Origin of the sequence: Rhizobium sp. BK591 (genome assembly GCF_014195045.1) — a bacterium.
GTDB classification, from domain to species: Bacteria; Pseudomonadota; Alphaproteobacteria; order Rhizobiales; family Rhizobiaceae; genus Rhizobium; species Rhizobium anhuiense.
On record NZ_JACIAZ010000005.1, the window covers coordinates 396201 to 511543 of the forward strand.

Sequence of the window (115343 nt, forward strand, 5' to 3'; positions counted from 1 at the left end):
GTTCGCAGTCATCAAGACCGGCGGTAAACAGTACCGTGTGGCAGCCAACGACGTGCTGACCATCGAAAAGCTGGAAGCCACCGCTGGCGATTCCATTGAATTCACCGAAGTGCTCGTGATCGGCGAAGGCGCCGACGCTGCGATCGGTGCGCCCTTCGTTACCGGCGCCTCTGTCAAGGCAGAAGTCGTCGAACAGAACCGCGGCAAGAAGGTCATCGCCTTCAAGAAGCGCCGCCGTCAGAATTCGAAGCGTTCGCGCGGCCATCGTCAGCATCACACGGTCGTCCGTATCACGGACATCGTGGCTGCCAAGTAAGATCAACGGGACAAGGTTTAAAGGAGAACTCCAATGGCACACAAAAAAGCTGGCGGTTCCTCGCGCAACGGTCGCGATTCCGAATCCAAGCGCCTTGGCGTGAAGAAGTTCGGCGGCGAAGCCGTCATCGCAGGCAACATCCTCGTGCGTCAGCGCGGGACGCAGTGGCATCCGGGTTCCAACGTCGGCCTCGGCAAGGATCACACGATTTTTGCGCTTACCGCCGGCAATGTGAACTACCGAACGAAGGCCAACGGTCGCGTCTACGTGTCTGTCATGCCGAAAGCGGAAGCAGCGGAATAAGCCGGTAGCGCTCAAAAACAGCCGGCGTCTCATCGACCCGGCTGGCCGTATCAGGTTCAGTCTAGAAAACAGGGGAGATGGGGCGCCATCTCCCCTTTTTCTTTACCCCTCAAGGAGGACTGAACCATGCAAGGCGAATTGTTAAGGGCAGACCAATCACGGTCGCCCCGGGAAGACCAGCGGTCTTCCGAAGAACGGCTGAGGCCGGAGCGGTTAAGGACCGATTGCCCTGTCTTGTTATCGGAAAGGCTCGTCATGCGCGCGCCCCACGAAGAAGACATCGACGCCCTTGCCCATCTCGCCAACAACGCCAAAGTCGCCACCATGGTATCGCGTATGCCGCACCCCTATACCGCCAATGATGCTGCTGACTTCGTGCGTCGCACGAAAAATGGCGAGATTGGCAAGTGCGTCTATGCGATCACCAAGGCCGAAAACGGCGCCTTTATCGGCTGCTGCGGCGTCGAGCCGCATGCCGACGGCAAGACCGTCGAGATCGGTTACTGGCTGGGTGAGCCCTATTGGAACAAGGGCTATACGACCGAGGCCTGCCATGCCCTGGTCGATATGGTGTTCAGAACCCGCCAGGACGTCGATCAGATCGATGCGCGCTGCCGGGTGATGAACGTCGCCTCGCGCCGCGTCATCCAGAAGTGCGGCTTCCAGTTCCAGGGATCGGGGCTCGCTGCCTCGCTGGCGCTCGGCAGCAACGTGCCCGTGGAATGGTACAGGCTCGACCGCAAGACCTGGATGTCCCTCCGAAGCTGGGGGAACATCGCATGAGCACGACCGCGCTGCAAAGGCCTGAGCTCAAGCCGATGATGCCCGGCCCCGCGCCTGTCATCTCGACCGCTAGGCTGACGCTCCGCCCGCACAGGCTGAGCGATGCGCCTGCGATCGCGGAATCGCTCTCCGATTTCGCGGTCACGCGCATGCTGTCCCGCGTACCCGCGCCGTTCGACCGGCAGGATGCGCTGGACTGGCTGATCCCAGTCACCTCGGGCACCCTGCCCGACTGGCCGCTGGCGATCACCGGTCACGACGATGTCCATATCGGCAACGTCTCGATCGAGTTGCGTCACGGCCGCTGGCACCTCGGCTACTGGCTGAACCGCTACTACTGGCGGCGCGGCTATATGAGCGAGGCGGTGGCGGCGATCATCGAGCGCTTCTCGCGCCGCATGCCGGAGACGCCGGTCCATTCCGGCGTCTTCGCCGACAACCCGGCCTCGCTGCGACTGCAGGAGAAGCTCGGTTTCCGCATGACGGGTTGCGGCGAAATCTATTGTTTCGCCCGCAACACCATGGTGTCGCACATCGAAACCGTGCTGCAGCCGGGCATGCTGCAGCCGCGGAAGGTCGCATAACCGAAAAGGAGACGCCGCCCCGGCGGCGTCTCCCTCAATCCCCGATCTCAACCCATAGGGGAAAATGATCGGAGCCCTCGGATTGCGTATCGATCCGGGCGGATTTCAACCGGCCCTCAAGGCCGCAACTGACGAAGCAATAATCGAGATGCATGCGTTTGCCGTGATCTTCGGGATCCATCCAGCTGTAGCTCCCCGGCCGATAGGCCGAGAGCGCCGCAAAGGCGTCGATCGGCGTGCCGACCCTGGCGATACGGCCGTAATATCCGCCGCCGGCACCGGCAAGCGCGCAATATTCCGGCGATTCCGGCTCCATGTTGAAATCGCCCATGATGACGTAATCTTCCGGCAGCGGCGGCTCCGGCAGATCGAATTCGCCGCCTCCCGTCAGCGACCCGCCCTCCTGGACGAAGGCATTGATCTGCGCGTTCAGGAATTGCAGTTGGCGGATGCGCTCGTCGGCAGAGACATGGTCGAGATGGACGGAGTAGACGCGGAACGCGCCGCCGGGTGCTTTGATCACCGCCTCGGTTGCGCCGCGCTGCAGGTTGATCTTGCCGATCGTCCGGCTGCGCGGCAGAAGCAGCGTCCGGGTGGAGATAACAGGCCAGCGCGACAGCACCATGTTGCCGAACTGGAATCGCGTGCCGGGCACCGGCCGGAGCCCCTCTTTGGCTGCCTCGACATGCATATCGCAGGCTGGCCCATACACCCAGAAATAGTCGGGAAAGAAGGCGGCAACATCAGCCGCCATGTCGGCAAAACCGTTGCGGGAGAAGCCGCGGGTCACCTCCTGCAGCGCGATGACATCGGCCCCCTCGAGGCTCCGGGCAATGCGCGGCAGATCGTATCTGCCATCGAGACCGAAGCCGTACTGTATGTTATAGCTCACGAAATTCACGATAATCTTTGACCTCCGTCGGAACCGCCTATATCGAATGGGCCAAGACGGCCGTCCAACTGCCACTGAATATTGGAAGTAAAATGAAATTTCTCGACGAAGCAAAGGTCTATATCAAGTCCGGAGACGGCGGCGGCGGCAGCGTTTCCTTCCGGCGCGAGAAATTCATCGAGTTCGGCGGCCCGGATGGCGGTGATGGCGGACGCGGCGGCGACGTCTGGGTCGAGGCTGTCAACGGACTGAACACTCTGATCGATTTCCGCTATCAGCAGCATTTCAAGGCGACGATCGGCACCCATGGCATGGGCAGGAACCGCACCGGCGCCAATGGAAGCGACGTGACGCTCAAGGTTCCCGTAGGCACCCAGATCTTCGAGGAAGACCGGGAAACGCTGATCTGCGATCTCACCGTCGAAGGCCAGCGTTTCTGCCTCGCCCATGGCGGCAATGGCGGCTTCGGCAACGCCCATTTCAAGACCTCGACCAATCAGGCGCCGGATTGGGCCAATCCCGGCCTGCCCGGCGAGGAAAAGACCCTCTGGCTGCGGCTGAAACTGATTGCCGATGCCGGCCTCGTCGGCCTGCCCAATGCCGGCAAGTCGACGTTCCTGGCTGCCGTCACCCGCGCCCGTCCGAAGATCGCCAACTACCCCTTCACCACGCTGCATCCCAACCTCGGTGTTGCCACCATCGACGAGCGGGAATTCATCCTCGCCGACATTCCGGGCCTGATCGAAGGCGCCCATGAAGGTGTCGGCATCGGCGACCGTTTCCTCGGCCATGTCGAGCGCACCCGCGTGCTGCTCCACCTCGTCTCCGCCCAGGAGGAAAAGGTCGGCAAGGCATACAAGACGGTCAAGCACGAGCTCGAAGCCTATGGAAACGAGCTGACGGATAAGGCTGAGATCGTGGCGCTGTCGCAGATCGACCTGCTCGACGATGCCGAATTGAAGAAGAAGACCAAGGAATTGGCCAAGGCCTGCGGCAAGACGCCCTTCCAGATTTCGGCCGTCACCGGCAAGGGCATGACCGAGGTCCTGCGCGCCCTGCGCGACATCATCGTCGAGGCCAATACCGAGGAGAAGCCGGCCAAGGTGCCGAAGCTGCGCCATCGCGACATGGTCGTCTCCGATGAGGACAAGGGCGAGGTTCAGGGCGAGGACGAGGCCGATGACCAGCCGTAAGCCGCTCGGCCGCTACCGCCGTATCGTCATCAAGATCGGATCTGCGCTGCTGGTCGATCGCAGGGCCGGGCTGAAGAAGGCCTGGCTCGACGCCATGTGCGCCGATATCGCCGGCCTGAAGGCCAAGGGCATCGATGTGCTCGTCGTCTCCTCGGGCGCGATCGCGCTCGGCCGCTCGGTGCTCGACCTGCCCTCGGGCGCGCTGAAGCTGGAAGAAAGCCAGGCCGCCGCCGCCGTCGGCCAGATCGCGCTGGCGCGTGCCTGGTCGGAAAGCCTGTCGCACGACGAGATCGTCGCCGGCCAGATCCTGCTGACACTCGGAGATACCGAGGAACGCCGCCGCTATCTCAATGCCCGCGCCACCATCAATCAGCTTTTGAAAATCGGCGCCGTGCCGATCATCAACGAGAACGATACCGTTGCCACCAGCGAAATCCGCTACGGCGACAACGACCGCCTCGCCGCCCGCGTCGCGACGATGACCGGCGCCGACCTGCTCATTCTTCTCTCCGATATTGACGGCCTCTATACCGCGCCGCCGCATCTCGATCCGAACGCAACGTTCCTGGAGACGATTGCCGCGATCACGCCGGAGATCGAGGCAATGGCCGGGGGTGCGGCCTCCGAGCTTTCGCGTGGCGGCATGCGCACCAAGATCGATGCCGGCAAGATTGCCACCACATCGGGCTGCGCCATGATCATCGCGTCGGGCAAGACCGACAGCCCGCTGTCGGCAATCGAAAACGGCGCGCGTTCCTCCTGGTTCGCGCCGTCTGGCACGCCCGTCACCGCCCGCAAGACCTGGATTGCCGGGCAGTTGCAGCCGGCCGGCGAACTGCATGTCGATGACGGCGCCGTCGTTGCACTCGGGGCCGGCAAGAGCTTGCTTCCGGCCGGCGTGCGCAGCGTTTCCGGCCTCTTCAGCCGCGGTGATACGGTGGCGATCATCGGCCCGGCGGGCCGCGAGATCGGCCGCGGTCTTGTCAGCTACGATGCCGACGACGCCCGCCGGATCGCCGGCCGCAAATCGGCGGAAATCGCCGCCATCCTCGGTTATGCCGGGCGCGCCGCCATGGTCCATCGCGACGACATGGTCATGACGGCCCAGATCGGTTCGAAATCGGAAAGGCAGAAGAAGGACGCGAGCTATGCTTGATACCGTGGCGCCAAGCCCTGACATTGACGTGCTGATGAACGACATCGGCCGCAAGGCGAGGGCTGCCGCGCGACCGCTGAGCTTTGCGTCCACCGAGGTGAAGAACAGGGCGCTGAACGCCATGGCCGATGCGATCCTGGCGAACAAGGCGCATATTCTTGCCGAGAACGCCAAGGACCTGAAGGATATCGAAGGCACCGAAATGCTTGCCTCCTTCGTCGACCGGCTGACGCTGAACGACAAGCGTGTGGCCGAAATGGCCGAGGGCATCCGCGCCATTGCCGCGCTTGCCGATCCGGTCGGCGAAGTCATCGCCGCCTGGGACCGGCCGAACGGGTTGAAGATCGAGCGCGTCCGCACGCCGCTCGGCGTCATCGGCGTCATCTTCGAAAGCCGGCCGAACGTCACGGCGGACGCCGGCGCCCTCTGCCTCAAGGCGGGCAATGCCGTCATCCTGCGTTGCGGCTCGGATTCGCGCCGCTCATCGCAGGCTATCCATGTCTGCCTGGTTGAAGGCCTGAAGGCGGCAGGACTTCCAGAGCATGCTATCCAGCTCGTTCCGGTCGCCGACCGCGCTGCCGTCGGCGCCATGCTGCGCGGCCTGGAGGGCGCGATCGACGTCATCGTGCCGCGCGGCGGCAAGAGCCTGGTCGCCCGCGTGCAGAACGAGGCCCGCGTGCCGGTTTTTGCCCATCTCGAAGGCCTTTGCCATATCTATGTCGATGCCTCGGCCGATATCGAAATGGCGAAGAAGATCGTCGTCAACGCCAAGATGCGCCGCACCGGTATCTGCGGCGCGGCCGAAACCCTGCTCGTCGATGGCGCCGCGATCGGCACGCATCTGACGCCGCTGCTCGAGGTTCTCGCGCAGGCCGGCTGCGAGATCCGCGCTTCGGCAACGGTGCTGAAGGTCGCACCCGGCATGAAGCCCGCGACCGAGGAGGATTGGTCGACCGAATATCTCGACGCGATCATTTCGGTTGCCGTCGTCGACGGCATATCGGGCGCCATCGCCCATATCCAGACCTATTCCTCGAACCACACCGAGGCCGTCATCGCCGAGGACCCTGACGTCGTCGCGCGTTTCTTCACCGAAGTCGATTCGGCGATCCTGCTACACAATGCCTCGACGCAATTTGCCGATGGCGGCGAGTTCGGCATGGGTGCGGAAATCGGCATTGCCACCGGCAAGATGCATGCCCGCGGTCCTGTCGGCGTCGAACAGCTCACCTCGTTCAAATATCGGGTGCATGGTGCCGGACAGACGCGGCCCTGAGGTGACGACCGAGCCAGACGTGACGATTGAGAATGTGGACCGGCACTATCTCCGCATGCCGCACAGCGAGCGCGGCATGGTCGTCGGTCTGTTCGGCGGTTCGTTCAATCCGCCGCATCAGGGCCACGCGCTGGTCGCCGAGATCGCCCTCAAGCGGCTTGGCCTCGATCAGCTCTGGTGGATGGTCACCCCGGGCAATCCGCTGAAGAGCCGCAACCAGCTCGCCCCGCTTGCCGAGCGTATTGCCGAAAGCGAGCGTGTCGCCGCCGACCCCCGCGTCAAGGTGACGGCCTTCGAACAGACGCTCGGCGTCAGCTACACTGCCAACACGCTTGCCCGCGTCAAGGCCCGCAATCCGCATGTGCATTTCATCTGGATCATGGGCGCAGACAGCCTGCAGACCTTTCACAAATGGCAGAAATGGCAGGAGATTGCCCGCACCTTCCCGATCGCGGTGATCGACCGGCCGGGTGCGACGCTCTCCTTCCTCTCCTCGAAAATGGCCAGGACCTTCGATTTCGCCCGGGTCGACGAGGATGATGCCCGTGTTCTCTGGAAGAAGCGTGCGCCGGCCTGGACCTTCATCCACGGGCCGCGCTCCGGCCTGAGCTCGACGGCAATCCGCAACGGCTCGGCGCCCGGCGACGCGCTTTAGTTTGATTTCCAAGGATGTCCCGAAAACGAGAAAGCCCGACGGGGGAGGAGATCCGTCGGGCTTATAAACTCGATCGACAACTGGGAGGAGGAGTGTTGTCGATCCTACCGAACGGCTATGGGAGGAGGAGAAGCCGTTTCGATGAGAGTGTTGTACCATATTTCGCAGGAAGATGAATATCGATTGTTGCATTGCAGCAATGCGTCACTTGCAATCCTATGCAGCCTTATGGCTTTGGCATTGCCGTTTTTCTTGGCAGAAATCGACGGAGCATACTCTACCGCCGGGAATCCTTGCGGTCTGCCAACTGTCGTTTGGATATTTCCGCCCTTTGGATCTCATGCTGCGGTTCGAGCCATGCACTTCAACAATGCCAAAACCATTGGATCGCTGCGAACACAGCGGCCCGATATGGTTATATTTTTCTGGATATATCCCTAGCCAAAGCACCTCACCCGTTATATTCGTCGCAATATTTCGAAACCTGGGGAGACATCATGCAGAACCGCCGCCGATGGATGAAACAGGCAACCGCCGCGATCGCAGCCCTCTGGCTTGGCACGGCAGCGCTTCCGGCGCCTGCTGCCGCAGCCGAAAAGCTCATCGTCTTTGCGGCCGCCAGCCTCAAGGATGCGCTCGACGCCGCCAACACCGCCTGGGCCAAGGAAAGCGGCAAGGAAACCGTCGCCTCCTATGCGGCGAGCGGAGCCCTGGCCAAGCAGATCGAAAACGCGGCTCCTGCCGATGTCTTCATCTCGGCCGATCTCGACTGGATGGATTACGTCGCCAAGAAAAACCTGATCAAGGCCGATACCCGCTCCAATCTGCTCGGCAACCGCATCGTGCTCGTTGCCGAAAAGGCCAAGGCAAAACCGGTCGAGATCAAGCAGGGCTTCGATCTTGCAGGACTGCTGGGTGACGGCAAGCTGGCCATGGGTGAGCCGAAATCGGTTCCGGCCGGCAAATATGGCATGGCCGCGCTCGAAAAGCTCGGCGTCTGGAAATCGGTCGAAAGCAAGGTCGCCGGCGCCGAAAGCGTGCGCGCCGCCCTTGCCCTCGTCTCCCGCGGCGAAGCGCCTTATGGCATCGTCTACCAGACGGATGCCGCAGCCGATAAGGGTGTCGCCGTCGTCGGCACCTTCCCGGCCGATTCCCACCCGCCGATCATGTATCCGATCGCAATCCTTAACGAGAGCAAGAACCCGGATGCAGCAGCCTATCTCGACTTCCTGAAATCCGACAGGGCTGCTGCCTTCTTCACGGCGCAGGGTTTCACGATTCTGAAATAGTCGACCAATTAGTGTTTCGTGATGCTTGTCTTGTACCCCAAGCATTTGCATCGATCGATAAGTGGCAGAGGCTGTCTTGTTCGTGCCGTGGGATTGCCCCTCACCCAAACCCGCTCGCGGGCGAGGGACGTGGCAAACGCCGCGTTGAGGTTGAGGAGGACGGTGCGACAGGGTCCCTTCGCCCCGCGAGCGGGGGGTCTGAAGGACGGGTCGAGACCCGTGGCTTGACCCCGGTCGGTGCCGGCAGGCGGATGAGGGGCAGGCGTCGGATGACGCCATGTAAAGAACGAGCATTGTCAACAAACTGAGGCTCGCCCCGGCGTGCCCCCAGACTTCCAGGGAGACAGCTGCATTTGGACATGTTGGGGTTGAGCAATGAGGAATGGACGGCGATCCTGCTCAGCCTGCGCGTCTCGATCGTCGCCATGCTGGCAAGCCTGCCCTTCGGCATCCTCGTCGCCCTGCTGCTTGCCCGCGGCCGCTTCTGGGGCAAGTCGGTGCTGAATGGCGTCGTTCACCTGCCGCTGGTCCTGCCCCCGGTCGTCACCGGATTCCTTCTGCTCATTCTGTTCGGCCGCCGCGGTCCGGTCGGCAGCCTGCTCGACCAGTATTTCGGCATCGTTCTCTCCTTCCGCTGGACGGGTGCGGCCTTGGCCTGCGCCATCATGGCCTTTCCGCTGATGGTGCGCAGCATCCGCCTGTCGATCGAGGCGGTCGACCGCAAGCTGGAGGAGGCCGCCGGAACGCTCGGCGCCGGACCTGTCTGGGTCTTCTTGACGATCACCCTGCCGCTGACCCTGCCCGGCATCATCGCCGGCATGATCTTGTCTTTTGCCAAGGCAATGGGCGAATTCGGCGCGACGATCACCTTCGTCTCCAACATTCCCGGCGAAACCCAGACGCTGTCGGCGGCGATCTACACTTTTACCCAGGTTCCGGGCGGCGACGCCGGCGCATTCCGCCTGACGCTCGTTGCCGTCGTCATTTCCATGGCCGCTTTGCTCGCCTCCGAATTCCTCGCCCGTCTCGCCGGCCGGAGGATCGATCCGGAATGACGCTGATCGTCGAGGCAAAACAGAAGCTTGGCGCCTTTTCGCTCGATGCCGCCTTCACCTCCGAGCGTGGCGTCACCGCGCTGTTCGGCCGTTCCGGTTCCGGCAAGACCGCGATGATCCGCATCATCGCCGGCCTCGCGCGCCCGGACGCAGGCCGCGTCGCCCTTGACGGCGAGGCCCTGACCGACACCGCAACCGGCATCTTCATCCCGAAACATCGCCGCCGTTTCGGTTATGTCTTCCAGGAGGCGCGGCTTTTCCCGCATCTCAGCGTTCGCGCCAATCTCTCCTACGGCCGCTGGTTCGCGGCGAGAACGGCAGGCAGTGAGAGCTTCGATCGCATCGTCGACCTGCTCGGCATCGAGACGCTGCTGGCGCGCAGCCCCGCGAAACTCTCCGGAGGCGAGAAGCAACGCGTCGCCATCGGCCGCGCGCTTCTCTCCTCGCCCCGCCTGCTGCTGATGGACGAGCCGCTCGCCGCCCTCGACGAGGCGCGCAAGGCTGAGATTCTGCCTTATCTGGAACGTTTGCGCGACGAGACCGACATCCCGATCGTCTATGTCAGCCATTCGATCGCAGAGGTGGCGCGGCTGGCAAACCATGTCGTCGTCATGCGCGACGGCAAGGTGGAAGCGACCGGTTCCGCCATCGACATATTGAGCCGTCCGTCAACCTCCGCCGATCGGCGCGAGGCGGGCGCGCTACTCGAAGGCACCGTGGAAAGCTTCGATCCGCTTCACCGCCTGTCGACCGTCGCGCTGAAATCCTGCCGGCTCCATATTCCGGGTGCGGCCCTTGCGCCCGGCAAATCGGTCCGCATCCGCATTCCCTCCCGCGATGTCATGTTGGCGACCGCAAAGCCGGAGGGGCTCAGCGCGCTGAATATTCTGGAAGCAAGGATAGAGCAGATATCGCCGGCCGAGGACGGAACGGTGGAAATCCGGCTCGATTGCGGCGGCGATATCATTCTTTCCCGGATCACGACGCTCTCCTGCGAGCGCCTCGATCTTCGGCCGGGAAGGGCGGTCTTCGCCGTCATCAAGACGGTTGCCCTGGAGGCCTGATCAGCCGCGCTTGCCCTGTTGCAGATTGCGCTTGCCTTCGAGCCAGGCGAGATCGTCGGCAAGGCTGGTGCGCACCGTCTTTTCCATCCGGCGGAAACGCTCGAGCAGTTCCTCGCCGAACAGCGTCAGCACCGCGCCGCCGCCCCTTTGCCCGCCGCGCTGCGATTCCACCACCTGTTCAGAGAACATCCGGTTCATCTCGCTGACGAGCAGCCATGCCCGGCGATAGGACATGTCCATCGCCCGCCCCGCCGCCGAGATCGAACCGGTCGAGCGGATGTGCTCCAGGAGCTCCATCTTTCCGCGACCGAGGCGATCCTGGTCCGGGAAGCTGATTCGCAGGACGGGAACGAGTGTTTTTACGGCTGAGTCGGTCATTGAATCCAGAGATCGCGGAATTTTCGGCACTTTACGCTGCGGTATGGAAACTGTACACCGCCCGCCGGAAGCAGCCCGCGTGGCAATATTCTTCAATTCGGACGTTAGATCGGATTTTCGGCCGTTCCGTACCTTAGCATGTCTTGAAACATTAATGGTTTGATGCCTATCTTAACCATGATCCGGTCTCGATCGGATCTGTGTTGTGCATAGTTTGTCATTCCAGGAAAGGGAAAGCACTGACAACAGTACACGCCAAGGGAAAAACGCTCGCCGTTATCCCGAAGAGTGCGGAACGTGGCGCCGATGCCGCCGCCCGTGCCCTAGAAACCGTCCTCGCCAGCCTTGAGGACTCCAAAGCTGAAGATATCGTCACCATCGACATTGCCGGAAAATCGGCGCTGGGAGACTACATGATCGTCGTCTCCGGCCGCTCGAACAGGCATGTCATGGCGATCTCGGATCATCTGCTGACCGACCTTAAGGACGACGGCCTCGGTACGGCCCGCGTCGAAGGTCAGGAAGGCGGGGATTGGGTCCTGATCGACACGGGTGACATTATCGTGCATGTGTTCCGTCCCGAAATCCGCGAGTTCTACAACATCGAAAAGATGTGGGCGGCTCCGGATATGGATGAAGAAACACGGCACTGACAGGCAGGCCGGCATTCTGTCCGGCGCCTGAGACGTGGCATTGGCTGGCCGGAAAATATCACAAGCCGGCCGGTGGCGCAGTGTGCGCCCGATGTGCCGCATGAGCGGGAGCGGATGAATGCGAATAGGTCTTTTTGCGGTGGGACGGCTGAAGTCCGGCCCCGAAAAGGATCTTGTGGCCCGCTATCTCGACCGTTTTGCCAAGGCCGGCCCTGCCGTCGGCCTCGAATTTACCCGTGTTGCCGAAGTGGCCGAAAGCCGTGCCTCCAATGCGGAAACCCGCAAGCGTGAAGAGGCGGCGATGCTTTTGAAATCGCTTGCCGATGGCAGCATTCTCATTCTTCTCGATGAACGCGGCAAGGCGCTCGACAGTGAAGCCTTCGCAAATCTGCTCGGCTCCTATCGCGATCAGGGCAAACGCGAACTGACCATCGCGATCGGCGGCGCCGACGGCCTCGATCCCTCCCTGTACGATCGTGCCGACGCCACGCTGTGTCTTGGCAAGATGACCTGGCCGCACCAGCTGGTGCGCACGCTGATCGCCGAACAGCTCTACCGCGCCGTTACCATCCTGTCCGGCCACCCCTATCACCGCGTCTGATGCCGCGGCGGCCCAATGCGTCGCCCAGCGCGTCGTAATGTCACGCAGCCGTGTTTGCTTGGACACTCGCTGTCCGTCGAACGTTCTGGCAAAGCGCGCCAAATCAGCTTAGTCTTCGCGCGATTTGAGAAAGTGCCCCAACACGCATGACGAGAGCATCCACCAGGCGACACCGCATGATCCTGCCGGCTATCGCGGCCGGTGTCGGTGTGGCGGTGATTGTCGTGTCGGCAAATCCGTTCATCGTCCGGGCGCAGGAAGCCGCCCCCGAAGCGGCACAATCCGCACCGCAGCCGGCAGCCGAGCCGCCACCGCCCGATCCCGCCGCCGAACTTGCCGCCAAGCGTGATCAGACCCGAGCCGAACTCGAAACCCTGTCGAAGACCATCAGTCTCTCCACCGACAAGGTGAGCGCGCTTCGCCGGAGCATTGCCGATCTGGAAAAGAGCACGGAGAGCATCCGCCAGGCGCTGATCGATTCCGCCGCACGCCGCAAGGCGCTTGAAAGGCAGATCCTCGAAAGCGAGAAGAAGCTTGCCGGTCTCGGCGTCAAGGAGGATGGCATCCGCCGTTCCCTGCATGAGCGCCGCGGCCTTCTGGCCGAGGTGCTGGCAGCACTCCAGCGCATGGGCCGCAACCCGCCGCCCGCTTTGCTCGTCACCCCCGATGACGCGCTCGCATCGGTGCGCAGCGCCATTCTGCTCGGCGCGGTCGTGCCCGGCATCCGCAAGGAGACCGACAAACTTGCCGCAGACCTCGCAAACCTCGCCGCATTGCAAACCGCAAGCGCCGCCGAAAAGGCCTCGCTGACCGCGACGATGACGGATGGCATCGAGGAGGAGCGGCGCATGGACCTGCTGCTTGCCGAAAACGACAAGCTCAGCCGCAACAATGCCGCCGAACTCGCAGCCGAGAGAAGACGCTCCGAAGAGCTGGCGGGCAAGGCGACGAGCCTTGAAGGCCTTGTCGCCTCGATGGAATCCGAGATCGCTTCGGTGCGGGACGCTGCCGCCGCCGCCCGCCAGGCGGAGGAGAACCGCAGGCTTATGACGGACGAGCAGCGCGCTCAGGCCAGGGCGCTCGCCGACAGCGGCGTGCCCGATAAAAACCGCATTGCGCCCGCATATCCCTTCGGAGAATTGAAGGCGAAATTGGAGGTGCCCGTTGCGGGCGATATCCTGCGCCAGTTCGGCGATGCCGACGGCACCGGACACGAGGCCATGGGAATGACGGTCGCCACCAATCCGGAGACGGTGGTGACGGCGCCTGCGGATGGCCTGGTGGTTTTCGCCGGCGCGTTCCGCAGTTACGGCCAGATGATTATCCTCGACGTGGGCGATGGATATCACCTGGTTCTCTCGGGAATGGATACGATCAATACCCGTCAGGGAAAGTTCGTTTTCTCCGGCGAGCCGCTTGCCGTGATGGGCGCAAAAAGAGTGGCAAGCGCAACTGCATTGGCGCTGGAAACGGACCGGCCAACGCTTTACATTGAATTTCGAAAGGACGGTAAACCGGTCGATTCCCGGCCGTGGTGGACCTCCAAAGACACTGGAAAGGCACGCAATGATTCGTAGGGCTTCTCTTGTTCTGGTCGGCGCATTGATGGGTGCGACCGCAATGAGCGTCATTTACTCGGCGGGTGTGCCGGCAGAAGCGGCCGGATCCTCTACATACAAGGAACTTTCGGTTTTCGGCGATGTCTTCGAGCGCGTGCGTGCGCAGTACGTGACGCCGCCGGCCGAAGACAAGCTGATCGAGAACGCCATCAACGGCATGCTCTCCTCTCTCGATCCGCATTCGAGCTACATGAATGCGAAGGACGCCGAGGACATGCGCACCCAGACCAAGGGTGAGTTCGGCGGTCTCGGCATCGAAGTCACGATGGAAGACGAACTCGTCAAGGTCATCACCCCCATCGATGATACGCCCGCCGCCAAGGCCGGTGTTCTCGCCGGTGACTATATCTCCGAGATCGACGGCCAGTCCGTGCGCGGCCTGAAGCTGGAGGACGCCGTCGAGAAGATGCGCGGCGCCGTCAACACGCCGATCAAGCTAACGCTGATCCGCAAGGGCGCCGATAAGCCGATCGAACTGACGATCGTCCGTGACGTCGTCGCCGTCCAGGCAGTCAAGTCGCGTGTCGAGGACGATGTCGGTTATCTCCGCATCATCTCCTTCACCGAGAAGACCTATCCCGACATGGAAAAGGCGATCAAGAAGATCAAGGACACCGTTCCGGCTGACAAGCTGAAGGGTTATGTTCTCGACCTGCGCCTCAATCCGGGCGGCCTGCTCGACCAGGCGATCAACGTCTCCGATGCCCTGCTGCAGCGCGGCGAGGTCGTTTCGACCCGCGGCCGCAATCCGGATGAAACCCGCCGCTTCAATGCCGGCCCGGGCGACCTGACGGATGGCAAGCCGGTGATCGTGCTGATCAATGGCGGTTCGGCTTCCGCATCGGAAATCGTCGCCGGCGCTCTTCAGGATCTGCGCCGTGCCACCATTCTCGGCACGCGCTCTTTCGGCAAGGGCTCCGTCCAGACGATCATCCCGCTCGGCGAAAACGGCGCGCTGCGCCTGACCACGGCGCTCTATTACACGCCGTCGGGCCGCTCGATCCAGGGTACCGGCATCACGCCCGACATCAAGGTCGAGGAGCCGCTGCCGGAGGAACTGCAGGGCAAGATGGTGACCGAAGGCGAATCCAGCCTGCGCGGCCACATCAAGGGCCAGAGCGAGACGGATGAAGGTTCGGGCTCCGTTGCTTACGTCCCGCCGGACCCGAAGGACGACGTTCAGCTGAACTACGCGCTCGACCTGCTGCGCGGCAAGAAGACCGATCCGGCCTTCCCGCCGAACCCGGACAAGGCCGTCGTCGCCAAGTAATCGATCATCTCAAGGCCGGGCACCTCGCCCGGCCTTCCCTTTCTGCTGTTTCCCGGTTTTGGAGCGGGCGAAAAATTGGGAACGGACCTGCATGCGCCTTTGGGCCGCAACCGCAAAACCGGCAGCCGGCGCCCGGGTGTTCTGCGCCTGGGCCGCATCGCCGCCAGTCTCTGCCTTTTCGCGATAGGCGGCTTTTCGCTCTATACGGCATTTCGCGGCGATGGGCTCGAACGCAGCAAACCGCCTGCGGCCGAGCAGCCAGCAACGCCGCCTTCCCAGCCTCGGCCACCAACGTCAGCCGCCAACCAGGCGGCTGACGGCATGCCGCGCGCCGAGCCGCGCTCGGGCGCCAATGTCGAGCAGATGGTCACCGGTGACGGCTCCGTCGTCACCAAATACAGCCCGCGCCCGCGTGACGGCAGCGGGCCGGTGCTGGTCGATGCCATGCAGATCGGCCAGGATCCGCGCATGGCAGCTCAGCCGAATGAAGCATTGCTCGAAGAAACCCCCTTGGGCAGGCTTCCGATCGTCGGTCCGGATGGCCGGCGGCCGATGGATCAATATGCCCGTCCTTCGTCCGGCGCGCGCGGCGTCCGCATCGCCATCGTCGTCAGCGGTCTCGGGCTCAGCCAGACCGGAACGCAGCGCGCCATAGCGGACCTGCCGGAAGAGATCACCTTCGCTTTCGCCGCGAGCGGCAACAGTCTGCAGCGCTGGATGCAGGAAGCCCGCCGCGGCGGCCACGAGATCCTGTTGCAGGTACCGCTCGAACCATTTGATTATCCGGCGAATGATCCGGGTCCTGAAACCCTGCTGACCACGAAGCCGGCCGCCCGCAACATCGAGAACCTGCACAAGGCGATGGGCGAGATCACCAATTATACCGGCGTCATGAATTATCTCGGCGGCCGTTTCTTGTCGGATCCCGCCGCCATGGAACCCGTGATGCGCGATATCGGCAAACGCGGCCTGCTGTTCCTCGACGACGGCACTTCGGCACAATCAAAGACGGCGACGGTGGCCAAGGGAACCGAACTGCCTTATGCCTTTGCCGATCTGCAGCTCGACGGCCAGCTCGATATCAACGCCATCCTGAAGAAGCTCGACGAGCTCGAGCGCATCGCCCGCAAGAACGGTCAGGCGATCGGCGTCGCATCGGCTTTCGATGAGAGCGTTGACGCCATCGCCAAATGGAGCGAGGGGGCCGCGATGCGCGGCATCGAGATCGTCGGCGTCGCCGCCCTTTCCAACGACCCCCGGAATCCTTGATGAGAATCCTTGATAAGGATCCCTGAGAAGAATCCCCTAACGGAGAAAAAGATGAGCCAGGCGACTGTGAAAGCCGAGGATCTGCCCTACCGCCCCTGCGTCGGCGTGATGATCTTGAACCGCCAGGGTCTCGTCTGGGCCGGGCGGCGCATCCCCGACGGCAATTCCGAATATGACGGCTCGCCGCAGCTCTGGCAGATGCCTCAGGGCGGCATCGACAAGGGCGAGGATCCATTGGACGCCGCCTACCGCGAGCTCTACGAGGAGACCGGCATGAAGACGGTGACCCTGCTCGCCGAAGCGCGAGACTGGATCAACTACGATCTGCCGCCGGCACTGATCGGCATCGGGCTGAAAGGAAAATTCCGCGGTCAGACGCAGCGCTGGTTCGCCTTCCGCTTCGACGGCGACGACAGCGAGATCGCCATCAACCCGCCGCCGGGCGGCCACGAGCCGGAATTCGATGCCTGGGAGTGGAAGCCGATGCAGCAGCTGCCGGGGTTGATCGTCCCCTTCAAGCGCGCCGTCTACGACCAGGTCGTGGCCGAATTCCAGCATCTGACGACGCTGCAATCGGAAGATTGATTGAGCAGGAAGACCGCTTCGGTTTGCGCTCGGCAAACGGGAGCAAGGTCCACGACAATGCCAGATGAAGAATATCGGGCCAGGTGAAGAATATCGGCCGCCGATGGGGCGGCCGATATCGGCAGGGGCCTTATTCAGCCTCGTCGGCGGAGTCGGCGTTGAGCTGGCCGTATTTGCTCTCGCCGATTTTCTCGAGCAGATCGATCTGTGTTTCGAGGAAGTCGATATGACCTTCCTCGTCCGCCAGCAGCTCTTCGAAAAGCTTCATGGAGACGTAGTCGCCGGCCTCATGACAGATATCGCGCGACTTCTTGTAAGCCGTGCGGGCGTCATATTCGCCGGCAAGATCGGCTTCCAGCACTTCCTTGACGTTCTGGCCGATGCGCAGAGGTGCAAGGGTCTGCAGGTTGGGATGGCCTTCGAGGAAGATGATGCGCGCAACAAGCCGGTCGGCATGATGCATCTCTTCGATGGATTCGGCGCGCTCCTTCTTGGCGAGCTTGGTGTAGCCCCAGTCCTCAAGAAGACGATAGTGAACCCAATATTGGTTGACCGCACCGAGTTCGAGGAACAACGCCTCGTTAAGCCGCTCGATGACCTTTTTGTCGCCTTTCAATGTCCGCTCTCCTGTTTTCCTCATGGAATTGTTTCAAGCGGGACATGAAATCAAATATTTCGGTCTCCGTCGAGTGGCGACGGGCGTGATATTCCTCGGTCGTCTGGATAATGATGTCGACGACGTTGGGAAAACAGCCGCAGCAGCGGCCGCGTTTTTCCATGGCGTGGTAGACCTTCGCAGGCACGATAAGCTGCCAACAGTCTTCATCGAGAAGGTTGGTGATAACCTCCCGGATTTCCTTATCGGTTATATAATTGCAGCTGCAGACGAGCACGTCTTCATTCCAAACATGACACTGACTATCGTGTTTTCTGCTAAAGAAGATGGTGGCTGTCAAGAAAAAATTCGAGCCCCGCATCATTGAATAACAGCGTCCGGATGAGACCCCATGCATATCGTCTAAAATTATGCAGAGGTTTCAGGATGATGACGCCACAAGGCCGATGAAGACGCGCCGCATGCCCTGATCGGGTGACGCTATTTTAATGGAAGTTGCGTCCGCGCGGCATCACTTCAGCCGTTGCCGCCGCGCCCGCATGGCGGTCTGTTGCAACCATGCGTTTTTCCAGCTCCACCCTCTCTTGCGCATGCGCAAGCTTTTTCTGCCGCGGATCGCCCCCCGGTCTCAGCACTTCGTCTGCTCGTTCGCAGGCGCCGAAACGCCGGGCCTCGCGGTGCAGGATCCCGAGCGCCGGCGTCATATCCTCGATATGCTCGACAACGGTATGGATCACTCCGCTCTGGCTTTGCAGCCTGCCGCGGATTTTCACCAGCCGAGCACCCATCACGACCGATCGGTATTTATCGAACATTTTCGGCCAGACGATCGCATTGGCCACACCGGTTTCGTCTTCCAGCGTCATGAAGATCACACCTTTGGCCGAACCCGGTCGCTGGCGCACCAGCACGAGGCCGGCGATCGTCACCCGCTTTCCGCTGGCGATCTTCAACAGATCGACATTGCGCGTGATGCCCGTCCTTTGAAACTCCTCCCGCAGGAAAGAGACCGGATGCGCCTTCAGCGACAACGAGAGATAACGATAGTCCTCGATGACCTGTTCTCCCGGCAGCATGTCCGGCAGCTTCGCCATAGGTTCGATCTGGAGGTCGATATGACGGGCCTGCTCGAAAAGCGGTAGTTCCTCGGCTGCGCTCTTCACATCCAGCGCCCGCACCGCCCAGAGCGCTTCGCGCCGCGACAGATCGATCGACCGGAATGCATCGGCATCCGCCAGCCGCTCGATGACGGATTTTTGCAGACCGGACCGCAGCCAGAGATCGCGCACCGAACTGTAACCTTCGCCTCGATTGCCGACCAGTCGTTCCATATCGTCTATCGAGAGGCCCTTGATCTGGCGAAAACCCAGTCGCATCGCATGCCGGGTCTTGATGATCGTGCGCATCTTCTCATGCCGGAAATCGACGGCATTCCGATCGAAGACAGCTTCTTCCAGTCCGCAATCCCAGTCCGATTCATTGATATCGACCGGCAGGATCCTTACCCCGTGCTCGCGTGCATCCCGCACCAGCTGCGCCGGCGCATAAAACCCCATCGGCTGGGAGTTCAGCATCGCCGCGCAGAAGACATCGGGATAATAGGCCTTGAGCCAAGAGGAGGCATAGACGAGCAGCGCGAAGGAGGCGGCGTGGCTTTCGGGGAAGCCGTATTCGCCGAAGCCTTTGATCTGGTTGAAACACTGCTGCGCGAATTCCTGGGCATAGCCCTTTGAGACCATTCCCTCGATGAACCGCTTTTCGAAATTGCCGATCGTCCCGGTTCTCTTGAATGTCGCCATCGCTCTGCGAAGCTTGTCGGCTTCCGCCGGTCTGAAGCCTGCGGCGGTAATGGCGATCTGCATGGCCTGTTCCTGGAACAAGGGCACGCCGAGGGTTCTTTCCAGAACCGTTTCCAGCTCCTTGCTCGGATATTCGATCGGAATGTTCTTGGCCTGCTGCTCCCGGCGCTTCAGATAGGGATGCACCATATCGCCCTGGATCGGTCCTGGCCGCACGATCGCCACCTCGATGACGAGGTCGTAGAATAGCTTCGGCTTCAGACGCGGCAGCATGCTCATCTGCGCCCGGCTTTCGATCTGGAAGACGCCGAGCGTATCGGCCCGGCCCATCATCTCGTAAACCGGCTCGCCTTCGTCCCCATGCTCCTTGTTGCCGAGGTCTGCGAGCGTCTTCTTCACGTCGTAATGCAGTTCAAGCAGCGAGAAGGCCTTCCGCAGGCAGGTCAGCATGCCAAGCGCCAGCACATCCACCTTGAGGATCTTGACATTGTCGAGGTCGTCCTTGTCCCACTCGATCATGTAGCGATCCGGCATCGCCGTCTTCATGATCGGCACCACCTCGTCGAGACGGTCCCGCGTGATGACGAAGCCGCCAACATGCTGGGTGAGGTGGCGGGGGAAACCGAGAAGCTCGGACGCATATTTCAGCACGTTCTGCGTCACCGGATCCTTGATGTCGAGGCCGGCCGCCTTGGCATCCCGTTCGGAGAGATTGTCCTCCGACCAGCCCCAGACGAGGCTGCTGATCGCCGACTGAACATCCTCCGAGAGCCCAAAGGCCTTGGCGACCTCACGGCCGGCCGAACGGGTCCGATAGGTGGTCACCCCCGCCGTCAGTCCGGCATGTTCTATGCCGTATCTCTTGTAGATGAACTGGATGACCTCTTCGCGCCGGTCATGCTCGAAATCGACATCGATATCCGGCGGTTCGTCACGATCCATCGAAATGAAGCGGTCGAAGAGCAGCGTGCTCTTCTGCGGATCGACTTCCGTTATCTCAAGACAATAGCAGATGACCGAGTTTGCCGCCGATCCGCGCCCCTGGCACAAGACCTTAAGTTCATAGCGGGCGTGCTGGATGATCTTGTGAACCGTCAGGAAGTAGGAGGCATATTGCTTATCCCCAATGAGTTTCAGTTCATAATCGATCTGTTGCGCCACCTTGGGCGGGATACCGTCGGGATAACGCCTTGCGGCGCCCGCTCTCGTCAGTCTTTCCAGGGTCTCCTGCGGCGTTTCGCCCGGATCGTTTTCAGGCGGATAATTGTGCTCCAGTTCCTTCAGCGAAAAGCTCAGCTTGCCGAAAAAGGTCTGCGTATTTTCGATCGCATCAGGATAGTCCCGGAAGATCCGGGCCATTTCACGTGAATCCTTGAGGTAACGTTCGGCATTCGGCGCCAGCAGGAATCCGGCTTGTGGTATCTGCACATGCTCCCGGATCGCGATCACGACATCCGAAAGCGGCCGGCGTTCAGGATGGTGGTAAATCGGCTGGTTGGTGGCAATCAGCGGCACGCGGTTTCGGGCAGCCAGCATCGAAAGCACCGCAAAGACCTGCCTCTCGCGGCCGTCATAGGCTGGCGCCAGCGCCATGAAAAAGGCCTTGCGGAATCGCCTGCGAAGCCGCTCCAGATAATCGTCCAGCGTCGACTGCCCCGCCTGATGATCGACAAGGCTGCGGTCGGGAACGAGGGCGAGCATCATCTCGTCCCCCCATTCCGCAAGCTCCGCTTCCGTCAGGATGCAGCTTCCCTTGACCGCTTCTTCCTTCAGATTGCCGGCGCTGAGAAGGCGGCAGAGGTTTGCCCAGCCTCGCCGGTTTTGTGGATAGGCAAGGATATCAGGCGTTCCGTCGGAAAAGACGAGACGCGCGCCCGGTTGAACCCGGATAGGATCGAGAATGACCTCTGTTTTTCCCTTCTTCTTCGCCTCAGCCAGAATCTCATCCCTGTTCTTGTATCTCTCCTCAAGCTGCTCCGCCTGGGCATGCGCTCGCACAACGCCGGCAACCGAATTGCGGTCCGCAATCCCGAGACCGCCGAGCTTCAAATAAGCGGCCTGCACAACCATCTCTTCCGGACCGGAGGCGCCTTCGAGAAACGAGAAATTCGTTCTCGTGCCGACCTCGAAGAATGCCCGTGCGGTTGTCATGCGAACACGCCGTGCATGAACCAGCGAGGGTCAAGCTCCTGACCATAAAAACCACGACGATAGATCCAGAAGCGATGCCCGGTCTCATCCTCAATGCGGAAATAGTCACGCGCCTCGGCCTCATCCCCATCGATCCACCACTCCATGGCAATCCGTTCCGGCCCTTCGCTTCTTGCCACCTGATGCTGCATGCGCCGCCAGCGGAAGATCTGCGGCGGACCATCGGGCACTTCGGCCATCATGATCTCGACCGGCTCCGGCGTTGCAAAGAGCCGCAACGGGCGCTCTTCGCGGAAAGGAAGTTGGATGTCCCGCGCTACCTTCCGCCTGGGAAGACTCTCCATTACAGGAACCGTAATGACGGCGCGTTCCGGCACATGACTCTCGCGAAGCTGGAAGCTTTGCAGGCAATCCGCACCAAGCCGGGCCGACACCCGGTCGACGAAAACAGAAAGCGAGATCTCTCCCTGACGATCGCCCTCGAAATCCCCCTGCGCTTCGTTGAAGGAATCGTGCCGCAACACATTCAACCGCAGGATCTCGAAACCATAGCCGGCATCGAGATCATCATAGACCGCCTGCAATCGCTCGGAAAAAAGCCCGGCAATGAGCTTTGGTTCGCGCAGCGGCTGCGAAGCGCCGACGGAGATACGAAAGACCCTGCCGTCGACGCGGAACAGGACCAGTTCGAACACCCGCCCGCCAGCCCCTCGCGCCTCCAGCGACGGCTGCAGCGACATGGCGACCTGCCTGGTGACGGCAAGGATCTGCTCTTCCGTCCCGATGGGCTCCATCAGCCGGCTTTCGGCCGAGAGGCTGGCGACAGGACGCCGGGGAGAAACCGGCTCTTCTTCATGCCCCAGCGCCTGGTCGAGACGCAGAAGCAGCTCCGGCCCGAACCGGCGGGTTAGCGGCGCTCGCGGCGCATCGATGACATCGCCGATATATTTCAGGCCGAGCTTCTTCAGAGCATCGACGGTTTGTCCTTCCAGCCGCAAGGCTGTAACCGGCAAGGACACCAGCACATGTTCCGCCTCTTCGTCCTCGATCACGCCACTCTGCCCGAAGCGGGACACCGCCCAGGAAAGGCCGGGCGATGATGAAATCGCGCCCCGTGCATCGAACCCCATATGAAAAAGCCGCGACAGCACATCCCGAAGAAGCGCCTTTTCACCGCCGAACAGATGGGCGCAGCCGCTAATGTCGAGAAACAGACCGTCCTTGCCGTCGAATGCCACCAGCGGCGTATAACGGTCGCACCAGTCGGCAATTGCCTCCAGCAGCCGGCGGTCGGCCGCCGGATCCTCTTCCGCGACCTCGAGCATTGGATACATGGCGCGCGCTTCGGCAACGCCCAAATCCTTCCTCAACCCCAGCCTCTCGGCCAACTCGTCCAGTGCCGTCAGCCGAATGGCATTGTTGAGCTTGCCGGAACAGACGATAGGCGGCGTCTCAGGACGCCCTTTCGAACGCCAGGAGAGCCCCCATCGTTTGCGGGCGATGCGGTCCGTTGGCAGATGCGGGAAGCTGAGCGCCAGAATGCGCTGACTGTTGGCCTGGAGGACGAACGAGGTTTGGTTCGGCGACAGGGAGAAATTCGCGTTCATGGGGATTCCACTCCAGAAGAAAGGAGAGCGGAGCCGGATTGCGGCTCTTCTCCAGCGTGAGACGGAAAATCGGATTGCCGATGCTGCCGGAAAGCCTCGATCCGTCCGGCAACGGCCGTAGACCGGCCGGGGCCGGTTCGACATGCAGACGGAAAGCCGCACTGCTTGCCTCCTCCGCTCCGGCCTGGCGCACGAGAAAGAGTGGATGGCGGGCAGCCCGCGCCCGAAGACTGAGCCTGCGGCTTTCGGTCAGCCCGAAATGGGCGGGATTGCCTCGCACTTCGAAGATGACGGCCGAGAAGGCAGCGCTTTCCACCGCCGCCTCCACCAGCCAGAGCGCCTCGTCCAGCTTGCGTGGCGCGGCGTGGAGAAACCGCTCCGGGCTCAGTCCGAAATCCCGAAGTCCGGGGGCATAGGGACGGCCGGCCTCCAGCGTGCCGATTGCATCGCCGATCCAGAGCAACGGCAGAAACCTGCCGGCATCCGCTTCCTGTTTCTGCAGCCGTGCGGCAACAGCCATAGCCAGCCCGCTTGCCGCACCGGCATCGCGAGACAGAGCCGAGCGGAATTCGGTGATCGCATCGAGCGGCAGGCCGCCTTCCAGTGCCCCATCGAGGAACTCTATTCCAAACGGCAGGGGCGGCAGAGTGCGCTCCTGGCGGGCCTTGCGTCCTTCCGCCACGGCTTCCCGTTCCGCCGCGGCAAGCGCCGGCGCGGGCTTTCCCTCCAGTCTGGCGATGGTTTCGCGGAGCGCAAAAAGCCGCTCGCGCGCCAGGGCGTGCTGCGCCATGGCGTTCTCCAATCCGTCTTGTTCCTGTTATGTTCTTATAGATTCCAGAGAGCTAATGAAGAGTCAACGGCCATTCTCTATGAATTTATTCCTGCCTTTGATTCCGCACTCGAAAATCGGCGATAAAGGTTCTATATGGGCCCGCAAAGGAAGGAATATTCATGGCCCGCAGAGACCAGAGCGATGATTGGCGGGACCGCCATGCGCCGACGATCAGCACCTTCGAGTCGCTGGCAATGGAGGCCTACAGCCATCTGCCGGATGAATTCCGCCAGCTGACGACCAACCTCACGATCGAGATCGAGGATTTCCCCGATGACGACGTTTTCGAGGACATGGCGCTGGAAACCCCTTTCGACCTGCTCGGCCTTTTCGAGGGCAGGGGCATTTCCGAACGTTTCACGGTGGAAACCGGCGAGATGCCGAACCGCATCCGCCTCTACCGCCGCCCCATCCTCGATTACTGGGCTGAGAACGATGAGACGCTCGGCGATATCATCACCCATGTCCTGATCCACGAGATCGGCCATCATTTCGGGCTGAGCGACGATGACATGGAGCGGATCGAGGCCAGCGCCGAGGAAGCCGCCGAGCGCTAAACCGCGCGTTCGGCAGAACGCGCTACTGCTCGGAGAGCTTCATCTCAGGATCGTAATCCTTGCTTTCGACATGTTTGACGACGGCCTGGCCGCACTGCATCGCGCCGGTTGCGGCATTGAAGGCATAGGTCGGCGAGCCCTCCAGCGACCAGCCCTTGTTGAGGGCGGCGGTAACCTTGTGGCAGAAGGAAGCATCGTCGGGACCGGTCAGGAAGCGGTAGAGTTTCATCACATCGTCTTTCGTGCTGCAGCCTGGCGGGCTGCGATCAGGCGGGCTTTATGAACCAGACTTTCCGCCTGGACAAGATGCAGCCGCTCGATCATCCGACCGCCTGCATTGATGACGTTCAGCCCCTCGGAAGCGGGATCGGCAAAGGCTGATATGATCGCCTCCGCTTCCGCAATCGCGGCCGGATCCGGGCCGAAATGGCGATTGGCGGGCTCGATCTGCGCGGGATGGATCAGCATCTTGCCGGTAAAGCCCATGGCCCGGCCCTGCTGACATTCGGCATCGAAACCCTGCTCGTCCCTGAAATCGTTGAAGACGCTGTCGATCGCATCGAGCCCGTAGGCGCTGACCGCAAGGACGACCTGCATCAGCCACGGCACGAGATAGCTCCGTCCCGGCTGCGGCAGCACGTCGGTTTCCTTGCGCAGGTCGTTGAGCCCGACGACGAGACAATCGAGCCGCGAGCCCGGCGTGCGCCCGGCCTCGGCGATATCAGCCGCATTCAGGATGCCGCGCGGCGTCTCGATCATCGCCCAGATGCGCAGATCTTCGGGCGCATCCGCCTCGGAGAGAAGGTCGCTGATATCAGTGACATCCTGCGGCTCGTCGACCTTCGGCAGCAGAACGGCATCGGGACCAAGCGCCGTCACCAGCTTCAGATCGGCCAGGCCGAAATTGGACGACAGGCTGTTGATACGGATGATCCGCTCCTTGCCTTGGAGCGGCCGATCCGAAAAAAAGCGCCTCAGGTTTTCCCGCGCTTCCGCCTTCTTTTCCGGCGCCACCGAATCCTCGAGATCGAAGATCACTGCATCGCAATCGACCGCATGGGTCTTTTCGAGGGCGCGGGGGTTGATGGCAGGCACGCTCAGCACCGAACGGCGCAGGCGAGGGGTCACGGGGTTTCGGCTCATGGCGAATTAGTGCCAAGCTTTGACAGCCGAAGCAAGCAACCTGCCCCAGAACATCCAGCAGAACAACAAAAAGCCATGCTTGCCTTGCAGAGAGGAAAGAGAAGGACCACATTCCTTTCCGAAGAAAGGTCTCTAACCATGCAGAACATTCGCTCCATCTTCCTCATGCTTGCCGGCGCCACCGTTTTCGTGGCCATGCTGCTTCTCACCTTTTCGGTGACGCTTGCTGTCGGCGGCATCCTGACCGTACTCATGGTCGGGCGCGCGCTGTCGATGAAGATGAAGCCCGCTCCGATCCGTGCCAAGGCAAACAACGGTAAGCCGGAGATGCGGGTGTGGAACGACGGCCGCGGCACGATCATCGATCTCTGATCACCTTTTCACTGAAGATTTCGTTCGCTGAAAAATTTCGGCCGACACTGTCGGATCACGCTTCCATGCTGCGTCCTTGAAGCAGCCAGGCATTCAGCCGGCGCTAAAAACGAATGGAGGACAAGCATGGATGCGACAGAGAGCAACCCGACCAAGATGCCGCCGGTCAAGAATGGCCTGCTGCCCTATCTGACGGTCAATGGCGCGGTGAAAGCTGCGGAATTCTACACGAAGGCTTTCGGCGCCGAAGAGGCCTATCGCGTGCCGGTCGACGAAAACGGCAGAACGATGCATGTGCATCTCTACATCAACGGCAGCTCCCTCATGCTGTCGGATGCCTATCCCGAATACGGCCATCCCTTCAAAGGCCACGAAGGCTTCGCCATCCAGCTGGTTATCGACGATATCGATTTCTGGTGGGATCGCGCGGTTGCGGCCGGCGCCGAAGTCGTCATGCCGGTCGAACTGATGTTCTGGGGCGACCGCTACGGCCAGCTTCGTGATCCGTTCGGCGTCCTCTGGGGGTTGAACGCACCGTCCAAATAAGGAGACCGGCGCAATCGGCAGGCCGCGCGAAACGTCGCGTAGCCGCCATCTGTGAAAGATTCTCCTTCATTTCGACGAAAAACTGGACTAGATGCAAATTCAGAAAGTAGATTTGCTGAAATGGAGCATGGATCATGGATAAATTCGTGAAGCTCACGGGCGTTGCAGCGCCGCTGCCGGTCGTCAACATCGACACCGACATGATCATTCCGAAGGATTATCTGAAGACGATCAAGCGCACCGGCCTCGGCACCGGCCTCTTCGCCGAAGCCCGCTACAATGAGGACGGCTCGGAAAACCCGGATTTCGTGCTCAACAAGCCGGCCTATCGCGATGCCAAGATCCTCGTTGCCGGCGACAATTTCGGCTGCGGCTCCTCGCGCGAGCACGCGCCCTGGGCGCTTCTCGATTTCGGCATCCGCTGCGTGATCTCGACCAGCTTCGCCGACATTTTCTACAACAACTGCTTCAAGAACGGCATTCTGCCGATCAAGGTCAGCCAGGACGATCTCGACAAGCTGATGGACGACGCCTCGCGCGGCTCCAACGCCATCCTGACCGTCGACCTCGAGAGCCTCGAGATCACCGGCCCCGATGGCGGTTCGATCAAGTTCGATCTCGACGAGTTCAAGCGCCACTGCCTGCTGAACGGCCTCGACGATATCGGCCTGACGCTCGAAAAGGGCAAGGCGATCGACAGTTTCGAAAAGAAGAACGCCGCTTCGCACCCTTGGGCGGCCTGAGCACAATCCAATAATTGCCGATCAAGCCGGGCTTTCGCCCGGCTTTTTCTTTACAGTACCGAATTGCCGCAGATCAGAGAAACTTCTCTTTCCAAGCTCTGAGCTTTTCGAGCGATACGCCGATGCCGCCGCAGACTTCGATCAGCGGATTGTCGAAGCGCTGAAGCAGCCCGGCATGCACATCGGCAACGGCAAGGGCGGCACCGCAAGCCGGCTCGACCAGAATGCGCTGCGCATCGGCGAATTTCAGGCAGGCGGCAACGGCATCGGCGTCGCTGACGACGACACTTTCGATCGGATGCTGCTTCGGTAGGTCGAAGACATGCTGCGCCACCTGCCGCGCCCCGAGCGAAGTGGCAATCGAGGTAATGGCGGGAAGGGTGATACGCTCATTCGCCTTGAGGCTGGCGTTCAGCGAGGCCGCCCCTTCCGTTTCGACGGCGATGACGGGCACATCGGATAGCCCGTTTCGCTGCAACCCCGCGACAATGCCGGCAAGCAGCCCGCCACCACCGACGCTGGTGACGACGCAATCGAATTTTGCACCCTTCGCCACCACTTCGTCGATCAGCGTGGCATGGCCATCCCACAGCAGCGGATGGTCGAAGGGGTGCACATAGGTCGCCTTACGGCTCCGGGCGAGTTCGACGGCATGGGCATTGGCTTCGTCGAAGACCGAACCATGGACGAGGACATTGGCGCCCGTCGCGGTAATCGTCTGCCGCACATCGGCCGTCGTCGTCTCCGGCACGACGATCGTGACCGGTATGCCGAGCGCCCGGCCGGCATAAGCCGCGGCAATCCCGGCATTGCCGCCGGAAGCACAGAAGATCTCGCGCGCCCCATTTTCCACCTCGTGCTGGCAAAGCCTGCCGACGCCGCGCAGCTTGAAGCTGCCGGAAGGCTGCAGCGCATCAAGCTTCAGCCAGAGCCGTTTGCCGCTGGCGCTATAACCGGATGCTGTCTGAACCAAGGGCGTGTCGAGATGGAGAGGTGCGAAAGGCATGGGCAACATCCAGGGAAAGAAAAGGGTAGGCCCGCCGTTTCTAATCCGTTTGCAGGCACGGGAGCAACCATCGCGGCGAAGAGCGAAGCGTACCGATTCACCTCTTCTCTCGCTTGAAATGCCCATTTCCGGGGTCTAAGAAGCCGCAACTTGTTTTTCCCAGGAGGGTTTCATGACAGCGCGCAATCTTTTCCTGCTGCCGGGTGACGGCATCGGTCCCGAGGCCATGGGCGAGGTCCGCAAGATCATCGCCTATATGAACGAGGCGATGAACGCCGGTTTCGTCATCGACGAAGGCCTTGTCGGCGGCTCTGCCTATGATGCGCATGGCGCGGCGATCTCGGAAGCCGACATCCAGAAGGCACTTGCCGCCGATGCCGTTCTCTTCGGCGCCGTCGGTGGCCCGAAATGGGATAGCGTGCCTTACGAAGTGCGTCCGGAAGCCGGCCTGCTACGCCTGCGCAAGGATCTGCAGCTCTTCGCAAACCTGCGTCCCGCCATCTGCTATCCGGCCCTGGCGTCAGCCTCGTCGCTGAAGCCGGAGCTGGTCGAAGGCCTTGATATTCTGATCATCCGCGAGCTGACGGGTGGCGTCTATTTCGGCGAGCCGAAGGAGATCATCGACCTCGGCAACGGCCAGAAGCGCGGCATCGACACACAGGTCTACGATACCTACGAGATCGAGCGCATCGCCGGCGTCGCCTTCGAAATGGCCCGCACCCGGCAAAACCGCGTCTGCTCCATGGAAAAGCGCAACGTCATGAAGTCGGGCGTGCTCTGGAACCAGGTGGTGACCGAGACGCACAAGGCGAAATATTCCGACGTCCAGCTCGAACACATGCTGGCCGATGCCGGCGGCATGCAGCTGGTGCGCCAGCCCAAGCAGTTCGACGTCATTGTCACCGACAACCTCTTTGGCGACATGCTCTCCGACGTCGCCGCCATGCTGACCGGTTCGCTCGGCATGCTGCCGTCGGCCTCGCTCGGCGCGCCTGACGGCAAGACCGGCAAGCGCAAGGCGCTCTACGAACCGGTGCACGGCTCGGCTCCCGACATCGCCGGCAAGGGCATCGCCAATCCGATCGCCATGATCGCCTCCTTCGCCATGTGCCTGCGTTACTCCTTCAATCTGGTGAAGGAAGCCGACGACCTGGAAAAGGCGATCGCCAACGTGCTCGATAAGGGCATCCGCACCGGTGACATCATGGCCGATGGCGCAAGGCAGGTCGGCACCGTCGAGATGGGCGATGCGATCCTGGCCGAGTTCAAGACGCTTTCCGCCTGATATTTCACGTGAAACAGTTCCGGCCCTTCGCATGATGCATGCGGAGGGCTTTTTCTCTCTGGAGCGCGGGCCGCATCGGCTTGGTCGAATTATCCCAAACGGACTATTCTCGGCCACAATCTCGTGTATTTTTGCGCCGGATTTTAACCAGCGCATAGCCCCGAAATCGGAATCGATATTCGGAAAGCATTATGCGCCAATTCAAGTGATAAAGCGTCCTTAGCGCGTCCTGCTGGATATGGCGGCGCTCCAGGACAAAATTCGAACGGACGACGGCATGCGGGCATTTTGGGCTTCCCTGGACAGGCGCTGGCGCCGGAGCAGCGCCGGCATGCCGCCTTTGCGCTGGCAGGCCTGCCTCTTCATCACGCTCAATGCCGTCATCCTCTCCATGCTGCTCTTCGATGCGCCGATTGGCGCCAGCGAAGTTCCTGCACCGGTGAAGCAGCTCGGCCAGATGCTGACCGGTTTCGGCGATTCCGCCTGGCTCATCTACACCAGCATCCTGTTGTTCTTTCAGGGGCGGGCGGGTTACAAGCTTGTCAAGTCGGCGCGCTCCAAGGCGCAGGCGCTCTATGTCAGCTGGATCGGCGCCTATCTGTTCATCACGGTCGTCTTCTCGGGGCTTCTCGCCAATCTGCTGAAACGCACGATCGGCAGGGCACGTCCCGATCATTTCCACGATTACGGCATGTTTTCCTTCACGCCCTTTTCAGGCCATGCCGCTTTCGAAAGTTTTCCATCCGGCCATTCCACAACGGTCGGCGCTTTCTTCGCCGCATTCGCGCTGCTGTTTCCGCGCTACCGCGTCGCCTTTATCGCCTGCGCCATCTGGCTCGGCATGACACGCGTCATGGTCGGCGCCCATTATCCGAGCGATGTCATCGCCGGCCTTGCCTTCGGCGCCTGGTTCTCGCTGCTGACGGCGATCGTCTTCGCCCGCTGTGGTCTGCTCTTCACACTGGCGCCGGATGGCTGGCCGATCGCCAAGTGCCTGTTCCCTGACACGAAAAAACCCGGCGCCTTGTGAGCGCCGGGCCCTTTCTCAAGCGGAACGCGGCTCAGCCAACCGCTCAATCCATTGCGTGGATATCCCTGTTCTTCGTTTCTGGCAGGAAGATCAGGCCGATCACCAGCGTGATCGTCGCAAAGACGATCGGGTACCAGAGACCGTAATAGATATCGCCTGCGGCAGCGCTCATCGCGAAGGCCGTCGCCGGCAGCAGGCCGCCGAACCAGCCGTTGCCGATGTGATAGGGCAGCGACATGCCGGTGTAGCGGATGCGGGTCGGGAAGAGCTCGACCAGAAGTGCGGCGATCGGCCCGTAGACCATCGTCACATAGAGGACGAGGATGAACAGGATGGCGATCGTGCCGATCCAGTTGACGCGGGCGGGATCGGCGACCATGGCGAAAGTGCCGCCATTGGCGATGTTGTAGACCGCCATGTCGGTGACGCCATTGGCCTCATCCGCCGTCAGCAGCTTGGTCTCGACCAGCTTGGCGGCCGGCACGGTTTCCTTCGTACCGGCGCGCACGGCATCGGCATTGAGCGACAGTTCCGGATTGGCGGCAATGAAGGCGTCGAGCTTGGCATCCGCCACCTTGGCGGCGCCGCGGTTCAGCGGATAGCCGGCATCGTGAAGCGCGATGTTGACGCCCTTTTCGAAGGCGGCGGTCATGCCCTTGGCCTTGTCGCCGGCAGCGACGACGTCGAAGCTCGGGATCGTCGCGTTGCCAACCTTCACCGTTGCCGGCTGTCCGGCAGGGCCGGGCACGACGTCATAAGGCACCGAATTCCTCGTCAGGAATGCCGTCGCCACGTCGCAGGAACTGGTGAACTTCGCCGTGCCGGTCGGGTTGAACTGGAACCGGCAATCCGCCGGATCAGCCGTGACCGTTGCCCGGATCGAAGCCTGCGCTTCGGCAAGCGCCGGATTGGCCGTCCAGGTCATCGCCTTGAACAGCGGATTATACGTCACCGCCGCGATGAGAAGGCCTGCCATGATGATCGGCTTGCGGCCGATCTTGTCGGAGAGGCCGCCGAAGATGACGAAGAATGGCGTGCCGAGGAGAAGTGCGATCGCGACCATGACATTGGCCGAGAACAGGTCCACCTTCAGCACGTTCTGCAGGAAGAACAGCGCATAGAATTGGCCGCCGTACCAGACGACCGCCTGGCCCATTGTGGCGCCGAGAAGCGCGATGATCGCGATCTTGGCATTTTTCCATGTCCCGAAGGCTTCGGTCAGCGGCGCCTTGGAGCCCTTGCCTTCCGCCTTCATGCGCTGGAACGCCGGCGATTCGTTCATCTTCAGGCGGATCCAGACGGAGATGCCGAGCAGGACGACCGACACCAGGAACGGAATGCGCCAGCCCCAGGCGGCGAACTCAGCCGCACCCATCAGATATTGAACCAGGACGATGACGATCAGCGACAGGAACAGGCCGAGCGTCGCCGTCGTCTGGATCCATGAGGTGAAATAGCCGCGGCGCCCGTTCGGCGCATGTTCGGCGACATAGGTTGCCGCACCGCCATATTCACCGCCAAGCGCCAAGCCCTGCAGCAGACGCAACGCGATCAGGATGATCGGGGCTGCGATGCCGATGGTGGCCGCGCCCGGCAGGATGCCGACGAGGAAGGTCGACAGACCCATGATCATGATCGTCATCAGGAAGGTATACTTGCGGCCGACGAGATCGCCGAGACGGCCGAACACCAGCGCGCCAAAGGGGCGCACCAGGAAGCCGGCAGCAAAGGCGAGCAGCGTGAAGATGTTGCGCGTGGCCTCGGGATACTGGGTGAAATAGGTCGCGCCGATATAGGTGGCGAGCGAACCGTAGAGATAGAAATCATACCATTCGAAAACGGTGCCGAGCGAAGAGGCGAAGATGACCTTCTTCTCCTCGCCGGTCATCGGACCGGCCTTCGCGCCGTCGATGCTTGCGACATTTGCCATTGTCTGTCCTCCACAGAGTGATGAGCAACGCGCGCGACCTACTCTCCTCAAAGCAGACCCCTGGCCGCGACACGCCTGACGGGAGTGTGCCAGAAACGGCAGATCAAAAAGAGAGATGCTTTGGGATTATGACTTTAGTCTAATGATGCCGGGCAGTGTCATGCAGATCCGGCCCTCCGCCGCCGGAGGTTGGATCCGTTACGCTCTCAGCGCCTGCGCCGGCGATTGGCGATAGGCAAGCACTGCCGGCAAAGCGGCGAGGACCGTGGCAAAGGCAAGCAGAACCGCCGCAAGCCCGGCATCTTCACGGGCGAAGACGACCGGCATGGTGATCCCGCTCGTCTCGGAGAACATGTCGGACAAGAGGAGGGCCGCAGCATAACCGAGGGCGAATCCGAGCCCAATGCCGACTGCCACCAGGAAGAAGAATTCCAGCCAGACAATGCCGAAAATCGCCCCACGCGGCGCGCCGAAGGCCCTCAGCGCGCCGATCTGGCGGCGGCGCTGGCCGATATGGATGACAGTGACCAGCACCAGCGAGGCCGCGACGAGAGCTTGCGCTCCGGAGGCGACCGCGACGAGGATCTGCTTGGCGTCGCCGAGCGTGGCGTAGAGATTGGTCAACACCTCGCCGGGAAAAACGGCGACGGTATTGCCGCTGCGATATTCCTGCCGCAGCTTGTAGGCATCGGCGATCGTCTTCGGCTTGACGAGAATGGCGGGAAGGCCGGGAGCGTCGGCAGTCCAGCTCTCGTCGAGTGCGGCATCCGGGTCAAGCTTGCCGTGATGCTCATGTCCATCGTGATGCTCGCCGGCTTCCTCATGCTCATGGCCATGTTCGGCCGTACCCGTGCCGGACGCCGCTTCATGCTCGTGCTCGCTCTCGGCCCCTTCCTCCGCATGTTCCTCCGCCGCCAGGCCATGGATATGCCAGACGGCCTGGATCGGAACGAGAATAGCCCGGTCCCAGGCGGTCCCGGTCGGCCGCAGGCGGCCGGCGATATGATAGACGAGTTCGATGTGGGTCTCGCCGCCCTCTTCCGGCAAACCGTGCATCGGCTTGATCTCGCCGCCGAGCGACAGTTTGACGGCGGAGCCGATCACCGCCTCGCCCTCGCGCGCAAAAATCTTGCCCTCGATCAAGCCGCCGGACAGGTTTTGCGCCAGCATGGTCGTCGTGCCGACGATCGGATAGCCGGAGAAGGAATCCCCGAAGCCGATCGGAGCGGCCCAGTCGACACGCGGATCCGCGGCAAGCTTGCCCAGCACCTCGCCCCGCATGAGCGGTAAAGGCGAGGGCTGCAGGAAGACGGAAGACAGCACCAGCTGCGTCTCGCTGCCGCCTGCGCCGATGACGAGATCGAACTTGTCGGCGGCGCGCGCGCTGCCGAGGCGAAGCGCCCGTTCCTGCAGCACGACGGAAACGCCAAGCGCGGTCGCAAGCGCCACCAAAAGCACCACCACCAGCGACCCCGCCCAGAGGCGACGAAGATCGGAAAGGATGAAGCGGATCATGCAGCCTCTCCCGCCGTTGCCGTGGAATCTTCGCTGATCCGGCCGGAGCCGAAGGTGATGCAACGGTCGAGGCGGCTGGCCAGGCGCTGATCGTGTGAAACGACGATCAGCGTACTGCCTTCGGCAATGGCAAGATCGAGAATGAGATCGCCGACAGCCTCGCCGCTTTCGGCATCGAGGCTTGCGGTCGGTTCGTCGGCGATGATGACGCCGGGCTTGCGCAGCAGCGCCCGGCCGATCGCCACCCGCTGCATCTCGCCGCGCGACATGGTTTCGATCTTCTGGCCGGGGCGGGAAAGACCAACCGTGCTCAAAAGCGCATGCGCCCGCTCGATGATATCTGCCGTGGCGGCGCCGGCAAACCGCGCCGGCAGAAGCACGTTTTCCAGCGCCGAAAGGCCGGGAAAGAGATGAAACTCCTGCATCACCAGGCCGATATTGGCGGCACGGAACCGGTCGCGCCGGCTTTCTGAAAAACCCGCGATATCCTCGCCGTTCCAGCGGATGCGGCCTTGCCGTGTCCGCTCCAGCCCGGCAACGATATTGACGAAGGTGCTCTTGCCGGAGCCGGACGCCCCTGTAATGGCGACCCTGCTGCCGGCAGCGATCGACAGGTGGCCGATCGCCAGCGCCGGCGAGGACAGGCCAGGAAAGACAACGGAAAGGTTTTCGATATTGAGAGCGAGCATATCGGTTCAGACGGCGGAATATTCGGCCTGGCGGATGCGCAGCAGGCTGACGAAGCCGGTGTCCGGATCCGTCCACGAACCATGTTCCAGCATGCCGCGCACTTCGATGGTCTGGCGCGGCTGCACGAAGGTTTGTTTCTCCAAGAGATAGACGACGACGATATTGTCCGGCCAGTCCGTATCCGAGGAGCAGAAGGGGCAGAGCGACATCGGCACTTCGGTGAGCACGAAGAACTGGGCTTCGGCTTTCAAGGGCGGCGCCATGAAACCTTTCATGCTGACATCTTTGCCGGCAAGGCGCTTCACCTTGTCGGAGAATTCGAGGCCGAGCACGCCGAACTTGCCGTAGAGCTCAGCGAAGCTGATTGAGGAATCCGCAGCAAAACTCGGGCGAACCACAGCCGCGAAAGCCAGCGTACCGATGGCGCCGATCAGGCCGCGGCGGCTGAGATGCCGCGAACGGAGTTTTTCCATGGCGATCTCCAAGAATGAAGTCCCGGCCGTTAGCATCGGCCCGAAAATCGGAACGATTTTCGGAAAGCACGATGCTAGCTTCAAAGTGTTACAGCGTCCTTTTGCGCGTCTGAAAGACGCGCGGCGCTGTAATCGGCCGGGACCATGATCGATGAAAGAGGCAAGGCCGGCAAGCGACCTTGCTGAACGGGCTTCAGATCAATTCGTCTGCTTGGCGCCGAGCGCGAAGGTGTCGGCGAGCACGCGATAGACGTCGCTCTGTTCCATGTAGCCATGGAAACCTTCAGCGCCCGGACCGGCCGACTGCAGGACGACGTCGTCAGCGGCGTGCACGCCGGAGTCGCCGCTCTTCGGAATATTGCCCTGGACGAAGACGGCGCCCGGAACATCCTTATACTGCTCGTTGGCGACATATTCCTTCTTTTCGTTCTGGACAGCCGGAACGAACGGACCGTCGAGCTTCGGACGGAAGGTCTCGTAGTGATCGGGGCCGTTATTGGCACTCAGGAACAGCCGGCGGCTGACGTCGATCCTGTCGGGATAGCCGTCGCCGTTTTCATCCTTGTAGTTCGGGAAGCCGGCCTCGGCATAGATCCCGACCTTTTCGCGCATTTCCGTGCCGGGCTTGTCATCATCGACGGTGCCGATGATCGATACACCATGCGCATGGTCGCCGGTGACGACGATCAGAGTGTCCGGATGGGCCTTCTGGAATTCGCGGGCAACGCCGATGGCCTGGTCGAATTCGATGGTTTCCACGACGGCGCGGTCCCAATCGAGCGGATGGGACATCTTGTCGATCGAGGAACCTTCGACCATCAGGAAGAAACCATCAGGATTCTTGGAGAGGCGGTCGAGCGCAACCTTGGTCATGGCGACGAGACCCGGCTGGTTCGGGAACTTGTCGACGGTGCCCTTCTTCAGGAACTCGCGATCGAGCGTCACGTCCATATTGCCGGTGTGGAAGAGACCGAGCAGATTGCCTTCCGCCGATGCATTGGCTGCGAGCTCGTTCTTGTCGGTCGCAAGCTTGTAGCCGGCATCCTGAAACAGCTTGATGTAGTCCTGGTTGTCCTTACGCTTGGAACCGGCGACCTCCTTGCCGAGGAAATAGGCCGAGCCGCCACCAAGCAGGATTTCGGGCTTGACGTCGAGCAGCATGCCGACCACATCGGCCTTGTCGTTGCGGTTGCGGGTATGGGCAACGACCGCAGCCGGCGTAGCGTCCTCGACCTCGGCCGTTGCAACGATGCCGATCGACTTCTTGGTCAGGCGGCGGACGGCTTCTGCGAAGGTTTCGACACGCGGGTCATCGAGTGAGGCCGGCGTACGGTCCGCGTAGACGCCGATCGCGTTGACTGCCGTCTTGTGGCCCGTCATGTAGGCCGACATTGTATTGGCCGAGTCCGTATCGACGGCGTTGGTCGCCGACGTGCCGATAAAGGCCATGCGCTCGAGATCGTCCATGTTCAAGCGGCCATTCGCCTTCCCTTCAGTCATGCCCTTGGACATGATGCGGGCAGCGGTGCGATGCGCAACGGAAAGCCCGTCGCCCAGCAGGAAGATGATGTTCTTGGCCTTCGGCTGGGCTACGGTTTCGTAAACGTTCCAGGTGACGGACTTCGTCTCGTCTCCGGCAGCAACTTCGACCTTGTAGTCGCCCGGCGCGGAAATCTTCAGGCCGCGCAGCAGGAGAGCAGAGCCGAGAGCCTTGTCATCCTTGCCTTTTTCCAACTCGACGAACTGCGCTTCGCCCCCGAGCACGGTCTTGTAATCCTGGCCGTTGACGGTGATCTTCACGTCTTCGGGCTTGACCTGCTTGTTGAGCTCGATCTTGAAATCGAATGGCGAACCGACGAGGATCGTCGCGCGATCGAGCGGATAGACCGTTGTCGCCTGAGCGGCGCCCGCAAGGATGGTGGTGGCCGCAAAGGCGGCAAGAAGCGTACGCATGGAAAACCCCCGTTTTCGTGCAGACATTGATAACCGGGCCGGGATACCTCCCAAGGATGACAGCGGCATGACAAAACGTCGCAGCGCTGCGGCCGCCGCCTTTGCCTGCCGGCTCGGAGTGCAAAAACCTTGACTCCTGTGGAAAACCTTCTAAGAGCAACAGCGGAAAAGGAATCTCCATGGTTCGCGACGAACACGCCATTGCCGAATGCAATGACCGGGCACGAGTTGCCGGGGTGGACATTGCCGTTCCGGTTTCCGCCAAAACCAAGGCCAAAACGACGACGAAAACCGTCTGACGTCTCTGGCCTGCCGCTCTCTCCCCGGCTCGGCTGGGGACAGGAAGACGCGATCCGTCGCGCCTTTCCCCTCACCGAACAAGAGGAGAGAAGAGAAAGAGAGCTTGAGAAATGGGTTTCAAAGTAGCAGTTGCGGGAGCGACCGGAAATGTCGGCCGGGAGATGCTCAACATCCTCTCCGAGCGCGGCTTCCCCGCCGATGAGGTCGTGGCACTCGCCTCCTCGCGTTCGCAGGGCACCGAGGTTTCCTACGGTGACCGGACGCTGAAGGTCTCCAATCTGGAGAATTACGATTTCTCCGATACCGACATCTGCCTGATGTCGGCCGGCGGCGAGGTCTCCAAGAAGTTCTCGCCGAAGATCGGCCAGCAGGGCTGCATCGTCATCGACAATTCGTCGGCTTGGCGTTACGACGCCGACGTGCCGCTGATCGTGCCGGAAGTGAACCCGGATGCCATCAGCCAGTTCACCAAGCGCAACATCATCGCCAATCCGAATTGCTCGACCGCCCAGCTGGTGGTGGCGCTGAAGCCGCTGCATGACTTCGCCAAGATCAAGCGCGTCGTCATCTCGACCTATCAGTCGGTCTCCGGCGCCGGCAAGGACGGCATGGACGAACTCTTCAACCAGACGCGCGCCGTCTTCGTCGCCGATCCGATCGAGAACAAGAAGTTCACCAAGCGCATCGCCTTCAACGTCATTCCGCACATCGACGTCTTCATGGAGGACGGCTACACCAAGGAAGAGTGGAAGGTGCTGGCCGAGACGAAGAAGATGCTCGATCCGAAGATCAAGGTGACCTGCACGGCAGTGCGCGTGCCGGTTTTCATCGGCCATTCGGAATCGGTCAATATCGAATTCGAAAACGAGATCACGGCCGACCAGGCTCGCGACATCCTGCGCGATGCACCGGGCTGCCTCGTTATCGACAAGCGCGAGAACGGCGGCTACATCACGCCATATGAATCCGCCGGCGAAGATGCGACCTACATCTCACGCATCCGTGAGGATGCGACGGTCGAAAATGGCCTCAACATCTGGGTGGTCTCCGACAATCTGCGCAAGGGCGCAGCGTTGAACGCCATCCAGATCGCCGAGCTGCTCGTCAATCGCGGTCTTGTCAAGCCGCGCAAGCAGGCCGCCTGATACCATTTGTAAACCATAATAGGGTAAAGCCCTGCCGATGAAGGCGGGGCTTTTTGCCGGGCCGTAAGCGCCTCTATTCATAAGCGCTTACTAAAAGGTGATCGTGACAAGATCGCTTTCGGCTGGCATTCTGCCCGGCGTCAAGCCAGGGCGTGCCGCCCGAAACCGTTGAGTGGTTTTGGGAAAACGGCATGCACAGACCGAAGATTTAGGGCGCGTCGCATGGTTCCGATCGGCCGCGGCGCGCTTCAGCAGACTGGAGCGGGGTTTCTCATGCGCATGACAACATTCCTTCTGGCAGCGTTTACGGCAGCCGGCGTTCTTCACGCGCTGCCGGCAGCGGCCCAGGGCGCCCAATGCGGCAACAATAGCAGCGGTTTCAATGCATGGGTCGCCGACTTCAAGCAGGAAGCAGCGGCAAACGGCGTCAACCGCTCGGTCCTCGACCGCGCCTTCGCCAACGTCAATTACAACAAACCGACGATTGCCGCCGACCGTGGCCAGAAGAGCTTCAAACTGTCCTTCGACGCTTTCATGCAGAAGCGCGGCGGTGCCGCCATCATCTCCCGCGGCCGCAGCATGAAGACTGCCAACCAGGCGCTTTTTGCTTCGATCGAGCGCCGTTTCGGCGTTCCGGCTGGCCCACTGATCGCAATCTGGGGCATGGAAACCGGTTTTGGCAGCTATATGGGCAACCAGCATACGCTGTCGGCTGTTTCGACCCTTGCCTATGACTGCCGCCGTTCGGAATATTTCACCGACCAGCTCTATGCCGCGCTCCAGCTCGTTTCCGAAGGTTATCTGAGCCCGCAGGCCAAGGGTGCTGCCCATGGTGAAATCGGCCAGACGCAGTTCCTGCCGCGCAATGTCGTGCGCTTCGGTGCCGATGGCGACGGCGACGGCCGCGTCGACATGGTCGGTTCCCGGGCCGATGCGCTGGCCTCGACGGCGAATTTCCTCAAGGGTCACGGTTGGCGCCCCGGCGCCGGCTATCAGCCCGGAGAGCCGAATTTCGTTGCCATCCAGGGCTGGAACGCCGCCACCGTCTACCAGCAGGCGATCGCCTATATCGGCCAGCAGATCGACGGCAGATAATGCATGTCGCCCGGAAGCGTGCAGCGGTTCCGGGACAACGACATGCATAAAACAAAAGGACTTTAAGTCTTTATCGACACCGATAGCCGGAAACGCCGCTGCGATATGCGGCGTTTTTCATTTGCGGGAATCAAAACCGCCGCCGGACGCCGTCTTGCGTCGCTCCTCCGGGGCCGAAGCCTGCACGATCGGTCCCGAAACCACGCAGTTGCGGCCGGAGGCCTTGGCGGCGTAGAGCGCCAGGTCGGCGCGTTTGACCAGATCCTCGAAGTTCCTGTTGGAGACTTCATTTGCCCGGCCGGCGCATCCGAAACTCGCCGTTACCTTGAGAATTTCGCCGCTCGGCAAGGGGATTTCTGCCGCCTCGATCGCCAGCCGCACACGCTCGGCAACGATTACGGCATCGTCGGGCGTCGAATCCGGCAGAAGCGCCAGGAACTCCTCGCCGCCATGGCGCACCAGCAGATCGAAGGAACGGAAATTCTCGCGCGCAACGCCCGCGACCTGCCGGAGCACGGCATCGCCGGCGTCATGGCCGTGAACATCGTTGGTCCTCTTGAAATGATCGAGGTCGAAGAGCACGACGGAGATCCAGCGCGACCCGTGCTCGGCTTGTGTGAGAAGCGCCGATGCGGCGACCTCGAAGCCGCGCCTGTTGTACAGGCCGGTCAGAAGGTCTGTCTGGGCGGCATTGCGCAACTCGCCCACCAGCGTCTCGCGATCCCGCGTCAGACGGTCGATCAGGCGCAGGCCCCTTGCCGCCAGCACCATCACCAACGTGGCGAGAATGAGCAGGCCGGCGCACAGCGCCAGAATCCGCGTCAGATGTATGTGCGCGCGTCTCGAAAGGCTCTCGCCGGTCTCGTGAATATCTTTTGCGGCCTCGACCATCTTCTGCTGCAGGAAGGTCATGCGTTCGCTCTGCGCGGCGGCCCAGACGTCGCGCACGGCCCGCGTCGGCCGCGATCCGGCAAGGATGGCGTCGGTGATCGCATTCGCCTTCACCTGACTGCTGCGGCCGAGATAGGCGACGATCTCGCGCACGATCGGCGCCGCGGAATGAAAGACCATGTGGTCCATGCCCTCACCGAGCATGGTCTTGCCCTGTACGAACTGCTCCACCGGAAATCTGGCGGAAACGCCGCGATCGAGATAGCGGGTGCCGACGCCGGTAATCAGCCTTTCGCCGTAATACGTCAGCAGGATGCCCATCAGCTGGTTGGATTTCTCAAGCAGCATCGGATCGCTGATCAGTGGTGAAAGCGCATCGACGACGGCAAGCTGCTTGAGAGCCGCATACCAGTAGATGGAACCGGGATCGCTGCCGGCATAACGGCCCTGGTCGACGGCGCTGCGCGCGGCAATGATGCGGCTGTATGCAAGGCTGAGAACCGACAATTCGCCGACGAGGCCGTCGTCGAGCGTATCGCGGGAGGGCAGGCTGGCATAGAAAGCGCGGCGCTCGCGATCGAGCGTCACCCGGCTTCGTTGCATTTCGGCGGCAGTCGTGCTGCCGGGGTATGCGAGGTAGAGGCGGGTGGCGGCAATTTCACTCAGGATCTCCGTGGCGGCGATGGATCCGCCGCGGGCAAGCACATCGGCGAACTGCCGGTCCTTTTCGAGATCCCTGTATTGTTTGATTGAAGAGCGTATGACGACGACGCCTTCAATCAGCATGAAGACGAAGGGCAGCAGAATGGCGGCCAGGATAACCCGTTTGATGGTTTCGAACTTCATCGCCAATCGCCACGGTGATCAAAACGTCGGTCGTGAGCGACCAATTGACGGTGAGCTTAACAACAATCCTTAAAAAACTGATAAACCGGCGCGTCCTTAGATTTCGGGACGAATGAAGTCGCGTGTCTCGGCGTCCATGACCCAGAGTTCACCGGTCGAAATGTCGAACCAGGCGCCGTGGAGATGAAGTTTCCCCGCTTCCTCGAGCGCCTTGATGTCGGGAAAGCTTCTGAGATTGCTGATCGAATTGCGAATGGAGACGCGCTCCAGCGCCGTCTGCCGTTCGGCGGCCGTCATCACGTCGTTGCTCTGGATCTGCTCGGCGGCGGGTTTGACCAGCGACATCCAGCGACCGATGAAGTCACCCGGCGACAATGGCTCGGCGTTCGGATCGAGCGCAGCCCGAATGCCGCCGCAACGGCCATGGCCCATGACGACGATATCCGTGACCTTCAACACCTGCACGGCAAATTCGAGAGCGGCCGACGTCGAATGGAAATGGCCATCCGGCTCGTAGGGCGGCACCATGTTGGCGACGTTGCGGATGACGAAGAGCTCGCCCGGGCCGGCATCGAAGATCAGCTCCGGCGCCGCCCGCGAATCCGAACAGGCAACGACCAGCGTATGCGGACTCTGGCCATTTTCGGCCAGCTGCCGATACCTGTCGCGGGCGTCGGCATAACGCCCGTTCATAAAGTTGCGATAGCCGTCCAGAAGAGGTGTTGGAAAACGCTGCATGCTTCTGGATTAGCGCGCGCGGAAGACAAGATCAACTGCTGCACCGCAAAATGAGCGCATTGGCAGATGCGTCATTTTTTCCGCCGCTGCACCGGGTGCACGAGTCGGCGCATCTGCACCATGGCCATCGGCGTCGAAAGACTGGACGCATCGCTCGCCAGCATCAGTTCGTTGCTGCCGCGCTTGACGGCACGCGCGAGGACCTCGAAGACGCTGGCGGTGGCAAGCTGCAGCGCCTTCTCGTCCTCGAGCCCGGAAAGCAGGCGCGACAGGAAGACGGCGGCAAGCAGGTCGCCCAGACCATTCGGCGGATTGTCGACGACGCGGTGCTCGGCAAGAAGCGCATGACGGCCGGAAAGATAGAGATTGCCGGTGCCGCCCGCCATCATCGGCACGGCCGAAGTGACAAGCATGCGCGATGGTCCGAGCGCCAGCGCCGCCTCCATGATCGCGCCATTGTCTTCGAGCGCTGCCCCTGAAAGCCATGCAAGCTCATAGCGGTTCGGCGTCGCCAGCGAGGCGAGCGGAATAAGGTGGTCGCGAATGGCCTCCGCGGTTGCTTCCGGTACATAAAGGCCGCCGAGATCGCCCATGACGGGATCGCAGACATAGACGAGCTCGGGATTGTTTTGCCGGAGCGCATCGACCAGCCGGGCGACGGAGCGGACCTGAGCGGCGTTGCCGAAATAGCCGGAAAGCACCGCCTTGACTTCGCCGATCCAGGGCGCGCGGATGAGATCGTCGATCGCCGCGTCGAAATCCGTTTCCGCAAAAGTCAGCCTCGTCGAGCGGCCATGGCCAGGATGCCAGGGCAGCACGACGGTCGGCAGGGCCCAGACCGGGTGGCCAAGCGTCTCCAGCGCAAAGACGGCTGCCCGGTTTCCGACCGAGCCACGCACCACATGGCTGGAGATGACGATGACTGCACCCGCTGCATTTTCCGACATGATATCCAGATCCGAATGATGACCGCGTTTGATGATCTTTTTGACGCCACGCTGTCAACCATTGTTCATGCGGGCGTGGAATTGTGCGGCGGAACGAAAATCCTGAAGACGGAACTTTCTCTTTCATTTCGCCACGAAAGCGGAAAATTTCTTGGATTTTCTCGTTTCGAGCGCCAAAAAAGCGCCAAAACAATCCTTCGAACCTCTCTTTTAGAGATTTTTTCGAAGAATCTTCTGCTAGCTTGCAGAAAATCAGACCATTGAGGGAGGCGATCCATGGCTGCCAGAAACAATCCGAAACGGGAAAAGCAGATCGAAAGCGCGCGCAAGATCGCCAAGGCGACGGGCGAGGCGCATCTCGATCCGGAAATTCTCTTCGGCCGGGCAAGCAATGATGATCTCGAACTCTATACGCCTGAAATGCTGGCACTCTCTGCCGTACACTCGGCAAAGGAACTCGCCGCCTGGAGCGGCAAGGCGCCGCGCGTCAGCATCGACACCATTGCCGACGTGACGCCGGATGGCATCGCCGTCTCGGTGCTTTCAGTCACCGACCGGAACATGCCTTTTCTGTTTGAATCGGTCATGGGTGAAGTGACAAGCAGCTATCGCGACCTGTTCATGGCCGTGCATCCCATCCTGGTCATGGAAAAGGGCAAGGCGCCTGCGCTCTATTCCGCCGATCACCCGAGCGACCCGACCAATCGCGTCAGCCATATCCAGCTTCATATTGCGCCGCTCAATTCCACCCAGACCGCCGATCTCGTCAAACGCATCGAAACCGTGCTCGAACAGGTGCGCCTGTCGGTGTCCGACTGGAAGCCGATGCTTTCCAAGGTCGACGGCGTGATCGCCGAGCTTTCGGCCAATGGCACCGGCCGCAAGAAGGCCGATCGCGACGAAGCCGTCGCCTTCCTGACCTGGCTGCGCGACGAGAATTTCACTTTCCTCGGCATGCGTGAATATGTCTATTCCGGCAAGGGGAGCGATGCCAGGGTCGAACGCGACAAGGGCGCAGGCCTCGGCATCCTCTCCAACCCCGATGTTCTCGTGTTGCGCACCGGCAAGGACGCAGTGACGACCACGCCTGAGATTCTTGCCTTCCTCGACGGCCCCGACTTCCTGATCGTCACCAAGGCGAATGTGAAATCGATCGTCCATCGCCGGGCCTATATGGATTATGTCGGCGTCAAGCGCTTCGACGCGCAAGGCAAGGTCACCGGCGAACTGCGTATCGTCGGCCTTTTCACCTCGACGGCCTATACGTCGCTGGCCTCGGAAATCCCGCTGCTGCGTTCGAAGGTCGAGAAGGTGAAGGAGCATTTCGGCTTCGACCCGATGAGCCATTCCGGCCGGATGCTCGACAATACGCTGGAATCCTATCCGCGCGACGATCTCTTCCAGATCGACACGACGCTGCTTGCAAGTTTTGCCGAACAAATCAACGACCTGGCCGATCGGCCGCGCGTGCGCGTCCTGCCGCGCATCGACCATTTCGATCGCTTCGTCTCGGTGATCGTCTACGTCCCGCGCGAGGAATATGACTCGATCGTTCGTGAGCGGATCGGCACCTATCTGAAGACCGTCTATGACGGCCGTGTCTCCGCCTATTACCCGGCTTTCCCGGAAGGCGGCGTGGCGCGCGTACATTTCATCATCGGCCGCTCCGGCGGCAAGACGCCACGCATTCCGCAGGCAAAGCTCGAGCAGATGATCCGTGAGATCACCGCCCGCTGGGACGACCGTTTCGAGGCACTGGCCGGAGCCAAGGCGCCGAAGATATCGGTCGACCAGGCCTTCCAGGATTCCTTCACCCCGGAGGAAACCGTGGCCGACCTTGCCGATATCGGCGCCTGCGCCGCAGGCGAGCCGCTTCGCATCCAGTTCTACCATCGTCAGGAAGAGCAGGGCCGCACCCTTTCCTTGAAGATCTTCCACGCCGGCGGCCAGCTGGCGCTGTCGCGCCGCGTGCCGCTTCTCGAGAACCTCGGCTTCAATGTCGTCAGCGAACGTACCTTCGACATCGGAGTGCCGGCCGCCGATGCAGAAACGAAACTCGTCGTGCTGCACGACATGGAGCTCGAAACCCGCAATGGCGGCGAAATCGATCTGGCGCGTTACGGCGCCGCCCTCGAGGAAGCCTTCGTAGCCGCCTTCGCCGGCACGATCGACAATGACAGCTTCAACCGGCTGATCATTTCGGCCGGGCTTTCGGCGCGCGAGACCAACGTGCTGCGCGCCTATGCGCGTTATCTCCGCCAGGCCGGCATCGCCTATTCGCAGGACTATATCGCAACGACGCTCGACAAATATCCTGTCGTCGCCGCCGCCATCTTTCGTCTCTTCCATGACACGCTCGACACCCGGCTGTCGGAGAAGGTCCGCGTGAAGAAACTTGCCGAACTGCACCAGGCGATCGAGGCAGAGCTCGCCGACGTGCCGAGCCTTGACGACGACCGTATCCTGCGCCGCTACGTCAATATCGTCGATGCGACGCTGCGCACCAATTATTTCCAGAAGAACCCCGACGGCTCGCCGAAACCGATGCTGGCCTTCAAGCTCGATCCGCACCTGGTCGACGGGCTGCCGGAACCGAAACCCTTCCGCGAGATGTTCGTCTACGGCGTCGAAGTCGAAGGTGTGCACCTGCGCTTCGGCAAGGTGGCGCGCGGCGGCCTGCGCTGGTCGGATCGCGCCGAGGATTACCGCACCGAAGTGCTCGGCCTCGTCAAGGCGCAGCAGGTGAAGAACGCGGTCATCGTGCCGGTCGGCGCCAAGGGCGGCTTCTATCCGAAGAAGCTCCCGGTCGGCGGCAGCCGCGACGAGATCTTCAATACCGGCCGCGAGGCTTACAAGACCTATATCCGCACGCTGCTTTCGATCACCGACAATATATCGGGCGCCGATATCGTGCCGCCGAAGGATACGGTCAGGCTCGACGGTGACGACCCCTATTTCGTCGTCGCCGCCGACAAGGGCACCGCGACCTTCTCCGACACCGCCAATGCATTGGCGCAGGAAGCCGGCTTCTGGTTGGACGACGCCTTCGCTTCCGGCGGCTCGGCCGGTTATGACCACAAGAAGATGGGCATCACCGCCCGCGGCGCCTGGGAAACCGTGAAACGCCATTTCCGCGAAATGGACATCGATATCCAGACGACACCTTTTACCGTCGCCGGCGTCGGCGACATGTCGGGCGACGTCTTCGGCAACGGCATGCTGCTGTCTCCAAAGATCCGGCTCATTGCCGCCTTCGATCATCGCGACATCATCATCGATCCCGATCCCGACATGGAAAAGGCGCTGGCCGAACGTCAGCGGCTCTTCGACCTGCCGCGTTCGAGTTGGCAGGATTTCGACAAGAGCAAGCTCTCGAAGGGGGCAATGATCATTTCTCGCTCGGCGAAATCGGTCACACTGACGCCGGAAGCGGTTGCTGCAATCGGCATCGACAAGGCCGTGGCCACGCCCTTCGAAATCATCACGGCGATCCTGAAGAGTGAGGTCGACCTGCTCTGGTTCGGCGGCATCGGCACCTATGTGAAAGCGCCTTCCGAAACCGACACCGAAGTCGGCGACCGCGCCAACGACCCAATCCGCATCACCGCGGTTGAGGTGCGCGCCAAGGTGATCGGCGAGGGCGCAAACCTCGGCGTTACCCAGAAGGGCCGCATCGCCTATGGTCTGAAGGGTGGACGCTGCAATTCCGACGCCATCGACAACTCGGCCGGCGTCAACACCTCGGACGTTGAGGTCAACATCAAGATCGCGCTGGCCGCCGCCATGCATGACGGACGCCTGACGCGGGCAAAACGCGACCAGCTTCTTTCCTCGATGACCGGCGAAGTGGCGGCCCTGGTGCTGCGCAACAATTACCTGCAGTCGCTGGCGATCTCGCTGACAGAACGCAAGGGCACGGCAAATGGCCTGGAACTTGCGCGCTTCATGACGGTTCTCGAAGGCGCCAAGCAGCTGAATCGCAAGGTCGAGACGCTGCCGGATGACCAGACCCTCGCCGAACGCTATGCTGCCGGCAAGCCGCTGACGCGGCCGGAAATCGGCGTGCTGCTGTCTTATGCCAAGATCGTGCTCTTCGATGCGCTGGCCGCAAGCGATCTGCCGGATGATCCCTATTTCACCGCGACGCTTTCGAATTATTTCCCCGTCAAGATGCAGAAGACGAATGCCGGCGATATCGCCAGCCATCGCCTGAAGCGCGAAATCGTCGCGACGGTGCTTGCCAATGAAGCGATCAACCGCGGCGGGCCGAGCTTCACCGTCGCCATGATGGACGCGACGGCGGCCTCGGCGCCGGAAGTGGTGCGCGCCGCGATCGTTGCCCGCGACGGGTTCGACCTGACCCGGCTCTGGTCCGAAACGGACGCTCTCGACGGCAAGATATCAGGTGAGATGCAGAACCGCATCTACGAGGAAATCAGCCATAGCTTTATCGTGTTGACGCGCCTGCTCTTGAAGACCGGCATGACCAAGGCCGATATGGCGGAGGTGATTAGCCGGCTGCAGGCGGCCCTGAAGAAGCTGAGGCCTGCCTTCGCCGAACAGGCGGCCGGCGATACCGCCGCCCGCCAGGCAGAGTACGGCCACGCAGGCGTGCCCGAAAAACTCGCGGCCGAGATTGCCAACCTCCAAAGCTTCGCGCTGGTGCCGGAGATCATGCAGATTGCCGAACGCACCGGCGAGCCCCTGGTGCGCGCCGCTGAAAACTACTTCGCGGTGTCGCAGACCTTCCGTATCGCTAGGCTGCTGGCGGCCGGCGGACGGATCCTCACCTCCGACCATTACGAGAATCTGGCGCTCGCCCGCAGCATCGACCAGATCGCCAGCGCCAGACGCGACATCGTCATCTCGGCTCTTTCCGATCACGGCAAGGAAAAGCTTCCGGTTCAGGCCTGGCATGCGCAGGATCGCATCCGCATCAACCGTATCCTCGAAGAGCTTTCGAGCCTCAGCGACGGCGGCGATCCCAACCTTGCGCGTATTACCGTTGCCGCAGGTATCCTGACCGATCTTGCGCGCGACCGGGCGAGGTGAGACAGTCCGCGAAAAAAGGAGCGGATGTTGAATCGCATTGACTGGACAGGAACGCAACCGCCGAAGGCCACGGAGAAGGGCATATGGGGGTGGATGTTCTTCGATTGGGCAGCGCAGCCCTTCTTTACCGTGGTCACAACCTTTATCTTCGGGCCCTATTTCGTTTCCCGCCTGACCGATGACCCGGTTTCCGCGCAGACGACGTGGAGCAACATGGCGACGATCTCCTCGGTGATCATCGCCCTGCTCTCACCCGTTCTCGGCTCGATCGCCGACCAGTCCGGCGCACGCAAACCCTGGATCGGCTTCTTCGCCGTCATCAAGATCGCCAGCCTTTCCTGCCTGTGGTTTGCCGCCCCGGGTTCACCAGTCCTCTATCCCGTCATTTTCATGATCCTCGCCTCGATCTCGGCGGAGTTTTCGATCGTCTTCAACGATTCGATGATGCCGCGCCTGGTCGCCAGGCACGAGGTCGGAAAACTCTCCAACACCGCCTGGGGGCTCGGTTATCTCGGCGGCATGATCGTGCTCATTGCCGTCGTGACGCTTTTGGCGGCAAGCCCCGAGAGCGGCAAGACCATCCTCGGCCTCGATCCGCTATTCGGTCTCGATCCCAAGACCGGCCAGGATGCACGCATCACCGGGCCGATCTCGGCCGTCTGGTACCTGATCTTCATCCTGCCGATGTTCTTGTTCACACCCGATGTCGGCAAGGGTCTTCCCTTCGGCACCGCCGTCCGCTCCGGCTTGCGGGAGCTCAGAAACACGCTAGCCGAACTTAAGGAGCGCCGCGGCATCCTGACATTCCTCGTTGCCCGGATGATCTATCAGGACGGCGTCAACGGCCTGCTGATCCTCGGTGGAATCTTTGCGGCCGGCATGTTCGGCTGGGCGACAATCGAGATCGGCATCTACGGCATCATCCTGAATGTCGTCGCGATCTTCGGCTGCCTGATCGCCGGCCGCATCGACAAGGGCGTCGGTTCGAAGGTGACCGTCGTCATCAGCCTGACCATGCTGCTTCTCGCCACCATCGGCATCATCTCGACAGGACCGGGTTACACGCTGTTCGGACTGATGCCGCTGCCGATGGCCGATTCCGGTGGCCTCTTCGGGACCGCGGCGGAAAAGGCTTATATCCTCTATGGTCTGCTGATCGGGCTCGCCTTCGGGCCGGTGCAGGCCTCGTCGCGCTCCTATCTCGCCCGCAGCGTCAGCCCCGAGGAGGCCGGCCGCTATTTCGGCATTTATGCGCTTTCGGGGCGCGCCACGAGTTTCATGGCGACGCTGCTCTTCTCGCTGGTGACCTATATCAGCGGATCACCGCGGCTCGGAATGGCAACGCTGATCCTGTTTCTCGCCGGCGGACTGGTGCTCTTGATCCGCACGCCCTATCCGGCCGATCGGGCATAGGAACGGGCCCGATCAAGCCGGAGATGAGCGCGTGGCCGCGCCCGATCCTTATTCAATGGCGGAAATGGCGCATGCCGGTGAACACCATCGCGATGCCGTGTTCGTTGGCGGCATCGATGACTTCCTGGTCGCGCATCGAGCCGCCCGGCTGGATAACCGCGGTCGCCCCTGCGGCGATCATCGACAGAAGACCGTCAGCAAAAGGCAGGAAGGCTTCGGAGGCGACTGCCGAACCATGGGTCATCGGCACGGCAAGGCCGAGCGCCTTGGCGGCCTCCTCGGCCTTCAAAGCGGCGATGCGGGCCGAATCGACGCGGCTCATCTGGCCGGCGCCGATACCGGCTGTCTGGCCGTCCTTGGCATAGACCACGGCATTCGATTTCACATGTTTGCCGACCTTGAAGGCAAACTTCATGTCATCAAGTTCCCGTGCCGTCGGCGCGCGCCTGGTGACGACCTTGAGTTCCAGATCTTCGACCATGCCGTTGTCCCGGCTCTGGACCAGCAGGCCGCCGGAAACGGTCTTTGCCGTCAGGCCTGCGGCACGCGGATCGGGCAGGCCTCCGGCCGACAGCAGCCGCAGATTCGGTTTGCGGGCGACGATCGCCTTCGCCTCCTCCGTCACATCCGGCGCGATGATCACTTCGGTGAAGAGCTTGACGATCTCTTCGGCCGTTTCGGCGTCCAGCGTCCGGTTGAGGGCAATGATGCCGCCGAAGGCGGAAACGGAATCGCAGGCGAGCGCCCGCTGATAGGCTTCGACCAGGCTCGATCCGGTGGCAACACCGCAGGGATTGGCATGCTTGATGATGGCGCAGGCCGGCGCTGTCTCAGGCAGGAACTCGGCGACGAGCTCGTAGGCGGCATCCGTATCGTTGATGTTGTTGTAGGAGAGCTGCTTGCCCTGGAGAAGGGTGGCCGTAGAAACACCCGGGCGCTTCTCGCCGGTGACATAGAAGGCCGCCTTCTGATGCGGGTTTTCGCCGTAGCGCATCTCTTCCTTCAGCGCACCGCCGATGACCCGGTGGTGCGGCGTGTCGATCGACAGCGCCTCGGCGAACCAGTTGGAAATCATCGCATCATAGGCGGCGGTGCGGGCATAGGCCTTGGCGGCCATGCGCTGGCGGAAGGCATAGCCAGTCTTGCCGTCATCTGCGGAAACCTGCTCCGTGAGTTCGGCATAATCGGCCGGATCGGTCAGAATCGTCACATAGGCATGGTTCTTGGCCGATGCGCGGATCATCGCCGGACCGCCGATATCGATATTCTCGACAGTCGTCGGATAGTCGCCGCCGGCGGCGCGCACCTCCTCGAAGGGGTAGAGATTGATGACGGCGAGGTCGATGCTCTCGATACCGTGCGTTTTCATCGCCTCCTGGTGTTCGCTGTCGTCGCGGATCGCCAGCAGACCGCCATGCACCGTCGGATGCAGCGTCTTGACGCGCCCGTCCATGATCTCCGGAAACCCGGTGATTTCGGAGACATCGGTGACGGCGAGACCGGCAGCAGTGATCGCTTTATAGGTGCCACCGGTCGAAAGCAGGCGGACGCCCCTGGCAGACAGGGCGCGGGCGAGCTCGACGATCCCGGTCTTGTCGAAGACGGAAATGAGTGCGGTCTTGATTTCGACCTTGTCGGGGGCGGGGATCTTCTTGGAAATGACGGCCATGAAACCTTCTCCGTTCGGGCTTCGGGAGATATCCGCGAGGGATGCTCGCATGCTGGCGTCGCGTTAGCACAGCTTTGCCGCCGCGCAAACAGGCGTCGGCACATGATCTAGCCCTTGCGGGACAGGAACCAGCGGATTTCCGTCTTCTCGGCAAGATCGAAATCGATCTCGATCTGGTCCGAACCGCAGATGCCGGAGCTGTCGGCGAAAAAAATGTCCTCGGTGATCAGCACTTCATTGCCGGGTGCCGAAAACAGCCAGCTCTCACCGTCCGGCGCCGTCAACAGCACAGACTCGCCGTCACTCTGATGCAGGACGATCGCGGGATGGATATGAAAACGGGCGACAGCATTCAGGGGCTCGTCACTCTCATATCCTTCGCGGACGACGAGCCGGTCGCGGCCTGTCACGATCGAGCCCGCGGCATTGAGGGTCAGTTCACGCTCGTGCAGCACCCCGAACACCCTGAGATAACCGTCATGGCTGAGCTTGATGCCGTCGCGTCCATCCTCCGTTTCGGCGCGCTCGACGGTGACTGTCTTGACCGGTTCGATGATCGCGTGATTGAGGAAGGGCGAGGGCGAAAAACGGCTGGACGAGGTGTCGTTGATGATGACGGTCGAATGCGCCGCAGTCGTGCGCGCCATCTGGACATAGCGGTGCCCGGCAAATTTCGGCGAGCCGGAATTGACGATGAAGCGATGGCGGCCGGACGACATCTCGAAGGAGAGGCTGCCGGCATGCGCGGTCCGCCGCCCGCCTGCCGAAGGCGGCGTGCCGGTATCGGCAATGATCACCGTCTTCCCGCCGGAAAGCCGCTGATAGCGCGAATGCGGCAAAGCTTTGAACGGCTGACCGGCGGTCTCGTCATATCGCAGCACCGACATCAGCTCGTTTGCGAGCGTCGAGGTCGCTCCGTTGAAGAGCGCCAGGTCGCCGTCCTGATGGCGAAAGAACCGCAATGCCGGATACATGCGGTCGATGCCGGAGATCAGCTTCTGCGGCAGGTCATGACCGAGATTGACATAGGTCTGCCTGAGCGGCAGCAGATCAAGCAGCAATTCCAGCCCGACACGTGGATTGCGCGAGATATGGCCGCCATCCGACAGAATCTGGCTATCGAACTCGCGGTCGAGCGCCTGCGCCGCCCTTCTGAGCGTGGAGGCGCGCGCCGGCATGGCAACGGAGGCCATGGCGAGCGCAATACGCAGCCGAAACAGCTCCAGGCCGCCGAGGGTGAACGGCGCCATGCGGTGCAGGAACCTCACCTGGAACGCCAGCGACTTCATGAAGCGGCGATAGAAGCCGCGATCGGCGTTCTGCAGCACCACCGGTGAATGCGACAGCCAGGCAATGACGCGCTGGGCGGTGACGTCGGTCTCCCAGGCGACCCCCTCCATCCGGCCGGCATGGATGGAAAGCCAGCTGTCGACGATCGCGCGGGCGGCAGCCGAGCTGCGCTCCGTCTTGTTCGCCCGCATATGCCGCAACCAGCCGAAGCTATGAAGACGGATCGCGAAGGGGCGCGAGGGCAGGGTGAAGGTGAAGGGCGACTTTCCGTTGGTTTCCAGCATCCGCCCGGCCAGGAGAAAACGTCCGTTGAGGATCTCGTCGGCCACATGCGGATCGATGCTGCGCAGATCGGTCGGCGCGACGATCAGACGCTCGGGCACCTTGATCGAATGGCGAAAGAGCTTCAGGCGCAGCAACGCGACGCGGCGCAAGGCGCGCCGCCAAGCCTCCCGAACATACATGCTCGCAAAACGCCGACCAAACTGCATATTCTATTGTCTATTGACCCTCGTGGTTAAGAATAGGTGAAAAGCGGCCGATTTCATCGTCCGCAATGAATTAATTCGTGACAAGGTTCGAATATACGCAATTAACGCGTTTCAACGGCATCATGCGGGCGGTTTTGTGAGAACGGCATGCGTGATGCCGGGCTGTGAAATGTCTGGCTTGGCGGAGATTCGCCTGGGCGCGCTCAAGCCTGCAATCAGGCCACGCGACGCAGCACAGCCGCATAGAAGCCGTCGAGGCCGGAGGCAATGCCATCGGGCATTTTCAGCATGGTGGGAAGCGTACGGAATTCGCCGAGCGGTGTGATCGCCGCCTCGAGGCCGGGCCAGTCGCCGGCACCGATCGAAACGCGCTCGACCGCATCCGTATCGGAAAGAACACGGGCGACGACGTCCTCACCCTCGGCAGGGTCGAGCGAGCAATTCGAAAAAACCAGCGTGCCGCCCGGCTTCAGCAATGTCAGCGCATGGCGCAGCAGCCGTTCCTGTAGCGCCGCCAGCCTGGCAATATCCTCAGCTCCTTTGGTCCACAGCACGTCAGGGTGCCGGCGTGTCGTGCCGGTGGAAGAGCAGGGGGCATCGAGCAGGATCGCATCGAAACGCTCCGCCGGCTCGAACGTCGTCAGGTCTGCCGCAATCGTCTCGGCTTTGAGGCCAAGCCGGTCGAGATTCGACCGCAGCCGTCTTAGCCGGCTTTCCGACTGGTCGAGGGCGGTGACTTCGCCACCGGCAAGAATGAGCTGCGCCGTCTTGCCGCCGGGCGCGGCGCAGAGATCGGCGGTACGTCTGCCCGAGAGATCGCCGAAAAGCTTGGCGGGGATGCTTGCTGCCGCATCCTGCACCCACCATTGGCCCTCATCGAAGCCTTCGAGCGCAGGAATGCCGCCGTCGAAGGCAGCAAGCCGCACACCGCCCGTCGGCAGGGCAACACCGTTCAGCCGCTTGGCCCAGCCTTCAGGGTCGGATTTGACGGTCAGATCGATCGCGGCCGGCTCGAGCTGGGATTCCGAAATCGCCAGCGCCGCATCCCGGCCATAAGCCTTCTCCAGCCTGGCGATGAACCAGGCCGGCATCGGCGCGACCTTGCCGATCTCACCCAGCACCTCAGCCTTTTCGCGGCCGAGCCGACGGAGGATGGCATTGACCAGCTTGGCGAAACGGCGATTGCGCGGGTCCTGATTGGCCTGCTCGACGGCAAGATCGACAGCCGAATGATCGGGCACGTCGAGATAGAGGATCTGCGCCGCGCCGATCGCAAGCACATGATGCAGCGCCCTTGCCCCCTCCGGCAGCGGCGAATCCAGCAGCCCGGCAATGGCGGCATCGATGCGCGGCAGATGACGCAGCGTCGTGTTCAGGATGGCGCGGACGAGCGCCCGGTCGCTTTCGCCGAGCGCCCGATAGGCCGGATTGCCGTGTTCATGATCGAGAGCGCCGTCGAGCGGCAGCTTGCGGTCGACGACGGCAGCAAGAATTTTTGCCGCGGCGGCGCGCGCCTGCATGCCGGGTTTAGCCGGTGCGGAACGCTCGGCGGAGGGCTTTTGCTTGCGGAATGGCTTCTTCGTGCCGTCTGAATTCAAGACCACGGACCTTTTGGCGGTTGCGAACCACCGCGACCAAGGCCCGTATCCGGAACAGAGCGCGATTTGCGCGACGGATTAGCAGCACGCGCCGGCGACGTCGAGACATTCATGCCGCCTTGCGCCATGTCATACAGGGCAGCGATGCGGTTTTCCGTGTTCGGATGGGTCGAAAACAGATTGTCCATCCGCTCTCCGGAGAGCGGATTGATGATGAACATATGTGCCGTCGCCGGATTGCGCTCGGCATCCTCGTTCGGAACATGGGCGGCACCGCGCGCGATCTTGCCGAGCGCCGAAGCGAGCCAGAGCGGATTGCCGCAGATCTCGGCGCCGCGGCGGTCGGCCGAATATTCGCGCGTGCGGCTGATCGCCATCTGCACCAGCATGGCGGCGAGCGGCGCCACGATCATCGCGACGATGACGCCGATGAAGCCGAGAGGATTGCTGTTGTTGTCACGATTGCCCCCGAAGAAGAAAGCGAAGTTGCCAAGCATCGAGATCGCACCGGCAAGTGTTGCCGTGATCGTCATCGTCAGCGTGTCGCGGTTCTGAATATGCGCCAGTTCATGCGCCATTACGCCCGCCACCTCCTCGGGAGACAATGCGCTGAGCAGGCCGGTCGAGGCGGCCACGGCAGCATTGTCGGGATTGCGGCCGGTGGCGAAGGCATTCGGCTGCGGGCTGTCGTAGAGATAGACCTTCGGCATCGGCAAGCCGGCATTGCCGGCGAGATCGCGCACGATCCGGAAAAACTCAGGCGCGTTGCGCTCGTCGACCTCCTGCGCGCGATAGGCCGAAAGCACCATCCGATCGGAATTCCAGTAGGAGAAGAAATTCATGCCGGCGGCAATGACGAAGGCGATCATCATGCCGGCCCGACCGCCGATCAGGAAGCCGACGAACATGAAAAGCGCCGTCATGAAGGCAAGCAACATGGCAGTGCGGACGAGGTTCATTGCGGATCTCCATCTCCGATTTCGGCGTCCCAAGCTTTCAATCCCGGCGCCGGCGCATTATGATTTGGTTATTCACCAGCCATTTTCAATATTTTCCGGCAGGAGAAGGCATGCAGGACGCTGATAATGACAATAGCGAAACGCCGGTAGCCGAGGGGTCGGAGCCGCGGCGCAAGATGCTGTCCCCGGCTGCCAGGCGCGCGCTTGCCGAAGCCGAAGAGCGGCGGAAGAACCATAAACCGCTGGAACTGCCGCCGGAGACCGGCGGTCGCGGCGGAGCCGAACCGGCGCGCTTCGGCGACTATGAGATCAACGGCCGGGCGATCGATTTCTGAGTAATATTCCTATTGGCGTCTTTCGATCGGAATATGCGGATTTACGAAATCACTATGGCGGAGCTGCACTCCACGCAGATGGCCTATGTAAGTAGAATCCGGCTAACGAGCCTTAGGCTCCAGTATTTTTGCCGTATCCTGATGTCGTCTTGACGGACGGACGTTGCCTCACCGAGGGCTTCGCCCGTGATTGCGGTCAACGCACGCCAATGCGTCGACGAAATGGGAGCCGCTCCGGAAGCCGCGAGGGACGGAGCGGCTCCATATCTCAGGCCGTCGCCTTGTTCTGTCGGTTGGCGATCAGATCGTCGACCACGGCGGGATCGGCGAGCGTCGAGGTGTCGCCAAGTGCACCGAAATCGTCCTCGGCGATCTTGCGCAGGATGCGGCGCATGATCTTTCCGGACCGGGTCTTCGGCAGACCGGGCGCGAACTGGATCTTGTCGGGCGCGGCGATCGGGCCGATTTCCGCCCGCACATGTTTCACCAGTTCCTGGCGAAGCGCGTCCGAACCATCGTGACCGGCCATCAGCGTCACATAGCAATAGATACCCTGGCCCTTGATCGGATGCGGATAACCGACAACAGCAGCTTCCGAAACCAGATTGTGCGAGACGAGTGCCGATTCCACCTCTGCCGTGCCGAGCCGATGGCCGGAGACGTTCAGCACGTCGTCGACACGGCCGGTGATCCAGTAATAACCGTCCGCATCGCGCCGGCAGCCGTCGCCGGTGAAATACTTGCCCTTATAGGTGGAGAAGTAGGTCTGGATGAAGCGCTCGTGATCGCCGTAGACCGTGCGCATCTGACCCGGCCAGCTGTCGGTGATGCACAGATTGCCGTCGGCCGGGCCGTCCAGCACCTTGCCCTCATTGTCGACCAGCTGCGGTTTGATGCCGAAGAACGGGGTCGTCGCCGAACCGGGTTTCAGATCGGTGGCACCTGGCAGCGGCGTGATCATATGGCCGCCGGTTTCCGTCTGCCACCACGTGTCGATGACAGGGCAACGCTTGTCGCCGACGACATTGTAATACCACTCCCAGGCTTCGGGGTTGATCGGCTCGCCAACGGTGCCGAGCAGGCGTAGCGAAGAGCGCGAGGAGCGCGTGACGAAGTCGTCGCCGGCGCCCATCAGCGAGCGGATCGCTGTTGGCGCCGTATAGAAGATATTGACGTTATGCTTGTCGATGACTTCCCAGAAGCGGCCCTGGTCCGGGAAATTCGGCACGCCCTCGAACATCAGCGTCGTTGCGCAGTTGGCGAGCGGCCCATAGACGATATAGGAGTGGCCGGTGACCCAGCCGACATCGGCCGTGCACCAGTAGACGTCGCCGTCGTGATAATCGAAGACATATTCATGCGTCATCGCCGCATAGACGAGATAACCGCCGGTCGTGTGCAGCACGCCTTTCGGCTTACCGGTTGAGCCTGACGTATAAAGAATGAAGAGCGGATCTTCCGCCTTCATCTTCACCGGCGGGCATTCCGCCTTCACGGTGGCGATTTCCTGGTGATGCCAGAGATCGCGGCCTGGCGCCCAGCCGGTCTTGCCACCGGTGCGGCGAACGACCAGAACCTTCTCCACGATCACGTGCTGGCGTGCCGCGATATGAATTGCGGTATCAGTATTGTCCTTCAGCGGCACCGGCTTGCCGCCGCGCACACCTTCGTCGCATGTGATGACGAAGGTGGATTCGCAGTCAACGATGCGCCCCGCTAAGGCCTCCGGCGAGAAACCGCCGAAGACGACCGAATGCACCGCGCCGATGCGGGCGCAGGCGAGCATCGCATAGGCGGCTTCCGGGATCATCGGCATATAGATGGTGACGCGATCGCCCTTTTTGACGCCGTGCTTCTTCAAGACGTTCGCCATCCGGCAGACATGCTCGTAGAGCTCGTTATAGGTGACCTTCTTGTCGATATAGGGGTTGTCACCTTCCCAGATGATCGCCACCTGGTCGCCATTCGTTTTCAGATGTCGGTCGATACAGTTGTAGGAGACGTTGGTCTGGCCGTCCTCGAACCACTTGATCGAGACCTTGCCGGTAAAGGAGGTGTTCTTGACCTTGGTATAGGGCTTGAACCAGTCGATCCGCTTGCCGTGCTTGCCCCAGAACTTGTCCGGGTTCTCGACGCTTTCCTCGTACCATTTCAGGTACTTTTCCTTATCGATCAGGGCGCGCGCCTTCACCGGCTTCGTAACCGGATAGATCTTCTCCGACATGGAACTCCTCCTCATGGGACATGCGATGGGCCGCGCCGGCAAAGCGGGCCTGGATTTCAAATCAGGGCAATTCATAGCAGTTCGCATCGTGGCGGCAATTAGACAAAGGTCATTTCATTTTGGAAGAATTGCAATTCTGCGACAGTGCGGTTATATAGCGGCATATTTCCCGGACATTGTGGTGACAATCCACGGACCGCGACCGGCGCGGACGATAGAAGGACTATATCCATGGCTCAAACACTGCTCATGCCGAAGGCGACAGCCATCTGGCTCGTCGACAATACGGCACTGTCTTTCGATCAGATTGCGCAGTTCTGCAAACTGCATCCGCTCGAAGTCAAGGCGATCGCCGATGGCGAAGCGGCGCAGGGTATCAAGGGCCTCGACCCGATCTCGACGGGACAGCTCTCCCGCGACGAGATCGCCCGCGCCGAAGCCAATCCGAACCACAAGCTGAAGCTTTCCGAACCAAAGGTGCGCGTGCCGGAATCCAAGCGCCGCGGCCCGCGTTATACGCCGGTTTCGAAGCGTCAGGACCGCCCGAACGCCATTCTCTGGCTCGTTCGCAACCATCCGGAGCTGAAGGACGCGCAGATTTCCCGCCTCGTCGGCACGACGAAATCGACCATCGAGCAGATCCGCGAGCGCACCCACTGGAACTCGGCCAACCTGGCGCCGATGGATCCGGTAACGCTCGGCCTCTGCAGCCAGATCGATCTGGACATGGAAGTGGAAAAGGCCTCCAAGGGTCGTCCGCTGCCGACCGCCGCCGAGCTTGGCGCGACGCTGCAATCGGCACAGGAAACCGAGCGCCTGACCCCGAGCTACGAGCGCGAAGAGGAAAAGGAAATCGATGCCGACGCCGTCTTCCGCAAGCTGAGCTCGCTGCGCTCAGCCCCGAAGGACGAGGACGACGACCAGTACTGAGATATCGGTTATCTCATGAAAAACCCCGCCGGTCTGGCGGGGTTTTTTATTGCCTATTGCCTGTAGAAGATCACGACGCGCTTTAGCTGCGGAACAGGGTGAGGATGTTCTGCGCCGAGCTGTTGGCAATCGACAGCGACTGGACGGCCAGTTGCTGCTGCGTCTGCAACGCCGAGAGCCTGCTCGATTCCTCTTCCATATCGGCATCGACCAGACGTCCGACGCCGGAGTCGATTGAATCGTGAAGACCGCTGACGAAATTTTCCTGGAGCTGGATACGGGTCGAGATCGAGCCGAGAGCCGAGCCGGCGGCGGTCATGGCGCCGAGGACCAATTCGACGCCGGTCAAGGCCGCGTCGAGCTGGCCCTGGGTGAAACCGGTAATGTCGAGATCATAGATCGACGCCATGATGATAACTTTGCCGCCATAGGTTCCGTTGAAAGCCGTGCCGATGATGCCGCTGGTCGTTTCGATCGCGCCGGTGCTGGTCATGCCGAAGAGCACGTTTCCAAGCGTGCCTGAATCGAGCACATAGTCCGTCGTCTTGACCGAGACGGCATTGCTGCCGTCGCGGACGAAGGACGAGACGACGCTCTTCGTGCCGGAAGCGCCGGCGACCCAGTTTTCACCCGAGAAGGATGCCGATTGGGCGATGCTGAGCAGCTGCTCCTGCAGCTGATCGAGCTCCTGCTGGATCTTCGTCTTGTCGACGCCTTTTTCCGTGGCGGCGACGATCTTCGCCTTGATTTCGCTGACGATGTCGAGGGCACTGTCCATGGCCGAATAGGCGGTATCGACCTTCGCCGCGCCGAGACCGAGGGCATCCGAGACGGCCGAAAGCGCTTTATTGTCAGAACGCATGGTCGTTGCGATCGACCAATAGGCGGCATTATCAGCCGCCTTTTCAACACGATAACCCGAGGAAACGCGACCCTGGGTGTCCTTGAGACTATCGTTTACACCGCGCAAAGTCTGCAGCGCTGCCATGGCAGCGTTGTTGGTGAGGATGCTTGTCATGATCCGTTCCACAATCGTTGAGAAAGGGGCAATCCGGACTAAGCCGGTAACGGCGACCGCGTCATGCAAAGCCTGCTATGCAAGCCATTGCCGTTAACAAATGCTTGCATCGATATGGTTAACAATTCCTCAATTAGACTTACCGAAAGTTTAATTCACATCGGCAGCGAGCCGAACCCGCGCGCCCGCAGCGCCTCGGCGATTTCTTCCAAAATCGTTGGATCATCAATGGTTGCAGGCATTTTCCAGGGTATGCCGTCGGCGATTTTCTGCATGGTGCCGCGCAGGATTTTGCCGGAGCGCGTCTTCGGCAACCGGTTAACGATGATGGCCATCTTGAAGGCGGCGACGGGTCCGATCGAATCACGAATCATCGCCACGACCTCTGATTCGATCACCGTCGCCTCACGGGAAACATGGCGCTTCAGCACCAGGAAACCGCAGGGCACCTGACCCTTCAGCGCATCGATCACGCCGATAACAGCGCATTCGGCGATATCGGGATGACGCGCACAGACCTCCTCCATGGCCCCTGTCGAGAGCCGATGACCGGCGCAATTGATGATGTCGTCGGTGCGCGACATGATGAAGAGATAGCCGTCTTCATCGACATATCCGGCGTCAGCCGTCTTGTAGTAGCCCGGAAACTCATCGAGATAAGCCGATCGAAAACGCTGGTCGGCGTTCCAGAGGGTCGGCAGACAGCCGGGCGGCAAGGGCAGCTTCACGACGATATTGCCGAGCGTTCCGGCCTCGATCGGATGGCCGGCATCGTCGAGCACCGCGATCTCATAACCGGGCATCGGCAGCGCCGGCGAACCGTGCTTGACGGGAAGGGCGCCGAGACCGAGCGGATTTGCGGCGATCGGCCAGCCGGTCTCCGTCTGCCACCAATGATCGATGACGGGTATGCCGAGCATGCGCTCCGCCCATTTCAGGGTCTCCGGATCCGCCCTTTCGCCGGCAAGAAACAGCGCCCGCAAATCCGGCATCGGATATTTGCGTATCAGATCGCCGTCCGCGTCCTCCCGCCGAATGGCGCGGAACGCCGTCGGCGCCGTGAATAGCACCCGCACCTTATGCTCCGAAACGATGCGCCAGAATGTGCCGGCATCCGGAGTACCGACCGGTTTTCCCTCGAAGATCAAGGTGGTTACGCCTGATATCAGCGGAGCGTAGACGATATAGGAATGCCCGACGACCCAACCGATATCCGAAGCCGTCCAGAAGACCTCACCCGGCTTCAAGCCGTAGATATTCCGCATCGACCAGTTGAGCGCAACCATATGGCCGCCATTGTCGCGCACCACACCCTTCGGCTGGCCCGTGGTGCCGGAGGTGTAGAGGATATAGAGCGGATCGGTCGCCTTGACCGAAACACAGGCGACCTCGGCGCCGCGATGGCGCGCCACTGCCGTCTCGAAATCCTGATCGCGGCCATTGACGAGATCTGCCCGAAGCTCCGGCCGCTGCAGCACCAGGCAACGCTCCGGCTTCGAACCCGCGATCTCGATCGCCTGGTCGACCAAGGGCTTATAGACAATGATACGGCCGGGCTCGAGCCCACAGCTTGCGGTGATCACCAGCTTCGCACCGCAATCGTCGATGCGCGCTGCAAGTTCGCTGGCGGCAAATCCACCGAAAACGACGGAGTGAACCGCACCGATGCGAGCGCACGCGAGCATCGAAAAGACCGCCTGCGGTAGCATCGGCATATAGAGGATCACGCGATCGCCCCTGCCGATGCCGAATTCGAGCAGCGTTGCGGCGATCGCCTTTACCTCGACAAGCACCTCGTCGTAAGTGAAACGCCGCTTCTCGCCGGTCATCGCGCTGTCGAAGATAACGGCTGTCTCGCCGCCGCGCCCGGCAGCGATATGCCGGTCCAGGCAATTGTGGCAGGTATTGGTTTCCCCGGCTGAGAACCAACGGCCATAGACACCGTCGTCGGGCGAGAACACCCGCTCCGGCGGTTTGAACCAGTCTATGTCGGCAGCGGCTTCACGCCAGAAGGCTTCGGGATCGCGTTTCCAGGCCGCGTAGACCTGATGATAGTCGTTCTGCATCTGCTCCTCCCCAGGACATGCACGCCTCGATATCAATCTAGGCAGCGGTGAGAGGAACGGGAAGCCCGACCAAAGCAGAGTTTCAGCGCGCGCCGAAAATCGCCGATCCGACGCGGACGCTGGTGGCGCCGAAGGCGATTGCCATCTCGTAGTCACCGGACATTCCCATGGAAAGTTTTCCGACGCCGCATTTGGACGCAAGTCTTGCCAGCAGGGCAAAATGCGGCCCGGGATTTTCCTCGGCCGGCGGAATACACATCAAACCTTCAACAGAAAGGCCGAGCTCGTCGCGACAGAGCGCCACAAAGGCTGGCGTGTCGTCAGGAGCGATACCGGCCTTCTGCGGTTCAAGCCCGGTATTGACCTGGACGTAGAGCCGCGGCGTCTTGGCCTGCCGCTTCATCTCCTCGGCAAGCGCGCGGGCGATCTTTTCCCGGTCCACCGTCTCGATGACGTCGAAGAGCGCCACCGCGTCCGCCGCCTTGTTCGATTGCAGCGGCCCGATCAGATGCAATTCGATATCCGGACGCTCGGCCTTCAGCGCCGGCCACTTGCCCTGGCTTTCCTGCACCCGGTTCTCGCCGAAGACGCGCTGTCCCGCTTCGATGGCCGGGCGGATCGCGTCCGCCTCGAAGGTCTTCGATACCGCGACCAGCTGAACGGAACCCGCCGGCCGACCTGCCGCGCGTTCCCCGGCCGCAATCCGTGATCGCACGTCGTTCAACCGCTCTTGAAGTTCCATCGTTCTGCCTCGACATACCAGCATGAAAGGATTGGCAATGAACTAACCAGCCAACCTGTGCTTGCCAAGACCCGCCTTCGCGAAATCGCTTGCACGTGATCAAGATCGGACGCTTGCAGCGCCTGCAAAACTTGACGCTACGGTGGTTTCATGGTGAAGGTCTCGACCAACTCCCCTGATTTTCCGGAAATACGAATACGATGGCCACCGAACGTTATAATCCGCGCGATGCCGAGCCCCGCTGGCAGCAGAAATGGAATGAAGACAAGGTCTTCGAGACCGACAATGCCGATCCGCGCGAAAAATATTACGTCCTCGAAATGTTCCCCTATCCGTCGGGGCGCATCCATATGGGCCATGTCCGCAATTACGCCATGGGCGATGTCGTCGCCCGCTATAAGCGCGCGCGGGGCTATAATGTGCTGCACCCGATGGGCTGGGACGCTTTCGGCATGCCGGCAGAGAACGCCGCCATGGAGCGCGGCGTGCATCCCGCTTCCTGGACGTACCAGAATATCGGCTCGATGAAGGCGCAGTTGAAGGCCATGGGGCTCTCGCTGGACTGGAGCCGCGAATTCGCCACCTGCGATGTCGAATATTACCAGCACCAGCAGCATCTCTTCCTGGATTTCCTGGAAAAGGGCTTGGTTTACCGCAAGCAGTCGAAGGTCAATTGGGATCCTGTCGACAACACTGTGCTCGCCAACGAACAGGTGATCGATGGCCGCGGCTGGCGTTCCGGTGCGCTGGTCGAACAGCGCGAACTGACGCAGTGGTTCTTCAAGATCACCGATTTCAGCCAGGATCTGCTCGACGCGCTGGACACGCTTGAACAGTGGCCGGAAAAAGTGCGGCTGATGCAGAAGAACTGGATCGGCCGCTCGGAAGGCCTGACGATTCGTTGGGAGATTGTGCCGGAAACGGCGCCTGCCGGCGAGAGCGAGGTCACGGTCTATACCACCCGGCCGGACACGCTGTTCGGCGCCTCCTTCCTGGCGATCGCCGCCGATCACCCGCTGGCAAAGGATGCCGCCGCAAAGAATGCCGATATCGAAGCCTTCTGCGAGGAGTGCCGCCGTGCCGGCACGTCGCTCGCCGCACTCGAGACCGCCGAAAAGAAAGGCATGGATACCGGTATCCGCGTCAGACATCCGCTTGATCCCTCCTGGGAGCTGCCTGTCTATATCGCCAACTTCGTCCTGATGGATTACGGCACCGGCGCGATCTTCGGCTGCCCGTCAGGCGACCAGCGCGACCTTGATTTTGCTCGCAAATACGGCCTGCCGGTCGTGGCCGTCGTCATGCCGAGGGATGGCGACGCTGCGAGCTTTGCCGTCGGCGATACCGCCTATGACGGTGAGGGCGTGATGATCAATTCGCGCTTCCTCGACGGCAAGACGACGGAGGAGGCCTTCAATATCGTTGCCGACCGCCTGGCGGCCGCTTCGCTCGGCAATGCGCCGCAGGGCGAGCGCAAGGTCAATTTCCGCCTGCGCGACTGGGGCATTTCCCGTCAGCGTTATTGGGGCTGCCCGATCCCGGTCATCCACTGCGATGATTGCGGCGTCGTGCCGGTGCCGAAGACGGACCTGCCGGTCAAGCTGCCCGACGACGTTACCTTCGATCAGCCCGGCAACCCGCTCGACCGTCATCCGACCTGGCGTCATGTCTCCTGCCCGACCTGCGGCAAGGATGCCCGCCGCGAGACGGATACGATGGATACTTTTGTCGATTCGAGCTGGTATTTCACCCGCTTTACCGCGCCCTGGGAAGGAAAACCAACCGATCCCGAAGCCGCGAACCGCTGGCTGCCGGTCGACCAGTATATCGGCGGCATCGAGCACGCGATCCTGCACCTGCTCTATTCGCGCTTCTTCACCCGCGCCATGCGCGAAACCGGTCACGTGGCGGCCACCGAACCCTTCAAGGGTCTCTTCACCCAGGGCATGGTGGTCCACGAAACCTATAGCCGCGGTGCCGGCGCCAGCCGCGAGTGGGTGGCCCCTGCCGATATCCGCATCGACGAACTCGACGGCAAACGCCGGGCCTTCCTGCTGACCAACAACGAGGAAGTTGCGATCGGCTCGATCGAGAAGATGTCGAAGTCGAAAAAGAACGTCGTCGATCCCGACGATATCATCGCCTCCTATGGCGCCGATACCGCCCGTTTCTTCGTTCTGTCCGACTCTCCGCCCGAGCGTGATGTCATTTGGTCCGAGGCGGGTGTCGAAGGCGCCCATCGTTTCACCCAACGCCTGTGGCGGCTGATTTCGGAAGCCGCGGACGCACTCTCCGCCGTCGCAGCTGCGCCGGCGAGCGAGGGGGAAGCCTTGCCGATCTCACAGGTCGCCCACAAGACGCTGAAGGCTGTCGAAAACGATTATGACAAGCTCTGGTTCAACAAGGCCGTCGCCCGCATCTATGAACTCGTGAACGCACTGGCCGCACCGCTGACCAGGGTTGCGGCGGGAGAGGGTGATGCCGCCTATCGCGCGGCAGTCCGCGATGCCGCAGAGATCCTGATCCAGCTGGTCGCACCGATGACGCCGCATCTGGCTGAGGAGTGCTGGACGGCGCTCGGCAATGAAGGGCTGCTTGCCCGGACAAGCTGGCCGCGCTACGACGAAACGCTCGTTGTCGAAAACGACGTCGTTCTGCCGGTACAGATCAACGGCAAGAAACGCGCCGAATTGACAATTTCTCGCGATGCAGATCAGAATGCCGTCACCGCCGCCGTGCTGGATCTGGATGCGGTGAAGAACGCGCTGAACGGACAGGCACCGAAGAAGATCATCGTGGTTCCCCAAAGGATTGTAAACATTGTCGTTTGATATCGCTTGCAAGCTGGCTCGCAATGCCGGCATCGCCATGATCCTTGCCTCCGCGGCTTTTCTCTCTGCCTGCCAGGTCCGGCCGCTTTACTCCGAGAATTCCGGTCTCACCGAAAAGCTTTCCTCCGTCGGCTTTTCCTCGGCAGGCAGCCGGGTTGAACAGCAGGTTCGCAATCACCTGATCTTCTTTGCAGCACGTGGCGCCGGCGAAGCCGCAAACCCGCAATATCAGGTTGAGATGCACGCCACCTCGAGCGTCGCCGATACGCTGCTTCAGGAATCCGGCGATACGTCGAAAGCCGGCCGGGTGACCGTCACCGTCACCTACACGCTGCGTGCCATAACCGACAATCATGTCATCAAGGCCGGCAGCCGTCAGGCCACAGCGCTGGTGGATTTCTCCGAACAGCAATTTGCCAAGCAGCGGGCGATCCGTGATGCCGAGAACCGCGCAGCGGATCAGGCGGCGGAATTCGTAGGGGCCGACATCGCCGCTGCCCTCAGCCGCTGAGGCGAGATGTGGCAGAGATAAAATCCCACGAATTCGAGACCTTTCTGCAGAAATCGGCGCGGAACTATCGGATCTTCGTCATCTATGGGCCGGATCGCGGCCTCGTTTCGGAACGGGCGGGTCTGCTTGCCGGTAAAAGTGGTGTGGCCCTCGACGACCCATTCTCGCTGACGAAGCTCGATATCGGCGATCTGCAGAAGGATCCCGGACGATTGGTCGATGAGGTCCAGTCGATCGGGCTGTTCGGCGGTGAGAAGCTGATTTGGATCCGCGGCGCCGCAAACGAAAAATACCTCGTCGATTCCCTGGCCCTGCTCGCCGAAAAACCACTCGAAGCCGCCTATCTAATCGTGGAGGCCGGCGACCTGAAAAAGGGTTCGCTGCTGCGCAAGACCGCCGAAGCCGCGCGATCTGTCATGACGATCCCCTCTTACGCCGATGACAGCCGTGCTCTGAATACGCTGATCGATACCGAACTCGGTGCAGAGAAACTCGGTATCACGCCGGCCGCGCGGCAGGCGCTGATCGCACTGATTGGCGGTGATCGCATCGCTTCCCGAAACGAGGTGCGCAAGCTCGCGCTCTATTGTCGCGGCGCCGATACGGTTGAAGAACATCACGTTACCGAAATAATTGGCGATGCCAGCGCGATCTCCGTCGACGATGCCGTCGACGCGATTCTCAGCGGCGATCTCACGGCCTTTCTGCACGCCATGCAGAAGATCAGCAGTTCAAAAACCGCAATCTTTCTCGTGCTTCAGGCATGCCTGAAGCAGTTTCAGCTTCTCGATACGATGCGCGCTGAAATGGAGGAAAAACGCCTGCAGCCGCCTCAGATCATGCAGACCATGGGGCGGCATCTGCATTTTCGCCGCAAGCCGATCATCGAACAGGCGCTGCGCCAATGGACCGCCGAAAGCATCGCCCGTGAATCCAATCGCCTGCAGGCCGCAATTCTGCAGAGTCGGCGGCGCCAGGTACTGGAAGACAGCGTTGCGATGCAAACGCTTCTTTCCACCACCCTTCAATCCGGTCGAAAATCGGCGTGATTTGGAGCGCTTCAGCTGCTAACCGAAGCACGCTCTGCCCCTTCACGCCCTTCTGGACGGAAAACCGCTTCGCTATTTTCTGGGAATCGCTCTAACGCCGCTCGAGCAAGCGGCAGATTTCCTCGAGCTGCTCCAGCGACTTGTAGGAAATTTTAATCTGCCCGCCACTGGTTTTGTGATTGATCGCAACGTCAAGGCCGAGGGCATCGGAAAGTGTTCTTTCCAGGGCCAGCGTGTCGGAATCCTTCTGATCGCGCCGTAGGGCCGGCGGAGGCTCGGATTGTGCCTTGATATTGTTCTGCGCCAGCTTCTCCGCATCGCGGACCGACATGCCCTTCGCAACGATCGTACGGGCAAGACTGGCCGGATCCGGCGTCGAAACCAGCGCGCGTGCGTGCCCGGCCGACAGGCTGCCGGCAGCAAGCAGATCACGAACCGGGTCCGGCAGTTTCAACAGGCGCAGAGAATTGGCAACGTGGCTGCGGCTTTTGCCGATGATCTCGCCGAGGTCGTTCTGGGTGTAGCCATATTCTGCGATGAGCTGCTCATAGCCCAAGGCTTCCTCAAGCGGATTGAGATCCGCGCGCTGCACGTTTTCGACAATGGCGATTTCCAACGCCGTCTTGTCATCGACGTCACGGACAATGACTGGAATTTCGATCAATCCGGCAAGCTGAGCGGCGCGCCAGCGGCGCTCACCAGCGATGATTTCATATCGATCCCGCGATATCGTTCGCACCACGATCGGCTGCACGATACCATGCTGACGAATGGAGCTTGCGAGATCGTGCAGCTCAGTGTCATCGAAGAAACGACGAGGATTGCGGGGGTTACGGCTGACGAACTCGATCGGGATCATCCTGTCGGCACTGATGGTCCGCTCGGCTTCCACCGGGACAGGCTGATCCATTTCGCCTATCAGCGCCGCGAGGCCACGGCCCAATCGCCTTTTCGATACATCGTCATTCATGATCTACACTCACCTACACCCCTGAAATGATATTACGCGGCCAGTCTCTGGCGCTCCCGTTGAATGACCTCTGAGGCCAGTTGCAGATAGGCCTGGCTGCCCGCGCATTTCAGATCATAGAGAATAGCTGGCTTGCCGTAGGACGGCGCCTCGGAAACCCGGACATTGCGCGGAATTAACGTATGGTAAACCTTTTCGCCGAGATGGGTGCGCACATCATTGACCACTTGCTGGGCGAGATTGTTGCGCGCATCAAACATTGTCAAGACGATCCCCTGGATATCCAGGCGCGGATTCACCGTTCGACGAACCTGGCTGACGGTCTCGAGCAACTGGCTCAGCCCCTCCAGCGCGAAAAATTCACATTGCAGCGGCACCAGCACGGAATGCGCGGCCGCCATGGCATTCATCGTCAAAAGATTGAATGACGGCGGGCAATCCAGAAGAATATAGGAGAACGCCATTGCTTCAGGCGAAGACAAGGCTTTCCGCAATTTGAAGACTCGATCGCTTTGCTGCGAGATTTCCATCTCGACGCCAAGCAGATCCATCGTCGACGGGACGATAAAAAGATTGGGAACCACTGTTTCGAGCGTCACCTCGGTGATACCGCGATCGCCAACCATCAGATCATAGGAGGAGAGTTTGCGATCGCGACGGTCGATACCGAGGCCGGTGCTGGCATTGCCTTGCGGATCGAGATCAACGATCAAGACACGCTCGCCAATGGCAGCAAGAGCCGTTGCCAGGTTGATTGCGGTGGTTGTTTTGCCAACACCACCCTTCTGATTTGCGATGGTGATAATCCGGTGTCGTTCGCCAGCCATTGCCGCAATATCCGATCTGTTAAACCAAGCGCCGGAGATTTGATACTTCCAAAATAACAGATTCCTGCTCGACGGCGCTCTTATGTTCTAACAGATCGAATTCCCACCGACCACGTGCTTTGTCGATTTCCCGCAGGTAATCCCGGCCTTTATGAAAAAAGCCACGGCAATTTTGCTTGCCCAGCATCCACGGAGCCGAATAGTCCATGAGCCCGTCCAGGTCGGCCAACGCTCGGGCTGAAATCGCACCGCAGTCGCCAATCTCGGCATAGGCATCTTCGATTCGATTGGTATGCACACTCCCACGCGCCTGCGTCTCTCGCAGCGCTGTCCGCAGAAAGGCCGCCTTTTTATGGTTGCTTTCGACCAGATGCACCCAGCCGCTTTGCAGCTCGGCCAGAAAAATCGCCGTAATAACGCCCGGAAAGCCCCCGCCACTGCCGAGATCAACCCAGGTGATCGGTTGAGGATGGATCTGAAACACCTGGCTGCTATCAGCGATATGCCGGTGCCATAGATCTTCGAGTGTCGACGGCGCCACCAGATTGATCGTTTTGGCCCACTTCTGAAAAAGTACCGCGAAGTGTTGAAGCCGTTCCTGTGTTTCACGTGAAACACGCAAACCGTTTAATTCCATTCCGAAAGACTTTCAAATCTCGTCGTCAGGCGCTTTGACGCTCGGCAGACGTTAGGCGGCGCAAATGCACAAGCAGCAATGCGATTGCCGCCGGCGTCATCCCCTCAACGACGGAGGCCTGGGCAATGTTGAAGGGGCGAGCCGCGCTGAGCTTCACCTTGAGTTCGTTGGAGAGGCCGGAAAGCGCATCGTAATCGAAATCGAGCGGTATCTGCCGTTGCTCGTCGCGTTGCTGATCGGCAATCGCCGTGGCTTGCCGATCCAGATAAACTGAATAGCCGGCCTCAATTTCCAACGCTTCCGCGACCTTGGATCCCATCGTACCAAATGTCTCAGGCCAAACACGGCGAAGTTCAGCAAAATCATAATACGGATAGGACAACAAATCATAAGCGGTTCGGCGCTGCCCATCGAGATTGATATTCAAGCCGGCCCGCCGCGCTTCATTCGGCGTAACGGTGAGCGAATGCAAGAGCGCTCGACCCATGTCCATCTCATTCTGATAGGCTGTAAATCGCTGCGCGCGTGCGCCGTTGGCGCAGCCCAACCGCATGGCCAATGGCGTCAACCGCATATCGGCATTGTCAGCACGCAAAGTCAGCCGATATTCCGCCCGCGAGGTAAACATTCGATACGGCTCCGTAACGCCACGTGACGTGAGATCGTCGATCATGACGCCAATATAGGAGCTGGTCCGACTAAAATGAAACGGATCCGAATCGCTGCTCTGCAACGCCGCGTTTAGACCTGCAGCCAAGCCTTGGGCGGCCGCCTCCTCATAGCCGGTGGTGCCATTGATCTGGCCCGCAAGAAAGAGACCTTTCAGCCGTTTGACTTCCAACGACGGCGTCAACTCTCTCGGGTCAACGTGATCATATTCGATTGCATAGCCGGGTTGCAGAATTCTTGCCGCTTCAAGCCCGGGAATTGTCTTGATGAAATCTGCCTGGACGTCCGCCGGCAAAGAGGTGGAAATACCGTTCGGATAAACTGTGTCGTCGTCCAGTCCCTCGGGCTCGAGAAAGACTTGATGCCCATCCCGCTCTCCAAATTTTACCAGCTTGTCTTCGATAGACGGGCAATAGCGAGGACCGACGCCTTCGATCTGTCCGGAATACATCGCCGATCGCATGATGTTGTCGACAATGATGCGATGGGTCGCTTCAGTCGTCCTGGTGACCCCGCATTCGATCTGCGGCGTCGTAATCCTGTCGGTCATAAAGGAGAAGGGCACGAGTTCCTCGTCAGCCCCCTGCCGGCCGACGGATTGCCAGTCTATGGTCTTTCCGTCCAACCGCGCCGGTGTCCCGGTCTTCAGTCGTCCCAAGCGCAATCCCAGCCTGGCCAGCGTGGCAGACAACCCGATCGACGGCGCTTCACCGACACGACCGGCCGGCGTCTTTTCCGAACCGATATGAATAAGTCCACGCAGGAAGGTTCCAGTCGTCAAAACGACGGCAGGAGTCTTTAGGGTTCGACCATCCTTCATGACCACCCCGGCAACACGCCCGTCGACAACGTCCAGATCAAACGCATCGCCTTCGACGATGTCCAGACCAGGTGTGGCCTCAATCGCCGCCAGCATCGCCAAACGATAGAGCTTTCGATCGGCCTGGGTTCGCGGTCCTCGAACGGCTGCCCCTTTTTTCTTGTTCAGCATCCTGAACTGAATGCCCGCAGCGTCGGCGATACGACCCATCAGGCCATCCATAGCGTCGATCTCGCGAACCAAGTGACCCTTACCAAGCCCGCCGATTGCCGGATTGCAGGACATCACACCGATCGTGTCCCGCCTGTGCGTCACCAAGGCGGTTTTCGCACCGAGCCGCGCGGCCGCGCTGGCGGCTTCCGACCCCGCATGGCCGCCACCGATCACGATCACATCATAGACATTATCGGTCATTCAAGACTCCAGATCGTGTGTACGTTTCACGTGAAACCAGCCATAAACGTGACACCGATCGCGTTTCACGTGAATCATTTCCCGATACAAAACTCCGAGAAGATCACCCCAAGCAGCTGTTCGACATCCACTCTTCCGGTAATTCTCCCCAAATACTCGGCGGCAATTCGAAGCTGCTCGGTCCGCAGTTCGAGATTTACGTCCTTCTGCGTAATCGCAGTATCAAGCGCCGCCAAACATTTCGTTAGCGAATCTTTATGCCGTTGCCGACTGGGGATCGCCATGGACAGGCCGCTGAACCGCGCTGCGACATTGTCGCCGATCAACTGCCGCAATTCCAGCAAGCCGTCACCGGTTGTCGTCGAAATCTGCAGATCGTACCGGTCCGAGCCGACCTCAACGAGATCCTTCTTCGTCCCGACTGTAACATGAGGCCAAGTTGCCTCCAAGTCTCCAGGGAGCAGCGGATTCGCCATGTCGACCAGGAGCAGCACAAGATCGGCATCGCGAAGTGCAACACGCGCGCGCCGAACGCCCTCCATTTCCACCCGGTCCTCAGCGTCCCGCAGGCCGGCTGTGTCATAGAGCTTGATCAGGTAGCCATCGATATCGAGATCGACCTGCAGAACATCGCGGGTGGTGCCGGCGATCTCGGTGACGATCGCAACATCGCGCCGCGCCAGGGCATTCAGCAGGCTCGATTTTCCGGCGTTCGGCGCACCGGCGATGACCACCTTGAAGCCGTCTCTGATAATCTCACCTGCCGAAGCCGCCGCCAAATGGTGTTCGATATCGGTGCGAAGCTTACCCATATCGGCCCAGACCATGTCCGATACCGACCCTGGAACATCATCCTCGTCGGGAAAATCAAGTTCCGCCTCGATCAACGCTCGTGCGCGCGTTAATCGTTCCGCCCACGCATCGTAAATTGCGGAAAGTCCGCCGGCGCTATGTTCGACCGCAAGGCGTCGCTGCATTTCCGTCTCGGCGCCGATGAGGTCGGCCAGTCCTTCGACCTCGACCAGGTCAAGCTTGCCGTTCTCAAAAGCCCGGCGGGAGAACTCACCCTCAACAGCCATTCGAACACCTGGAATGTCGCCAAGCGTGTGAAACAGCGCCGCCAGGACAGCCTTGCTGCCATGGAGCTGTAGCTCCGCGACATCTTCCCCGGTAAATGAATTTGGCCCCGGAAAAAACAGCACCAGACCACTGTCGATCGGTTGGTCGTTACGAGTCCGAATCGTTCGGTGCGATGCGTATCGAGCTTTCGGCACCGAGCCGACGAGGCTCACCAATATGTCTCTGGTCAGCGGACCGCTGATGCGAATAACCGAAACACCTGAAGGTGCAGCACCGCTCGATAGCGCATATATGGTATCATTCAACATGGCCATATTGCCTGGTTAATCTTCGAATTCGAATCGGTTCCTCCTAAATAGAAAAGCTGGCGACATCATCACGATGCCTCCAGCTCTCATAGGATGAATCCGGCTAAGGATTATGTATTCATCGAATCGAAGAAGTCGGAATTGTTCTTCGTCTGCTTCAGCTTGTCGATCAGGAATTCGATCGCATCGGTCGTGCCCATTGGCGCAAGGATGCGGCGGAGCACAAAGATCTTCTGCAGATCCTGGCGTGGGACGAGAAGGTCTTCCTTGCGCGTGCCGGACTTGAGGATGTCCATCGCCGGGAAGATGCGCTTGTCGGCGACCTTGCGATCAAGGACGATTTCCGAGTTGCCGGTGCCCTTGAATTCTTCGAAGATCACTTCATCCATACGGCTGCCGGTATCGATCAGCGCCGTGGCGATGATCGTCAAGGAACCGCCTTCCTCGATATTGCGCGCCGCACCGAAGAAGCGCTTAGGACGCTGCAACGCATTGGCGTCGACACCGCCGGTCAGGACCTTGCCTGAGGAGGGAACCACGGTGTTGTAGGCACGGCCGAGGCGCGTGATCGAATCGAGCAGGATGACGACGTCGCGCCCATGTTCGACAAGACGCTTTGCCTTTTCAATGACCATTTCCGCCACCTGGACGTGACGTACGGCCGGTTCGTCGAAGGTCGAGGAGATGACCTCGCCGCGAACGGAACGCTGCATGTCGGTCACTTCCTCAGGACGCTCATCGATCAGAAGAACGATGAGATAGCACTCCGGATGGTTCGCGGTAATCGAATGCGCGATATTCTGCAGCAGCACGGTCTTACCGGTGCGGGGCGGCGCGACGATCAGTCCACGCTGGCCCTTGCCGAGCGGCGCCACCAGGTCGATCACGCGCGGCGACAGATCCTTGGTGGTGGGAATATCGAGTTCCATCTTGAAACGCTCGTTCGGATAGAGCGGCGTCAGATTGTCGAAATGAACCTTATGACGAATCTTTTCCGGATCGTCGAAATTGATAGTGTTGACCTTGAGCAGCGCAAAATAGCGCTCGCCTTCCTTCGGCCCGCGGATGGGGCCTTCGACCGTATCACCTGTTTTCAGCGAGAAACGGCGGATCTGCGAGGGGGAGATATAAATATCATCTGGGCCTGGCAGATAGTTGGCATTTGCGGAACGCAGGAAACCGAAACCATCCTGGAGCACTTCGACGACACCTTCGCCGATGATTTCGACATCCTGGCTGGCGAGCATCTTGAGGATAGCAAACATCAATTCCTGTTTGCGCATCGTGCTGGCATTCTCAACCTCGAGCGATTCGGCGAAAGCCAGAAGATCCGTCGGGGATTTGCTCTTAAGTTCCTGAAGCTTCATTTCAGCCATGAAGTGACCAATACTCTTTTCAATTTCGAAGGGGAAAGGCGATGTTGGGTCGTATTCGGTACTGCGAAAGGGCTCGCAGACGACTGAACTCTACACACATGCCACGTAGATGAGATGCGCGGAAAATAGCGACTCGCAATCGCTGCCGCAAGAGGGCTGCTTAAAATGAAGCAAATTTAACCTGAGTATGGATTTTGCCTCAGAATGGCTTCACCACGACGAGGATCACGATCAGGATCATCAGCAATGTCGGTGCCTCGTTCATGAACCGCCAATAGCGCGCAGAGCGGCGGTTTTCATCCCGCTCGAAGGCTCTGACGGCACGGCTGAAGAACATATGAACGCCCGTCAGCAGCACAACGAGACCGATCTTGGCGTGCAGCCAGCCGCCTTGGAATCCATAGACCGACCAAGCGAGATAGAGGCCAAAAATCCACGTCAGCATCATCGCCGGCGTCATGATGATTCGAAGCAGCCGGCGTTCCATCACCTTGAAGGTTTCCGATTGCACCGAACCCGGTTCGGCATCGGTGTGATAGATGAACAGCCGCGGCATATAGAACAATCCAGCCATCCAGGAAATGACCGCGATGATGTGCAGTGCCTTGATCCAGAGATAGAGATTATCGGGGTTCCAGGCGAAAAGCCCGACCGCCATCAGCGCGAAGAAGACCAGCGCAAAATGGGCTCGGCGCCGGGCGTAAGCGCCAGGTCTCCGATCGGTCTGCTTCTCCATCGTCACGCCCCGCCTCGCATCCGCCCGCCACGCACACGATCGACCAGCAGACGCACATGCTCGGGGTCGGCCTGCGGCGTGATGCCGTGACCGAGATTGAAGATCAGCGGCCCATTGCCGAGATGCTGCAGAATATCGTCGATGCCCTCTTCAAGCGCCCGACCGCCGGCAACGACGCGCATAGGATCGAGGTTGCCCTGCACCGGCCCGTCCTTTTGAAGTTCGGCGGCAAAGGCCAGCGGGACAGACCAGTCGAGACCGATCGCATCCGCACCAGTCTTCTGGCGATAGGTTTTCAGCTGGTAGCCGGCGCCCTTGGCGAAAGCGATGATGCGCGCGTGTGGCCGCTGCGATTTGACCGAAGCGATCATCCGCGCAACCGGCCTGATCGCGAACGCCTCGAATTCCCTCTCACCGAGAACGCCGGCCCAGGAATCGAAAATCTGCACGGCATCGGCGCCGGCATCAATCTGGGCCACGAGATAATCGGCCGATACGTCAGCAAGCAGCATCAGCAGATGCTCGAAGGCGCGAGCATGCCGATACGCGAAAAGGCGGGCAGGCGCCTGATCCGGCGTGCCATGTCCGGCGATCATATAGGTCGCGACCGTCCAAGGCGCGCCGCAGAAGCCGAGCAGCGTCGTCTCGGCTGGCAGCCCCTCACGCAGCCGCCGCACCGTCTCCAGCACCGGCCTGAGATAATCGACAACCTCTTCGCCATTCAATCTGCTGATCCCGGCTTCATCGATTGGATCCATCTCAGGACCATGGCCTTCGGTGAACCGGACGTTCCGCTTCATTGCATCGGGAATGACCAGGATATCGGAAAACAGGATGGCTGCATCGAAGCCATAGCGGCGGATCGGCTGCAATGTCACTTCGACGGCGTGATCGGGCGTATAGCAAAGATCGAGAAAACTCCCTGCCTTTGCCCGTGTCTCCCGATATTCCGGCAGATAGCGCCCCGCCTGCCTCATCAGCCAGAGAGGAGGAGGGGAGAGGCTTTCGCCATCCAGAACCCTCATGATCTTTCGGCGCGTCTCGCTCAAGCGCTTCTTCCCTATAAAAAATCAAAGATATTTTAAAAGGTTTCTATTTCTTAGAGTCGGTGTCTATCAAGGATTAAAATCCATCCACCGCCGATGCCATTTGTCGCGCGCCTGCAAAAAACATCGGAAGGATTTCGCCATTTTTTCCGATGTTCGGGGAAAATCCGAATCTGAAAATGATTCCAAGTCCTTCCGGATCGGTGATTTTTCTTGTGCCTGTGGATAGGCTGTGGACCAGCTTTCAACAAATCGATCTCTTCCCCATCGTCCACAGGGTCGGCTGAAACCGATCCGCAAAATTCGAAATGTGGATAAAGAGGCATGTTTTCCCTTGCCGGAGGCTGCCTCGGCACCGTAGCTCTGTTTCATCCAGTCTTTTCAACAGGCAGCGGAAAATAGCGTGGAGAACAGAACGAACTTCTTTCATCTGCATCTGATTTCTGACTCAACGGGAGAGACTCTGATCTCCGCCGGCCGCGCCGCGTCGGCGCAGTTCAGATCCGCTCAGCCGATCGAACACGTCTATCCGCTGATCCGCAATCGCAAGCAGCTGCTGCCGGTTCTCCAAGCGATCGATGACGCCCCCGGCATCGTGCTCTACACCATTGTCGACCGGGAGCTCGCGAGCCTGATCGATGAGCGCTGCGTCGAGATGGGCGTGGCCTCGGTGAATGTGCTGGAGCCGGTGATGAATGCATTCCAGATCTATCTCGGCGCCCCGTCGCGCCGCCGGGTCGGAGCGCAGCATGTGATGAATGCTGGCTACTTCGCGCGCATCGAAGCGCTGAATTTCACCATGGATCACGACGACGGCCAGATGCCGGACGACTATAACGATGCCGATGTCGTCATCATCGGCATCAGCCGTACATCGAAAACACCGACCAGCATCTACCTCGCCAACCGCGGCATCAAGACGGCGAACATTCCGATCGTCTATGGCGTGCCATTGCCGGAAAGCCTCTTCGTCGCGACCAAACCGCTCATCGTCTGCCTGATCGCCACCACCGACCGTATTTCCCAGGTGCGGGAAAATCGGGTGCTCGGAGTGACGCAGGGTTTCGATCGCGAACATTATACCGACCGCGCCGCGATTTCGGAGGAGCTGAAATATGCCCGCTCGCTCTGTGCCCGTCATAACTGGCCGCTGATCGACGTCACCCGCCGCTCGATCGAGGAAACAGCTGCGGCAATCGTTGCCCTGCGCCCGAAGCTGCGCTAAGCGCTGACGAAAAGCCGGCACTGTGAGGAACCCATGACGCCGAAACTCATCCTTGCATCGTCGAGTCCCTTTCGCCGGATGCTGATGGTAAATGCCGGTCTGTCCTTCGAGGCGCATGCCGCAAGGATCGATGAACGGGCGGTCGAAGCGCCGCTGGAAAAAGCCGGCGCCAAGCCGGATGCCGTTGCCCTCGTCCTGGCCAAGGCCAAGGCCGAGGAAGTGAGCAGCCGCTTTCCGGATAGCCTGGTCATCGGGTCGGATCAAACCATGTCGCTCGGCGACCGCGTCTTCCACAAGCCGACTGATATGGCCGACGCGGCTCGTCATCTTCAAGCCCTTTCCGGAGTGACCCACCGATTGAACAGTGCCGTCGCGATCGTCCGCAATGGTGTGCTCTTGTGGGAATATCTCGCGCATGCCGAACTGACGATGCGGCCGCTGACGGTGGAGTTCATCGCCAGACATCTGGCGCGGGTTGGCGAACGGGCACTTTCCAGTGTCGGCGCCTATCAGTTGGAGGGGGAGGGCATCCAGCTCTTCGAAAAGATCGAGGGTGATTATTTCACCATTCTCGGCCTGCCGATGCTGGCGCTTCTAAAAAAATTGCGAGAACTCGGAGCGATCGATGGCTGATTCACGTGAAACATTCGGGCCGAAAGCGTTTGTCACGGGCTTTCCCATCAAGCACTCACGCTCGCCATTGATCCACGGATATTGGCTGAAGACGCTCGGCCTGCCGGGCAGCTACCGCGCTCACGAAGTCGCACCCGAGGCCTTTGCCGATTTCATTCTTTCTCTGAAGGACGGCAGTTCCGGCTTTACCGGCGGCAATGTCACCATTCCCCACAAGGAACTGGCATTCCGGCTCGCCGACAAACCGGACGCCCTGTCGCACGAACTCGGCGCCTCGAACACGCTCTGGCTGGAGGATGGCGTCCTGCATGCGACGAATACCGACGGTCGCGGTTTCATCGCCAATCTCGACGAACGCCATCCCGGCTGGGACCGGCATGGCACGGCCGTCGTCTTTGGCGCCGGCGGCGCCAGCCGTGCGATCATCCAGGCGATTCGCGATCGCGGTTTCAGGGAGATCCACGTCGTCAACCGGACCGTCGATCGGGCGCGTGAACTCGCGGATCGCTTTGGCCCGAGAGTTCAGGCCCACCCGGTGGGTGCGCTTGCCGACGTCATGAAGGGTGCCGGCCTCTTCATCAATACCACCTCGCTCGGCATGGACGGCGAGGCTGCGCCCCAGCTCGATTTTTCACCTCTTGCAGCCGATGCCGTGGTCACCGACATCGTCTATGTGCCCTTGAAGACGCCGATCCTGGCACAGGCAGAAGAGCAAGGATTTCCTATTGTGGATGGTCTCGGCATGCTGTTGCATCAGGCCGTGCCCGGATTCGAGAGATGGTTCGGACAGCGTCCCGTTGTCGACGCTGCACTGCGTGCGCTCATCATTGCAGATATGGAATCACACTGATGCTGAAGATCGGTCTCACCGGCTCCATCGGAATGGGAAAATCGACGGCATCAAAGCTCTTTGCCGATGCCGGAATCCCGGTGAACGATTCTGATGCCGTGGTCCACGATCTCTATGCCGGCGAGGCTGCGCCCCTGGTGGATGCCGCCTTTCCCGGCACGATGAAGGATGGAGCAGTCGATCGGCATGAACTTGGCCGCCAGCTCGCTCTTGATCCCGACGGCTTTAAACGCCTGGAAGCGATCGTCCATCCGCTGGTTCGCAAACGCGAGATGGAATTTCTGGCGCAACAAGGTGCCGCTGGCGCCGACATGGTACTGCTCGATATTCCGCTGCTCTTCGAAACCGGCGCTGAGGAAAGAGTCGACGTCATCGTCGTCGTCAGCACTGATCCACAGATTCAGCGTCAAAGGGTGCTTGCGCGTCCCGACATGACCGAGGAAAAATTCAGCATGATTCTCTCCCGCCAGACACCGGACGCGGAAAAACGGCGGCGGGCCGATTATCTGATCGACACCAGTCACAGTATCGCGGAGACGAGGGAACGGGTGCTCGAGATCGTCGCCGACCTGAAAACGCGGATTGCCAAGGGAGATTTCCGGAATGCGTGAGATCATCTTCGATACGGAAACCACCGGTCTCGACAATCGCGCCGACCGCATCATCGAAATCGGCGGCATCGAGCTCTTCAACCATTTCCCCACAGGCAACACGATCCATATCTTCATCAATCCCGGAGATCAGAAGGTTCATCCGGATGCGCTCGCCGTACACGGCATCACCGATGAATTCCTGAAGGACAAGAAGCCTTTTGCGGACGTCGCCGAAGAAATCCTTACCTTTTTCGGCGATGCGAAGTGGATTGCCCACAACGCCACCTTCGATATGGGCTTCATCAACGCGGAGTTCGCGCGGATCGGCTTGCCGCCGATCCTGCCGGAAAGGGTGCTCGATACCTTGTCGATGGCCCGACGCAAACATCCGATGGGGCCGAATTCGCTCGATGCGCTTTGCCGGCGTTACGGCATCGACAATTCGCACCGGACCAAACACGGCGCGCTGCTCGACTCCGAACTGCTTGCCGAAGTCTATATCGAGATGATCGGCGGCCGACAGGCAGCCTTCGGTCTGAGCACGGTCAGCAAATCCAACCAGGCAGCTCGCGGTGACATGGCTGGGGATGACGATGAAGTGATTGCCGCAGTGCTCGAGCGGCCCCGCCCGCTTGGTAGCCGCCTCAGCCAAACCGAGGAGCAGGCGCATGAGGCGCTCGTCGCTAAGCTCGGGGAAAAAAGTATCTGGGCGAAATACGCCAACCTCGATTGAACCAGCCACAATTGAAAATGCCCGGGACCAGCCCGGGCATCCGTATTTCAGTGAAGAAAGATCCGCTCAGTTTGGAACGGCTTGAACCTTGGCGCGGGCCTGTTCTTCGGCGACGCGCTGGGCGAACATCTGCGTAAAGTCGATCGGGTCGATCATCAGCGGCGGGAAACCGCCGTTGCGGGTGACGTCGGCGATGATCTGACGGGCGAAGGGGAAGAGCATGCGCGGGCACTCGATAAAGAGAACCGGCAGCATGTGCTCCTGCGGGAAACCGGCCACGCGGAAGACGCCGCCATAGGCGAGTTCGGTATGGAAGACCGTCTTGTCGCCATCCTTGGCTTCGGCGTTCAGCGACAGCACGACATCGAAATCCGTATCGGAAAGCGGGTTGGCGTTGACGTTCACATTGATGTTGATCGTCGGCGCCTTGTCGCGGGCCTGCAGCGAACGCGGCGCACCCGGATTTTCGAAGGAGAGATCCTTGGTATATTGCGCAAGGATCGAAAGGGTGGGGTTGGCCGCACCGTTGTTGTTGTTATCGTCTGCCATTGGCTTTTCCTCGAGGGGCATGGGAATGGTGCCGCCATCTAACATTTCAGGGAAAGGCTTACAACCCTGAGCGCTTGGCGCGGTTGATCAGCCGCAGTGCCTCAATCGCCGAGATGCTTGCCGGACCACGGCGAGTTGCGATCCGGCTCTCTATGATAGTCCTCCTCGTCGAGATCGACCACCTTTGAGTTTGGCTTGCGGTCGCGAAAATCGGGTTGTGGCTCGGAGGAAAAACCGCCCTTGGCGTTGACGACGACGAAGCGTTTGGCAATCGCCCGCCAGACCAGATCGCGCACCGGCGGAATGAGAATGAGGATGGCAATGATATCCGTGAGGAAGCCGGGAATGATCAGCAGCAGCGAGGCGATGACGTTCATCGCCGGCCGCAGCAAATCTCGGCCAGGCATCACCCCGTTTCGTCCTTCGCTCGACATGCGGCGCAAAATACCGATGCCTTGCCGGCGCAGCAGAACCACGCCGAGAACGAAACCCAGCATGACGAGCGCGAGCGTCAGCCACAATCCGATCGCCCGGCCGACGACGACGAAACCGGCAATTTCGGCGAACGGGAGCAGCAGAATGAAAGCTGGCAGGATCGAAAAACGCATGTCTGTCATGTCCCGGACGTGCCGGTCTCCTCTTGGCGCCGGCGAAGATGCCAGCCATCATTTGAATCATCTGTATAGGCGGACTATATGGGAGTACAAATCAGAGATGTTAACGGCGGCTGCGATACGATATGAGTTCGAACGACTTCATCACATTATTTTTCCTGGTGGCGGCTGTGCTGATTTTCTTTCAGCTTCGCTCCGTGCTCGGGCGCCGCACAGGAAATGAGAAGCCGCCGCGCGATCTCTATACGCCGCGGGATGCGGCTCCGGCCGATGCCGCCGATGCCGGCAAAGTCGTAACGCTGCCGCGGCGCGATGCGACGACCGAGGATGAGGATCGCTTCGCCGCCATCGATGCTTTTGCGGCGCCTGGAACGCCGCTCAACGAATCGCTGCGTGCGCTGAACAAGGCCGATCCCGCTTTCAGCCCGAAGGAGTTTCTGAACGGCGCCCGCATGGCTTACGAGATGATCGTCATGGCCTATGCCGATGGCGACCGGAAAACACTCAAGAACTTGCTGTCCCGTGAAGTCTATGACGGTTTCGATGCGGCAATCGGCGAACGCGAAGCCCGCGGTGAGAAGGTGAAGTCCACCTTCGTCGGCATCGACAAGGCCGAAATCACCCATGCGGAGACGAAGGGCAGCGAAGCGCAGATCACCGTGCGCATCATCAGCCAGCTCATTTCGGCCACCTACGACAAGGCGGATGTGCTGATCGAAGGCGACGCCGAAAACGTCGCCGAGGTCAACGACCTCTGGACCTTTGCCCGCGACACCCGCTCGCGCGACCCGAACTGGAAACTCGTGGCGACCGAATCGGAACATGAGTGACCACGCAGCGGACTTCGTCCTGCAGGCCATAAGCTTCGACACTCTGGAAGGCTGGAAGGATGATGATCCTTCCGGCCTTTTTGAAGTCATGCGACGCTGCCGGCGGCAAATCAGCGATGTCAAACCGTACCGCACCGGATCGCTTGGCCTGAGTTCGGAAGACCTGCTCCCGCTTCTGGTCGCCGCCGAAGATGTCAGTCCGTCATCTCCGGCATCGGCGCGCGCCTTTTTCGAGACGCACTGTCGACCCTTTCTGATCCGCCGCAAGGACGGCAATTCCGGCTTCGTCACCGCCTTCTACGAGCCTGACATCGAGGTGTCGGAGCGGCCGGACGAAATATTCCGTTTCCCTTTCTACAGGCGCCCGGATGATCTGATCGATCTCGACGACGCCAATCGCCCCGCCGAGCTCGACAGCGCCTATGCTTTCGGCCGTCTGCATGACGGCCGCATCGGTGCCTATCCGGACCGCCGCGCCATCGATCAGGGTTTTCTCGAAGGCCGAGGCCTCGAAATCGCCTGGGCGAAGTCGAAGGTCGATGTCTTCTTCGTGCATGTGCAGGGCGCTGCCCGCCTGCGTTATCGGGATGGCCATATCGGCCGCATCACCTATGCCGCGAAGGCCGGCCATGCTTTTTCGGCGATCGGCAAGTTGCTGATCGAGAGGGGCGAGATCGATCGGGCGGAGATTTCGATGCAGGCGATCCGCGCCTGGCTGGCGCGCAATCCCGAGCGCGTCGACGAGGTGCTGTGGCATAACCACTCTTATATTTTCTTCCGGGAAGCGCCCTCGCAGGCTTTCAGCCTGCGAACCGCCGATCCTGGGGCCGGTCCGATCGCCGCCGCCAAGGTGCCGCTTCTCGCCGGGCGCTCGCTTGCGGTCGACCGGATGATCCATACGTTCGGTTTTCCCTTTTTCATTCGCGCCGAAAGCCTCACCCATCTCGATCACGGTCGACCGTTCCGCCGGCTGATGCTGGCGCTCGACACCGGCTCGGCGATCGTCGGGCCGGCGCGCGGTGACATCTTCACCGGCTCGGGGGATATGGCTGGGGAAAGTGCCGGCACGGTCCGCAACGATGCCGATTTTGCCATCCTCATCCCCAATGCCGCCGCCGGAAGATTCGACTGATGGCCAGGGATCGCAAGCTCAGCGCAGATGAGAGGATCCTCTGGGGCAAGGTCGCCCGCAGCACGCGGCCGATGCCCGGCAAGGCGGGCGCGCTGACCGAACTCGACGCCTTTCTTGCCGAAGCCGAAGCGGCGGCCGAACGGGAACAGGAAAAACAGACACCCGCCGCGCCCATGCCGCTGCAGCCGACGCTACCATCGGCGGCGAAACCGTCGGCGGGGGTGCATCATCCGCTGGAAAAGCCGGTCAAACGCAAGATCGCCAAGGGCCGGCTGGCGCTCGAAGCGCGGATCGACCTGCATGGGCTGGTGCAGAGCGAGGCCCATTCCATCCTTCTCGACTTCCTGATCCGGGCGCATGAGCGCGGCATGCGCCATGTGCTTGTCATCACCGGCAAGGGCAGCTCGATGGGCAGCGAAGGCGCGCTGAAGCGGGCCGTGCCGCTCTGGTTCTCCAAGCCCGAATTCCGCTACCTGATCTCGTCATATGAACCTGCCGCGCAGCATCATGGCGGCGAGGGCGCGCTCTATATTCGCCTGTCGCGGCGGCATGGGGAAAGACCATGACACCCTTCGGAGAGGCGGTTCGCCGGCTGAGAGCGCGCAAGGGCGTCTCGCAGAAGGAGATGGCGCAAGCGCTGAACGTCTCTCCCGCCTATCTCTCGGCGCTCGAACATGGAAAGCGTGGCCTGCCGACATTCGACCTGCTGCAGCGCATCGCCGGCTATTTCAACATCATCTGGGATGAGGCCGAGGAACTGTTCCTGCTCGCCCGCTCATCCGACCCGCGTGTCGTCATCGACACGTCAGGCCTGCCTCCCGAATATACCGAATTTGCCAACCGGCTGGCGCGGCGGATTCGCAGCCTTGACAGTGCGGAGATAGGCCGGCTATCGGCTCTTCTCGAAAATGGCGGCAAAGGCGACGGAAAAGCGTCATAATCCCCTGTTTTATGCCCTGTTTTAGGGGCGTGCCATGGGAACTGGGTTCAAAAAACCTATATACAAGAGGGAAGAAAGCCGGTGATTCGCAAGGCGCGCCGCAGCTTTACGACAACAGGGAAAATCTCAACAGAATGAGCGATACATCCGCGACGGAAAACGGCGTAAGCACCGAATATGGCGCAGATTCCATCAAGGTTCTGAAGGGCCTCGATGCCGTGCGCAAGCGCCCCGGCATGTATATCGGCGATACCGACGATGGCTCCGGCCTTCATCACATGGTCTATGAAGTCGTCGACAACGCAATCGACGAAGCGCTTGCCGGTCATGCCGACATCGTCACCGTCACGCTCAATCCGGATGGCTCGGTGACGGTCACCGATAACGGCCGCGGCATCCCGACGGATATCCATACCGGCGAAGGCGTCTCGGCCGCCGAAGTCATCATGACGCAGCTCCATGCCGGCGGTAAGTTCGACCAGAATTCCTACAAGGTCTCCGGCGGCCTGCACGGCGTCGGCGTCTCCGTCGTCAATGCGCTTTCCGTCTGGCTGAAACTGAAGATCCGCCGCCAGGGCAAGATCCATGAAATGAGCTTCAGCCATGGCGTGGCCGATGCGCCGCTGAAGGTCACGGGCGAAGCACCGAATGAGACCGGCACCGAAGTGAGCTTCATGCCGAGCACCGACACCTTCACGATGACGGAGTTCGATTACGGCACGCTAGAGCATCGCCTTCGCGAACTCGCCTTCCTGAACTCAGGCGTGCGCATCCTGCTGACCGACAAGCGCCATTCCGATATCAAGCAGGAAGAACTGCGTTACGATGGCGGCCTCGAGGCCTTCGTCGCCTATCTCGACCGTGCCAAGAAGTCGCTCGTCGACAAGCCGGTTGCCATCCGCGGCGAAAAGGACGGCATCACCGTCGAAGTGGCGATGTGGTGGAACGACAGCTATCACGAGAACGTGCTCTGCTTCACCAACAACATTCCCCAGCGCGATGGCGGCACGCATATGGCCGGTTTCCGCGCCGCGCTGACGCGCCAGGTGGTTTCCTATGCCGACAGTTCCGGCATCACCAAAAAGGAAAAGGTAACGCTGCAGGGCGAAGACTGCCGCGAAGGCCTGACGGCGGTTCTGTCGGTCAAGGTGCCCGATCCGAAATTCTCCTCGCAGACCAAGGATAAGCTCGTTTCCTCGGAAGTCCGTCCTGTTGTCGAAAGTCTGGTCAACGAGGCGCTGAGCACCTGGTTCGAAGAACATCCAAGCGAAGCCAAGATCCTCGTTGGCAAGGTCGTCGAGGCCGCCGCCGCCCGCGAAGCGGCCCGCAAGGCGCGCGAGTTGACCCGCCGCAAGGGCGCACTCGATATCGCTTCGCTACCGGGCAAGCTCGCCGACTGCTCCGAGCGCGATCCGACAAAATCCGAAGTCTTCCTCGTCGAGGGCGATTCTGCCGGCGGTTCGGCCAAGCAGGGCCGTTCGCGCGAAAACCAGGCAATCCTGCCGCTGCGCGGCAAGATCCTGAATGTTGAACGTGCTCGTTTCGACAAGATGCTGTCGAGCCAGGAAATCGGCACGTTGATCACAGCACTTGGCACCGGCATCGGCAAGGACGAGTTCAATGTCGAAAAGCTGCGCTACCACAAGATCATCATCATGACGGATGCCGATGTCGACGGCGCCCATATCCGCACCCTGCTGCTGACCTTCTTCTTCCGCCAGATGCCGGAACTGATCGAACGCGGCCATCTCTACATCGCCCAGCCACCGCTCTATAAGGTCGCGCGCGGCAAATCGGTGCAGTATCTGAAGGATGAGAAGGCGCTCGAAGAATATTTGATCGGCCAGGGTCTAGAAGATGCCGCACTGCGGCTCGGCAGCGGCGAGGTCCGCACCGGTCAAGACCTGCGCGAGGTCATCCTGGATGCGCTGCGCATGCGCGCTTTGCTCGACAATCTCCACTCGCGCTACAATCGTTCCGTCGTCGAACAGGCTGCCATCGCCGGCGCGCTCAACGCCGACCTCGTCAGCGACCAGGCAAGGGCGCTGGCGCTGGCAAACGAAGTGGCAGGCCGCCTCGATATCATTGCCGAGGAAACCGAGCGCGGCTGGCAGGGCGATCTGACCAGCGATGGCGGCCTGCGCCTCGAACGCATGGTCCGCGGCGTCAAGGAAATCGTCGTGCTCGACATGGCGTTGATCGGCTCTTCGGATGCCCGTCACATCGACCAGCTGACCGCACGTCTCAAGGAAATCTATCAGACGCCGCCGTCGTTGCATCGGCGCGAAGGCGATGTCGAGATCTCAGGCCCGCGTGCCTTGCTCGACGCGGTCTTCGCCAGCGGCCGCAAGGGCCTGACCATGCAGCGCTACAAGGGCCTCGGCGAGATGAATGCCGAGCAGCTCTGGGAAACGACTCTCGATCCGAATGTCCGCTCGTTGCTGCAGGTCAAGGTCAACGACGCCACCGATGCCGACGGCCTCTTCGCCCGTCTGATGGGCGACGAAGTCGAGCCGCGGCGCGAATTCATCCAGGACAATGCGCTGAGCGTCGCTAACCTCGATATCTGATTGATATTTCAGGAATTAGAAGCCCCGCTATCCCTGGATGGCGGGGCTTTCGTTTATCCGGATATCTGCTTGGTCCCTGGCTTCGCCTCAGTTCGCAGCGAAGCGGCCGTTGAAGGCGACGTCGGAGAGCGGCTTGCGCTGGCTGGGGAATTCGCGCGCCTGATTGCGTTCGGAAAGAACGCTCTTGTCGGCGAGCTTGCCGACGGCGACGCCTGCCTCGACCCGGTACCCCTCGGGAATGGCGAAAGCCTGCCTGATCTCCTCGTGTTTGATGCCGCCCATGCCATGGGCGTAGAAACCGGAGAGCCGCGCCTGGATCGCCAGATGCCCCCAGGCCGCACCGGCATCGAAGGAATGGGTGTAGCTCGGCTTCTCCTCGCCGGAGCCGGCAACGCCGGTGAAGGCGCGCGACACGACGAAGATCAAGGCCGACGCATTCCTCGCCCATTCCTGGTTGGCGTCGACGAGCAATGCGACGAATTTCTCCCAATGCTCCGAACCTTTGAGCGCATAGATGAAGCGCCAGGGCTGATGGTTGGCTGAGGACGGAGCCCAATGGGCGGCTTCGAGCAGGCTGAGCAGCTGCGCTTCCTCGATGATTTCGCCGGTGAAGGCGCGGGGCGACCAGCGATCGAGAAACATCGGATCGATCGGATATTCGGATTCGCGGTGATTGCTCTTCGTCATGCTTGTTCCAGGGTTCGGGGCCGAAAATTTGGATCGGGGGCCGGGCTCAGTTGGTCCAGACGATGTCGAGCTCCTCGCGGAAGGCGAAGCGCTTCAGGTGATCGTCGATGACATCATGCATTCTTTGCTGTTGCGCGGGATCGGCGACGGAAAGTGTCATGGTCAGCGCCGCATCGTCGGCAGAAAACGTCACCTCGGCCGTATCGCTGAACGGCACCCGGCCCTTCACGGGATCGAAATCGACGCTGAACTTGTGGCTCCAGTGTTTGCAAAGCTGCTGCAGGTAGCGGCTCGCATGTTCGGTCCGCACGACGGCCTTGGAGAGATGCATGTCGAACTCCACTTCATCTTGTATCGCGGAGTCATATTTCCTGCGTCCTCGGCTTGGCAAGCGCAGCATCGTCGCAGTTTGGGTGTACAGACTGTCTCCAGAAAAGCGCCCTCACGCCGGCGTCGAAGCAGGATAATGAACGGTCTCGTCAATCGATTGGAGAGTTGCGCATGCTGGTGAACGGAAAATGGACGGAAGACTGGCACCCCGTCCAGGCCAAGGACGAGAAGGGCGGTTTCATCAGGCAGACCTCGAGTTTCCGCAATTGGGTGACCCCGGATGGCACCGCCGGGCCGACGGGCGAAGGCGGCTTTGAAGCCAGCGCCGGCCGTTATCATCTCTATGTCGCCTATATCTGCCCCTGGGCCTCGCGCACCTTGATCGGCCGCAAACTCAAGGGCCTGGAAGACGTCATCCCCGTTTCCGTCGTCGAACCGCTGCTGAGCAAGCAGGGCTGGCGTTTCGGTGATTATCCCGGTGCGACGCAGGATCACGTCAATGGCGTAACCTATATGCATGAAATCTATACCAGGGCAGCACCCGATTTCACCGGCCGGGCCACCGTGCCGGTTCTCTGGGACAAGCGGAAAAAGACCATCGTCAACAATGAATCCGCCGATATCCTGCGCATGCTGAACGGCGGCTTCGGCAACTTGGCAAAAAATCCGATCGATCTTTACCCGGCGGAGAGGCGCGCCGAGATCGATGCTTTCAACGATCGCATCTATCCGACCCTCAACAACGGCGTCTACCGCGCCGGCTTCGCCACCACCCAGATCGCCTACGAAGAAGCCTTCGCCGATGTGTTTTCCTGCCTCGACTGGGTCGATCCGCAATTCGAAGGCCGGCCTTTTCTTTTCGCTGAGCATCCGACGGAAAGCGATATTCGGCTTTTCGTGACGCTGGTGCGCTTCGACGTCGCCTATCACGGCATCTTCAAATGCAATCTGCGCCGTCTTTCCGACTATCCGAACCTGCGCGCCTTCTGCCGTCGCATGCTGGATTGGCCGGGCATCGCAGAAACGGTGAATCTCGATCACATCAAGCGCGGCTACTATTCGGTCGAAAGCCTCAATCCGACGAAAATCGTCCCTGCCGGCCCTGATCTGGCGGAAATTTTTTAAAGCGTCATGCCGAAAGAATGGGGCAATTTCGGCAGAAATCATCCGAATCGCAGGAAAGCCGTACCGCTTCCTGGCAAAGCCGTAATGACACCGATGAATAATTCGTTCATAGGTGGTTGCAAATCCGTTTTCGATGAGGAGGAATTTCCATGAAGCTGATGCGTGTTGGCGAAGCAGGCAGTGAAAAACCCGCGCTTCTCGATGCCGATGGCAAGATCCGCGATCTCTCCGGTCATGTCGCCGATATCGGCGGCGAGGCGATCACGCCCTCAGGCCTTGCCAGGATTGCGGCGATCGATCCAAAGAGCCTTCCGGAAATCGCACCGGGCCGCATCGGCGCCTGCGTCGCCGGCACTGGCAAGTTCATCTGCATCGGCTTGAATTATTCGGATCACGCTGCCGAAACCGGTGCGACCGTGCCGCCCGAGCCGATCATCTTCATGAAAGCAACATCGGCGATCGTCGGGCCGAACGACGATGTCATCATCCCCCGCGGTTCGGAAAAGACCGATTGGGAAGTCGAGCTCGGCGTTGTCATCGGCAAAACTGCCAAATATGTAACGGAAGCCGAAGCGCTGGATTATGTCGCCGGCTATTGCGTCTCCAATGACGTTTCCGAGCGCGCTTTCCAGACCGAGCGGTCCGGTCAATGGACCAAGGGCAAATCCTGCGACACCTTTGGCCCGATCGGCCCCTGGCTCGTCACCAAGGATGAAATTCCGCAACCGCAGAACCTCGGCATGTGGCTGACGGTCAACGGCCAGAAGATGCAGAACGGCTCGTCGAAGACGATGGTTTACGGCGTTGCTTTCCTCGTCTCCTACCTCAGCCAGTTCATGTCGCTGCATCCCGGTGACGTGATCTCGACCGGTACGCCTCCGGGCGTCGGTATGGGCCTCAAGCCGCCGCGTTATCTCAAGGCCGGCGACGTGGTCGAACTCGGCATCGAAGGTCTCGGCACGCAGAAGCAGACCTTCGTAGCGGATCGTTAACAACGCTTCGTGCTGAGAAACTTAAGTTTTCAGGCTGATGATGATGCCGGAGATCAATTCTGCGGCATTTCTTGTGTGGGTCTGGCTCGTCCATGTTGCTGTGCAACAAAAAACTGTTAGTCTGCGTTACGTGCCCGCATGGCGAAAAGACTCGATGCCTTTCAATCGGCGTCATCTTTTCGATAGAGAAAGGTGGCGCCTTCCATGTTTTATCAGCTTTATGAATTGAACCATGCCGCCATGGCGCCGTTTCGCGCCGCGGCCGATATCATGCGGTTTGCTTATGCCAATCCGCTGAACCCGTTCGCCCACACGCCGTTCGGCCGGACGATGGCGGCAAGCCTCGAAATGTTCGAACGCACGACGCGGCGCTACGGCAAACCGGAATTCGGACTGAAGCAGACCACGATCGGTGATCAGACAGTGTCCGTCCGCGAAGAGATCATCTGGTCGCGACCTTTCTGCAATCTCCTGCATTTCGCCCGCAATGTTCCGCCGGCCCGCGGCAATGACCCGCGCATCCTGATCGTCGCGCCGATGTCCGGCCACTATGCCACGCTGCTGCGCGGTACGGTCGAGGCGCTGCTGCCGAGTGCGGATGTCTACATCACCGACTGGATCGACGCCCGCATGGTGCCGATGACGGAAGGCACGTTCGATTTCGACGATTACGTCGATTATGTCATCGAGATGCTGCATTTCCTCGGCCATGACACGCATGTCATCGCCGTCTGTCAGCCTTCCGTCCCTGTGCTGGCAGCCGCAGCCGTGATGGAGGAAGCCAATGATCCGCTGTCGCCCTCATCGATGACGCTGATGGGCGGCCCGATCGACACGCGCATCAACCCGACGGCGGTCAACAAGCTCGCGCAGGAGCGGTCGCTGCAGTGGTTCTCCGACAATGTCATCATGAACGTGCCCTGGCCGCAGCCGGGTTTCATGCGCCCGGTCTATCCAGGATTCCTGCAGCTTTCGGGCTTCATGTCGATGAACCTCGATCGCCATCTCGTCGCGCACAAGGAATTCTTCATGCATCTCGTGAAGAACGACGGCGAACCGGAAAAACATCGCGATTTCTACGACGAATATCTCGCCGTCATGGATCTGACCGCCGAATTCTATCTGCAGACGGTGGAGGAGGTCTTCATCAAGCATTCACTGCCGAAGGGCGAGTTGATGCATCGCGGCAAACGCGTCGATCCGGCGGCAATTCGCAAGGTGGCGCTTCTGACCGTCGAAGGTGAGAATGACGATATCTCGGGGGTCGGCCAGACAAAGGCGGCGCAGACCATCTGCGTGAACATTCCCGAAGATATGCGTATGCATTATCTCCAGCCGGATGTCGGCCATTATGGCGTTTTCAACGGTTCGCGTTTCCGCCGCGAGATTGCGCCGCGCATCATCAATTTCGTCCGCCAGCATTCCCGTTCGGCCGTTAAGCCTCCGGTCCCGCGTGTCATCAAGGGCGGTCGGACGGGCTGATTCAGGGACAGCTGAATTAGCAAAACGGATTCAAGGCCTTGTCCGATTTCGCGGGCAATCGTCTTGAAGGCACCTATTGCGGTAACCACATCGATTTCAGCGTTCGGTATCCTGCCGGGCGCGGAAAGCGAGGATACCCGCACGATGAACCAGTCAGCATTGCTTCGACCGGATTGGACTCCGGCTACCATTGCCCTGATGATTCTCGGCTTCATGGTTTTCTGGCCTCTGGGTCTCGCCATGCTTGCCTACATCATCTTCGGCGACCGTCTGCGCGGCTTCAAGCGTGACGTCAACCAGGCGACCGATGGCTTCTTTGCATCCTGCCGCCGCCCGCATGGACGGCACCGCCCGCACTTCTCGACCGGCAACGTCGCCTTCGACGACTGGCGCAAGGCCGAGATTGACCGGATCGAGGAAGAGCGCCGCAAGCTCGACGAAATGCGCGAGGAATTTGACGCTTACATGCGTGAACTCCGCCGCGCCAAGGATCAGGAAGAGTTTGACCGCTTCATGCGCGACCGCAAGAACGCCAAGCGCGATGACAACGGCCCGGTCGCTGAATATCAGACGCCGTGAACGCCTGAACCATCAATTGATGACCGGCATCTTCCGATGCCGGTTTTTCCATGTCTGCCTGCCTGTTAAATCGTTTAGATTCCGCGGCGAATCGGATAGAAAACAGCCATGTTTCCGCTTCTGAAGACAAGGCCGAAAGCGCGAAAGCCGGTTGCGCCCGAAACGCGGACGCTCGACGTCGCCGGCCGGCTGATGCCGTTGACCATCAAGCAGCATGACCGGGCGACGCGCATCACGCTGCGTATCGAACCGGGTGGCCGGGCCTTGAAGATGACGGTGCCGAGGGGCCTCGCGACGCGTGAGGTCAATGCCTTCCTCGATCGCCACCAGGGCTGGTTGCTCACCAAGCTTGCCAAGTTTTCGACCGATACCGGCCTGCGCGACGGCGGCCAAATTCTGTTTCGCGGCGTTTCCCATCACATCCAGCATACCGGCGGCTTGCGCGGGCTGACGGAGGCGGTCTTGATAGACGGCAGGCCGGTGCTGCGCGTCAGCGGCATGCCGGAACATGTCGGACGGCGCATCGCGACCTTTCTCAAGAAGGAAGCGCGCGCCGATCTCGCCAGACTGGCCACCATGCATGCCGGAGCGATCCGGGCACCGATCCGCTCGATCTCGATGAAAGATACCCGCAGCCGCTGGGGCTCGTGCTCGTCGGAGGGAAATCTGAGCTTTTCCTGGCGCATCGTCATGGCGCCGCCCGCGGTGATCGATTATCTCGCCGCCCATGAGGTCGCCCATCTCAAGGAAATGAATCATGGGCCGCGGTTCTGGGCGCTTTGCAAGAAGCTTTGCCCGGATATGGAAGAAGCGAAATCCTGGCTGAAGCGGCACGGCAGCCAGTTGCACGCCATCGATTTCGATTAGCCCAAAGCCGCGCTAAATACAGCTTTCCATGCAAATTGGCTCGACTCTTGCCGCATTTCGTGTCACTTCGCTGCCATGAAACCGGATATCAAGATCTGTGGCTTGAAGACGCCCGACGCTGTCGATCGCGCACTGAAACGCGGCGCGACCCATATCGGTTTTATCTTCTTCGAAAAAAGCCCGCGCTATATCGAGCCGGACCTGGCGGCAAAACTTGCCGAACCTGCACGTGGCAAGGCGAAAATCGTCGCCGTCGTCGTTGATCCCACCAATGACGAACTGGATGAGATCGTATCGCTGTTGAAGCCGGACATGCTGCAGCTGCACGGCAACGAGAGCCCCGAACATGTGCTGACCATAAAGGCGGTCTATGGTCTGCCTGTGATGAAGGCACTTCCGGTGCGCACGGCCGACGATCTGAAGCGCGTCGAGGCCTATATCGGCATCGCCGATCGTTTCCTCTTCGATGCCAAGCCGCCGAAGGGTTCCGAATTGCCAGGCGGCAATGGTGTTTCCTTTGATTGGAGCCTTCTCGCTTGGCTTGACGGCAGCGTCGACTACATGCTTTCCGGCGGGCTGAACAAGGACAATGTCGCGGATGCGCTATTCATCACCAAAGCACCGGGCATTGACGCTTCCTCAGGCGTCGAAACTGCGCCTGGCGTGAAGAGCGTCGCGAAGATCGATGAATTTTTTGACGCGGTCGAGAAGGCGAATGCGCCTGTCATGGCCTCAGGGAGTTGAGAGTGAACGAGACGCCTAAACCGAATTCCTTCCGTTCCGGCCCCGATGAAGACGGCCGTTTTGGTATTTATGGCGGTCGTTTCGTTGCCGAAACGTTGATGCCTTTGATCCTCGATCTGCAGGACGAGTGGAACAAGGCGAAGAACGATCCGGCATTCCAGGCCGAATTGAAGCATCTCGGCGCACATTATATCGGTCGCCCGAGCCCGCTCTATTTCGCGGAGCGGCTGACGGCCGAACTCGGGGGCGCAAAGATCTATTTCAAGCGCGAGGAGCTGAACCACACCGGCTCGCACAAGATCAACAACTGCATCGGCCAGATCCTGCTTGCCAAGCGTATGGGCAAGACCCGTATCATCGCCGAAACCGGTGCCGGCCAGCATGGCGTCGCCTCTGCGACCGTTGCCGCCCGCTTTGGCCTTCCCTGCGTCGTCTACATGGGCGCCACCGACGTCGAGCGTCAGGCGCCGAACGTATTCCGCATGAAGCTGCTCGGCGCGGAAGTCAAACCGGTGACGGCAGGCAGCGGGACGCTGAAGGACGCCATGAACGAGGCGCTCCGCGACTGGGTCACCAATGTCGAGGATACTTATTACCTGATCGGAACGGCAGCCGGTCCGCATCCCTATCCGGAGATGGTCCGCGATTTCCAGTCGGTGATCGGCACCGAAGCGAAAGAGCAGATCCTGGCGGCCGAAGGCCGTCTTCCGGATCTGGTCGTCGCTGCCGTCGGCGGCGGTTCGAATGCCATCGGCATCTTCCATCCCTTCCTCGACGATCCCTCTGTTAAGATCGTCGGCGTCGAAGCCGGCGGCAGGGGCCTGCAGGGCGACGAACATTGCGCCTCGATCACCGCCGGTTCACCGGGCGTGCTGCACGGCAACCGCACCTATCTGCTGCAGGATGGCGACGGCCAGATCAAGGAAGGCCACTCGATTTCGGCCGGTCTCGATTATCCCGGCATCGGCCCCGAACATTCCTGGCTGAACGACACCGGCCGCGTCGACTATGTGCCGATCATGGATCACGAAGCGCTCGAGGCTTTCCAGACGCTGACCCGCCTCGAAGGCATCATCCCGGCGCTCGAGCCCTCGCATGCGATTGCCGAGGTCATCAAGCGCGCACCGACGATGGGCAAGGACGAGATCATCCTGATGAACCTCTCCGGCCGTGGCGACAAGGACATCTTCACCGTCGGCAAGATTCTGGGAATGGGACTGTAAGACATGACCGCACGCATGGATAAACGCTTTGCCGAGCTGAAGGCCGAGGGCCGTCCGGCGCTTGTCACCTATTTCATGGGCGGCGATCCCGATTATGACACCTCGCTCGGCATCATGAAGGCGCTGCCGGAGGCCGGCTCCGACATCATCGAGCTCGGCATGCCCTTTTCCGATCCGATGGCTGACGGCCCGGCGATCCAGCTGGCCGGCCAGCGCGCCCTGAAAGGCGGCCAGACGCTGAAGAAGACGCTGCAGTTGGCGGCCGATTTCCGCAAAACCAACGATGCGACGCCGATCGTGATGATGGGTTACTACAACCCGATCTATATTTACGGCGTCGAGAAATTCCTCGACGACGCGCTCGCCGCCGGCATCGATGGCCTGATCGTCGTCGACCTGCCGCCCGAGATGGATGACGAGCTCTGCATTCCGGCGATCCGCAAGGGCATCAATTTCATTCGCCTGGCGACGCCGACGACGGATGAGAAGCGCCTACCGAAGGTGCTGAAGAATACCTCCGGCTTCGTCTATTACGTCTCGATGAACGGCATCACCGGTTCGGCGCTGCCCGATCCGTCGCTGGTTTCGGGCGCTGTCGAGCGCATCAAGCAGCACACCAAGCTGCCCGTCTGCGTCGGCTTCGGCGTCAAGACGGCGGAACATGCAAAGGTTATCGGCGGTTCGGCCGACGGCGTTGTTGTCGGCACCGCGATCGTCAATCAGGTCGCGACCAGCTTGACGAATGACGGAAAGGCAACGGCGGACACGGTTCAGGCCGTTGCCACGCTGGTGCGCGGCCTTTCCACGGGAACACGTTCGGCGCGCCTTGTTGCTGCCGAATAGTTTGCCCACATTGGCACTCAGGCATGTCGCGCAAAACTGTGCAGCGGTTTTCCGTCCGGAATTGCGTACAAAAGGATAGAGCGGTTCGCCGCTTCCGTTAAAAGCTGAACCGCTCTGGTCAATCAGGAGTATTCGAGTTGAACTGGATCACCAACTACGTTCGCCCGCGGATCAATTCCATGCTGGGCCGTCGCGAAGTGCCGGAGAATCTCTGGATCAAGTGCCCGGAAACGGGCGAGATGGTCTTCCACAAGGATCTGGAAGGCAACAAATGGGTCATTCCGGCGTCCGGTTATCACATGAAGATGCCGGCCAAGGCCCGTCTGATTGATCTTTTCGACAATGGTGAGTTCGAATCGCTGCCGCAGCCGAAGGTCGTGCAGGACCCGCTGAAGTTCCGCGATTCGAAGAAATACAGCGATCGCTTGCGCGATAGCCGCCTCAAGACCGAGCAGGAAGATACGATCCTCGCCGGTGTCGGGAAGGTGCGGGGATTGAAGCTCGTGGCTGTCGTGCACGAATTCAATTTTATCGGCGGTTCGCTCGGCATTGCCGCCGGCGAGGCGATCGTCAAGGCTTTCGAGCGTGCGACGGCTGAAAAATGCCCACTGGTCATGTTCCCCGCTTCCGGCGGCGCGCGCATGCAGGAAGGCATCCTGTCGCTGATGCAGCTGCCGCGCACGACGGTTGCTGTCGACATGCTCAAGGAATCCGGCCAGCCCTATATCGTTGTGCTGACCAATCCGACCACAGGCGGCGTTACCGCCTCCTATGCCATGCTTGGCGATATTCATCTGGCCGAACCCGGGGCTGAAATCGGCTTTGCCGGCAAGCGCGTGATCGAGCAGACCCTGCGTGAAAAACTACCCGAAGGCTTCCAGACCTCCGAATACCTGCTGGAGCATGGTATGGTCGATATGGTCGTCAAACGTCACGATATTCCGGAAACGCTGGCGCGTCTCCTGAAGATCCTGACGAAGAAGCCGGTTTCGGCGGCGAACAACATGAATAGCGGCGCAATCGCTCTGGCGGCGAGCGCCTGATAACCGATAAGCAGGCGGGGTGCCGAATTGATACCCAGAGGCCAAACCGCGGTGAGTGAGGCAGCACAGGAGATCGAAAAACTCATGGGATTGCATCCCAAGGGGTTCGATCTGTCTCTCGATCGCATCACCCGTCTTCTCGATGTGCTCGGCAATCCCCACAGGAAACTGCCGCCGGTGATCCATGTCGCCGGCACCAACGGCAAGGGGTCGGTTACCGCCTTCTCCCGCGCCCTGCTCGAAGCCGGCGGCTACAGCGCCCATGTCCACACCTCGCCGCATCTCGTCAATTGGCACGAGCGTTATCGCATCGGCGTCAAAGGCGGACGCGGACAGCTCGTGGATGATGCCGTCTTCGCCGAGGCCGTGCGTCGTGTGGCCGATGCCAATGCAGGACAGCACATCACCGTCTTCGAAATCCTGACGGCAGTCACCTTCATCCTGTTTTCCGAACATCCGGCCGATGCCGCGATCATCGAAGTCGGTCTCGGCGGCCGGTTCGACGCGACGAATGTCATTTCCGATCCGGCCGTCTCGGTGATCATGCCGATCTCGCTGGATCACCAGCCCTATCTTGGCGACAGAGTGGAGCTGATTGCGGTCGAAAAGGCCGGCATCATGAAGCCGGGATTTCCCGTTGTCATCGGTCATCAGGAATATGACGCAGCGCTCGACGTCCTGATGTCGACGGCCGAACGGCTGCATTGCCCGAGCGCCGTCTTCGGGCAGGATTTCATGGCGCATGAGGAATATGGCCGGCTCGTCTACCAGGACGAGTTCGGTCTTGCCGACCTGCCGCTGCCGCGCCTTCCCGGCCGCCACCAATATGCCAATGCCGCCGCCGCCATTCGTGCCGTCAAGGCGGCCGGTTTCACCGTCACCGAGACGATGATGGAAAAGGCGATGAGTTCGGTCGAATGGCCGGGCCGGCTCCAGCGTTTGAGCGAGGGCCGGCTGCTCTCGCATGCGCCTGCCGGCGCCGAAATCTGGATCGATGGCGGGCATAATCCCGGTGCCGGTGAAGTGATCGCCGAAGCCATGGCCAATTTCGAGGAGCGCCAGCCTCGGCCGCTTTTCCTGATCATCGGTATGATCAACACCAAGGATCCGGTCGGTTATTTCAGGGCCTTTGCCGGCTTGGTCGAGAAGGTTTTCTGCGTGCCGATCCGCGGCAGCGAAGCGATGATCGATCCGGTGATATTGTCGAATGCCGCCTATGATGCGGGCTTGGTTGCCGAACCGATGTCGACGGTCGGCGATGCGCTGGAAACCATCAAAGCCGTGCTTGATCCGGAAGCCTTGCCGCCGCGTATTCTGGTCGGCGGCTCGCTCTATCTCGTTGGCGATGTGCTTTCCGACAACGGCACGCCGCCGAAGTGAACCCTGCAAATTGAAAAAGCCCGGTCGAAACCGGGCTTTTCGTCAATGCGATATCATCAGGGCGATATCAATCAGGCAGCGTTCGAAATCCAGTTCGAAAGGGCGGTCTTCGGCTTGGCGCCGACAGAGATATCGGCAACTTCGCCGCCCTTGAAGATCGCAAGGGTCGGAATGGAGCGCACGCCGAACTGTGCGGCGAGTTCCGGGTTCTCATCGATATTGAGCTTGGCGACCTTGACCTTGCCTTCCAGCTCGACGGCGATTTCTTCGAGGCTCGGTGCAATCATCTTGCACGGGCCGCACCATTCAGCCCAGAAATCGACGACGACGGGTTCTGCGGATTCCAGAACTTCCGACTGGAAGTTATTGATATCGACTTTCACGGTAGCCATGGGCTGCTCCTTTACCGGATTGGATGTTGAACCACATGTGATGGTGCGGCGCCGAATTTTCAATGTCCGGTATTTCACTTTGTCTTGACTCCTGCAAGCGCCAAACCGAGCGCCTTTTCGCTCAGCGTGTAGAGCGAGGCGTTCTCGGTATAGACAAGCATGCAGTCGATCCGCTTATCAGGATAGAGCGGCGCCAGGATCTCGCGATAGATCGCGAGCTGCGCCTTGTGCGCGAAGGGGATGGCCTCTTCCGTTGCCGGCGGCACCCGGTTGGTCTTGTAGTCGAGAATGACGACGCGATCGGTAAGGACGGCAAGCCGGTCGATGCGGCCGGAGACGGCATAGCGCCGGCCTTCGAGCGTCAGCGTTCCCATGATCGAGACCTCGGGCTGGGCCTGCGCACCGAGGACGTCCTGCAGGCCCTGCTCGTCCAATATTTTCAGAACCGAATCGACAAGCTTGCGCCGTTCGCCTTCCGGCCAGAACCGAGCCGCCCGTTCGGCATAACGGCTCGCCGCATCGGGCTGTTCGGCAGGTGGAATGTCGGGAAGCGCCTGCAGCATGCGATGGATCAGTCTGCCCTTCTCCAGTGAACGATCGCTGCGCGGCTTCTCGGTAAACAGCGGCGAAACGACCAGCAACCCGCCCTCGTCTTCATCGATGATCGTGCCGGCGCCGGAGGGGCTGAGCGGCCGGGGCAGCGCAGCCTGCGGTGGCAAGGGCCGTAACAGGCCGTCCGGCAAACTCTCCTCGTTGTCACGCTCCTCGCTGCGGTTGACACGCTCGAAGCTTCGTTCCACCCGCGGCACGCGCCATTTGATGCCCGGCCATTCCCCATCGGGACCGGAGAATGTGGTCGCTTCCACAAGTGGATGATCGTCGCTCAGTGCCGTCGAGATCATCATATGCCAGGTGTCGTTGTTTACGCGCACGCCGCGATAGCCGCAGACGACCAGCCGGTCAGCGGCACGCGTCATGGCGACATAAAGCAACCGGCGATATTCTTCTTCCGCCAGCATCTGGATCCGCGCCGCATCGTCCTGCGTCAGCGAATTGGAAAGATCGGAGACAGGAACCCAGACCGGCATCGGCGGCTCGTCGGCGTCCGTCTCGATCAGGCGAAGCTTGGGCAGATGAGTATGGGTGAAGGCCTTCGAACCGCCGTCGACCAGGAAAACGATCGGTGCTTCAAGACCCTTGGACGCATGCACCGTCATGATTCGCACTTCGTTGCGCCCCTTGTCCTGCTCACGCTTCATTACGGGTGCTTCGAGTTCCAGCGTCGAGATGAAGGATTGCAGACCGGGAAGGCCGGAGCTCTCGTGGTCGAGCGTGAAGGTCAGGAATTCGTCGAGAATATCGCTGACCTCGGTGCCGAGACGGGCAAGGAATTGTCGTCGCCCGCCATGGCTGCCCAGCACACGGGCATAGAAATCATGAACCGACAGGCTTCTGGACTGCCGGAGGAACAATTCCAGCCTTTCGACGGCAACGCGGAAGCGTTCGGTGCCGTCGGCGGCGAAGCTTTTGAGATGGCTCCAGGCGCTCTCATTATCGCCGCGCAGGCCGGCAATCGCAAAGATGTCGTCCTCGGAAAGATCGAAAAGTGGGCTCTTGAGCACCGCGGCGAGCGAAAGATCGTCTTCCGGCAGAAGCAGGAAACGGCCGAGCGCCAGCAGATCCTGCACGGCGATATGGCTGGTCAGCACCAGTCTGTCGGCGCCGGCGACGGGAATGTCGCCGCGGCGCTTCAAGGCGCGCGTCAATGCATTGACGAAGGCGTCGCGCTTGCGCACCAGCACCAGGATGTCGCCGGCTTCAATCAGGCGCTCTTTGCCTTTGTCGACGATCGTCTCGCGGCCGACGAGCGTGCCGATCGAGTGGGCGATCCGCCGCGCGAGGATTGCGGCCGGCGCGCTTTCCGGCGTCGCGTCGAAGGGCGCCGTCCAGTCTTCCTCCTTCACCACCGCTTCCGGCGCGACCATCTCCCAGAGGTCGACGGCGCCGGGATGTCCGATGCGGCTGGAGCGGTGCACGACCGGCTCGCCGAGCGCGCTGAGGCCGCGCGCGTTCTCGGGTGTCTTGAAAATATGGTCGACGGCCTCGAGCACGTCGGCGGTCGAGCGGAACGACAGCGGCAGCCGGACAGAGGAAAAGCTCTGCCCGCTATCGGACACGCGCCGCCGCGTCCGGTCGCTCTCCTCGGAAAAACGCTCGGGCCGCGCCCCTTGGAAGGAATAGATCGACTGCTTTTCGTCGCCGACGGCAAACAGCGTGCGCACGATCGGCCGGGCGCTTTCGCCGGAGAAGAAATCTTCGGCGAGCGACTGTATGACGCTCCACTGGATCGGGCTGGTATCCTGCGCCTCGTCGACGAGGATATGATCGATACCCCGATCGAGCTTATAGTGGATCCAGGGGCCGACGCCGCTTTTCGTCAAAAGGTCGGCGGTGCGGGTGATCAGGTCCTCGAAATCAAGCTGGCTGCGCTGCTTCTTCAGCTCCTCGTAGTCGTGGTTCAGCCGGTCGGCGAGCACGAGTGCTGCATGCGTGGCGCCGTACATCCGCATCAGTTTCAGCCGGTCGCGGCTTGCTGCGACATGCGCGCGGGCAATGGCGATGGCGTCCGCCAACTGTGGTGCCTCGGCAAGCATGGCCTTTACGAAGAATTGCGAGTCCGCCTTGGGCTCGCCCTTCACGGTCAGAAAGATTTTTTCGAGAAACTCAGCGCGCCTTGCGTCGTCGCGCTCCCGCCCGGCGAGCCTGAGGCCGTAGGCAACCTCCTGCGCCTTCGCACCACCCTTCTGGTCGGCAAGCGAGAGATAGAGTTCCAGCGTTCGGCCCGAAAGCTCCGGCAAAGGCCAATATTGCGCCGCGATCCGGCTTTCCGTGTCGTCGGCGGCGAGGCCGAGCTTTTGGTGCAGGACCATCTCCATACCGCCCTGCTGTTCGGCCGTCGCGGTGAAACGACGAATGGCGTTGCGGTTGGCGACGATATCGCCGAGCAGGTTCTCCAGCCCGGATTCGTCGCCGAGATTGAGCACGTAGGCGAATGCGTCGGCAAGGGCGCTGTCTTTCTCCGGCGCCGTCGCCGTCAGCAGCGCCCGGCGCGCATCGGAAAGCAGGGACGCCGCCGCGCGATCGTCGAGAACCGAGAAATGCCCGGCAACGTTGGCCTCCAGCGGGAACTGATGCAGCAGCGCCTCGCAAAAGGCGTGGATCGTCTGGATCTTCAGCCCGCCGGGCGTCTCCAGCGCCTTTGCAAACAGCCGGCGCGCCTCGGCAAGCTTTAATCCATCAGGAGCCGTACCCTCGATCTGCATGATCCGCCGGCTAAGGTCGTCATCATCGAGCACCACCCAATCCGCCAGCCGCTCGAAGACCCGGTTCGACATTTCGGAGGCTGCAGCCTTGGTATAGGTGAGACATAAGATGGCCGAAGGCCGCGCACCGGCCAGCAGCAGCCGGATGACGCGCTGTGTCAGCACATGCGTCTTGCCGGAGCCGGCATTGGCCGAAACCCACGCCGAACGCAGCGGATCGGAGGCAATCGCCTGCTGGATGGTCGTCCAGCCGATCCAGGCGCCGGGATCGTCGTCGGTGGGAAGCGCGGTCACATCACTCATCGCCGCCGCCCTCTTCGGTTTCGGCCGTCGACCACTCGGAGACGCGGGCCAAATGATCGTAGTCGCCGCCGAAATCGAATTGCTGGGCCGGGATCAGCCGCGCGGTAAAACCTCTTTCGCTGGATTGCAGCAAACCCACGAATTTGACCAGCTGATCGATCGATTCGGCGGCGAGATCCATCGCGGATTTCGCCTTGTCGCTGCGGGTAGAGTTTTCGTTGTTGACCGTATCGACCTGGAAGCGGCTTCCGGGTCGCAGACGCACATAGAGCAGGTCTTGCGGCACGAGGCTGCCGGCATCGCGGAAGGCGCCGGCGCTCAAGGCCGCCGCTTCAAGCGCAAGCTGCGGATCGAGAAGCACGCGCGCCTGCGCCGGCGAGGGATTGTAGCCGGTCTTGTAGTCGATGATGTCGGCCGAGTGTGGTCCGGTTATGTCGATCCGGTCCGCGACGCCAGTGAGCCGGATATTGATCGGCTCCAGCTCCATGCCGCCCCGCACCTCCGTCAACGTTTTCAGGATGCCATGCCGCCGTCCGGCCTCCCATTCGAGGAAGGCGCGGGCCACCTCGCGAAAGCGCGGCCGCCACACGGCATCGATATGCGGCGGTAGCCGCTCCATGTCGAAAAGTTCGGAAAGGATGCGCTCCATGGCTGCTGCCGCATCCGGTGTCCCGGCAATATTAGCCTCGCGGATGAACCGGTCGACGATCTTGTGATAGAGCGTTCCGCGTTCGGCCGCACCCGGATCGCGGTTGAACGCGTCGACGGGGTCGAGACGCAGGATGCGGCGGGCATAGATGGCATAGGGGTCGCGGCGCAGCCGGCCGACTTCGCTGAAGGAATAGGATTTCGGCTGCAATGCCAGCGGCGGTTTCGGCGAGGGTCGCTGCGCCGGCGTCTGGCTATCTCCCCGATCGATGAGGCCGGCCCATTGCAGGAACCGGTTGCCCCGCCCTTTCAATTCCGCTTCGAACGCCTCTCCGCCGAGCGCCAGCAGCCGCTGCAGCCAGCGCGAGGCGACGGTCGGCGTCGAGCCCTGGCGCAGCGCGCGCGAATAGATCAGATGGCGCGTGCCGTTTGCCATCTCGAAATCATGCGCCAGCTGGCCGATGCGTCGTTCCGGCGGTTCGAGGCCGATCTCCGTCTTCATCATCCGTGGAATGAAGGGGTTATTGGCGGTCTGCCCCGGCCAGGTGCCCTCGTTCAGGCCGCCGAGGATCAGCGTATCGACGCTCTGCAGGCGGGCTTCCAACGTGCCGAAGATGAAGAGGCGGGGATGGCTGAGCGCCCGCGGCTTCACGGCATGACCGGCGGCAAGGGCGGCCATGATGTCGATCCATTGCGGTCCGTCGGCCTCCATCTGGCCGTCCGTGTCGATCACCTCGCTGAGCAGGGTGGCGAGTGCATCTCCCGCTTCACCAGACCAGAGATCGGCGAGATTGCCTTGCGGATCGACCGCGACCGCTTCGAGCGAACGGCCGGTGCGCTCCGCCCATTCGGACAATGTGAAGCTCAGAGTTCTCCCGCGATCTTCCGGCCGGTGTCGCATCAGTGCCGACGCCAGTGGCTCGGTCGCCTGCGTGACCCGCCGGGCAAGGTCGTTTGCGGCGTCGGCTGCATCAGGCGAAAGCGCTTTGCGCCATTGCGGCGCGTGCCTGTCCAGCGCCTGTTCGGCAAGTTGGTGGGTGAGCAACGGCTCGAGCGTGCTGATATCCACCTCGGCCACGCCGCCGCGCAGCGCCAGCAGCTCGAGCGCCTCAGTAGCGGAAATCAATGCGTCACGTTCCAGGCCGAAGCGGGCAAGCGGATGTTTGAGCAAAGAGACGATCGCCACCGGATCGCCCGGTCGCAGCGCTGCCTCGAGCAGCAATTGCAGCAAGGTGCCCTGCGGCATGGCCGCAAGCGGTGTACCCGCCGAATCGTCGGCGAGGATGCCGAAGCGGGAAAGCTCGGCCATGACCCGCCGCGCGAGATTGCGGTCCGGCGTGATGAGTGCTGCCCGGCTCTCGCCGTCCTGTCCCGGCCTCTCCAGTGCAAGCCGGAGCGCGATGGCAATCGCGGTTGCTTCTTCGCGTTCGTTGGCGGCTTCGATCAGCGAAACATCGGCGAAGGCTGAAGACAGGGCGCCCTCGGGCAGGCCGCTCTTCCACGCCCCCCAATCACTGGTCGCCTCCGATGGGGCGAGGGCCCGAGACAGGATTTCGGCGCGCCGGTCAAGATCGCCCTCCGGTCCGTCGAGGGGCGTTACGTCGGCACGCGCCAGCTTCAGCCGCTTGAGCAGCGACGACAGGCCATACTGCGGATGGCTGCGACTTGCCGGATTGGCATGTTGGCCGGGCGCCGGTTCCGGCGCGACCATCTGCCAGTGGTTCTCGGGCATGACGAGATCGAGGCCCGGGAGCACGATGACGCCTTCGGGCAGATTGGCGACGGCGGCGATGAGATCGGCGGTGGCGGGAACGGAACCCGTCGAACCGGCGATGATGATCGGCCCAGCGGGTTTCGTCGCCGAAAGCCGGCTTGCTTCGGCCCGGAGAATGGCGTTTCTGTGCCGCGCCGGCGAGGATTTGCCGAGTTCCGAAAGCCGCTCCGGCCAGAAAGCACTGGCGATCTGCAGGAATTCTGCCGTCAGCTGCCACCAGGCGGCATAGTCGCCGGTGTCGAGTTTCGACAACTCCGACCAGTCGAGATCCTCGGTTTCGATCGAATCGATCAGTTCCGCCAGGTTGCGGGCGAGCCAGATCGCATCCGCCGGGCTTGCGGGTGCGACGAGCGGCGAGTCCGAATGAATGTGGCGGACGATCTCAGGCAGCTTGTTTCGCCAGGCGAGGATCAGGCGCGCCAGTTCCAGAAGACGGGCGGTATTCGACAGTGGTTGGGTGAGATCGATCGTAGCCGGCAGTGCCTCGTCGAAATAACCGCTGTCGTCATCGGTTTCGCCGAGCGGACGGATGACCGGCAGAATCGCCGAGCGGCCGCCGAGCAGATCGACGAATTCAGAGCGCAGAACACGCACGGCGCGCCGTGTCGGCAGGTAGATCGTTACCTTGGCCAGCGATAGCGGATCATCGGCCTCGTGCCGGAAGAGTGGCGTCAGCCGGCCGTCGCAAAGCGTCGTCGCCAGCGTTTTCAGGAAGGAGAGACCCGCCGGGATCGTCAGGATGCGTGGCTGGTGCCGCTCCGCCATGGCTTAAGCGAACGCCCGCAATCGTCGGATCGTTTGCTCCGCCTCGCCGATCGCCTCCGGCGTTCCCACAGTCAGCCAATGGCCTTCGAGCACCATGCCGAAAAGTCGTCCGCGCGCGATCGCCTTGTCGAAATAGATATTGAGGTTGAAGGCATCCTTCGGCGCATCGTCGAACAGCGATGGGTTCATGGCGATGGCGCCGGCATAGACGACGGGATTGGATGGATCGTCGCGATAACGCGCCAGCCGGCCATCGGCCGCCAGACTGAAGTCGTTCTTGCCGTTGTGACCCGTCGTATCTTCAATCCCAACGCAAAGCAGCGCCATATCCATGCGGTCGGCATCGAAGAATCCGGCTAAGCGTTGCAGGTTCGTCGGCCGCCCCGGCTGTTCGCCGATCCAGAAGAGATCGGCATTCATGACGAAAATATTGTCGCGGGTAAGCAGGTTGAGCCCCTTCGCCAGCCCGCCGCCGGAATTCATCAGCGCGTCACGCTCGTCGGAAATGACGATGTCGAGGCCGCGATAATTCCCGAGATGATCGAGCATCTGTTCGGCGTGGTGGTGAACATTGACGACGGCGCGTTCGACGCCGGCCGCCACCAGCGAATCCAGCGCGTAGTCGATCATCGGCTTGCCGTCGATCTTCACCAGCGGCTTCGGGATCGTGTCGGTGATCGGGCGCATGCGGGTTCCGAGACCCGCGGCCAGTACCATGGCTTGTCTGATGGTCATCCTGATCCGGAACTTATGATTCGCTCTGGCCTATTCCAGCCCTTGCGCACCAATCGCGCAAGGGGGCAAGCGTTTCATGCTCGAGCGCGACATTCAGATAGGCGAGCGTGCGCGGCATGTGTTTCAGATAACCCGGCTTGCCGTCGCGCTGCAACAGCCGCACCCAGAGGCCGGCAAGCTTGCAATTGCGTTGCGCCGACATGATCGCCCAGGCCTTCATGAATCCGGTTTCGTCGAAACCGCCCTGTGCGTGGCGAAGCGTCAGATAATCAGCCATCAATTGCCGGAAGAGATCCGGCTCGATCGTCACACGCGCATCCTGGACGATCGAGGCGAGATCATAGGCCGTGGGGCCGATCATGGCGTCCTGGAAATCGATGAGGCCGATCCGTTGGATGCCCTTCGCCTGCGGTCGCCAGATGATATTCGGCGAGTGGAAGTCGCGCAGTAGCAGATTGTTCTCGGCCGATGCAAGCTCATCGATGAGCCTATCCCAGATCGCCAGATAATCCGCCCGCTCTTCTTCCGTTGCCGGTGCTCCCTGACGCTTCCAGGGCAGGTGCCAGTCGAGCACCAGCCGCACCTCCATCTTCATCGCCGTGCGGTCGAAATCAGGGATATGATGGACATGCGCCTTTCCAACAGGGATGTCCTGCGGAAATTTCAGGGCGTGCAGTTTGGCAAGGCAGGCAACGCTTTCGCGATAGCGTTCGACAATAGGCTGGCCCCGGGCATCCAGAACGCCGTCGCTGCCGAGATCTTCGATCAGCAGGATACCCTTGTTATAATCCACCTTGTAGATCTCGGGCGCCGCAAAGCCGTCCTTGCGCAGCACATCGGCGATCGCCACGAAGGGATAGGCGTTTTCGGCGAGATGCGCGACTTTGGGATAGGGTTTGCCGTCGAGAACCGGCGGTCCTTCGGCAAGCGGCGGCCAGTCCATCAGGATGACGCGCTGGTTTTCGGCCTTCGGATAGATCGCCTCATAGGCACGTAGCGAGGCATCGCCGGTCAGGAAGCGACGCCTCGCTTCGGGATAACCAGCATCGTCAAGGAAATCGCGAATCGACAGGACACGACGGATGCGTGAATTTTGTGCACCGGTAGCTCTGATTGTCGCCCGGCGGCCATTACCTTCATGTTCCAGCGTCAGCGCGATGCGCTCCGCAGGCAGTTCGCTCTCGGCCATCTCAGGCCATTCGACGAGACAGATGCCGTTTTGCAGAGCCTCGTCGAAGCCCAGTTCCATCAGTTCGGCCGGATCGCCAAGCCGGTAGAGATCGAAGTGAGAAACGGGGATGCGCAGGTCGTAGGATTGCACCAGCGTGAAGGTCGGGCTCGGGACTTCGAGCTCCTCGTCATCGGCGATGGCGCGCAGGATCGCGCGGGCGAGCGAGGATTTCCCCGCGCCGAGATCGCCGGAAAGAGCAAGGCAGTCACCGGCTTTCAGGGCCAGCGCCAAATCTTCGCCGAGGCGGAGGGTGGCCGCCTCGTCTTCCAGAAAAAGCGAGATTGCATCGCCGGTCGTCATTCGGCGGCGGCGGAATGCGGTACATCGACCGAGGGAATACGGCAGACGACGGTCGTACCATTGCCGGGTTCGCTGTCGATCGTCACGTCGCCATGATGCAGGCTGACGAAGCTGTCGACGATCGAAAGGCCGAGGCCGGCGCCGCCGCGTTTGCCGCTTTTCGCTCCCGTCGCGAAACGGTCGAAGACGGTGGCGATCATGTCAGGCGAGATGCCCGGGCCGCGATCGCTGACGGAGAAGACGAAATCCGTGCCGTCGCGATGGCATTCCAGCGAGATCGAGCTGCCTTCGGGCGAGAAATTCGCCGCATTGGAAAGCAGCTTCAGCAGGATCTGTTTCAGCCGCTGCGGATCGGCAACGATCGAGCCGAGATAGGCGGGTGCGGTGATTTCGAGTGCGACGCCGCTTTCCTGGAGACGATCGGCGATCTGCATCGACACGTCGTCGAGCAGATCGTTGAGATCAATATCCGCATAGTTGAGGCGCATGATGCCGGCATCGACGGTCGCAAGGTCAAGAATATCGTTGACCAGCGTCAAGAGAACGGAGGACGAGGTCGAGATGTGGTCGATATATTCGGCCTGCCGTTCGGTCAGCGGGCCGACGCCCGGCGTGCGCAGGAGATCGGTGAAGCCGATGATGTTGGTCAACGGCGAACGCAGCTCGTAGGACACGTGCTGGACGAAGTCGTTCTTCAACTCGTCGGCCTTGCGCAATGCTTCGTTCTTCTCGGTCAGCGCGCGCTCGGCTCGCACGCTGTCGGTCATGTTGACGAAGGTCAGCATGGTCTGGGCGTTCGGCAGCGGGATGACGGCGTAGTCGAGCACGAGGCCGGAGAAGAGCTCCAGCGTCCCCTGGCCCGAGCGGCGTTCGTCGTCGAAGCTGGTGATCAGTTCGGCGAAGGCCTTCCAGCCATCCGGCCGGTCATAAGACGGCGCGCAGGCCTCGCCGAGCGCACGGATATGGGTGCCGGGCTTGGCTTCGGTTTCCGTGATCCCCCAGAGCGCGCGGAAGGCAGGGTTCGAAAGGCGGATGCGTCCGTCAGGGCCAAACACCGCCACACCTTCGGAAAGATGGTCGATCGTTTCGCCCTGCACCTTGACCAGCGTGTTGTAGCGCGTTTCGAGATCGACCTGTTCGGTCAGGTTTTCGAACACCCAGGTGGCGCCGCCCTGCGGATGGGCGGTCGCGAAGACGCGCAGCGTCTGCCCGTTCGGCAGGTGCCAGAGATCGGATTGCGTGTCGAGCGCGCGATAGACGGAAAGCGCGGTTTCCTTCCAGCTTTTCCAGTTGAGCTGGTCCGGCAGTTTCTTCGCTGCCCGCAGCCGCTCGAGCAACTCGCTGTTGTCAGGCCGGCCTTCGAGGAAGGCGATATCGAGCTGCCAGAGCGCCACGAAGGCCTGGTTGTAGAATTGCAGGCGGCGGTCGCCGTCGAAAATGGCAACGGGAGTGGCAAGATGATCGAGCGTCTCGGCATGGCTTTTCAGCGTCCGCTCCAATTCGGCGCGCACGGCCTCTATGTCGGACACATCGATCGCGATGCCGGCCGAGCCGCCGGGAACCCTGACGTCGACGACGTCGAAGAATGTGCGGTTGCCGCGCACGACCGTCGAGATCGTGTCGTGGAAGGGCGATTCCGGCGTCGTCGTCGCGCGAATGCGTTCGCGCGCCACGGTCGTCAGCATCTCGCGGCCTTCATTGATCGCCTGCTGCGGCGAGCGCGCTTCGACCGCCTCGCCATAAGCCTGGTTGACCCAGGTGAGGCGCCCCACCGGGTCGCGCTGCCAAGCCGGCATGTCGATCGCGTCGAGCATGGTCTGGAAGGCCGAGATCGAGGTCATCAGCCGGTCGCGCTCGATCCTGAGCTCTGCGAGTTCGGCGCGCAAATTGTTAAGCGCCACGAAACGGACGAAGGCACGCCCGCCGGAAACCCGGCCCTGCGCCTCGAGGATTTCGTCGCGGATGGTTTCGACCACCATGTCGAAGCTCTGTGCCTCGTCGCGCAGCCGATCGATCGCCTTTTCCAGTTCGGAGGCCGAACGTGACTTCAGCCACAGGCCGAAGGCCAGGAATTCGCCGTCCTGCGGCGCGCCGGTCTCGGGCGGAAGCTGGCCGAGCAGTTCAGGGCGGGCATTGCCGTCCCAGATGACGATCCGCCGATTCTTGTCGGCGATCAGAGCCTGGTATTGGGAAATGCGCTGCTGGGCGTCAGAGAGTGCCGAGCGGATTTCCCGGCTCTCGTTTTCCAGATTGCCGCGCTGGCGCACGAGCCACAGCGTCGAAAGCAGTGCCGCCGATATGACGCCGATGACGACGGAAACGCCGACGACTTGCGAGGATGTGAAGAGGTGGGCCGAGGCCGCCGCCTGCTGCTCCGTCTGTGCCAGAACCGGCCGCGCCAACGCGGCAAGCGCGGTACCGGCCGCGCAGGTTTTCAGGAAGCGCGCCAATGGTCCATGCTCTTGCTTTGCGGCCTCGTGTGCCGTTGCAGATTTATATCCTTGGCCTGCCATGAGCGGGCGGCGACCGGCGCAAGCGCCATCATCCGCCTGACCGGGCAGGCTGCTTTTCATTTCCGACATCCGCGGTATGTCTCCGTCCTTCAATGTGCCGCATTACGACAAGACATCCCATTTTCGCAGCGGTCGGACGGGGTCCGGCGCCACGAATCAAGTCTTAAAACAATACTTCGGAAGGGAATCGGCGGGAAGGGAGCGTCCAAAAAATAAGCCGCGACATTTGTCAATGCCGCGGCTTCTACATCTTGTGGATATTAACGGTCGGATCAATATCTGTAGTGGTCGGACTTGAACGGGCCCTTCGGCGAGACGCCGATATAGGCAGCCTGTTCCTCGGAAAGCTCGGTCAGCTTCACGCCGAGCTTGTCGAGATGCAGGCGCGCGACCTTTTCATCGAGATGCTTAGGCAGGATATAGACCTTGTTGGAATACTGGTCGGGCTTGGTGAAGAGCTCGATCTGCGCCAGCGTCTGGTTGGTGAAGGAAGCCGACATCACGAAGGACGGATGGCCGGTGGCGTTGCCGAGATTGAGCAGGCGGCCTTCGGAAAGAAGGATGATCCGGTTGCCCTTGGGGAATTCGATCAGGTCGACCTGCGGCTTGACGTTGGTCCACTTGAGATTGCGCAGCGCAGCGACTTCGATTTCGTTGTCGAAGTGACCGATGTTGCCGACGATCGCCATATCCTTCATCTGACGCATATGGTCGATGCGGATGACATCCTTGTTGCCCGTGGTGGTGATGAAGATATCGGCCGAGGAAACGACGTCCTCGAGCAGGACGACTTCATAACCATCCATGGCGGCCTGCAGGGCGCAGATCGGATCGGCTTCGGTCACCTTGACGCGGGCGCCGGCACCGGAAAGCGATGCGGCAGAACCCTTGCCGACGTCGCCGTAACCGCAGACGACGGCAACCTTGCCGGCCATCATCACGTCGGTGCCGCGGCGGATACCATCGACCAGCGATTCCTTGCAGCCATACTTGTTGTCGAACTTCGACTTGGTGACGGAGTCGTTGACGTTGATGGCCGGGAAGGGCAGCAGGCCCTTCTGGCTGAGCTGGTAAAGGCGATTGACGCCCGTCGTGGTTTCTTCGGTAACGCCCTTGATGGCATCACGCTGCTTGGTGAACCAGCCCGGCGAAGCGGCAAGGCGCTTCTTGATCTGCGCGAAGAGGATTTCCTCTTCTTCGGAATGCGGATGGGACAGCACGTCCTCGCCGGCTTCGGCGCGGGCGCCGAGCAGGATATACATGGTGGCGTCGCCGCCGTCATCGAGGATCATGTTGGAAAGGCCGCCATCGGCCCACTGGAAGATCTTGTCGGTATACACCCAGTAGTCTTCGAGCGACTCGCCCTTGATGGCGAAGACCGGAACACCGGCAGCGGCGATCGCGGCAGCGGCATGATCCTGCGTCGAGAAGATGTTGCACGAGGCCCAGCGGACTTCGGCGCCGAGCGCGACCAGCGTTTCAATGAGCACGGCCGTCTGGATGGTCATATGCAGCGAGCCGGTGATGCGCGCGCCCTTCAGCGGCTTTGCCTGGCCGAATTCGGTGCGGCAGGACATCAGCCCCGGCATTTCGGTTTCGGCGATCGTAATTTCCTTGCGGCCGAAGTCCGCAAGCCCGATATCGGCGACGACATAATCTTTTTCAGTGCTCATAGAGGTCTCCAGCTGAAAAACGTCTCAAAATTGGCGCAGGCGCGAAGATGACCGCGCGACGGATGGGCCGCGTGCTCATGCATGTCGCCTGGAAGTGCAGCGGTTCCGGGACAACGACAGGCATAACGACGAAGAGCTAAAGTGCATTGCATGAACCAAGTTCGATGCGAACGCGCGTTAGCGCACGGCATGTCGCCGTTTAGCAGGCTTCGTCTGAGATGGCAATAAGGATATAAAGAAGTCTTTATATGTTTATATGAGCTCGGCCGGAGCTCACATTTCTTCGCCGAACCTGTTCTGGATCAGCTGATCCAGCGCCTCCAGGGCTTCCTCGGCCTGACTGCCGCTCGCCGAGACGACGACGCTAGAGCCGGGGCTGGCCGCAAGCATCATCAGGCCCATGATGGAAGTGCCGCCAACCGTCATTCCATCTTTGGAAACGGTGATGGCTGCATCGAAGGTTTCGACCATCTGCACGAATTTGGCGGAGGCGCGCGCGTGAAGACCGCGCTTGTTGATGATCAGGAGTTCCCGGGAGAGCGATGTCATGAAGGCCCGTTATTTTCCGCTGAGCACACGGCTCGCGACATTGATATATTTCCGCCCGGCTTCGGAAGCCTCCACCAGGGCCTTCTCCATGTTGTTCTCGCCGCGTACGCCGGCAAGCTTGATCAGCATCGGCAGGTTGACGCCGGCAATGACTTCGGTATGGCCGCTGCTCATCACTGATATGGCGAGATTGGACGGCGTGCCGCCGAACATGTCAGTCAGGATGACGACGCCATGGCCGTCATCGGCACCGGAAACGGCTTCCAGAATGTCCTGCCGTCTCTGGTCCATGTCGTCTTCGGGGCCAATGCAGACCGTCTCGATGAATTTCTGAGGACCGACGACGTGCTCGACAGCATGACGAAACTCTTCAGCCAGCTTGCCATGAGTGACAAGCACAAGTCCGATCATGATATTACTGCTCCCATATACGCAATCGGTGGCCCCAATATCGCAATGCAGCAATTACGTCCACCGGTGGGGGCACATCTTGGCTATGAAAAGCCGAAGTGCAAGATAAAAATGCGAATATATAAGGCAGATTGACCAATCCGGAAGGCTTCAATGCCCGATATCGGGTGCTTTCGCCATCAGGATCGCAAGCGGTGCGGAAACACCTGTGAGCAACCGCAATGCGGGAAGCGAAAATCCGGCCGCAAGGCTGACGGTTTCGCCTTCGGGGGGCAGGCGGTATTCACCGGAAGCGGTGGCCGGAAGCACGGCATAATGCATGGCTGCGCTCGGAATATGATCCTGCTGAACGATGCCGGTGCCGCGAAGCTCGATCAGCCCGGCGATCGACGGTGGACATGTGGCGATGACCGTGCCGGCCTCTCCCGACAAAAGCACCTGGTCGTCGGCGACCAGTGCCGTGAAAAGCCCGAGCCGGCGCGCCTCGGTCATGCAGGTGAAGGCCAGCATCGATTTGCCCCAGCCGGAAGGGCCGCTGAACAAGAGCCCCGTTCTGCCGACGACGATCGCCGTCGCATGAATGTTCAGAGCGTCGGTCATGCGGCGGCGTCGACGGGCAAAGAGAGGATGAAGCGCGCGCCGAGCACATGTCCGCCTTCGGAATCGGTAATGTTTTCGGCTCTCAGCGAACCGCCATGGGCTTCGGCGATCTGGCGGCTGATCGAAAGGCCGAGGCCCGAATTCTGGCCGAAGCCTTCCGATTCCGGACGGTCCGTATAGAAACGCTCGAAGATACGGTCGATATTTTCCGCCTGGATGCCGGGACCATTGTCTTCGATCGTCGTGACGCAGCGCGAACGTGTCCGCACCAGCCGCACGATAATCTTGCCGCCCCTTTCCGGAACGAAAGAGCGGGCGTTCTCGATCAGGTTGGCGATGATCTGGCCGATGCGCAGATCGTGGCCGTTGACCACGAAGCGGGTCTTGACGTTCGGCTTGCGTTCGATCGCATATTCGATCTCCACCTGCTTCTTGCTGCTCCGGACCTGGCGCGAAACCTCGATCAGGTCGCGCAGCAGCACCTCCATGTCGACGGAGCCGGCATCGACGCGGGCGAGTTCGGCATCGAGGCGGGAGGCGTCGGAGATATCGCTGATCAGCCGGTCGAGACGGCGGACGTCGTGCTGGATGACATCCATCAGCCGCTTCTTGGAATCGTCGGAGCGGGCGAGCGGCAGCGTTTCGACAGCGCTGCGCAGCGATGTCAGCGGATTCTTGAGCTCGTGGCTGACATCGGCCGCGAAACTCTCGATCGCATCGATGCGGTCGTAGAGCGCCGTCGTCATTTCGCGCAAGGCGATGGAAAGATTGCCGATTTCATCCTGGCGGGCGGAGAAGTCGGGGATCTCCTCACGCGCCTTGGCGCCGCGGCGCACACGGATGGCGGCGGCCGAAAGGCGGCGCAGCGGATTGGCGATCGTCGAGGACAACACCAGCGAAAGCAGCACGTTGACGAGCGTCGCGACGCCGAAGACGCGCATGATGGCAAGCCGCTCGGCATGAACGATATTGTCGATGTCGCCCGCCTGTGTCGACAGCAGCAGCACGCCGAGCACGGCGCGGAAGCGCTGGATCGGCACGGCGACGGAAACGATGAGCTCGCCTTTTTCGGTCGTGCGCACGACCGCCCCGCGCACGCCGGTCAGCGCGTTCATCACCTCGGGATAGATCGAGCCGTCGCCACCCGGCGCCTCTTTGTAGACCGGCAGATTGCCGGGCTGCAACGCCTTGTTGAACAGGGTCGCGAACCACTCGCTCCAGGTCTGTTTCTCCTCTTCGACCGGCGGCAGATCGAAGCGCAGGACCTGCCCGCGCGAATAGAGATGGCGCGAATCGAGCAGCAGATTGGCGTCGGCATCGAAGATGCGGGCGCGCGTGCGCGTCGGAGAGATCAGCCGGCGCAGCACCGGGGCAACCTTCTCGGGGTCGATTGGGAATTCCAGGTCCTCGTCGTTCGGCACCGGGGTGATGCTCTGACCGGCCTGCAGCTCGAGCAGCTTCTGCGGATCGATGGTGATCGAGTTGGTATCGACCGACGCGGAAGCCGAAACGGCGCCGGCGATGATCTCGCCCTGCGTCAACAGGCTCTCGACGCGGGCGTCGATCAATCCCTCGCGAAACTGGTTGAGGTAGAGAATGCCGCCGACGAGCACCAGCAGCGCGGCCAGATTGAAGAACAGGATACGCCGCGTCAGGCTCGAAAACACGGCATTGCCGAAGATGCGGCGGATCAGCGTGAAGGGGTGCGACCAACGGCGGCCTCGGACGCGACGGGTGCTCACGCCCTCCGCATCGTCCAGATCCCTTTCCTGCACCAACTGTGCCAATGACAGGCCCTTTCGAAGGGCGGGGCCGGATGGAGCCGGCCCGCTGCCCTCAACAATTCCAACAGCGCCGCGCGTCTTTTCAGACGCGCAAAAGGCGCTGCAACAGTTTGAACCGCTGCATATTTTATTCTTGGATCGGCTCCAAGGAATTATGCAGTCGCGC

The 115343-nt window shown here is 61.0% G+C and carries 104 protein-coding genes (1 of these 104 only partly in view); 54 read left to right on the forward strand and 50 right to left on the reverse strand.

Annotated elements, in window-relative coordinates:
* The 4 genes from rplU to FHX10_RS23860 all read left to right on the forward strand — a co-directional run.
* A protein-coding gene (gene rplU / locus FHX10_RS23845) for a 50S ribosomal protein L21 (protein WP_003543907.1) crosses the window boundary here: on the forward strand, positions 1–316 show its 3' portion. It extends 2 nt beyond the left edge of the window; only the last 316 of its 318 coding nucleotides appear in the window; its start codon straddles the left edge of the window (only 1 of its three bases is visible, at position 1); its stop codon occupies positions 314–316.
* A gap of 33 nt (positions 317–349) precedes the next feature.
* Positions 350–619 carry a 50S ribosomal protein L27 gene (rpmA, locus tag FHX10_RS23850; protein WP_003567620.1) on the forward strand — a complete coding sequence of 90 codons (270 nt, stop codon included), beginning with the start codon at positions 350–352 and terminating at the stop codon, positions 617–619.
* Between the two features lie 126 nt (positions 620–745).
* Positions 746–1402 (forward strand): GNAT family N-acetyltransferase, encoded by a 657-nt coding sequence (locus FHX10_RS23855; RefSeq protein WP_028757233.1) that lies wholly within the window; start codon positions 746–748, stop codon positions 1400–1402.
* Positions 1399–1986, forward strand: coding sequence for a GNAT family N-acetyltransferase (locus FHX10_RS23860; RefSeq protein ID WP_063473853.1), 588 nt, complete (start codon positions 1399–1401; stop codon positions 1984–1986). Before FHX10_RS23855 ends, FHX10_RS23860 begins: the two co-directional genes overlap by 4 nt.
* A 34-nt stretch (positions 1987–2020) precedes the next feature.
* On the opposite strand, the gene FHX10_RS23865 is transcribed toward FHX10_RS23860, so the two are convergent.
* On the reverse strand, positions 2021–2887 hold the full coding sequence (locus FHX10_RS23865) for an endonuclease/exonuclease/phosphatase family protein (RefSeq protein WP_047615803.1): 867 nt from the start codon (positions 2885–2887) through the stop codon (positions 2021–2023).
* A gap of 83 nt (positions 2888–2970) precedes the next feature.
* On the opposite strand from FHX10_RS23865, the gene obgE reads away from it, so the two are divergent.
* The 7 genes from obgE to modC all read left to right on the forward strand — a co-directional run bounded on the left by obgE (position 2971) and on the right by modC (position 10566).
* Positions 2971–4071 carry a GTPase ObgE gene (gene obgE, locus FHX10_RS23870; protein ID WP_028757230.1) on the forward strand — a complete coding sequence of 367 codons (1101 nt, stop codon included), beginning with the start codon at positions 2971–2973 and terminating at the stop codon, positions 4069–4071.
* Positions 4058–5227: a glutamate 5-kinase gene (gene proB / locus FHX10_RS23875; RefSeq protein ID WP_047615805.1), complete on the forward strand. Its 1170-nt coding sequence runs from the start codon at positions 4058–4060 to the stop codon at positions 5225–5227. The genes obgE and proB overlap by 14 nt, the downstream gene beginning before the upstream one ends.
* Positions 5220–6503, forward strand: a complete 1284-nt coding sequence (locus FHX10_RS23880; protein WP_047615807.1) for a glutamate-5-semialdehyde dehydrogenase — start codon at positions 5220–5222, stop codon at positions 6501–6503. The genes proB and FHX10_RS23880 overlap by 8 nt, the downstream gene beginning before the upstream one ends.
* Positions 6478–7158 (forward strand): nicotinate-nucleotide adenylyltransferase, encoded by a 681-nt coding sequence (locus tag FHX10_RS23885; protein ID WP_028758416.1) that lies wholly within the window; start codon positions 6478–6480, stop codon positions 7156–7158. Before FHX10_RS23880 ends, FHX10_RS23885 begins: the two co-directional genes overlap by 26 nt.
* A gap of 497 nt (positions 7159–7655) precedes the next feature.
* Positions 7656–8447: a molybdate ABC transporter substrate-binding protein gene (modA, locus tag FHX10_RS23890; RefSeq protein WP_063473854.1), complete on the forward strand. Its 792-nt coding sequence runs from the start codon at positions 7656–7658 to the stop codon at positions 8445–8447.
* A gap of 353 nt (positions 8448–8800) precedes the next feature.
* The gene (modB, locus tag FHX10_RS23895) at positions 8801–9502 is read left to right on the forward strand and encodes a molybdate ABC transporter permease subunit (RefSeq protein ID WP_047615812.1); all 702 of its coding nucleotides are present in this window, start codon (positions 8801–8803) and stop codon (positions 9500–9502) included.
* Entirely contained in the window at positions 9499–10566 is a 1068-nt protein-coding gene (gene modC / locus FHX10_RS23900) for a molybdenum ABC transporter ATP-binding protein (RefSeq protein WP_047615815.1), read from the forward strand. Before modB ends, modC begins: the two co-directional genes overlap by 4 nt.
* Here modC and FHX10_RS23905 read toward each other — a convergent pair whose 3' ends face one another.
* Positions 10567–10944 carry a winged helix-turn-helix domain-containing protein gene (locus FHX10_RS23905; RefSeq protein ID WP_063473855.1) on the reverse strand — a complete coding sequence of 126 codons (378 nt, stop codon included), beginning with the start codon at positions 10942–10944 and terminating at the stop codon, positions 10567–10569.
* Positions 10945–11153: 209 nt separating this feature from the next.
* Between FHX10_RS23905 and rsfS the strand changes: the two genes are divergently transcribed.
* From rsfS to FHX10_RS23935, 6 genes are all read left to right on the forward strand, one after another.
* On the forward strand, positions 11154–11597 hold the full coding sequence (gene rsfS / locus FHX10_RS23910; protein ID WP_032984631.1) for a ribosome silencing factor: 444 nt from the start codon (positions 11154–11156) through the stop codon (positions 11595–11597).
* A gap of 118 nt (positions 11598–11715) precedes the next feature.
* On the forward strand, positions 11716–12198 hold the full coding sequence (rlmH, locus tag FHX10_RS23915; RefSeq protein WP_063473856.1) for a 23S rRNA (pseudouridine(1915)-N(3))-methyltransferase RlmH: 483 nt from the start codon (positions 11716–11718) through the stop codon (positions 12196–12198).
* A 176-nt stretch (positions 12199–12374) separates the two neighbouring features.
* The gene (locus FHX10_RS23920; RefSeq protein WP_063473857.1) at positions 12375–13775 is read left to right on the forward strand and encodes a murein hydrolase activator EnvC family protein; all 1401 of its coding nucleotides are present in this window, start codon (positions 12375–12377) and stop codon (positions 13773–13775) included.
* Positions 13765–15087 (forward strand): S41 family peptidase, encoded by a 1323-nt coding sequence (locus FHX10_RS23925; protein ID WP_028759099.1) that lies wholly within the window; start codon positions 13765–13767, stop codon positions 15085–15087. The genes FHX10_RS23920 and FHX10_RS23925 overlap by 11 nt, the downstream gene beginning before the upstream one ends.
* Before the next feature lie 75 nt (positions 15088–15162).
* Positions 15163–16356 carry a divergent polysaccharide deacetylase family protein gene (locus FHX10_RS23930; protein ID WP_063473858.1) on the forward strand — a complete coding sequence of 398 codons (1194 nt, stop codon included), beginning with the start codon at positions 15163–15165 and terminating at the stop codon, positions 16354–16356.
* 51 nt (positions 16357–16407) lie between these two features.
* Positions 16408–16941 (forward strand): RNA pyrophosphohydrolase, encoded by a 534-nt coding sequence (locus tag FHX10_RS23935; RefSeq protein WP_047615822.1) that lies wholly within the window; start codon positions 16408–16410, stop codon positions 16939–16941.
* A 130-nt stretch (positions 16942–17071) separates the two neighbouring features.
* On the opposite strand, the gene bfr is transcribed toward FHX10_RS23935, so the two are convergent.
* The 5 genes from bfr to FHX10_RS35255 all read right to left on the reverse strand — a co-directional run bounded on the left by bfr (position 17072) and on the right by FHX10_RS35255 (position 23904).
* Complete coding sequence (gene bfr, locus FHX10_RS23940) at positions 17072–17557, reverse strand: bacterioferritin (RefSeq protein WP_047615824.1); 486 nt, start codon at positions 17555–17557, stop codon at positions 17072–17074.
* Complete coding sequence (locus tag FHX10_RS35250; protein ID WP_080759938.1) at positions 17523–17921, reverse strand: (2Fe-2S)-binding protein; 399 nt, start codon at positions 17919–17921, stop codon at positions 17523–17525. Before FHX10_RS35250 ends, bfr begins: the two co-directional genes overlap by 35 nt.
* Before the next feature lie 121 nt (positions 17922–18042).
* Positions 18043–21507, reverse strand: coding sequence for an error-prone DNA polymerase (locus FHX10_RS23950; RefSeq protein WP_063473860.1), 3465 nt, complete (start codon positions 21505–21507; stop codon positions 18043–18045).
* Complete coding sequence (locus FHX10_RS23955) at positions 21504–23048, reverse strand: DNA polymerase Y family protein (protein ID WP_280949749.1); 1545 nt, start codon at positions 23046–23048, stop codon at positions 21504–21506. The genes FHX10_RS23950 and FHX10_RS23955 overlap by 4 nt, the downstream gene beginning before the upstream one ends.
* Positions 22960–23904 (reverse strand): ImuA family protein, encoded by a 945-nt coding sequence (locus FHX10_RS35255; protein ID WP_063473861.1) that lies wholly within the window; start codon positions 23902–23904, stop codon positions 22960–22962. The genes FHX10_RS23955 and FHX10_RS35255 overlap by 89 nt, the downstream gene beginning before the upstream one ends.
* Positions 23905–24065: 161 nt before the next feature.
* Here FHX10_RS35255 and FHX10_RS23965 point away from each other — a divergent pair, with 161 nt between their 5' ends.
* Entirely contained in the window at positions 24066–24503 is a 438-nt protein-coding gene (locus FHX10_RS23965) for a metallopeptidase family protein (protein ID WP_028759144.1), read from the forward strand.
* Positions 24504–24525: 22 nt separating this feature from the next.
* On the opposite strand, the gene FHX10_RS23970 is transcribed toward FHX10_RS23965, so the two are convergent.
* The gene (locus tag FHX10_RS23970; RefSeq protein WP_063473862.1) at positions 24526–24732 is read right to left on the reverse strand and encodes a DUF1737 domain-containing protein; all 207 of its coding nucleotides are present in this window, start codon (positions 24730–24732) and stop codon (positions 24526–24528) included.
* Positions 24732–25646 carry an HpcH/HpaI aldolase/citrate lyase family protein gene (locus FHX10_RS23975; RefSeq protein WP_063473863.1) on the reverse strand — a complete coding sequence of 305 codons (915 nt, stop codon included), beginning with the start codon at positions 25644–25646 and terminating at the stop codon, positions 24732–24734. The genes FHX10_RS23970 and FHX10_RS23975 overlap by 1 nt, the downstream gene beginning before the upstream one ends.
* A gap of 138 nt (positions 25647–25784) precedes the next feature.
* Between FHX10_RS23975 and FHX10_RS23980 the strand changes: the two genes are divergently transcribed.
* The 3 genes from FHX10_RS23980 to leuD all read left to right on the forward strand — a co-directional run bounded on the left by FHX10_RS23980 (position 25785) and on the right by leuD (position 27307).
* Positions 25785–26018: a hypothetical protein gene (locus FHX10_RS23980; protein ID WP_047615832.1), complete on the forward strand. Its 234-nt coding sequence runs from the start codon at positions 25785–25787 to the stop codon at positions 26016–26018.
* A gap of 126 nt (positions 26019–26144) precedes the next feature.
* Positions 26145–26564, forward strand: coding sequence for a VOC family protein (locus FHX10_RS23985; RefSeq protein ID WP_063473864.1), 420 nt, complete (start codon positions 26145–26147; stop codon positions 26562–26564).
* Between the two features lie 134 nt (positions 26565–26698).
* Positions 26699–27307, forward strand: coding sequence for a 3-isopropylmalate dehydratase small subunit (gene leuD, locus FHX10_RS23990; RefSeq protein WP_047615835.1), 609 nt, complete (start codon positions 26699–26701; stop codon positions 27305–27307).
* Between the two features lie 73 nt (positions 27308–27380).
* Here the strand turns inward: leuD and FHX10_RS23995 are convergent, their stop codons facing one another.
* On the reverse strand, positions 27381–28313 hold the full coding sequence (locus tag FHX10_RS23995; RefSeq protein WP_063473865.1) for a pyridoxal-phosphate dependent enzyme: 933 nt from the start codon (positions 28311–28313) through the stop codon (positions 27381–27383).
* 172 nt (positions 28314–28485) lie between these two features.
* On the opposite strand from FHX10_RS23995, the gene leuB reads away from it, so the two are divergent.
* Both leuB and lpxE read left to right on the forward strand, forming a co-directional pair.
* Complete coding sequence (leuB, locus tag FHX10_RS24000; protein ID WP_184390396.1) at positions 28486–29598, forward strand: 3-isopropylmalate dehydrogenase; 1113 nt, start codon at positions 28486–28488, stop codon at positions 29596–29598.
* A 277-nt stretch (positions 29599–29875) separates the two neighbouring features.
* Positions 29876–30628 carry a lipid A 1-phosphatase LpxE gene (gene lpxE / locus FHX10_RS24005; protein WP_176707330.1) on the forward strand — a complete coding sequence of 251 codons (753 nt, stop codon included), beginning with the start codon at positions 29876–29878 and terminating at the stop codon, positions 30626–30628.
* Between the two features lie 43 nt (positions 30629–30671).
* Here the strand turns inward: lpxE and FHX10_RS24010 are convergent, their stop codons facing one another.
* From FHX10_RS24010 to FHX10_RS24030, 5 genes are all read right to left on the reverse strand, one after another.
* The gene (locus tag FHX10_RS24010) at positions 30672–32558 is read right to left on the reverse strand and encodes an MFS transporter (protein ID WP_063473866.1); all 1887 of its coding nucleotides are present in this window, start codon (positions 32556–32558) and stop codon (positions 30672–30674) included.
* 198 nt (positions 32559–32756) lie between these two features.
* Complete coding sequence (locus FHX10_RS24015) at positions 32757–34073, reverse strand: ABC transporter permease (RefSeq protein WP_063473867.1); 1317 nt, start codon at positions 34071–34073, stop codon at positions 32757–32759.
* On the reverse strand, positions 34070–34762 hold the full coding sequence (locus FHX10_RS24020; protein WP_063473868.1) for an ABC transporter ATP-binding protein: 693 nt from the start codon (positions 34760–34762) through the stop codon (positions 34070–34072). Before FHX10_RS24020 ends, FHX10_RS24015 begins: the two co-directional genes overlap by 4 nt.
* Before the next feature lie 6 nt (positions 34763–34768).
* Complete coding sequence (locus tag FHX10_RS24025) at positions 34769–35236, reverse strand: hypothetical protein (RefSeq protein ID WP_047616073.1); 468 nt, start codon at positions 35234–35236, stop codon at positions 34769–34771.
* Between the two features lie 198 nt (positions 35237–35434).
* A complete protein-coding gene (locus FHX10_RS24030; protein WP_063473869.1) occupies positions 35435–37189 on the reverse strand; it encodes an alkaline phosphatase in 1755 nt (584 codons plus the stop codon).
* A gap of 86 nt (positions 37190–37275) precedes the next feature.
* On the opposite strand from FHX10_RS24030, the gene FHX10_RS35620 reads away from it, so the two are divergent.
* The 3 genes from FHX10_RS35620 (at position 37276) to FHX10_RS24045 (ending at position 39729) form a co-directional block, all read left to right on the forward strand.
* Entirely contained in the window at positions 37276–37488 is a 213-nt protein-coding gene (locus FHX10_RS35620; RefSeq protein ID WP_028759181.1) for a hypothetical protein, read from the forward strand.
* A gap of 111 nt (positions 37489–37599) precedes the next feature.
* Positions 37600–38634, forward strand: coding sequence for an aspartate-semialdehyde dehydrogenase (locus tag FHX10_RS24040; RefSeq protein WP_047615853.1), 1035 nt, complete (start codon positions 37600–37602; stop codon positions 38632–38634).
* 273 nt (positions 38635–38907) lie between these two features.
* A complete protein-coding gene (locus tag FHX10_RS24045; RefSeq protein ID WP_047616076.1) occupies positions 38908–39729 on the forward strand; it encodes a lytic transglycosylase domain-containing protein in 822 nt (273 codons plus the stop codon).
* Between the two features lie 117 nt (positions 39730–39846).
* Here FHX10_RS24045 and FHX10_RS24050 read toward each other — a convergent pair whose 3' ends face one another.
* The 3 genes from FHX10_RS24050 to pdxY all read right to left on the reverse strand — a co-directional run bounded on the left by FHX10_RS24050 (position 39847) and on the right by pdxY (position 43151).
* Entirely contained in the window at positions 39847–41466 is a 1620-nt protein-coding gene (locus FHX10_RS24050; protein ID WP_048338413.1) for a GGDEF domain-containing protein, read from the reverse strand.
* Positions 41467–41562: 96 nt separating this feature from the next.
* Positions 41563–42204 (reverse strand): carbonic anhydrase, encoded by a 642-nt coding sequence (locus tag FHX10_RS24055; RefSeq protein WP_047615856.1) that lies wholly within the window; start codon positions 42202–42204, stop codon positions 41563–41565.
* Between the two features lie 71 nt (positions 42205–42275).
* Positions 42276–43151, reverse strand: a complete 876-nt coding sequence (gene pdxY, locus FHX10_RS24060) for a pyridoxal kinase PdxY (protein ID WP_063473870.1) — start codon at positions 43149–43151, stop codon at positions 42276–42278.
* An 18-nt stretch (positions 43152–43169) separates the two neighbouring features.
* On the opposite strand from pdxY, the gene FHX10_RS24065 reads away from it, so the two are divergent.
* The 3 genes from FHX10_RS24065 to FHX10_RS24075 are packed head-to-tail and all read left to right on the forward strand — an operon-like array spanning position 43170 to position 49616.
* Positions 43170–43415 carry a hypothetical protein gene (locus FHX10_RS24065; RefSeq protein ID WP_176707331.1) on the forward strand — a complete coding sequence of 82 codons (246 nt, stop codon included), beginning with the start codon at positions 43170–43172 and terminating at the stop codon, positions 43413–43415.
* 12 nt (positions 43416–43427) lie between these two features.
* Positions 43428–48203 carry an NAD-glutamate dehydrogenase gene (locus FHX10_RS24070; RefSeq protein WP_047615860.1) on the forward strand — a complete coding sequence of 1592 codons (4776 nt, stop codon included), beginning with the start codon at positions 43428–43430 and terminating at the stop codon, positions 48201–48203.
* Between the two features lie 24 nt (positions 48204–48227).
* On the forward strand, positions 48228–49616 hold the full coding sequence (locus tag FHX10_RS24075) for an MFS transporter (RefSeq protein ID WP_052213387.1): 1389 nt from the start codon (positions 48228–48230) through the stop codon (positions 49614–49616).
* Between the two features lie 52 nt (positions 49617–49668).
* On the opposite strand, the gene purH is transcribed toward FHX10_RS24075, so the two are convergent.
* The 4 genes from purH to htpX all read right to left on the reverse strand — a co-directional run bounded on the left by purH (position 49669) and on the right by htpX (position 55623).
* Positions 49669–51285, reverse strand: coding sequence for a bifunctional phosphoribosylaminoimidazolecarboxamide formyltransferase/IMP cyclohydrolase (purH, locus tag FHX10_RS24080; RefSeq protein WP_063473871.1), 1617 nt, complete (start codon positions 51283–51285; stop codon positions 49669–49671).
* A gap of 107 nt (positions 51286–51392) precedes the next feature.
* The gene (locus tag FHX10_RS24085) at positions 51393–53066 is read right to left on the reverse strand and encodes a heparinase II/III family protein (RefSeq protein ID WP_063473872.1); all 1674 of its coding nucleotides are present in this window, start codon (positions 53064–53066) and stop codon (positions 51393–51395) included.
* Between the two features lie 215 nt (positions 53067–53281).
* A complete protein-coding gene (locus tag FHX10_RS24090; RefSeq protein ID WP_063473873.1) occupies positions 53282–54670 on the reverse strand; it encodes an RsmB/NOP family class I SAM-dependent RNA methyltransferase in 1389 nt (462 codons plus the stop codon).
* The gene (gene htpX, locus FHX10_RS24095) at positions 54661–55623 is read right to left on the reverse strand and encodes a zinc metalloprotease HtpX (RefSeq protein ID WP_047615869.1); all 963 of its coding nucleotides are present in this window, start codon (positions 55621–55623) and stop codon (positions 54661–54663) included. Before htpX ends, FHX10_RS24090 begins: the two co-directional genes overlap by 10 nt.
* 110 nt (positions 55624–55733) lie before the next feature.
* Here htpX and FHX10_RS24100 point away from each other — a divergent pair, with 110 nt between their 5' ends.
* Positions 55734–55958 carry a DUF1674 domain-containing protein gene (locus FHX10_RS24100; protein WP_047615871.1) on the forward strand — a complete coding sequence of 75 codons (225 nt, stop codon included), beginning with the start codon at positions 55734–55736 and terminating at the stop codon, positions 55956–55958.
* A gap of 268 nt (positions 55959–56226) precedes the next feature.
* On the opposite strand, the gene acs is transcribed toward FHX10_RS24100, so the two are convergent.
* Complete coding sequence (gene acs / locus FHX10_RS24105) at positions 56227–58182, reverse strand: acetate--CoA ligase (RefSeq protein WP_047615873.1); 1956 nt, start codon at positions 58180–58182, stop codon at positions 56227–56229.
* Positions 58183–58413: 231 nt separating this feature from the next.
* Here acs and FHX10_RS24110 point away from each other — a divergent pair, with 231 nt between their 5' ends.
* Positions 58414–59112: a DUF1013 domain-containing protein gene (locus FHX10_RS24110; protein WP_047615874.1), complete on the forward strand. Its 699-nt coding sequence runs from the start codon at positions 58414–58416 to the stop codon at positions 59110–59112.
* Between the two features lie 82 nt (positions 59113–59194).
* Here the strand turns inward: FHX10_RS24110 and FHX10_RS24115 are convergent, their stop codons facing one another.
* From FHX10_RS24115 to FHX10_RS24125, 3 genes are all read right to left on the reverse strand, one after another.
* Entirely contained in the window at positions 59195–60130 is a 936-nt protein-coding gene (locus tag FHX10_RS24115) for a flagellin (protein ID WP_063473874.1), read from the reverse strand.
* 155 nt (positions 60131–60285) lie between these two features.
* Positions 60286–62196 carry a propionyl-CoA synthetase gene (locus tag FHX10_RS24120; protein ID WP_063473875.1) on the reverse strand — a complete coding sequence of 637 codons (1911 nt, stop codon included), beginning with the start codon at positions 62194–62196 and terminating at the stop codon, positions 60286–60288.
* Positions 62197–62278: 82 nt separating this feature from the next.
* On the reverse strand, positions 62279–62938 hold the full coding sequence (locus FHX10_RS24125; protein WP_047615880.1) for a YggS family pyridoxal phosphate-dependent enzyme: 660 nt from the start codon (positions 62936–62938) through the stop codon (positions 62279–62281).
* Between the two features lie 200 nt (positions 62939–63138).
* Between FHX10_RS24125 and leuS the strand changes: the two genes are divergently transcribed.
* From leuS to holA, 3 genes are read left to right on the forward strand one after another with little or no spacing between them, the layout of a single operon-like run.
* Positions 63139–65769, forward strand: coding sequence for a leucine--tRNA ligase (gene leuS / locus FHX10_RS24130; RefSeq protein WP_184390398.1), 2631 nt, complete (start codon positions 63139–63141; stop codon positions 65767–65769).
* On the forward strand, positions 65759–66280 hold the full coding sequence (gene lptE / locus FHX10_RS24135) for an LPS assembly lipoprotein LptE (protein ID WP_063473877.1): 522 nt from the start codon (positions 65759–65761) through the stop codon (positions 66278–66280). Before leuS ends, lptE begins: the two co-directional genes overlap by 11 nt.
* A gap of 8 nt (positions 66281–66288) precedes the next feature.
* A complete protein-coding gene (gene holA / locus FHX10_RS24140; RefSeq protein ID WP_097596025.1) occupies positions 66289–67329 on the forward strand; it encodes a DNA polymerase III subunit delta in 1041 nt (346 codons plus the stop codon).
* 91 nt (positions 67330–67420) lie between these two features.
* Here holA and FHX10_RS24145 read toward each other — a convergent pair whose 3' ends face one another.
* The 9 genes from FHX10_RS24145 to FHX10_RS24185 form a co-directional block, all read right to left on the reverse strand.
* On the reverse strand, positions 67421–68299 hold the full coding sequence (locus FHX10_RS24145) for a ParB/RepB/Spo0J family partition protein (RefSeq protein WP_063473879.1): 879 nt from the start codon (positions 68297–68299) through the stop codon (positions 67421–67423).
* A gap of 32 nt (positions 68300–68331) precedes the next feature.
* Positions 68332–69126, reverse strand: a complete 795-nt coding sequence (locus tag FHX10_RS24150; protein WP_063473880.1) for a ParA family protein — start codon at positions 69124–69126, stop codon at positions 68332–68334.
* 19 nt (positions 69127–69145) lie between these two features.
* Complete coding sequence (rsmG, locus tag FHX10_RS24155) at positions 69146–69763, reverse strand: 16S rRNA (guanine(527)-N(7))-methyltransferase RsmG (RefSeq protein ID WP_047615890.1); 618 nt, start codon at positions 69761–69763, stop codon at positions 69146–69148.
* A gap of 25 nt (positions 69764–69788) precedes the next feature.
* Positions 69789–71666, reverse strand: a complete 1878-nt coding sequence (mnmG, locus tag FHX10_RS24160) for a tRNA uridine-5-carboxymethylaminomethyl(34) synthesis enzyme MnmG (protein WP_063473881.1) — start codon at positions 71664–71666, stop codon at positions 69789–69791.
* 74 nt (positions 71667–71740) lie between these two features.
* Positions 71741–73060 carry a tRNA uridine-5-carboxymethylaminomethyl(34) synthesis GTPase MnmE gene (mnmE, locus tag FHX10_RS24165; protein ID WP_063473882.1) on the reverse strand — a complete coding sequence of 440 codons (1320 nt, stop codon included), beginning with the start codon at positions 73058–73060 and terminating at the stop codon, positions 71741–71743.
* 104 nt (positions 73061–73164) lie between these two features.
* Positions 73165–74430: a transcription termination factor Rho gene (gene rho, locus FHX10_RS24170; RefSeq protein ID WP_011654069.1), complete on the reverse strand. Its 1266-nt coding sequence runs from the start codon at positions 74428–74430 to the stop codon at positions 73165–73167.
* Between the two features lie 199 nt (positions 74431–74629).
* On the reverse strand, positions 74630–75166 hold the full coding sequence (hemJ, locus tag FHX10_RS24175; RefSeq protein ID WP_047615896.1) for a protoporphyrinogen oxidase HemJ: 537 nt from the start codon (positions 75164–75166) through the stop codon (positions 74630–74632).
* A gap of 2 nt (positions 75167–75168) precedes the next feature.
* Positions 75169–76215 carry a uroporphyrinogen decarboxylase gene (gene hemE / locus FHX10_RS24180; RefSeq protein ID WP_063473883.1) on the reverse strand — a complete coding sequence of 349 codons (1047 nt, stop codon included), beginning with the start codon at positions 76213–76215 and terminating at the stop codon, positions 75169–75171.
* Between the two features lie 66 nt (positions 76216–76281).
* Positions 76282–76584, reverse strand: coding sequence for a hypothetical protein (locus FHX10_RS24185; protein ID WP_176707332.1), 303 nt, complete (start codon positions 76582–76584; stop codon positions 76282–76284).
* 31 nt (positions 76585–76615) lie between these two features.
* Here FHX10_RS24185 and FHX10_RS24190 point away from each other — a divergent pair, with 31 nt between their 5' ends.
* From FHX10_RS24190 to dnaQ, 5 genes are read left to right on the forward strand one after another with little or no spacing between them, the layout of a single operon-like run.
* Positions 76616–77437 (forward strand): pyruvate, water dikinase regulatory protein, encoded by an 822-nt coding sequence (locus FHX10_RS24190; protein WP_047615900.1) that lies wholly within the window; start codon positions 76616–76618, stop codon positions 77435–77437.
* Between the two features lie 33 nt (positions 77438–77470).
* Positions 77471–78070 (forward strand): Maf-like protein, encoded by a 600-nt coding sequence (locus FHX10_RS24195; protein WP_063473884.1) that lies wholly within the window; start codon positions 77471–77473, stop codon positions 78068–78070.
* On the forward strand, positions 78063–78920 hold the full coding sequence (locus FHX10_RS24200; RefSeq protein ID WP_063473885.1) for a shikimate dehydrogenase: 858 nt from the start codon (positions 78063–78065) through the stop codon (positions 78918–78920). Before FHX10_RS24195 ends, FHX10_RS24200 begins: the two co-directional genes overlap by 8 nt.
* Complete coding sequence (gene coaE / locus FHX10_RS24205; protein ID WP_047615905.1) at positions 78920–79531, forward strand: dephospho-CoA kinase; 612 nt, start codon at positions 78920–78922, stop codon at positions 79529–79531. Before FHX10_RS24200 ends, coaE begins: the two co-directional genes overlap by 1 nt.
* Entirely contained in the window at positions 79524–80246 is a 723-nt protein-coding gene (dnaQ, locus tag FHX10_RS24210; RefSeq protein WP_063473886.1) for a DNA polymerase III subunit epsilon, read from the forward strand. The genes coaE and dnaQ overlap by 8 nt, the downstream gene beginning before the upstream one ends.
* Positions 80247–80312: 66 nt before the next feature.
* Here dnaQ and secB read toward each other — a convergent pair whose 3' ends face one another.
* Positions 80313–80795: a protein-export chaperone SecB gene (gene secB / locus FHX10_RS24215; protein ID WP_047616084.1), complete on the reverse strand. Its 483-nt coding sequence runs from the start codon at positions 80793–80795 to the stop codon at positions 80313–80315.
* Between the two features lie 101 nt (positions 80796–80896).
* The gene (locus tag FHX10_RS24220) at positions 80897–81403 is read right to left on the reverse strand and encodes an FxsA family protein (RefSeq protein WP_048338427.1); all 507 of its coding nucleotides are present in this window, start codon (positions 81401–81403) and stop codon (positions 80897–80899) included.
* 131 nt (positions 81404–81534) lie between these two features.
* On the opposite strand from FHX10_RS24220, the gene FHX10_RS24225 reads away from it, so the two are divergent.
* From FHX10_RS24225 to gyrB, 5 genes are all read left to right on the forward strand, one after another.
* Positions 81535–82239 carry a Tim44/TimA family putative adaptor protein gene (locus tag FHX10_RS24225; RefSeq protein ID WP_047615912.1) on the forward strand — a complete coding sequence of 235 codons (705 nt, stop codon included), beginning with the start codon at positions 81535–81537 and terminating at the stop codon, positions 82237–82239.
* Positions 82232–83371, forward strand: a complete 1140-nt coding sequence (locus tag FHX10_RS24230; RefSeq protein ID WP_063473887.1) for a murein transglycosylase A — start codon at positions 82232–82234, stop codon at positions 83369–83371. Before FHX10_RS24225 ends, FHX10_RS24230 begins: the two co-directional genes overlap by 8 nt.
* Positions 83371–83937, forward strand: a complete 567-nt coding sequence (locus tag FHX10_RS24235) for a Smr/MutS family protein (protein ID WP_047615916.1) — start codon at positions 83371–83373, stop codon at positions 83935–83937. The genes FHX10_RS24230 and FHX10_RS24235 overlap by 1 nt, the downstream gene beginning before the upstream one ends.
* Positions 83934–84311 (forward strand): helix-turn-helix domain-containing protein, encoded by a 378-nt coding sequence (locus FHX10_RS24240; RefSeq protein ID WP_047615918.1) that lies wholly within the window; start codon positions 83934–83936, stop codon positions 84309–84311. Before FHX10_RS24235 ends, FHX10_RS24240 begins: the two co-directional genes overlap by 4 nt.
* A gap of 134 nt (positions 84312–84445) precedes the next feature.
* Positions 84446–86881: a DNA topoisomerase (ATP-hydrolyzing) subunit B gene (gene gyrB / locus FHX10_RS24245; protein ID WP_047615921.1), complete on the forward strand. Its 2436-nt coding sequence runs from the start codon at positions 84446–84448 to the stop codon at positions 86879–86881.
* An 87-nt stretch (positions 86882–86968) separates the two neighbouring features.
* Here gyrB and FHX10_RS24250 read toward each other — a convergent pair whose 3' ends face one another.
* Positions 86969–87568: a nitroreductase family protein gene (locus FHX10_RS24250; RefSeq protein WP_047615924.1), complete on the reverse strand. Its 600-nt coding sequence runs from the start codon at positions 87566–87568 to the stop codon at positions 86969–86971.
* A gap of 46 nt (positions 87569–87614) precedes the next feature.
* The gene (locus tag FHX10_RS24255; RefSeq protein ID WP_047616089.1) at positions 87615–87899 is read right to left on the reverse strand and encodes a DUF2218 domain-containing protein; all 285 of its coding nucleotides are present in this window, start codon (positions 87897–87899) and stop codon (positions 87615–87617) included.
* 170 nt (positions 87900–88069) lie between these two features.
* On the opposite strand from FHX10_RS24255, the gene FHX10_RS24260 reads away from it, so the two are divergent.
* From FHX10_RS24260 to FHX10_RS24305, 10 genes are all read left to right on the forward strand, one after another.
* Complete coding sequence (locus FHX10_RS24260; protein ID WP_082849667.1) at positions 88070–89023, forward strand: glutathione S-transferase family protein; 954 nt, start codon at positions 88070–88072, stop codon at positions 89021–89023.
* Positions 89024–89172: 149 nt separating this feature from the next.
* A complete protein-coding gene (locus FHX10_RS24265) occupies positions 89173–90015 on the forward strand; it encodes a fumarylacetoacetate hydrolase family protein (protein WP_047615929.1) in 843 nt (280 codons plus the stop codon).
* Positions 90016–90219: 204 nt separating this feature from the next.
* Entirely contained in the window at positions 90220–91497 is a 1278-nt protein-coding gene (locus FHX10_RS24270; protein WP_047615931.1) for a polyhydroxyalkanoate depolymerase, read from the forward strand.
* A 144-nt stretch (positions 91498–91641) separates the two neighbouring features.
* Positions 91642–92076 carry a DUF2852 domain-containing protein gene (locus FHX10_RS24275; protein WP_063473889.1) on the forward strand — a complete coding sequence of 145 codons (435 nt, stop codon included), beginning with the start codon at positions 91642–91644 and terminating at the stop codon, positions 92074–92076.
* Positions 92077–92184: 108 nt separating this feature from the next.
* Positions 92185–92943, forward strand: a complete 759-nt coding sequence (locus FHX10_RS24280; RefSeq protein ID WP_063473890.1) for a M48 family metallopeptidase — start codon at positions 92185–92187, stop codon at positions 92941–92943.
* A 75-nt stretch (positions 92944–93018) separates the two neighbouring features.
* Positions 93019–93687 (forward strand): phosphoribosylanthranilate isomerase, encoded by a 669-nt coding sequence (locus FHX10_RS24285; protein ID WP_063473891.1) that lies wholly within the window; start codon positions 93019–93021, stop codon positions 93685–93687.
* Between the two features lie 2 nt (positions 93688–93689).
* On the forward strand, positions 93690–94910 hold the full coding sequence (trpB, locus tag FHX10_RS24290) for a tryptophan synthase subunit beta (protein WP_063473892.1): 1221 nt from the start codon (positions 93690–93692) through the stop codon (positions 94908–94910).
* 3 nt (positions 94911–94913) lie between these two features.
* The gene (trpA, locus tag FHX10_RS24295; RefSeq protein WP_047615944.1) at positions 94914–95753 is read left to right on the forward strand and encodes a tryptophan synthase subunit alpha; all 840 of its coding nucleotides are present in this window, start codon (positions 94914–94916) and stop codon (positions 95751–95753) included.
* A gap of 137 nt (positions 95754–95890) precedes the next feature.
* Positions 95891–96796: an acetyl-CoA carboxylase, carboxyltransferase subunit beta gene (accD, locus tag FHX10_RS24300; RefSeq protein WP_047615946.1), complete on the forward strand. Its 906-nt coding sequence runs from the start codon at positions 95891–95893 to the stop codon at positions 96794–96796.
* A gap of 27 nt (positions 96797–96823) precedes the next feature.
* A complete protein-coding gene (locus FHX10_RS24305) occupies positions 96824–98176 on the forward strand; it encodes a folylpolyglutamate synthase/dihydrofolate synthase family protein (protein ID WP_176707334.1) in 1353 nt (450 codons plus the stop codon).
* A gap of 71 nt (positions 98177–98247) precedes the next feature.
* On the opposite strand, the gene trxA is transcribed toward FHX10_RS24305, so the two are convergent.
* The 11 genes from trxA to FHX10_RS24360 form a co-directional block, all read right to left on the reverse strand.
* A complete protein-coding gene (gene trxA, locus FHX10_RS24310; RefSeq protein ID WP_063473894.1) occupies positions 98248–98568 on the reverse strand; it encodes a thioredoxin in 321 nt (106 codons plus the stop codon).
* A 74-nt stretch (positions 98569–98642) separates the two neighbouring features.
* Positions 98643–102194: a double-strand break repair helicase AddA gene (gene addA, locus FHX10_RS24315; protein ID WP_097596026.1), complete on the reverse strand. Its 3552-nt coding sequence runs from the start codon at positions 102192–102194 to the stop codon at positions 98643–98645.
* On the reverse strand, positions 102187–105381 hold the full coding sequence (gene addB, locus FHX10_RS24320; RefSeq protein ID WP_097596027.1) for a double-strand break repair protein AddB: 3195 nt from the start codon (positions 105379–105381) through the stop codon (positions 102187–102189). Before addB ends, addA begins: the two co-directional genes overlap by 8 nt.
* 3 nt (positions 105382–105384) lie before the next feature.
* Positions 105385–106116, reverse strand: a complete 732-nt coding sequence (locus tag FHX10_RS24325) for a nucleotidyltransferase family protein (protein WP_063473897.1) — start codon at positions 106114–106116, stop codon at positions 105385–105387.
* A 13-nt stretch (positions 106117–106129) separates the two neighbouring features.
* A complete protein-coding gene (gene tsaE, locus FHX10_RS24330) occupies positions 106130–107647 on the reverse strand; it encodes a tRNA (adenosine(37)-N6)-threonylcarbamoyltransferase complex ATPase subunit type 1 TsaE (protein ID WP_063473898.1) in 1518 nt (505 codons plus the stop codon).
* Positions 107644–110229 carry a PAS domain-containing sensor histidine kinase gene (locus FHX10_RS24335; protein ID WP_063473899.1) on the reverse strand — a complete coding sequence of 862 codons (2586 nt, stop codon included), beginning with the start codon at positions 110227–110229 and terminating at the stop codon, positions 107644–107646. The genes tsaE and FHX10_RS24335 overlap by 4 nt, the downstream gene beginning before the upstream one ends.
* Before the next feature lie 203 nt (positions 110230–110432).
* Positions 110433–111833: an adenosylhomocysteinase gene (ahcY, locus tag FHX10_RS24340; RefSeq protein ID WP_047616091.1), complete on the reverse strand. Its 1401-nt coding sequence runs from the start codon at positions 111831–111833 to the stop codon at positions 110433–110435.
* Between the two features lie 273 nt (positions 111834–112106).
* On the reverse strand, positions 112107–112382 hold the full coding sequence (locus FHX10_RS24345) for an HPr family phosphocarrier protein (RefSeq protein WP_003544133.1): 276 nt from the start codon (positions 112380–112382) through the stop codon (positions 112107–112109).
* A gap of 9 nt (positions 112383–112391) precedes the next feature.
* Positions 112392–112793: a PTS sugar transporter subunit IIA gene (locus tag FHX10_RS24350; protein WP_003544139.1), complete on the reverse strand. Its 402-nt coding sequence runs from the start codon at positions 112791–112793 to the stop codon at positions 112392–112394.
* Positions 112794–112943: 150 nt separating this feature from the next.
* Complete coding sequence (locus FHX10_RS24355; RefSeq protein WP_047615973.1) at positions 112944–113393, reverse strand: HPr kinase/phosphorylase; 450 nt, start codon at positions 113391–113393, stop codon at positions 112944–112946.
* Positions 113390–115180, reverse strand: a complete 1791-nt coding sequence (locus FHX10_RS24360) for a sensor histidine kinase (RefSeq protein WP_063473900.1) — start codon at positions 115178–115180, stop codon at positions 113390–113392. Before FHX10_RS24360 ends, FHX10_RS24355 begins: the two co-directional genes overlap by 4 nt.
* Between the last annotated feature and the right edge of the window lie 163 nt (positions 115181–115343).

What these genes read in the sequence shown, in the direction of transcription:
- FHX10_RS23950 (WP_063473860.1), bottom strand. Translation starts at nt 21,507, where the DNA reads ATGACAACCGCACGGGCATTCTTCGAGGTCGGCACGAGAACGAATTTC.
- mnmE (WP_063473882.1), bottom strand. Translation starts at nt 73,060, where the DNA reads ATGGCCATGTTGAATGATACCATATATGCGCTATCGAGCGGTGCTGCA.
- FHX10_RS24010 (WP_063473866.1), bottom strand. Translation starts at nt 32,558, where the DNA reads ATGGCAAATGTCGCAAGCATCGACGGCGCGAAGGCCGGTCCGATGACC.
- FHX10_RS24220 (WP_048338427.1), bottom strand. Translation starts at nt 81,403, where the DNA reads ATGCGTTTTTCGATCCTGCCAGCTTTCATTCTGCTGCTCCCGTTCGCC.
- FHX10_RS23975 (WP_063473863.1), bottom strand. Translation starts at nt 25,646, where the DNA reads ATGAGCCGAAACCCCGTGACCCCTCGCCTGCGCCGTTCGGTGCTGAGC.
- FHX10_RS24070 (WP_047615860.1), top strand. Translation starts at nt 43,428, where the DNA reads ATGGCTGCCAGAAACAATCCGAAACGGGAAAAGCAGATCGAAAGCGCG.
- FHX10_RS23965 (WP_028759144.1), top strand. Translation starts at nt 24,066, where the DNA reads ATGGCCCGCAGAGACCAGAGCGATGATTGGCGGGACCGCCATGCGCCG.
- lpxE (WP_176707330.1), top strand. Translation starts at nt 29,876, where the DNA reads ATGCGGGCATTTTGGGCTTCCCTGGACAGGCGCTGGCGCCGGAGCAGC.
- FHX10_RS23905 (WP_063473855.1), bottom strand. Translation starts at nt 10,944, where the DNA reads ATGACCGACTCAGCCGTAAAAACACTCGTTCCCGTCCTGCGAATCAGC.
- FHX10_RS24085 (WP_063473872.1), bottom strand. Translation starts at nt 53,066, where the DNA reads ATGCAGTTTGGTCGGCGTTTTGCGAGCATGTATGTTCGGGAGGCTTGG.
- FHX10_RS24050 (WP_048338413.1), bottom strand. Translation starts at nt 41,466, where the DNA reads ATGAAGTTCGAAACCATCAAACGGGTTATCCTGGCCGCCATTCTGCTG.
- coaE (WP_047615905.1), top strand. Translation starts at nt 78,920, where the DNA reads ATGCTGAAGATCGGTCTCACCGGCTCCATCGGAATGGGAAAATCGACG.
- FHX10_RS23880 (WP_047615807.1), top strand. Translation starts at nt 5,220, where the DNA reads ATGCTTGATACCGTGGCGCCAAGCCCTGACATTGACGTGCTGATGAAC.
- pdxY (WP_063473870.1), bottom strand. Translation starts at nt 43,151, where the DNA reads ATGTCGGAAAATGCAGCGGGTGCAGTCATCGTCATCTCCAGCCATGTG.
- FHX10_RS24195 (WP_063473884.1), top strand. Translation starts at nt 77,471, where the DNA reads ATGACGCCGAAACTCATCCTTGCATCGTCGAGTCCCTTTCGCCGGATG.
- hemJ (WP_047615896.1), bottom strand. Translation starts at nt 75,166, where the DNA reads ATGGAGAAGCAGACCGATCGGAGACCTGGCGCTTACGCCCGGCGCCGA.
- FHX10_RS24025 (WP_047616073.1), bottom strand. Translation starts at nt 35,236, where the DNA reads ATGGAAAAACTCCGTTCGCGGCATCTCAGCCGCCGCGGCCTGATCGGC.
- FHX10_RS24145 (WP_063473879.1), bottom strand. Translation starts at nt 68,299, where the DNA reads ATGAATGACGATGTATCGAAAAGGCGATTGGGCCGTGGCCTCGCGGCG.
- FHX10_RS24075 (WP_052213387.1), top strand. Translation starts at nt 48,228, where the DNA reads ATGTTGAATCGCATTGACTGGACAGGAACGCAACCGCCGAAGGCCACG.
- rsmG (WP_047615890.1), bottom strand. Translation starts at nt 69,763, where the DNA reads ATGGAATTAAACGGTTTGCGTGTTTCACGTGAAACACAGGAACGGCTT.
- acs (WP_047615873.1), bottom strand. Translation starts at nt 58,182, where the DNA reads ATGTCGGAGAAGATCTATCCGGTTACGAAGCCGGTGAAGGCGCGCGCC.
- FHX10_RS35250 (WP_080759938.1), bottom strand. Translation starts at nt 17,921, where the DNA reads ATGATGCGGGGCTCGAATTTTTTCTTGACAGCCACCATCTTCTTTAGC.
- FHX10_RS24200 (WP_063473885.1), top strand. Translation starts at nt 78,063, where the DNA reads ATGGCTGATTCACGTGAAACATTCGGGCCGAAAGCGTTTGTCACGGGC.
- FHX10_RS24275 (WP_063473889.1), top strand. Translation starts at nt 91,642, where the DNA reads ATGAACCAGTCAGCATTGCTTCGACCGGATTGGACTCCGGCTACCATT.
- FHX10_RS24225 (WP_047615912.1), top strand. Translation starts at nt 81,535, where the DNA reads ATGAGTTCGAACGACTTCATCACATTATTTTTCCTGGTGGCGGCTGTG.
- leuB (WP_184390396.1), top strand. Translation starts at nt 28,486, where the DNA reads ATGACAGCGCGCAATCTTTTCCTGCTGCCGGGTGACGGCATCGGTCCC.
- FHX10_RS24015 (WP_063473867.1), bottom strand. Translation starts at nt 34,073, where the DNA reads ATGATCCGCTTCATCCTTTCCGATCTTCGTCGCCTCTGGGCGGGGTCG.
- FHX10_RS23985 (WP_063473864.1), top strand. Translation starts at nt 26,145, where the DNA reads ATGGATGCGACAGAGAGCAACCCGACCAAGATGCCGCCGGTCAAGAAT.
- FHX10_RS24345 (WP_003544133.1), bottom strand. Translation starts at nt 112,382, where the DNA reads ATGACATCGCTCTCCCGGGAACTCCTGATCATCAACAAGCGCGGTCTT.
- FHX10_RS23920 (WP_063473857.1), top strand. Translation starts at nt 12,375, where the DNA reads ATGATCCTGCCGGCTATCGCGGCCGGTGTCGGTGTGGCGGTGATTGTC.
- FHX10_RS24100 (WP_047615871.1), top strand. Translation starts at nt 55,734, where the DNA reads ATGCAGGACGCTGATAATGACAATAGCGAAACGCCGGTAGCCGAGGGG.
- FHX10_RS24355 (WP_047615973.1), bottom strand. Translation starts at nt 113,393, where the DNA reads ATGACCGACGCTCTGAACATTCATGCGACGGCGATCGTCGTCGGCAGA.
- htpX (WP_047615869.1), bottom strand. Translation starts at nt 55,623, where the DNA reads ATGAACCTCGTCCGCACTGCCATGTTGCTTGCCTTCATGACGGCGCTT.
- addB (WP_097596027.1), bottom strand. Translation starts at nt 105,381, where the DNA reads ATGGCGGAGCGGCACCAGCCACGCATCCTGACGATCCCGGCGGGTCTC.
- FHX10_RS24150 (WP_063473880.1), bottom strand. Translation starts at nt 69,126, where the DNA reads ATGGCTGGCGAACGACACCGGATTATCACCATCGCAAATCAGAAGGGT.
- FHX10_RS24120 (WP_063473875.1), bottom strand. Translation starts at nt 62,196, where the DNA reads ATGCAGAACGACTATCATCAGGTCTACGCGGCCTGGAAACGCGATCCC.
- FHX10_RS23855 (WP_028757233.1), top strand. Translation starts at nt 746, where the DNA reads ATGCAAGGCGAATTGTTAAGGGCAGACCAATCACGGTCGCCCCGGGAA.
- tsaE (WP_063473898.1), bottom strand. Translation starts at nt 107,647, where the DNA reads ATGACGACCGGCGATGCAATCTCGCTTTTTCTGGAAGACGAGGCGGCC.
- FHX10_RS23935 (WP_047615822.1), top strand. Translation starts at nt 16,408, where the DNA reads ATGAGCCAGGCGACTGTGAAAGCCGAGGATCTGCCCTACCGCCCCTGC.
- ahcY (WP_047616091.1), bottom strand. Translation starts at nt 111,833, where the DNA reads ATGAGCACTGAAAAAGATTATGTCGTCGCCGATATCGGGCTTGCGGAC.
- FHX10_RS23970 (WP_063473862.1), bottom strand. Translation starts at nt 24,732, where the DNA reads ATGAAACTCTACCGCTTCCTGACCGGTCCCGACGATGCTTCCTTCTGC.
- FHX10_RS24255 (WP_047616089.1), bottom strand. Translation starts at nt 87,899, where the DNA reads ATGCATCTCTCCAAGGCCGTCGTGCGGACCGAACATGCGAGCCGCTAC.
- FHX10_RS24125 (WP_047615880.1), bottom strand. Translation starts at nt 62,938, where the DNA reads ATGGAACTTCAAGAGCGGTTGAACGACGTGCGATCACGGATTGCGGCC.
- FHX10_RS23925 (WP_028759099.1), top strand. Translation starts at nt 13,765, where the DNA reads ATGATTCGTAGGGCTTCTCTTGTTCTGGTCGGCGCATTGATGGGTGCG.
- FHX10_RS24030 (WP_063473869.1), bottom strand. Translation starts at nt 37,189, where the DNA reads ATGCGTACGCTTCTTGCCGCCTTTGCGGCCACCACCATCCTTGCGGGC.
- leuD (WP_047615835.1), top strand. Translation starts at nt 26,699, where the DNA reads ATGGATAAATTCGTGAAGCTCACGGGCGTTGCAGCGCCGCTGCCGGTC.
- FHX10_RS35255 (WP_063473861.1), bottom strand. Translation starts at nt 23,904, where the DNA reads ATGGCGCAGCACGCCCTGGCGCGCGAGCGGCTTTTTGCGCTCCGCGAA.
- rpmA (WP_003567620.1), top strand. Translation starts at nt 350, where the DNA reads ATGGCACACAAAAAAGCTGGCGGTTCCTCGCGCAACGGTCGCGATTCC.
- FHX10_RS24240 (WP_047615918.1), top strand. Translation starts at nt 83,934, where the DNA reads ATGACACCCTTCGGAGAGGCGGTTCGCCGGCTGAGAGCGCGCAAGGGC.
- addA (WP_097596026.1), bottom strand. Translation starts at nt 102,194, where the DNA reads ATGAGTGATGTGACCGCGCTTCCCACCGACGACGATCCCGGCGCCTGG.
- FHX10_RS23885 (WP_028758416.1), top strand. Translation starts at nt 6,478, where the DNA reads ATGGTGCCGGACAGACGCGGCCCTGAGGTGACGACCGAGCCAGACGTG.
- FHX10_RS24055 (WP_047615856.1), bottom strand. Translation starts at nt 42,204, where the DNA reads ATGCAGCGTTTTCCAACACCTCTTCTGGACGGCTATCGCAACTTTATG.
- FHX10_RS24325 (WP_063473897.1), bottom strand. Translation starts at nt 106,116, where the DNA reads ATGACCATCAGACAAGCCATGGTACTGGCCGCGGGTCTCGGAACCCGC.
- trxA (WP_063473894.1), bottom strand. Translation starts at nt 98,568, where the DNA reads ATGGCTACCGTGAAAGTCGATATCAATAACTTCCAGTCGGAAGTTCTG.
- FHX10_RS24285 (WP_063473891.1), top strand. Translation starts at nt 93,019, where the DNA reads ATGAAACCGGATATCAAGATCTGTGGCTTGAAGACGCCCGACGCTGTC.
- rlmH (WP_063473856.1), top strand. Translation starts at nt 11,716, where the DNA reads ATGCGAATAGGTCTTTTTGCGGTGGGACGGCTGAAGTCCGGCCCCGAA.
- modA (WP_063473854.1), top strand. Translation starts at nt 7,656, where the DNA reads ATGCAGAACCGCCGCCGATGGATGAAACAGGCAACCGCCGCGATCGCA.
- rho (WP_011654069.1), bottom strand. Translation starts at nt 74,430, where the DNA reads ATGGCTGAAATGAAGCTTCAGGAACTTAAGAGCAAATCCCCGACGGAT.
- FHX10_RS24065 (WP_176707331.1), top strand. Translation starts at nt 43,170, where the DNA reads ATGACCGCGTTTGATGATCTTTTTGACGCCACGCTGTCAACCATTGTT.
- FHX10_RS24235 (WP_047615916.1), top strand. Translation starts at nt 83,371, where the DNA reads ATGGCCAGGGATCGCAAGCTCAGCGCAGATGAGAGGATCCTCTGGGGC.
- FHX10_RS23995 (WP_063473865.1), bottom strand. Translation starts at nt 28,313, where the DNA reads ATGCCTTTCGCACCTCTCCATCTCGACACGCCCTTGGTTCAGACAGCA.
- FHX10_RS24040 (WP_047615853.1), top strand. Translation starts at nt 37,600, where the DNA reads ATGGGTTTCAAAGTAGCAGTTGCGGGAGCGACCGGAAATGTCGGCCGG.
- trpA (WP_047615944.1), top strand. Translation starts at nt 94,914, where the DNA reads ATGACCGCACGCATGGATAAACGCTTTGCCGAGCTGAAGGCCGAGGGC.
- proB (WP_047615805.1), top strand. Translation starts at nt 4,058, where the DNA reads ATGACCAGCCGTAAGCCGCTCGGCCGCTACCGCCGTATCGTCATCAAG.
- FHX10_RS23860 (WP_063473853.1), top strand. Translation starts at nt 1,399, where the DNA reads ATGAGCACGACCGCGCTGCAAAGGCCTGAGCTCAAGCCGATGATGCCC.
- secB (WP_047616084.1), bottom strand. Translation starts at nt 80,795, where the DNA reads ATGGCAGACGATAACAACAACAACGGTGCGGCCAACCCCACCCTTTCG.
- dnaQ (WP_063473886.1), top strand. Translation starts at nt 79,524, where the DNA reads ATGCGTGAGATCATCTTCGATACGGAAACCACCGGTCTCGACAATCGC.
- FHX10_RS24020 (WP_063473868.1), bottom strand. Translation starts at nt 34,762, where the DNA reads ATGCTCGCTCTCAATATCGAAAACCTTTCCGTTGTCTTTCCTGGCCTG.
- mnmG (WP_063473881.1), bottom strand. Translation starts at nt 71,666, where the DNA reads ATGACCGATAATGTCTATGATGTGATCGTGATCGGTGGCGGCCATGCG.
- FHX10_RS24260 (WP_082849667.1), top strand. Translation starts at nt 88,070, where the DNA reads ATGCTGGTGAACGGAAAATGGACGGAAGACTGGCACCCCGTCCAGGCC.
- FHX10_RS24045 (WP_047616076.1), top strand. Translation starts at nt 38,908, where the DNA reads ATGCGCATGACAACATTCCTTCTGGCAGCGTTTACGGCAGCCGGCGTT.
- FHX10_RS24270 (WP_047615931.1), top strand. Translation starts at nt 90,220, where the DNA reads ATGTTTTATCAGCTTTATGAATTGAACCATGCCGCCATGGCGCCGTTT.
- FHX10_RS24115 (WP_063473874.1), bottom strand. Translation starts at nt 60,130, where the DNA reads ATGACAAGCATCCTCACCAACAACGCTGCCATGGCAGCGCTGCAGACT.
- FHX10_RS24230 (WP_063473887.1), top strand. Translation starts at nt 82,232, where the DNA reads ATGAGTGACCACGCAGCGGACTTCGTCCTGCAGGCCATAAGCTTCGAC.
- modC (WP_047615815.1), top strand. Translation starts at nt 9,499, where the DNA reads ATGACGCTGATCGTCGAGGCAAAACAGAAGCTTGGCGCCTTTTCGCTC.
- leuS (WP_184390398.1), top strand. Translation starts at nt 63,139, where the DNA reads ATGGCCACCGAACGTTATAATCCGCGCGATGCCGAGCCCCGCTGGCAG.
- FHX10_RS24335 (WP_063473899.1), bottom strand. Translation starts at nt 110,229, where the DNA reads ATGTCGGAAATGAAAAGCAGCCTGCCCGGTCAGGCGGATGATGGCGCT.
- FHX10_RS24110 (WP_047615874.1), top strand. Translation starts at nt 58,414, where the DNA reads ATGGCTCAAACACTGCTCATGCCGAAGGCGACAGCCATCTGGCTCGTC.
- purH (WP_063473871.1), bottom strand. Translation starts at nt 51,285, where the DNA reads ATGGCCGTCATTTCCAAGAAGATCCCCGCCCCCGACAAGGTCGAAATC.
- FHX10_RS24185 (WP_176707332.1), bottom strand. Translation starts at nt 76,584, where the DNA reads ATGAAACAGAGCTACGGTGCCGAGGCAGCCTCCGGCAAGGGAAAACAT.
- FHX10_RS24265 (WP_047615929.1), top strand. Translation starts at nt 89,173, where the DNA reads ATGAAGCTGATGCGTGTTGGCGAAGCAGGCAGTGAAAAACCCGCGCTT.
- FHX10_RS23980 (WP_047615832.1), top strand. Translation starts at nt 25,785, where the DNA reads ATGCAGAACATTCGCTCCATCTTCCTCATGCTTGCCGGCGCCACCGTT.
- obgE (WP_028757230.1), top strand. Translation starts at nt 2,971, where the DNA reads ATGAAATTTCTCGACGAAGCAAAGGTCTATATCAAGTCCGGAGACGGC.
- gyrB (WP_047615921.1), top strand. Translation starts at nt 84,446, where the DNA reads ATGAGCGATACATCCGCGACGGAAAACGGCGTAAGCACCGAATATGGC.
- FHX10_RS24350 (WP_003544139.1), bottom strand. Translation starts at nt 112,793, where the DNA reads ATGATCGGACTTGTGCTTGTCACTCATGGCAAGCTGGCTGAAGAGTTT.
- FHX10_RS24250 (WP_047615924.1), bottom strand. Translation starts at nt 87,568, where the DNA reads ATGACGAAGAGCAATCACCGCGAATCCGAATATCCGATCGATCCGATG.
- FHX10_RS24280 (WP_063473890.1), top strand. Translation starts at nt 92,185, where the DNA reads ATGTTTCCGCTTCTGAAGACAAGGCCGAAAGCGCGAAAGCCGGTTGCG.